We start from the raw sequence: 114,658 nt of genomic DNA on the forward strand, positions 1-114,658 counted from the left end.
GGGCACGGGTCATTGCAACATAAAGAATGCGCAGTTCTTCAGCCTTGCTTTCTTTCATTATTTGCCTGGCAATAGCCTGTCGGGCAAGAGTCGGATAGCGGGAGTTGTATTGCAGGTTATAAATATATGGTCCTAATCCATAATTTTTGTGTATCAATAAAGCTTGCCTGCTGTCGGTGAGATTCATTTTTTTACCGAGATCTGCAATAATGACAACGGGAAATTCCAGGCCTTTGCTTTTGTGAATACTCATAATGCGGACGACATTTTCGTTTTCACCAAGTGTGCGGGCCACTGACAGATCGTTACCGCTTTTTTTCATTTTTCCAATAAATTGCAGAAAACGGAATAGACCGCGGTAATCTGTTTCTTCATAAGCTGCCGCACGGTCATATAACATTCGTAGGTTGGCCTGTCTTAAAAGGCCACCGGGCATACCACCACAATAATCATAATAACCGGTTTCATCATATAGCTGCCAGATAAGTTCAGGAACACTGCGCTGCCTGGATAAGGATCGCCAATGTGTTAATTTACTCAGAAAGGAAATTGTTTTTTCTTTGAGCGGTTCGTCAAGGCCGCTTTGCGGATTGCAGGATTGCATTAAAGCCTCAAAAAGATTGCCGGTCGGCTGGCATAGTCTTATTTGGGCCAGCTCTTGTGTGCTGAAATTAACTATTGGTGAGTATAATACGGCTGCAAGAGGGATATCCTGACGTGGATTATCGAGTATTTGCAGTAAGGCAAGCATTATTTTTATTTCCGTTTCGGCAAAATAACCGCCATTTGCTGATGCATATGAGGGAATATCATTATTGCGCAGTGTTTCAAGCATGACATCAGCTTTGCCGGTCATTGAACGCAGGAGAATAACAATATCACGATAAATAAGCGGTCGGTAAAGATTACTTTGCTTATCGTATATAGTATGATTTTGTTGCATGAGCTGTTTAATCCGCTTAGCGATACAATCAGCCTCAGCGGCAAAACCGGTAAGAGTTTCTTTATTATTGATAACATCGTTATCGGTTATGGCTTTCTCATCAGGTACTGAACTGCCATTATCAATCAGCAGTAGTTCGACTTTTTCATCCAATGAATTTTTGTCAACCGGATATTCTATACCCGGGGAAAAAGCTTCTTTTTTTCCATAGTCCAGTTCAGTAGCTTGCTGTGTCATGGTTTGGGCAAAGATAAAATTTATCGATTGCAATATATTGGAACGGCTACGGAAGTTTTGTGATAAATCAATGCGTATACACTGATCTGACTTTTGGGGATAAGTAAGATATTTTTCCATGAATAGACCAGGATCAGCCATCCTGAAACGATAAATGCTCTGTTTTACATCACCAACGAGAAATTTATTGAAATTTTTACCGGAGACTAAATTAATTATAGCTTCTTGGACACCATTGGTATCTTGATATTCATCCACCATCACTTCTCTGTATTTTTTGCTTATGTTAATTGCTGTATTGGTAGGAATCAGGTGTTTTTCTGTTGAACCAGCCGCTGCTAATATTTGCAAAGTGAAATGTTCTAAGTCATTGAAATCAACAATTATGTGTTCATGCTTAGCTTTATCGTAGGCAGTCATGAATTTTATTGTAAAATCAGCAATAAAGGAGATAATATTTTTTTGATTTCGTATATCATCCAGCATTTTATCCGGTGGCATTAGAAAAAAATCATCACGAAGTGTATTTACAATAGTCTTTATTGTTTGCCGTGTTTCTTTAAGATGATTTTTTGTTGTTTCATCCATGTCAGCGGGAAGGCGCATTGTTGAAAAGTTAAGGGTATTCATGACAGTATATAAAGTATGCCAGTTTGCTGTTACAGCAGTACGGATTGTCTCTAATAAAACTTCATCAGCAGTAATTGCTTTTATGACGTAGTCAGTTTGACCAGCCGTTTTTTGCATTTCCGAATTGAGTCGGGTGCATTCATCAATACTGCTTTGTATTTCTGAGCGAATAATAGTTATCCATTTGGTATCATCAATGGTTTTATCCTGTGGGATAGTGAAAAAATCAGGCAGACTGTTTAACCACTGATAGGGAAAAGGTTGACTCATAGCATATTCGTAAATATTTAAAATTATTTGGCAGACTGCTTCATCACCGCGTTCGTTGCCGTAAGAATCAGCAAATTGTAAAAAAAGGTCATTATTTTCCTGTTCATATTGAGTTTTTATTAAATCAGTTAGAACATCTTGTTTTAATAAAGTTGTTTCCTGTTCACCGGCGAGGCGGAATTTGGGATCAATGTCTATTTCGTGAAAATGACGACGAAGAATATTCTGGCAAAAAGCGTGCAGTGTTGATATTGACGCAGCATTAAGCAGGACAAGCTGGCGTTCAAGTTTTTTCATCATATCTGCGTCATTATGCTGAGCTGCTTGTGAGAGATGACCTTCCAATTGTCGGCCGATACGTTCGCGCATTTCAGATGCTGCGGCATTAGTAAAAGTTACGACTAATATTTCACTGATATCAACATTATTATTCAAGATGAGCTGTATTATACGTTCAACAAGTACGGCTGTTTTTCCTGAACCGGCAGCTGCTGCAACCAAAATATTTTTTCCGTGGGTGTGAATTGCTGTTTCTTGCTCTTTTGACCAGGACATAATAGTACCTCTTTGTAAAATTTAAATAACTGTATCGGTATTAGCGGGATAGGCAGTAGAATGAAACTATAAAACAAAACTGCAAAATATTAATTTATTAATATCAATTATATCACCCAGAGAATATTTTTAGAATATCTATTAATGTCAGGTATTAATAACAACATAGAAATAAAACGTTGTATTATTTTTGTACTTTTTATCAGCTCTTATTGTAAATAATCTTAAATTTATATATAATTTTTATATGTAAAACGTTTTACTATAAGTGTCTGGAATATATTAGGTATATTATTGAATGGAAGGTGATTTTTGTGAAATTGGCAATAATTGGAACAGGCGGTATTGTGGAAACATGTCTTGATGCTTTGACGAAGGCTGATTTCGTGATGCCGGCAGCTATTTGTGCACGGCCTAAAAGCGAAACAAAGGCGCATGCATTGGCACGAAAATATAATATTGCAACGGTCTATACTGATTATGAACAATTGCTTAATGATCAAACTATTGATTTCGTTTATATTGGCATTGTTAATAATATGCATTATGAATATGCTAAAATGGCACTTGAACATGGTAAAAATGTAATTTGTGAAAAACCGGTGACTTCAAATATTGATGAATTTGTTGAATTGGAAATTCTTGCCCAAAAAGGTAAGCTATTCTTTTTTGAAGCAATAACACTTTTACACTCCCCCAATTTTGCTTTTATGCGCCAGCATTTACCTGATATTGGCCGCTTACGTATGATTCAGGCAAACTATTTTCAGTATTCCAGTCGTTATGATAAATTTTTGCAAGGAATTGTTTTACCAGTGTTTGATCCTGCTTTTTCAGGTGGCTGTCTGTATGATTTGAATGTATATAACATTCATTTGGTAATGGGACTTTTGGGTATGCCGCAGGCAGTTCAATATTATGCTAATATTGCAGCCAATGGAATTGATACATCAGGGGCAGCTGTTTTAGTATATGATGGCAGTGTGGCAACCTGCAGCGCGGCCAAAGATTCTGAAAGCACCAGTGGGGCTGTTTTTATAGGAGAAAAGGGTTATATTCAACTACAGGGTTCTCCTAATGTCTGTGGCAGTGTTACATTGAAAACAGAGGATAAACTAATAAAATATGCTGGTGAGCAATATGAAAATCGCATGGTGGATGAATTTATTGCTTTTGAAAAATTATACCGGGAAAATAATCTGAGTGCATGTTATAAGCTGCTGGAACATTCGCATAACGTTATGGACGTGCTGACACAGCTGCGTCATAGTGCAGGAATAAAATTTAAATAATGCGGGGAATATATTTTATATAAGCATGTATCTCCGCTAAAAAAAGCACTAAATGATTATTGTTATGCATCATGATACAAATTATTACTGTTGATGAGACATATTATGGTATAATATCTTGGTGAATAATCAACGGATGTGTTTATTTTTACTAATATTGGTGTTAATAATGTTAATGATATTATTAACTTGACTTATGAAATTATGTGGTATAGAATTAGGTTTATTCGATAAAGATTTAATTTACCATCAATACAGAAAATTATTCTATGGTATGACAAAATTTTATTCTCATACTTATTATTGTACTAATACAAAATAGAAAATAAACCTTATGGGTATCAAATCTGGCTAATATTAGTCATTGTGTCAGAATGTAAAAGGCATTTCGGGGCAATATCAGAGGAGATGGTCACAGCAGTCCGTAAATGAAGAACATGTGTATTTGATTAAGTTTTGTTTTTCACAAACTTTTAGATGTTGCAAATTAGGAGTGATATTTTTGTTTAAGCGTATTTTAATAGCTAACCGCGGTGAAATTGCCGTTCGTATTATCAGAGCCTGTAAAGAAATGGGAATACAGTCGGTTGCTGTATATTCTGATGAGGATAAAGAAGCAATGCATGTTAAATTAGCTGATTTAGCGTACAATATAGGCCCGGCTGATGCAGCATTGTCATATCTCAACTATAATGCATTAATGCAGGCGGCACTTGATACAGAAGCTGATGCAGTACATCCTGGTTACGGCTTTTTATCAGAAGATGCAGATTTCGCAGAACGTGTTACTAAAGCCGGGATGACATGGATTGGACCTCATCCGGAAACTATTCGTCAGGTTGGCGACAAAGATATTGCCCGTGCAGCGATGATACCATCAGGTATTCCTATGGCGAAAGGCAGTGACCCCCTTGTCGATGAAGATGATGCCGTAAAAAAGGCCGGTGAGGTAGGGTATCCGGTTATTTTAAAACCGGTTTCCGGCGGAGGCGGCAAGGGCATGATTGTCGTCAAATCAGAAGATGAATTGAAAAAAATACTGCATATTGTTGACATAAAAAATATTGCCTATTACTTTGAACATTATATTGATCATTCACGTCATATTGAAGTTCAAATTGTTGCGGATAATTATGGGACTGTACTTCAGTTGGGAGAAAGAGAATGTTCACTGCAAAGACGTAATCAAAAATTGTTGGAGGAATCTCCATCTATAGCTCTTACACCAGATATGCGCAAGCGGGTTGGAGATTTGGCAATAAAAGCTGCTAAAAGTGTGCACTACAGTAATATTGGCACGGTGGAATTTTTATTGAATCTTCATGATAATGATTTTTATTTTATGGAAATAAATCCGCGTGTACAGGTTGAACATGGCATAACGGAAGCTGTTACTGGTATTGATTTAGTAAAAACACAGATTCGTATTGCGGCAGATGAACCGCTTGATATAAAACAGGAAGATATAAAATTTAGCGGACATGCGATTGAATGCCGGATAAATGCTGAAGATCCGGAAAATAATTTTCTGCCTTCACCAGGTAAAGTAGAATTTTTTATCGAACCTGGTGGACCGCGTGTTCGGGTTGATACCGGAGTATGTGCCGGTCTTAATATTTCACCATATTATGATTCAATGATTGCCAAGATTATTGTACATGGGAAAACACGTGGTGAGGCAATAAAAATTATGCAGCGGGCTCTTGAAGAGTTTACTATTGAAGGGATTAAGACAACTATTCCATTACACAAAAAAATATTGCGTGATGAATATTTTAGAACGGGTAATATTGACACACGCTTTATAAAAGATCATTTCTCCAGATATCATTATACAAAACCAACCGCTGCTGATTCTTCAAAGCCTAATGAAAGATTTATACCGATGCATCAGATTAAGGAAGAAGAGAAAAAGAATGATCAGGAATGGTCACAGGAAAAGGTTGATGAAGATATGCGTGTGGCAATATTGTCAGGATTGTATTATATGTGACAGGTGATATCAATATAATAAAAAGACCTATGATTGATGATATATTTGGTTGAATAAATATATCAAAATCACAGGCCTTTTTTGCAGTTAATTATAAATTGTTCATCGGATATATACATCAATTGCTGCGGGAATAGTTTCTATTTTTAATGGTAATTTCGGACCGGGTTCTCCGTCAATATCACTTTGGACTGTTTCACTGCAATTTATTTCAAAAGATGATGCCTGAATATAGGCAATATTTTTATTGTTACAGGCCGGTTTGCCGGCTACTGTTTCAGCGGCGAAAGTAACGAGCTCCGGGATGCTACATTGTTTAAGCAAAATTAAATCGAGTTTACCGTCATTTAACCGGGCATTTACTGAAACATTTTTTAAACCAGCAACAACACTGCTGTTAACAATCAACACAAAAAAGGCGCTGACTCTTTCTGTTTTTCCATCAGCCCCTATAGTCATATCTAAAGCCCGGAATTTTGGCAGTTCACCAATTCCTCTGAGATAATAGGCTAACTTACCAAAGGTGCTTTTTAATCTTCGGTCAACATTGTGGGCAACACAGGTCAGCATGCCGGCGCTGGCGACATTTATGAAATAATTATTGCCGGTGTAACCAATATCGACAGGTGTAGTTTTACCATTAACTATTGAGTCGATATAAGATTCAATGGTATGGGCGTTTAAGGTTAGGCAGGAGGCAAAGTCATTTGAAGTTCCACTGGGTAATATAGCTATGGGAAGGGTTATTTTGTTTTTTAGCAGTATGTTTACTATTTCGTTTAAAGTTCCATCGCCGCCTGCTATAATTATGCCACATGGTTTGATAGTACGGATAAATTCCACAAAATCAGTATTTTGCGGACTGGTTCGGTAAGGAATTAGTATGCAGTATCTAGCCTGAAACATTGCCACTAGAAGATCGAGTTTTTTCTTAAACATATTGTTCCCGGATACAGGATTATAAGCAAGGACGAATTTTTTCATTTTTATAGCTCCTGAGAAATTTCTTTAAATACGCCTAATTTGCGCAGTCCCCTGATAGTAATTTTACCGATTACCGGGACAGCAGCTAAATCATCTTCTAGTAAACCTTTCACGGCGATGAGAACAATTATATAAATAATGGCACCAATCAATACTGAACTTAAAGTGGCAATAGCATTACTGCCAAATCTTGTCAATATAAGATGGTATGACAGATAAAGTGTCGCTGCCATTATCAATGCAGCGATTATATTTTTCATTACCTGTGTTAATTCCATTTTATAGCCGATGTATCTGTAAAGAAAGTATAAATTAATAAAAGCAGCTATTCCTATATCGGCAGCAGTTGCCCATGCGGCTCCCATAATACCGAGTGATGGCTGAGCCGTAAGAATCCAATTTAAAATTACCTTGGCAATAGCGGCAATAATCATATTTATCATTGGAACAGTGGGATGCCCTAATCCCTGTAAAACAGCCGTAGTTATCTGATGCAGTCCTAATAGTACAATGGAAAAAGCCGATACCCACACTGCCGGGCCGGCACCAGGGGCATTATAAATAAGAGTAGAAATGGGCACTGCTAAAATGAGGACAACGACAAATGCCGGAAAGCATATAAAGTTAGAAATACGTATGGCTCCGGCAGTCTGTCTCAGGTAGCTGTCGTGGTTTTTTAGAATACGGGCTTCTGATATGGCAGGAACGATGCTGACGGCGAGTGCTGCAGTTAATATAGTGGATAAGTTTACCAAGGGAACAGCCATCCCGGTTAAATAGCCGAATAATTTAGTGGCTTCGTTTACTGAATAACCGGCTACTTCCAGTCGCTGCGGGACTATCATAAGATCGAGATTAGCTACGATTGGTAACATTATACTGGTGGCCGATACAGGCAGGGACAGTTTAAAAATTCGTTTCATTATGTGGGCAACAGACTGTCGCGGAACATTAGCCGGCGGTTCAAGATGCGTGCCATAAGTCGCATCAATATCCTTATTGAGACGCCAGTGGAAATAGACCAGTACAAGCAGCCCTGCTACAGCACCAGCCAGAGCGCCAAGACTTGCCCCGGCTGCAGCAAATTCTAGGCCATAAGGCAGCAGCAGCTGGGCAAAAAGAATCATTGTTATGACACGAAAAATCTGTTCAACAATTTGCGATACACCGGTTGGAGTCATTCGCTGCCAGCCTTGTAAATAGCCGCGTGAACTGGCTAAAATGGTCACAAAAAATATAGCCGGAGCTAATGCAACCACGGCATAATAGGCTCGCGGATCACGAATAAACTGCCAGTCGATAAGCCATTGGGCACCAAAATAAGTGAGAAGACTGCATAAAATACCAGTAAAAAACATTAATGTCATTGATATGTGAAAGACACGTTTGGCACCCCATATGTCTTTTAAGGCTACATGCTCAGCTGTTATAATAGATATGGCAATGGGAACACCGGCAGTGGAAATATTAAAAGCCAGAAAATATATAGGAAAAGCCATTTGATAAAGGCCGATTCCTTCACCGCCGAGAATACGGGATACAAATATCCAATTAAGTGAACCGATTACTTTAACAACGATACCGGCTATCGTCAATATCAGTGTACCTTTTAGAAAGGAAGCACTTTTATCAGCCTTTTTCTCAGGAATAGTTTGAGTAGTTATAGTTAGCACCTGCTTTATTTTGAACAAACTTGTATTTTCTTTTTTGCTGGGATTATATATAATATATCTGATAGGGAACAGTATTATCAATTAAATATTGACTTAAAAAATTATAGCATTTATCTTTAAACTATGCCAGTATAATTTAAGGGCAAGCTTTAATGCTGTGATATTACAAATTAATTATCGAAGGTTTTAGTATGAGAAAAAATATTATAGGATTCAATATTACGGTAGGTAGGAAAAAACCAGAAACCATAGTTAACAAAGATGCGGCTTGTCCATTTTGTGAGTATGATCACTTAGAAAATATTATTGCCAGACGCGGCGAGATGACATTACTGGAAAATAAATATAATGTTTTGGAAGACTCATTTCAGACAGTATTGATTGAAACTCGCTACTGTGGCAGTGACATACCCGATTACAGTAAAGCACATATGCATGAGCTTATCCATTTCGGCGTTGAATATTGGTTTAGTCTTCTCGACTCTGGCAGATATAAATCAGTCCTGTTTTTTAAGAATTATGGACCTTTGTCAGGCGGAACTATCCTTCATCCGCATATGCAGATAGTTGGATTAAGACATGTTGACAGTTCACTGATGTATGATAAAAGTGACTTTATAGGTATGACAATCAGCCAGACAAAAAATGTTGAGTTAAATGTGTCAACGATGCCTCGCCTGGGGTTTTGCGAGCTTAATATACTGACTAAAAATAACAATGAACTGGATACAATAGCCGATTTTATTCAGATTACCGTTGATTATATAATGAAGTATTTTAATAAACGATGCAAGAGTTATAATATATTTTTTTATCGTATTGATGGATTGATTGCAGTAAAAGTCATGCCGCGTTTTCCGACATCTCCATTATTCATTGGTTACAATTTACGGTTGCGTCCTAATAATCTTAATATTATAGTAGATGAAATGCAAAAATTGTATTTTAATAAAAGTTAGACAGTTTTTCAGCTGTTTAGCTTGCATTTAAAATTCAGAATATTATATAAATTATGTAAGGAGTTTGCCTATGCCTATGTATAGAAAACAGCTGATAGTTTTGTTAACGATAATTGCTATTGTAGCAGCAATTACGTATTATGTGGATGAATCTGGAAAAAGCGTTGAATTAGAGGCTGCATCGACCAATGAAAATATGACAGTATCGCCAAGGACAGTAGAAAACGGGAATAAATTGGTAGTGTATGTTACAGGAGCAGTAAATAGTCCAGGTGTAATAGAACTGCCAGAAGGTTCACGGATAGTTGATGCTGTGAACAAATGCGGCGGTATGAATGAATCGGCCGATACTGAAAATATTAATTTAGCACAAAAAATAACTGATGCTGCTCAGATAAAAATACCGATAAGAAGTGAAAATACCAATACAGTAAGTTTATCGGATGGCAAGTCGAGTTCAATTGATAATAACAGGGTAAATATTAACACAGCTGATGAATCTGTACTTGATACATTACCAGGAATAGGACCGGCTATGGCTAAACGCATTGTTGAGTATCGGCAAAACCAAGGGAATTTTCAAAGCATTGATGATTTAAAAAAAGTGCGTGGTATCGGTGAGGCCAAGTATATAAAATTAAAGGATAAAATAACCATATGAGTTATGGACAACAGCCGCTTACTTTTATCAACGGTATTTTGTTGTGCTGTTTGGCGGGAATATATGTAGCAGATAAAATAGTGTTCGATTTAAATTATGCCGGTTGTGTGCTGATATTTCTGTTGCTATTTTCTGTTGGATCAGTGATAAAAAAGTCCCGCTATGCATTTTTGTTTATAGCTGCACTGCTTTTTGTTCTGGGGATTTATCGTTATACAATGGTCAATACAGTTGCAGATGATGATATAGTCAATTTTATCGGACAGCAAAGAACTGTGACAGGAATATTACAAAATGAACCGCTTGTTCACGAGGATGCTCAGGGAATTTTTCATATACGTTATGAAATGAAAGCTGTGACATCCAGAAATCAGAAAATTACAGGTGGTTACTATATCAATATTCGGCAGAATAATTATCGGAAAGTACAGACAGGTGACAGGATAACTGTTGTTGGTACAATAAAAAAAATCAATTCATATAAAAACCCTGGCCGTATTGACAATGTGCTCCAGGCAAAGCAGCAGGGGGTATCAGCTTACATATCTGCGGAAAAATCTAGTTTAAAGATAGAAGAACGGCCAAATGACAAGCTTTTTGCTAAAAGAATTAATGCATTGCGGACATCTATAAGAACAGCGATGGAAAAAGTAATGCCCAAGACAGACGCAGGGGCAGTTTTTGCCATGCTGTTCGGTGGATATGCTGATATTGATCCTGAGCTTTTAGATAACTTTACGACTACGGGAATAGTACATATACTGTCCGTTTCTGGTTCCCATATAACATTATTAGCCGGCAGCATTGTTGCCTTGGGCAAAGCGCTGCGGCTGCGGCAATGGCTGATATTTTTGATTTTGAATGTTACCATAATAATGTATGCAATTTTGTCCGGATTGGTTCCGCCGGTTGTTCGTTCAGCATCAATGGGACTGCTTTCCTATGCTGCTCTGGCCTATAATAAAGAAAATCAGTCTTGTTATTTATTGTCGTTAGTAGGTATGATAATGATAATTATTTCACCGGGACTGATTTTTAATATAAGTTTTCAATTATCCTTTGCAGCTACAGCCGGACTTTTATATGCTGCACCATATTTTCGCAGAATATTGTATTTTTTGCCGCAGGTTTTAACGGTGCCATTATCAATAACAATATCGGCCCAGTTGTTTTGTTTGCCGTTTTTGGCATGGTATTTTCATACAGTATCATTAAGTTCACTTATAGCTAATGTTATTGCCGTTCCGATTATCGATGTTATTATAATGATGGCTTTGACGGCTGTGCTTGCAAATACATTGTTTCCTTTTATTTCTTCACTGGTCTTTGTCTTGTGCAGTTTGCTGCTTGGCTGTGTATCTGAAATAACACGTTTGCTGGCATTGCTGCCGGCTAGTATGGTATATGTACCGTATTTTTCATTTATCGGCAGTATTTTTTACTATATAATCTGGTTGATGATCTTGCAAAAAAGCTGCCGCATTTATTGTTTAACCGAAATCAGGCGGCATCAACAGTTTTTTTGTATGCTTTTTTGCATATCGGTACTGATCTTGGGCTGGAATATGTTTAGAACGCAAGATTTATCAGTGCATTTTATTGATGTTGGACAAGGGGATGCTGCGCTCATTATAACGCCGCATGGTAAATCGGCAATGATTGATACTGGCGGAATTCGTGATAGTGATTATGATATTGGCAGGCAGGTTGACGTGCCTTATTTATACCATTATGGTGTTACTCATTTGAACTATATTTTTTTAAGTCATGCTCACGATGATCATGCCGGTGGGGTCAGTGGTATTGTAAACCGGATACCAGTAGATAATATTTTTGTTGGAAGGGAAAAACGCAGCGAATATGCCTCTGTGTGGCATATTTCACAGCAAAGCGATATAATGGATAAAGTAATCTCACTAGACGAAAGTGAAAGCTTTGATCTTGACGGGGTTAAGTTTAGCGTGATTTATTTGGGAAAAGGCAGCGGAGCTAATGAGACGTCGGCAGTTATCAAGGTCAGTTACCAGAATTTTACTGCAATGTTTACCGGGGACTTACCAGCTCAGGAAGAACAAGAAATGATACAAAAAAATGATGCGAATAAATTGAAATGTACATTATTAAAAGTTGCCCATCACGGTTCTAAAACATCATCTACAGAGGCATTTTTGCGAAAAAGTGCACCGCGTTGGGCGGTTATATCAGTTGGAGCCAATAACAGCTATGGACATCCGGCAGAAGATGTATTAAAGCGTTTTGAGACTATTGGAACAAAAGTATATAGAACCGATAAAAACGGTGCGATAGTATTTTATACAGATGGTAAAAAATGTCGTATTGAACCCTACATTGAATAAGGAGGCAGCGGTTTGCAGTACAGTGAAGCTGTGGCAGAATTACGTAATAATAATTTAAGAAAACTGTATTTTGTTGCCGGTGAGGAAAAATATTTAGCGGAAAAATTTATTCGGCTGTTATTGAAAAGGCTATTACCGGATGGTGATGATACAGCCCTAATAAAGATGGATGAGCAGATCTCATTCAATGACATCATTGAAGCTTGCACGACACTGCCTTTTTTTAGTAAAAAAAATGTTGTTTATGTACGAAATAATAATTTTCTAAAAGAAAAAAAGGGCAAAACGGCACAGCAGGCGGAACGGCAGTTTGCCGAATTAATAGCTGATATGCCGGATTTTACTGTACTCATCATAGAAACGGATGAGAAGCCGGATAAGCGGCGTAAATTATATAAGATTATAGATAAGTATGGTTTGGTAGTAGAAACAGATATAGTCAGAGCTTATAACATCGGTGGCTGGCTAAAAGGGAAATTCCATGAAATAGGAAAAGCACCTGATGCTGAAGCCTATGCTTATTTATTGTCAACGATAAATGTGATGCAAAAGGTGTCATTGGGATTTCTTGATAAAGAGATTGATAAATTAGCCTTATACACTGATCGGCGTGATATAAATAAAGCTGATTTGATTGCAGTACTGTCAGGCTTACCCGAAATATCGGTGTTCGCTATGGCTGAGGCAGTGGGTGAAAAAGATATAAAAAGGGCTTTGTCATTATTGGAGCAACAAAAAAAAGACGGCGTTCATCCGCTCAGTATGCTGGCAATATTAACACGTCATATTCGTCAGCTGTGGAAGATAAAATTTTATCTGATGCAAGGTCAGTCCGGTCGAACTATTGCCAAAACGGTTGGTTTAGTTCCGTTTGTTGCAGAAAAATTAATAAAGCAAGCCCGTCATTTTAAATTGCAGGTCTTGCGCCAGGCAATTGTCGATTTTGCTGAGGCGGATTATAAACTTAAAACAGGACGGGATAATCCAGCTATGCTGGAAGATATTATGATACGGTTATGCCGTTGATGAAGATGCTATTTTCCATAAACATGTTTTTCTATAAAGTATGAAAGTTAATATGGTATAAACTTTATATATTTTCTCCTAATGTACTTTGTAGTATAATTTATATATCATTTGTAATGATTGGATCACAATCGTGATAATTGATTGATAAAGCGAAGGACATATGGAAAGTAAATATGTTCCCGAAGGAGTAAGAAATTTTGAATAACGCATTAGATATGATAGAAGCAAAGGTGCTTTCTGGTCAACGCCTTACCAGGGAAGACGGGATAGCCTTATATGACTCGAATGATTTAGCGAGAATTGGTTATCTTGCTGATACAGTACGCAGGAGGATTAGTGGGGATTATGTTTATTATGATGTCAATCTGCATATAAATCTTACTAATGTCTGTATAGGGCAATGTAAATTTTGTGCTTTTGGTTGCAAGGCAACTAGTGATAGAGCGTATAGTCTGACTAAACAAAGTGTTTTGGACCGCATTGCCAAGGCGGCGTCAGACCCGGATATGAAAAATCTGCATATTGTCAGTGGACTGCACCCGGACTGGCCATATGAATATTATCTTGATATTATAAAAACGATAAAACATACATTCCCGGATATGCATTTAAAAGGATTTACCGGTGTGGAAATAATGCATTTTGTCAAAATCAGCGGCAAATCGATACGGGAAGTTTTAAGTGAATTGATGGAAGCTGGCTTGGAAACGATGCCGGGTGGCGGGGCGGAGATTCTTGATGATGATTTAAGGAAAAAACTTTGTCCCAATAAGGCCACCAGTGCAGAATGGCTGGAAGTGGCACGTACTGCCCATAAATTAGGGATGAAAACCAATGCCAGTATGCTTTATGGGCATATTGAGACAGTGGAACAGCGTATTGATCATTTACTGACACTGCGAAATCTTCAGGATGAGACGGGCGGCTTGCAGACATTTATTTGTTTTCCTTTTGAACCTAAAAATACACAATTGGAAAGCTGTATAACCAGGACAAGTGTTTGGGATGATTTAAAGACCATGGCAATTAGCCGTTTGATGTTGGACAATGTGCATAATATCAAGGCATACTGGGTAATGCTGACTCTGCCAATTGCAATGCTGGCCTTAGGTTTCGGAGCTAATGATATCGATGGAACAGTTGGCGGTGAAAAAATAATGCATGCTGCCGGAGTAAGTTCACAAAAATCGCTTACCAAAAACAGCCTGATTGCGGCAATAAAAGAATCAGGACGCATACCAGCCGAATGTGATTGTAATTTTAATGTCGTTCGTACATTCTAAGATGTTGCGAGGTAATATTATGAATGAATTTTTGAATGCACAGCAAAAAGCCCGGGCAGGGCGGAGGCTATCTTTTGATGAAGCGTTGCTGCTGTATGAAAAAGCACCTATTTTGTTTTTGGCTGAATGGGCCAGAGCAGCAAAGAAACGCCATAGTAAAAATGAAGTATATTATAATATCAACCGTCATATAAATTTGAGTAATACCTGTACAGCTAATTGTCCATTGTGTGCTTTTTCCGTGGAAAAGGGTGATAAAAACGGTTATATATTATCCTTGGCTAATGTCGCTGATATAGTGAGAAAAGCAGCTAGGGAAGTGCCTGGAATAACTGAAATACATATAGTTAGTTCATTATGCCCCAATGTCGAATTTTCTTATTATATTGATGTTGTGAAAACGGTAAAAAGTATATTACCACAAGTTAATATACAAGCATTTACACCCGTAGAAATTGTTCATTTTGCTAAAATAAGCGGACTGAGTATAAAAAAAGTACTGCAGCTGTTAATAGAAGCCGGTTTATCAGCTTTACCGGGTGGCGGGGCGGAGATTCTTGATGATGCGGTACGTAAGATAATTTGTCCTGATAAGGCAACATCTGCAGAGTGGATAGATGTGGTAAGAACAGCACATTTATTGAAAATACCCACAAATGCTTCAATTTTGTATGGGCATATTGAAACTATAGAACAACGTTTGCAGCATTTATTTACACTGCGGGATATTCAAGATGAAACGGGAGGTTTTAATGCATTTATTCCCTTTCCATTTTATCCACATAATACAAAACTTGCTCAAAAATATAAAATAAAACCACTGACAGCGTGGGAAAATCTAAAATTTATCGCAATAGCCAGGTTGATTTTAGACAATATTGCCCATCTAAAGTCATTTTGGATAATGCTTAGTGAGGAAATTGCCCAACTGTCATTGGCATTCGGAGCTGATGATTTAGATGGTACAGTGGGTGAAGAAAAAATAATCCATGCTGCCGGTGCTAAAGCGGGCAGTCTGATGACCAGAACACGTTTGTCTGAGATGATAACACAAGCTGGTTATATACCTGTAGAGCGTGATTCATTGTATCATTCTGTAGATAATTTTCAGAATCAAAAACATTTATAGGCTGTTATTTATATATAAAATCAAGGAGTACAATATATGGAACGATTGACAGACAGCCAAGCTGTCTCTTTGCTGAAGGACGGTGACATTATTGACATGGCTCAGCAGGCAGACAAAGTACGGCAGCAAATGCATCCTGGTAATATAGTAACTTTTATAATTGATCGAAATATAAATTATACTAATATATGTGTAAATGAATGCAATTTTTGTGCTTTTTACCGCCGCTCATCAGAAAAGGGTGCTTACCTTTTATCCATAGATGACGTCTTGAAAAAAGTAGATGAAACGGTTGCTGCCGGAGGAACTCAGATAATGTTGCAGGGAGGACTGCACCCAGACGTTGATTTTCAATATTATATTGATATGCTCACCGCCATAAAGAAAAAATATGATATTACAATTCATTCCTTCACTGCAACTGAAATACTTCATTTCAGCAAAATCACCGGTTATTCAGTAACTGAAGTTTTAAAAAGACTGCAGGCAGCGGGATTATCTTCATTGCCTGGTGGTGGTGCGGAAATTCTTGTTGACAGAGTGCGCAAAATAGTGAGTCCTAAAAAAATTATGACCTCGGATTGGCTCAACATTATGCGTTGTGCCCATAATATAGGTATGAAAACAACAGCTACCATGGTTTTAGGACTCGGAGAAACTATTCAGGAACGCATAGAACATATGAATCTGATTCGCTCACTACAAGAAGAAACAGGTGGATTTCGTGCCTTTATTATGTGGACTTTTCAGCCCGGTAATACAAAACTTGGCGGTAAAAAACTATCTTCATGGGACTACCTGAAAACATTGGCTGTTTCTCGATTGTATCTTGACAATATCAGTCATATCCAAGGCTCATGGGTTACACAGGGAAAAAACATCGGACAAATGACATTGGCTTTCGGTGCCGATGATCTAGGCAGTATAATGCTGGAAGAAAATGTCGTAAGAGCTGCCGGAACTTCACACCAAATGTCCGTAAATACTATGTCCGATATAATAAAAAAAGCAGATAAAATACCGGCTCAACGGGATACTGCTTACAACATTCTGCGGTATTGTAATTGATAACTGCTGCGACTAGATAGTTACTTTTAAATTAAATATGAAGCTGTTGTTATGTGTATGATGTTGAATGGAGGAATTTGATTGACTGAACAAAATATTCCCAAAGCTGAGTTTGCCGTAATAGGCGGTTCGGGTACGTTGTCGAGCAATTTTCCCACAAGGGTGACAGATAGTGATGTAAAAATATTGGCTGATCATCTGGTCTTTGATACACCTTATGGTAAAACGGCTGAATTACGCTTGTTTGAGGTAGCCGGAAAGAAAGTAATAACCTGTAAAATGCATTCCTGGCGCAGTGGTGTAAGTCGTGCCGATGCATCAAGACAGCTTTTTTGGACTTTTCGTGAAGCAGGTGTCAAAAGAATCATATCAGAAGGCGGTGTCGGTACGGTAAATAAATTGCTTGATATCCGTGATTTTTTGATTCCTGATGATTATCTTGATCTTTCTGTCAGAAAGGATGTCGGTCTGGAAGGAAAGTATCTGCTTATAATGCGTGATGCGCTTTGCGCGCAAATACGCAAGGTGCTCATTGAATCGACCAGAAAATATTTTAGCGGACGTATATTTACACGCGGCACTTATGCCAATACAGACGGACGACATTTTGAAAGTCCTGCCGAAATAGCCATGATGAACGGACATGCTGATATTGTTGGGCAAAGTATTTGTCCTGAAGTTTATTTAGCTCGTGAAATTGGGGCTTGTTATGCCGGCCTTTACTATGTTGTTAATTATGGGGAAGGCATTCGAAAATCATGGTCGCACGAGGAGCTTGAAGATATATTTTATGATGATGCACCAATGATTGGCAGTATTATTTTAGATACGATTCGTTCACTGAGTGAAGAACGGACTTGTGAATGTGAATCTTTGCGTAAAGAGACACTTTTAAAAGGAATTTATGATGATTGATAAGGTTGTAGGTTCGAATGACAGTATTATTTGTCGTATAGGTGTTTTTATGTTATACTTATGAACGTTATTATTGATGTGGATGAGACGGATTGATGCATGGGGGATTTTTGATGCCAAGCGATAAAAAGCAATCTCGTGAATATATGATAAAGCTTATTCCCAGTGATGGGGGTACTATACATAGTATTCGCTTAACAAGTAAGCTGGTAAAGTATGGACTGGCTTCACTTATAGGTGGGGCGTTATTGTTGATAGTGGGGGTTTGTTTTGCCGGATACAGCTTTTTTTCTAATAGGGTTGATCAGCAGACAGTTGAAAATTTGCAAAAGGCTAATACTATTCAGCAAGAAAAACTGACGGAATTAGCACAGAAGGCCAGTCAGCTGCAAAGTGATTTGGATAAATTGAATGCTACAGAAAAAGAGTTAAAATCTTTGTCCAATATAGATGTACAAACAACGGATGATTCTTCGGCAAATCATTCTTCAGACGGAACTGGGGGTCAGGGCGGGCCTTTGATAGCACCGGATGTCCAAAATCTTTCCGAGGTAATGGATGATTTGGAAAAACGAGTGGCGATCCATCAGGAAAACATGGAAGTCTTGCGGCAGGCACTCATATCTCAGAGAAAACAACAGGAAATGATTACGCAAAAATCTATTACCACTCCTATGGGCTGGCCGGCACAAGGGTCGATAAGTTCACCGTACGGTTTTAGATGGAATGGCACTGATTTTCATCCGGGGATAGATATTGCGGCTGACTATGGTACGCCAATTCGTGCTACAGCTGATGGTGTTGTAACCACGGCTGGATGGAATTCCGGTGGGTATGGCAATATGGTTGATATTGATCATGGTAATGGGATTATGACTCGCTATGGACATGCATCAAGTGTTATAGTGGCTGTGGGGCAGCATGTCAAACGCGGACAAGTAATAGCGTATATGGGCAGTACTGGATTTAGTACAGGGCCACATGTTCATTATGAAGTGCGGATCAACGGTCGTCCGGTGGATCCGGCAGGTTATTTATAATGATAAAAAACAGTCGGTGATTTAACAGTCACCGACTGTTTTTTTGGTACACCCGATATGGTCGCACCATAACGGGCGAAAATCCGTTGATAGGGAAGTCATTTCAATTAGTGAATGACCTTCTACTCGATTGAAATTTACAAAACTAAAAAAACGATAACAACTGGGAAAAAGAAAATTTATTTTGTAATCAATTGTGTAATTTGTAAATGCAATAGTATTTTGTATACTGCAATACAATTCAATACATACTTAAAAACAATGATATAAGTGTTCCCTATAAATTGCTATTATGATTACAAATGTACAACATAAATAGTAAATGATAATCTGTTTTCAATATGAATAAAAATACACTTAAGTAATATTATGCAATGATAAATCTATTTTAAAGAATCAATTATTAGTTATTATTTACAAAGAATACAATATTTTTCTAATTTAAAAAAGAAATTTTTGTTGACAGTATAAGAATACATTTATATAATTATATATGCATCTATTTCTTGACTGCAGTTATTGTATGTAATTATATCGTCATAGATGTTTAGTGATGGTGGAATTGCGAACTATCACTTATGTAAGATTAATCAGCATTGTTGCTGAAGCATCATATATTGGTAGCGAACCAATATATGATTTTTTAGTCTATAAATTAATGTTTTTGCTGTGCTGATATTGTGTATTATTGGGGGCAGACTATATGTGTAGAATTGGTTCAATAAAAAGTAAAGTAGCTTTTAGCCCGTCAAAGGCGTTATATCTTATGTTGCCGCAGCAGGAGGGGCATGATAATTCGGGATTTGCCATGGTCATGCAGGACCTGTACGGTATTTTTACACCGTATAAGGATAAACCGTTATTATCATTGGCCTGCACACAACGTGGGGCACAGATGGTTGAAGATTTTATGGACAGTCATAATTTCGAACAATTGGCGGAATGGATTCCTGTGCCTAATAATCAGCCGGGTCTTGATATAAAGGCAATGCCATATTATATATTTCGTAATTATGATTACCCGGAATATTATCGCGATAAACCAATGGCAGAAAAAGAGGAATTATTGCTGGATATTCGTCTTAAATTGCGAAAAATATTGGAAGATGCCGATGAAGGTTACGTTTATTCATTTTGGCCGGATGTGCTGACACTTAAGGAAATAGGCGATCCGCGTGATATTGCGACATATTTCAGACTTTGGGACGATAATGGCTGTCTCATGGCTAAAAGTATAGTAGTGCAATGCCGGCAAAATACTAACTATGATATAGTCCGCTATGCGGCTCATCCATTTTTTTTGCAGGGATATACACTTTGTGCCAACGGTGAAAATACCTTTTATACAAAAAATAAAGAATTTCAAAAGTCTTTACATAGAGGATATGTAGGTTTTGAATCTGATTCGCAAAATTTTCTTTATACATTGCATTATGTTCTGCATGAATTGAAGTGGCCGATTAAATATTATAAACATGTGATAACACCACTGCCGTTTGCGGAAATTGAACAGCGTGAGGACAAGGAAGTTTTGAAGGCAATTCGCCAATCATTAGCTAATTTGGAAATAAATGGACCTAATACGATTATTGCCAATTTACCTGATGGTAGAATGATTACTTGCTGTGATTCCAAAAAACTGCGTCCGGTAGTAGTGGGACAGACTGAAGATACGGTTGCTATTGCTTCAGAAGTATGCGGCCTTAATGAAATAATGCCTGAGAGGGATATGACAAAGGATATTTATCCCAATGAACGTGAGGTCGTGGTTATCGACAATGACTTGGAGGTACAAAGATGGAAGCAATAAAATCACAGGATATTGGTAAGGCCGATTTAAAATGGAATATAGAATACTTGCCGGAACGTTGTACAATGTGTGGCAGCTGTATAGCAACATGTACACTGGGGGCCATTGAAGCCGGTGTGGTTCGTGTGGATAAGACTTATTCGGAAGATTTTCAGCCGACACCATTGCGTACACATAGAACTATTCCTGTTATAAAACAAGTTAAATCTATCGCCAATGCCTGTGTCGGCTGCGGTATGTGCGAAAAAGTCTGTCCTAATAATGCTATTCATCCTGTGAGAAACCGTGATAATCGCCAGACTTTATTGTCACGTGATGCAGGACCAATAAAGCGTGGCGGGCGGACAAACTTGAATGCACAGCGTACCTTGGATCATATAATCGTCGGACGAATCAGTCAAATGACAGATCCATCACTTGATTCAATAAGACATACATTTGATATCCGCGCACCATTTGGACGGGTATTGCCGGCTGAAAAATTACCGTTTGTTTTAAAAGATGGTAAATTGGTTATGGCACATAAGGCTCCCCCAGTACGGTGGATTTATCCGTTGATCTTTTCTGATATGTCAATCGGTGCATTATCCACACGGGCATGGGAAGCAGTGTCAATGGCAGTAGCTTATTTGAATGAAAAGTGTGGACTGCCGGTACGTATGAGTTCAGGTGAGGGCGGTATGCCAAGTAAGCTGTTGGAATCAGAACAGCTGAAGTATATGATTTTGCAAATAGCATCAGGTCATTTTGGCTGGAATAGAATTATAAAGGCAATGCCACGGATGAAAGTTGATCCGGCAGGTGTATTGATTAAAATTGGGCAAGGGGCAAAACCCGGTGACGGTGGGCTTTTACAGGCGGCCAAAGTCGCTGAACATGTACAGGCAATACGGGGTGTGCCAAAAGCAACACTTTCTTCTCCACCGAATCATCAGGGACTATATTCAATCGAAGAATCTGTGCAAAAAATGCATTTGTCGTTAAATGCCGCTTTTGGTTTCAGAGTGCCGGTGGCTATAAAATGTGCGGCTTCTGCTACATCAGTATCTGTTTATAATAATTTGTTACGGGATCCTTATCAGATATGCGGTGGATTTTTTATTGATGGGATACAAGGCGGTACTGGTGCTGCTAATGAAATTTCTTTAGATCATACAGGTCATCCAATTGTATCTAAAATACGTGACTGCTATTTGGCCGCAGTAAAACAAGGTCTGCAGGGACAAATTCCACTTTATGGCGGCGGTGGTATGGGCATGACCGGTAACGCTGCAGCCGATGCTTTTAAAATGATATGTCTGGGAGCAAATGGTGTATTTGTTGGTAAAATGCTTATTCAGCTGCTAGGATGTGTAGGTAATGAAGAAGGTCATTGCAACGCCTGCAATACCGGTAAATGCCCAACCGGTATTTGTACACAAGACCCGCGTCTGGTAAAACGGCTTGATATTGATCGCGGTGCTCAAAAAATTGTTGATTATGTGCTTACTTTTGATAAGGAATTGCGTAAGCTGATGGCTCCTATTGGTAACAGCTCACTTCCTGTAGGCCGCAGCGATGCCTTGGTTTCAACAGACAAGGCGATTGCTGAACAATTAGGTATTCAATACGTATGCTGATAAAGGAGGAAGTGTGATTTATGTTTACTATAGATACAATAAAGGGACATGATCGTATGTCCACACAGGATTTGCTGCTGGCTATCAGTGAAGCAGTGGCAAATGGTGAAACTAATTTTGAAATAGCGGCTTCCGGTCAGCATGATATTGGCGGACCTTTATGGCATCCTGAAGGGAAGACGCTGTATTTTCATGTTGCTAATGCCGGACAACGTTTGGGTTCAATGTGTTTGGCCAATACAGAAATAATTGCTGATGGTTCTGTTTCAGCAGATGTAGGCTGGCTTAATGCCGGCGGTAAAATAACGGTAAAAGGTGATGCCGGTGATACGGCAGGGCATTGTTCAGCCGGTGGTAAAATTTATATCGGCGGGCGAGGCGGAACTCGCACAGGTTCTTTGATGAAACATGATCCGCTTTATGAAGAACCGCAGCTTTGGATATTGAAAAATGTCGGCAGTTTTTCTTTTGAATTTATGGGTGGCGGCCGCGCTGTGGTTTGTGGGATCGATAGTGAAGAATTTGATTCTGTACTTGGGGAACGACCTTGTGTCGGAATGGTCGGGGGTATCGTTTATTTTCGCGGCCATTCGCATGATCATCCGGCGGATATATTGTTGGAAGAACTTAATGATGATGATAAGGCTTTTTTGTCAGGTGGTATGGACGAATTTTTACGGGCAATAGAAAAAGAAGATCTTCATACAGAACTTACTGATTGGAAACAATGGCATAAATTGCGTCCATTAAGTTTTGAGGAAAAACAAAAGACAAATATAAAACATACCGATATGAAATCATTCCGCCTGAATGAATGGATAAAGGGCGGGTTGTTCAGTGATGTGGCGATGGATGATTTCGCAGTTAAGAATCTTGTGGAAAAGGGAATATATCGTCAGCGGGTACCGCAATGGAATAATGCCAAATATGCGGCACCATGTGAATTTGCTTGTCCGGCAAATATTCCTACACAATTGCGTTATAATATGCTGCGTAAAGATAAACAGGAAGAAGCCGTTAAACTGGTGCTTGAATATACACCTTTTCCGGGGTCTGTATGTGCATCGGTATGTCCGAATCCATGTATGGATGCATGTACTCGTGCAAAAGTTGATCAGGCAGTTCAGATTGGACCACTTGGTTTTCAGTCAGTGTATGCTGAATTAGATATGCCAACGAAAAAAACCGGGAAAAAGATAGCTGTTATCGGTGGTGGTGTGGCAGGACTCAGTGCCGCATGGCAGCTAATTAGATTAGGACATGCGGTAACTGTTTACGATGATGCTGATATTGGCGGAAAGTTGGAACAAGTGATTCCGCGCGCCCGCCTGCCGCATGAGTTACTGCAAGCTGAACTCAAACGTATCGAAACGGCTGGTGTCAAATTTGTCCCCAGATGTAAAGTCGACGCTGATAAATTCATTGAGTTAAGAAAAACAAATGATGCGGTAATTTTAGCTACAGGTGGACATAAATCAAGGTTTTTCCCTTGGGAAGGTGTTGAAAAATTGACCATGGGACTGGATTTCTTGAAAGCGGTAAATCGTGGAGAACATCCGGCTGTGGGGAAAAATGTTATCGTTATCGGCTGTGGCAATTCCGGTATGGATACGGCTCGCGGTGCCTATGATATGGGAGCTGAGACAGTTACCTGCATTGATGTGCAGAAGCCGGCGGCATTCCAAGATGAAATAGAATATATTGAGCAATTAGGCGGCAAACTTGTATGGCCGTTCATGACAACAAAAATAACTGATGATGGTATTTATGATAATAAGGGACGTTTTGTAAAGGGCGATATGGTAATTGTTTCTATTGGTGAAGCCCCTATTCTTGACTATTTACCGCAGAACGAAAATATTAAGAAATTCCGAGATTGGCTTGTACCACAGGCAGATAATTCCATTTTAGAAGGTATATTTATTGCCGGTGATGTAATAAAACCAGGACGTTTGGTTGATGCTATAGGCTCCGGTAATAAGACAGCCTACTATGCCGATGCTTATGTTATGGATAAAACAGTACCGGCTTTTCCTGAAAAGCAAAAAGTACCGGAAAAATCATTGGATAGAGAATACTTTACCAAGTGTCATCACTGTGATTTACCTGAACCGGTTGGCGATGTCAATCGTTGTGTCAGCTGCGGTACCTGTCGTGACTGTAAGACTTGTCTTGAATCTTGTCCCGAAAAGGCGATTGATCGTATTGACCATGGCATGGGAATAGTAGAATATATCTCTGATCCTGATAAATGTATTGGCTGTGGTATTTGTGCTGGCGTGTGCCCTTGCGGTATTTGGGAAATGACGGCTAATCCGGAACCAATAAAAATGTATCGCACCGGAGAAGCAGAGTAATAAAAAATTAAATAATTGAACCAATAAAACAATGGCAGATAAAAATATCAATTATTTTTATCTGCCATTGTTTTATTGAATAAGATGAAGAAAGTTTTGCGGTTCATATATTTTTTCTGGATTCCGGTAATGCAGAGTAATAGTCCAATGCTCATTACGATGAACTCCTAAGACCAAAATAAAATTGTTTTTAGTATAAGCGAAAAAGGGCATACCATAACCAACATTGTATTTTATGCGCAGCCAGCCGTTTTGCGTCAAATAATTGTCATAATAGCGTATAATATCATTGCTTTTCATTTGTGGATATACATAATCACTGTTTATCCAGTAATTTTGATTTTGCCGCAGGATCGTGCAGGTGATTTGCTGAGCTTGAGATGGCTGCTTAATGAGATCATATTCATGGCACAGATTTTCCCTGTCAGCTGTATTGTATGATCCGACGGCGGCAAATGCTGCCAGGGCAATAAGTACTATCAAGAAGATACTTTCGTAAATTATTAATTTTCGCATAATATTATATTACATCTCTTGTCAATAAATAATTCGAATAAAACTTCAAGAACACCTGTTAATGAAAAATACAATGAGATATTAAGAATAATCTCATTATATGTATTGACGGTAATAATGGGGAAATTCCTCATGAATAACAGTTTTCAATGTTGTTATTTATAATCAGTGGAAATTTTTATGTCGTTAAGTTCAAATATATGTTTTATGGTTACATTTAATTATTTATTATTACTTATGAAAAACAAATAAGATAAGTAAAATAACCAAACGTTGACAAACAATTTTTAAAGAAGTACACTAAAAAAATAAAATACAAGTACGGTATGATACAGATAAAATGTAAAGCTTATATTGAAAGGAGAAGTGTATACTATGTTATTAGGAGAGTGTGGACAAAATGATAAGCGCGCTAAGCTGGTTTTATTGGGATGCTGGCTGGGCTGGTTTCTTAATTTTGCGGATAGATCATTATTATCGCCATTGCTGCCATTGATTAAAGATGAAATGAATTTGGGGTATTTGGGAATAGGTTTTTTAACGACGGCATTTTTTATTGGATACACTATTACACCTGTTCCGGGTGGATATTTAGCTGATAAATTCGGGGCAAAGAAGGTTATTATACCAAGCGTAATCGGATTTGGGATCGTTACTGTTTTTACAGCTTTTGTAAAAAATCCGGTAAGTTTAGCAATAACACGAGGTGTAACAGGATTGTTCGAAGGGTCATTTTATTCAACAGCTGTGGGGTATGTATCAGCTGTATTTCCTAAAAAAAATCGTGGCAGGGCAGTTGCCGTTTATGAAACAGGGTGGACACTAGGCAGCATGGTCGGTATATTTTTTGCCACTTTTATGGGGGCTGAATATGGCTGGCGTAGTCCGTGGATATTTATGATTATTCCTACGTTGCTTGTTGCAGCTTGGTTTTGGAAATATGTACCTCAGATAAAAAAGGAAGATATGCCGGCATATCAGGAAACGTTAGATGCTGGTGGAAAAGAACAGGGCGTATTTAAAGATATTTTGAAAATTAGAAATGCATGGATAATTTTTTTCCTGCAATTTATTGCTAATTTTGGATATTGGTCTATTAATACATTTACACCATTATATTTTAAAGAAGTCAAGGGTTATTCATTTATAGCATCAGGTTCTTTATTGGCCGTCATGCTGATAGCCGGTACGTTAGGTTCATTATTATCAGGTGTAATTTCTGATAAATTCGGCAGACGTACCGGAATTTCCTTGTTTTATGCTGCCGCCGGAATTACATGGTATGGTGTGCTTAATTCTGTTACTGTTACGCAGACACTGTGCTGGGCAGCTATATCGGGATTTTTCATAACAGGACTGTATCCAACAATATTATCATGGATGACCGATTGTGTACCGCCTAATTTAACATCTGCGGCCAGTGGCTTTGGCATTATGGGTGCTGAAGTAGGTGCTTTTGTTACACCTATTATCGCAGGAATAGTAGCCAACTCCATGGGGCTGGGGATGGCAATGAATATTTATATCGGTTCATATATACTGGGAGCAATCATTGTATGGATTGGCAGGGAAATGACTGGTGGTATAGTCCAGCACACATGATATAATCAGGAAGTGTAATTATGTTGCATATAGATTATAAAAGTCCAGCTGATTTGGCTGAATTTCAAGGGAAAAAAGCTTATAAAATAATACAGGAAAATTATATTGAAAAGATAGTGGATAAAAACTGGAGAGAATATATACAGCTGTTTTTGACAATGACTAAACCGAAAAGCTCCTATAAATATAATTTTTTAGCAAGGTGGGATTTTTCTGTTGCTCCGGGTTCAGGGGCGCATCAAGCTCATTTTGGTGGATTGGCGGTGCATGTATTGCAGGATTTGGAGTATGCAGATGCACTTGCCAGGGTATACGAAAAACGAGGTATATGTATAGATTATGATTTATTGTATACAACAATAGTGTTGCATGACACAATGAAACGATTTATTTACAAATTTGATGATAATTATGTGTTGGAGAAAAGTGAAGATGATTTTATTGCTAAGGCAGCTGATCATCATTCTTTAGTGCTGCAGGAAATGAAGAGGCAGGGCTGCGATAAAAAACTTATTCTTTCGGTTGCGGCCATTCACGGAATTGATGATGTATCATTGCAGGGAATAAAAAAATTTGCTGTGGTGAATCATTATCTTGCAATTGGACAAACGGGGTTAAAATACACGGCAGACAGTATAAGACCGGAACATACAATCGCTTTTTTATCAGACAGTGACTGGTATTGGAGCGGACAAATGCAAAGACAAACCGAGTCGCTGGCGGGAATGCTGGTAAAAGATGATATGAGAATGAAGAATTATTTAAGAGTGTATCTGGGTTCACGTTTTACTTATGAAAAAGTTGGCACAATTATAGCTGAAAAGGGATATCAAGCCGCTGCTAAATATTTTTTGCCGCAAATGTAGAAAATCGTATATAATATAAATAACATTTTATATTTGCTTATGACTGGTAAATGATAGTTTATGCTTGTCAGAAATTGATTATATGTATGATAATCGATTTTCTGGGAAAGTGGATTTTATCTGCTAATAAAAAGTTTTGGGAAGTGGAAATTGTGCCATCGGAATGGGAAGCTTGCCTGCGCCTTGTCTTATCGGCAGTATTGGGTGGAATAATCGGATATGAAAGGCAGTATAAACATAAGTCAGCAGGACTGAGAACGAATATTCTGGTTTGTGTTGGTTCATGTCTTATTATGCTTTTATCTCAGGTCTTATATGGCAGTGTAGAAGGACGAACGAATGCAGATCCGGCCAGACTAGCGGCGCAAGTTGTCAGCGGTATTGGATTTTTAGGTGCCGGTGCAATAATAAAGGAAGGCGTAAATATCATAGGACTTACCACGGCGGCCTGTATTTGGGTTGTTTCGGGGGTGGGGCTGGCTGTTGGTGCCGGATATTATCTGGGAGCAGCGGTTACGTCGGCCATTGTGTTTTTGGTATTGGTTTCATTATCTCATATGGAATTGATAACACATTATGATAATTTGATAGTCTCTATAATTACCGAAGACAGGCCAGGGCAGGTTTTGAGCATTCACAGATGCTTACAGCTGAACCATATTATAATTAAAAACATTCAGATTACAGCTGTAGCCAGTGGTATGATAAAAATGGAATTTATAGTATATAATGAAAATAAACTTAAACGTGCTGATATAGTAAATAAGCTATCTCAGATAAATAATGTTGTGGATGTAGAGGTAAACTGAATAAGAACGATTTCATCTTTTTGATTAAAACGCATTGTAGTTTTTATCATAAAGAATGACTGGTGCGGAATATGGAATTGATAAATATTTTTTAGACCAAGGGGAAAGCGTATTTATTATAATTTGTAGTGATATTTGGTAATAATACAAAAAAGATACGTCGATATAGTAGGAATTTTTAGTAAAAGGATTATCGTTGAAGATAAGAGAATAAATTCAGCGATAATCCTTTTCATTTTACATCACCGTCATTTTTATACAGGAGCGATACCGGGTCAGCGATTTATTGATTGAGTCATATTGCGATAAGTATGGCGGACACCTCTTATGGTTATTGAATAAGCCATGATATTTTCAGGCAGGGCCATGCCTGCATAACCAGAGTCTCCAATATGATGTATATCGGTACCGGCCATTTTACATAAAAGAGCAATACGGCGGATGGTATCCCGGTCGGCACCTTCTTGTGAAGTGCCGATTGTTGTCATAGCTAAGGCACGTGATTTATGAATATGTTTAATTAAACTGTGAACATAGTCCAAAGTAAGTCCCGGGACAGTTCCCGGTGCCGGTAGTAATATTATATCGGCACCGGCGGAGATGAATGCATCAATATCTCGTGTTGTGGTTATAGATTCACCCGATTCGGTAAGTACACCGGCTGCATGCATTTTTCCAGCCGCCAAAATAATTTTACTGCCTGATTCCTGAGAAATAGATTTTAGCGATTGAAAAATAGCTTCATTTTTAATGCCATTTCCCGGATTGCCAGTCAATATAATCATGTCTGCGCCCATGGTGCTTAAAGTGCGGGCATTTTGGGCAGTGGCAATGCGTCCATCAGTCAGAGGCCAGCCTTCATTCTGAAGAATAGACGAACTATATTCAACCGGTTCTAGGTTAACAGCAATGATTTTTCCTGTCAAACGCTTTAGTTCACGAATAGTATCTTGTTTATCAACATTTGGCAATGCCTGAATATCCGGATTGTTAACATCAAACATGTTTAAGACAAGAATATCAGCCCCCATGCCAGCGGCAAATTCCGCATTGGTAACGGTTTCAAGATAAGGTGCAACGGCACCAATGGTTTCACAGGCCATAACACGGCCTTCACTACGGGCGATGGCTTCCAATAGAGAAAGCTTGTCCATTGCCGCGATATCACTGGCAGTACAGTTTAATAGACGTTTTATCATGGAAGATCATCTCATTTACGGTAAATTTAATATTTATTTGATGTCTAATCGTAATACAGTTTTGGAAACAGATAGATTTTTTTCGATTTTCTTTATTTTTTCGTCCATATTGGTGAGGACTAACATGGTAGTCAAAGGTTTGCCTTGATTTTTGATGTAATCGCGATCGAATGTAATTAGTTTGTCACCTCTTTTTACTCCAGCGCCCTGTTCTACATATGCGGTAAATCCCCTGCCATTGAGCTCAACGGTATCAAGACCAATGTGAATTAGAATTTGTACGCCTTCTTTTGATTGTATAGCTATGGCGTGCTTGGTTTTTGCCAGCACGGCTATAACACCATCGCATGGTGCGGTTATAGTATCGTTTTCCGGTTCGACAGCAAAGCCGTCGCCCATCATTTTAGAAGAAAAAACTTCATCGGGCACTTTGTCTATATCGAATATTTTTCCTTGAACAGGAGCGTCAATATGGAGTTCTTTTTTCCCAAATAAATTAAACATAAAATTTCTCGCTTTCAATAATTGCTGATAATATACAGTGAATATTTTATTTAGTCAGATGAATTATTTTTATGATGTGTATATACACAATGCCCATTGACTAATACGGTTTTAATTTTTATGGTATCATCAAAAATCGTTATATCAGCTTGCTTGCCTTTTTCTATTGAGCCGATTTGCTGGTAGATACCAAGTTCTTTTGCCGGATTTTTTGTAACCATTTCAATTATTTCCGGTAATTTTGCACCGCTGGCATTCATAAAATTGGCAATAGCACGATCCATGGTCAAGACGCTGCCGGCTATAGTACCATCCGATAATGTCGCTGTCTGGCCCTTGACATAAACTTTCTGGCCGCCAAGTTCGGATATTCCGTCACCAAGTAGGCAGGCACGCATAGAATCGGTTATCAATATAATATATCCGCGGTTTTTTAACCGATATACCATTCGCTGGACTACAGGATGAACATGAACATTGTCTGTTATTAATTCACAAAAAACGTCACTATCTAGGGCTGCGCCTACAATTCCAGGATGGCGATGGTGAAACGGCGGCATACCATTGAATAAATGAGTTATGTGGGTTATATGGTGGTTTTTGATGGCATCTTGAGCTACAGAATATTTGGCTGAGCTATGACCAATAGATACGGTTATATTATTCTTTTGACATTGTTCGACAAAGCTGTAATTACCGGACAATGTTTCAGGAGCCAGTGTAATGAGACGAATAATATCTTTGTATTTTTCTATCAGAGAAAAATCAGCATTAATAATGTTTTGTGACGATTGCGCACCTTTGCGGGCGGCATTGATAAAAGGTCCTTCCATATGGCAGCCTAATATAGCAGCACCTTCTTGTGTCTGTCGGGCAGCACGAATTCGTTCCAATGCCCGGTAAATACGAGGTAAATCATATGTCATGGTTGTGGGCAGGAAGGAAGTGACGCCGGTTTTTGCTTGATAAATCCTGATAGTGCTTAGGGATTGCAGATTATCATCCATTGTATCGGCGCCACCGCAGCCATGAATATGGATATTGATGAAACCCGGTGCTACATAACAGCCTTTGGCATCAATGATATCAGCAGCAATATATGAATCGTCCATTGGCAGTATATCTTGTATATAGTTATCAAAAATGAGCATATGATTATTTAATGTTTTAAAATTACCATTAATATCAGGAACGATAATTCTGCCATTTATAATTGCTTTCATTTTTCCTCCTGTGTATATAGTAAACTTTAATTGTGATTTTTCATTAATCGATTCATTTCATCAGCGATAAATTCAGCATGTGTGCCAACGACTACCTGAACGGAAGAGCCTTTTTTTATAACACCCTTTACGCCTAAAGCTTTTAGTGCCGCATCATCGACTTTATCAGGATCTTTTACGGTAAGTCTGAGACGGGTAATACAGGAACTGACATCATTAAGATTGACAATGCCGCCTAATTTTTCAGTTATTGAAATAGTATACTCGCTCATGTCGGTATCTTCCGGTAAAGCTATTTCTTCATCATAACGGCCAATGGTAGGAATATCAAAGTGACGTATGGACCAACTGAATATAACATAATAAATTACAGCAAATACTAAACCTATAGGTATTATTAAAATAGGTTTGGTAGCGAGACCCCAATTTAAAACATAATCAATGAAACCAGCTGAAAATCCAAATCCGTGCAATATGCCGAAACCATAGGCTACCGATAAAGCTAAACCAGTGAGAATAGCATGTACAAAATAAAGTGCCGGAGCCAAAAACATAAACATAAATTCTATTGGTTCAGTAATACCGGTTAAGAATGAAGTAAAGGCAACTGAGAAAAGAGCACCGCCGATTTTGGCACGATTTTCTGGTTTGGCACAGCGATACATTGCCAGGGCTACTGCAGGCATACCAAACATCATCATTATATAAAAACCGGCCATGAACATGCCGGCGTGTGGATCTCCGGCAAAGAATCTGTTTAAATCACCGGTAGCAACTACACCGCTTGGTGTGGTGTAACTGCCAAATACGAACCAGATAAAACTGTTTAAAATATGATGAAGACCAAAAGGAATGAGCAGGCGGTTGAGTACACCATATACAAAAGTACCGACAACACCAGCACCGATAATCCATTCACCAACTGCTAAGATGACAGCTTGGCATGGTCCCCATATTACACCAAAGATTCCGGCTAAAATGATTGATACCACTGCAGTTATAATAGGGACAAAACGTCTGCCACCGAAAAATCCTAAAAATTCCGGGAGTTTTGTGTTATGAAAATGATTGTAGAGATAACCGGCTTCAATTCCGCTGATAATCCCGGCAAGAACACTCATGTTCAAATCAGGATTAATAGTTTTTAGACCGGCGGTCAAGATGAGATAACCGATTGCACCGGCAAGTCCGGCAGCTCCATTGTTGTCACGAGCCAGACCAACGGCAATACCAATGGCAAATATTAAAGCCAGATTGTCAAAGACGGCACCACCGGCTTTAGTAATAAACGGAATGTTGAGTAAATCCGGTGCACCGAAACGCAGTAATAATGCTGCAGCGGGTAGTACAGCTATTGGCAGCATCAGTGCTTTACCAATACTTTGTAATTTTTCGAACCAATTATTCATTGTTGTAACCCTCCATAAAAATAAATTATTTTTGTACTTATACTGTCTACGGCTATAGAATAAGAAAACATTCTAAAGATAATTTAAAGTAGATAATTGCTGCTGCAGCAGTACAAGATTTTAGCAACATATGCTGTTTAATTTTCTACATGTGGCAGCATTGCTCCTGCTTCTTTGTCGACGATAACTATAACATCTTGATGCAGTTGCAGAATAGAAGCAGGAGCTGCCGGGCTTATTTTACCAGTGACAGCCTTGAATACTGCTTCAGCCTTATTTTTACCGTTTGCCAGTAAAATTATTTTCTTAGCGAACATGATTGTTTTTATACCCATACTTATGGCATAACGCGGTACCTGCTTTGCATCGGCAAAAAAACGGGAGTTTGCTTCAATAGTTTCATCATCAAGTTTTACCTTGTGAGTTGTAGTTTCAAATTTTATATCGGGTTCATTAAAACCAATGTGGGCATTTTTACCAATCCCCAACACTTGTAGATCTATACCACCGTTATTTTTTATTAATTGATCATAGTCATGGCATTCTTTATTAATATCTGCAGCCATACCATCGGGAATATAAATATTTTTCGGCATGATATTAATATATTTGAAAAAATTATTGTACATGAAATAATGATAACTTTCCGGATTTTCCGGGCTGATACCAATGTATTCATCTAAATTAAATGAAGTAACAGCGGAAAAATCGAGTCCTATAGATTTGTGTATATCGATAAGTTTTTTATACATTAAAAGCGGTGTGCTGCCAGTAGCAAGTCCTAAGGTACTGTTTGGTTTGAGATAGATTTGCCCTGCAATAATTTTAGCAGCGGTCATGCTCATAGCATCATAGGATTTTGTAACAATAATACGCATATTAAGATTTTCTCCCTTCAATTGTGCAGCAATTGGATAGCTTTAGTAGTCTTTTGTTTATTAGTGACTGCCTTTTCATCCATTTCTTTCACTACTTGAGTGTAAAGCAAATCCATGACGAAAAATTGAGCCATTTTTACAACAATTGAGCCAGTTTCCAGTAATGATTCTTTAGCCTCGTAAGTGATAATAAAGTCGGCTAAATATTTGGTTTGTTTTTCTTTGTTTGAAGTTATTAGAATTACCGTAACGGCGTTCTTTTTAGCCAGCCTGATGGTCTGGATTATTTCAGGAGAATAGCCGGCATGTGAGATAGCAACCAATACATCACCTTTCTGGGCAAGAGATGCTGTTATTATCATGGTATGGCTGTTATCAAAACCACTGCTTTGGAAACCGATACGATAAAATTTGTAGGCGGAATCGAGTGCGGTAAAACCGGAGTTGCCTAAACCAATGAAATATAAATGTTTTGCCTGCCTTATAACAGCCGAACATTTTTCAATTAATGTATCAGGCATTGAATTTAATGTTTTCTCTAAAGTACCAATAGCTATATCAATTAATTTTCGTCCTGTGGTTAAAGCAGATTCATTACGATTTATATGATTGTTTATAATATATTGATTACATTTTTCTTTTAGTTCACCGGCTAAGGTTAATTTAAATTCCTGGAGGCTGGAAAATCCCATTTTTTTGACGAATCGTGTAATAGTAGCTTCACCGATTCCTGATTCATCCGCTAATTTGGCAATAGCGGTATGGGAAATATTGGCTATATTTTTTTTTATATAATCCATAAATTTTTTGTCGGATTTGGATAATTTAAAATTTGGATTTTCTAATTGCTCTAATAATTTCATAGGATATTCACTCCTAAAAATTGTAGATATGATAAAATCATAAATTTAATGTTTCCTCTAATTCATTTTTTATAACTGTAACCTGTGGCCCGTAAATAACCTGCACAGCATTGCCACTTTTTAAGACACCGCGGGCCCCGCTTTTCTTTAATAAACTTTCTCTTACTAGATTACCATCTTTTACTGTAATTCGCAGACGTGTGGCGCAACAGTCAAGTTCGATGATATTGGTTTTGCCGCCAAGTCCGTTAATAATGCAGTCGACACGATTTTGGTTTGCTGAAGCAGGTGTGTTATTTTGGGTTAAAATAGAAATTTCATCCGTCTCGTCTTCCCTGCCGGGTGTTTTTAAATTGAATTTTAAAATACAAAATTTGAAGGAAAAATAATAAAGGAAAAACCAAGGAATACCTACCATAGGAATATAAATCCAATTTGTTTTAGAAACACCTTGAAGCACTCCAAATAAAATAAAATCAATGAATCCACCGGAAAAAGTCTGGCCCACGGTTATCTGCAGCATATGGGCAATCATAAAAGCGCAGCCGTCAAAAAAGGCGTGAAGAACGTATAAAGCAGGAGCAACAAATAGAAATGAAAATTCTATGGGTTCGGTAATGCCTGTCAGGAATGATGTTAGGGCAGCTGATAATAATAATCCACCGACAATTTTTTTCTTTTCCGGGCGGGCTGTTTGGTACATTGCAAGACAAGCTCCGATTAAACCAAACATCATGGTTATGAATCTGCCAGACATGAAACGAGATATGCCAATATAATAATGAGTAGTTGAAGGATCACCTAATTGGGCAAAAAATATTCGTTGAGTCCCTTCGACGAGCTGACCATTTATTATGGCACTGCCTCCCAAGGCAGTTGTCCAGAAAGGCAGATAAAAGATATGATGAAGACCAAATGGTCCAAGCATGCGCAGTATAAAACCGTAAATTAATGTGCCAATATAACCTGTACTACCGACAATGGAACCTATGCTAAAAATAATCTTTTGAAAATGTGGCCAGATTACAAACATTATTGCCCCAAGAAATATTGCAGCAAATGAAGATATGATGGGGATAAAACGTGATCCACCAAAGAATCCCAAAAACTGTGGCAGTTCAATTTTATTATATTTATTATGCAGGTAGTAGGTCATAATACCAACAACAATACCGCCAAAAACACCAGTTTCTAATGTTTGTATTCCTAAACTCATCCCCTGGCCTGCTTGTGCCAGATTATTTTTTGCTAAGGTGTCAGTGATTTTTAACAGGGAATGAATAGTAGAATTCATGACCAGAAATGCTAATAGAGAAGCTAATCCGGCCGTACCCCGATCAGAGCGCGCCAGACCGACAGCTATACCGACTGCAAATAAAATGGCCAGATTAGCAAACACTATACTGCCGGCATCAGCCATAATTGTAAAAATATTTTGCAGCCAGGTAATATTTAAAAAAGGATAAGCTTTTATAGTATTTGGATTTGAAAAGGCACCGCCTATTCCTAGTAGTAAACCGGCAGCCGGTAGGACAGCTATTGGCAGCATAAACGATTTACCAAAGCGTTGAGCCTTTTCAAAAAAAGTCCCTTTGGATGTGGTATTGTCAAAAATACTCATTTTATCCTTCCTTTTTTAATTACATTTTATAATTATTAACACAATGCGGCAGTAAATTTTGCTGTTATAAGCTGAGGCCTGGTGATTGCAGATCCGACGATTGGGGCAAAAGCACCGGCAGCCATCACTTTTTTTATATCATCCGGGGTATTGATTTTACCTTCAGCAAACACGGGAATAGAAGCATTAGCAGATAATTCCTCTATTAATCCGATATCAGGACCGGATAATTGTCTGGAATACTGTGTATAACCAGACATTGTAGTTGAGATAGCATCAACACCTAAAGCTTGTGCTGCTATACCTTCATCATAGGTGGAAATGTCGGCTAAAATAAGTTTGCCGGCTGCATGAATATGATCCAGTAATATTTGGATATCGATATGGCCGGGACGGATACGATTAGTCATATCCAGGGCAATAATTTCACAGCCTGATGATAAGAGATCATTTACTTCTAATAGAGTCGGAGTTATGTATATTTCCGAATCAGCGTATTTCTTTTTGATAAGGCCAATGACAGGCAGACCGGTGACCTTTTTTATTTCGATGATATCTGCCGTGCTTTGTGCACGTATAGCTGCGGCTCCGCCCATCTTTGCGGCATTGGCCATGCGTCCCATTATAAAAGAGCTATGCAGGGGTTCATCTGGCAGAGCTTGACAGGAGACAATTAATTTACCTTTTAATTCATTTAACATTTTTAACTCCTTTTTGCGAATTATTTTAAAATTATAATAACATGAATTAAAAAAATAAGCAATAAAATTTCATTTATTTTTAAAATTGTTATTTTTTAAAAACATAAATGAAATAAAATTTCTAAAATAATAGACAAAAAAATAATACGAGGCCATTGCATGAATAACATTGACCTCATAAAGATGCAACCCTTCACTGCTATGTGTTTTCCCACCTTTCTGAAAGCGGAGAAACGAGTGAGATATTGCGTATTTATGAATGAAAATGAATATGTGCAAAAACCCCGTATTTATAAATCTATAATTCAGCTACACAACTAAAAGCATTCTTAGCTGCGAGTATTGTTTTTTCAATGTCGGCATCAGTATGGGCACCACTCATAAAAAGTGTTTCAAATTGTGATGGGGCAATATAAATGCCTTGTTCGAGCATTGATTGAAAATAAACTTTAAAAGCTTCCTGATCTGATGCCGCGGATGTTTCATAGTCATAGACATCCTTGTCATTGAAGAATATCCCGAACATAGAACCTGCCTGATGCAGTTGTATTTTGATGCCTGCGTCTTTAGCAGCGGCTTGTATTCCAAGCAGCAGTTTTTTTGTTTTTAAGGTCAATGTACGGCTATAGTCAGGCTGCCCTGGTTCAGGGTCAGCAGTAAGCAGAGAAAGTGTGGCAATCCCGGCAGTCATCGCTAAAGGATTGCCGCTCAATGTTCCAGCTTGATATACTGGGCCGATTGGTGCAATCATATCCATGATTTCTTTTTTTCCGCCATATGCTGCAACGGGAAGGCCGCCACCGATTATTTTACCAAGACAAGTCATATCAGGAGTAATACCGTATGCAGCCTGCGCTCCGCCCAATGAGGCCCGAAACCCGCACATTACTTCATCAAAAATTAAAACAATGCCATATTGTTGTGTCAAATTACGTAAATATCGTAAATAACCTTGTTTCGGAGGAACCAGACCCATATTGCCGGCAACCGGTTCAACGATAACCGCGGCTATTTTCGTCCCCTGTTCCTGCAATACCTTTGTTATGGCGTCACAGTCGTTATATGGTACAGTGATAGTATCCTGTGCCGTTCCTTTTGTAACACCGGGACTGTCTGGAACACCAAAGGTAGCCGCTCCTGAACCGGCTTTAACTAAAAGACTGTCCCCATGCCCATGGTAACAGCCAATAAATTTAACAATCTTATCGCGTCCAGTGTATCCTCTGGCAACGCGTAAGGCACTCATTGTTGCTTCTGTGCCGGAGTTTACCATACGTATCTTTTCTATAGAAGGGTAAACTGACATGACCAGTTTTGCCAGTTCACTTTCGAGCAGAGTCGGAGCACCGTAGCTGGTGCCTTTTTCTACCGCTTCCTTTAGTGCTTTGATTACCTGTGGATGTGCATGACCAACCACCATAGGTCCCCAGGATCCGACATAATCAATGTATTCATTGCCGTCTATATCATAAATTTTACTTCCTTTGGCATGATCAATAAACGGCGGATCACAATCAACATTTTTATATGAGCGCACAGGACTATTGACTCCGCCAGGCATCAGCATTTTGGCTTCGTTGAAAGCAGCCTGTGATTTTTCCAGATGAAGCATATATTCCCCAACTTTCCTTGCTGTTATTGATGAGTTTATTCCAATTCCCGCAGCCATTTGGCAGCATCGATGGCATGATAGGTGATAATACTGTCTGCACCAGCCCGTTTCATGCTGGTCAGGGTTTCCAAAACGATACGTTTTTCATCAATCCAGCCATTTTGAGCTGCGGCCTTGACCATAGCATATTCACCACTTACGTTATATGTAATCAGTGGTAAGTTCATATGTTCCCTTACTCTGCGGACGATGTCGAGATAGGCGAGTGCCGGTTTGACAATAATCATATCAGCGCCTTCCTGCAAATCAAGATCAACTTCCTTGATAGCCTCACGAGCGTTGGCTGGGTCCATTTGATAGGCGCGTCTGTCGCCAAAGGAAGGTGTTGAATCAGCAGCATCTCTAAATGGTCCATAATAACCAGAAGCGTATTTTACTGCATAGGACATTATTGAAGTATTAATGTAACCTTCATCATCAAGAGCTTGTCTGATAGCTGCTACACGTCCATCCATCATATCGGATGGTGCGATGATGTCGGCTCCGGCTTTAGCTTGGCTGACAGCAACTTTTTGCAAGAGTTCAAGAGTTGCATCATTATCGACGTAGTGACCACACAATTTACCGCAGTGACCATGTGTTGTATATTGACAAAGACAGACGTCACCGACAATGACCATTTCAGGAAGAGCTTGTTTTATAGCGGTTATTGCACATTGGACAGGACTTTTCATGTCCCAGGCAGAAGAACCAATTTCATCTTTATATTCCGGAAGGCCGAAGATTTCTACAGCCGGAATGCCGAGTGCCCATATTTCCCTGGCTAATTTTACGGCATTGTCAATCGAAATACGGTAACAATTGGGCATGCTGGGAATTTCCTGCATTATATTTTTGCCGGCGATAACAAAAATCGGATAAATAAAATCTTTAGTTGATAAAATGGTTTCTCTGACTATTGAACGAATTGCAGGAGAGATACGCATACGGCGTGGACGAAGTTTTTGTGGAAAAGTATTTTTGTACATAATTAAGAGAGTGTATATACTCTCTTTGTCACCTCTTTTTATAAAAATTGAATCTGATTCATATTATAACATAAAATAACTGCTGTTCAACAGTGACCTGTTTTTTCATGTATGGAGAGATTTTTTGATAAAAAATATGTAAATTATGAGCCCGAATATTAAGTAAAATATCCTTTGATTAGTATATTTTTACTAAATCAAAGGATATTTTTGCTGTTAATTTATATGTTTTTAGTAAATCGTGCCAAAAATTCCTGGGTTTTTTTATTTTGTGGATTACCAAAAATATCCTGAGGAGTACCGTCTTCAACTATAACACCATCGGCCATATAAATTACCCGATTTGATACATCACGGGCAAATGCCATTTCATGTGTTACTATTATCATAGTAAGGCCCTCATTAGCCAGGTCACTCATTACGCTTAATACCTCACCGACCATTTGGGGATCTAAAGCGGATGTCGGTTCGTCGAAAAGTAAAATTTGAGGTTTAATAGCCAAGGCACGGGCTATGGCTACACGTTGTTTTTGTCCGCCGGATAATTGGTCGGGACGGGCATTTATATATTGCGCCATGCCTACTTTTTCCAGATATTGCATGGCGGTTTGTCGAGCTTCCTTTTTAGGACGTTTTAGGACAGTTACCGGACTGACCATACAGTTCTGCAGTACAGACATGTTGCTGAATAAATTAAAAGACTGAAAAACCATTCCTACTTTTGTCCGATATAAGGGTATGTTATTGCTGATATCAAGTATGTTTTTGCCTTCAAAAATTATTTCACCGGAGGTGGGTGTCTCCAGAAGGTTAATACAGCGCAGCATAGTCGATTTACCAGATCCTGAAGCACCGATTATGCTGATGACGTTTCCATGGTCGATACTAAAATCAATATCCTTTAAGATTTCTCGTTGTCCAAAACATTTTACTAAATGTCTGACTGATAAAATAGGTGTATTTTTTGTGGTATTCATTGTTTTCCTCCCTGATTTGAATTATTAGGGAAGATACCGGTAGGATCAGCCATCGGATCATTGACCAGTTGATAGTCCGCTGAGCCAGCCATACGGTGCTCAATATAGCGGAGAATCCGTGAAGCGGTAAAAGTCATGATGAAGTAAATGACGCAGGTGACAAAAAATACTTCGAAATAGCGGTAATAAACACCAGCTGCGGATTTTGAGACAAAATACAGCTCGGTCACTGAGATAACATTTAATACTGATGTATCTTTTATGTTAATGATTAAGTTGTTGCCAATTTGTGGCATAATATTCCGCAAGGCCTGTGGCAGTACTACAGTGTACATTGTTTGGATATGGTTCATGCCTATAGCCATAGCGGCTTCGGTCTGCCCTTTGTCAACGGAAATAATGCCGCCACGGACTGTTTCTGCCATGTATGCACCGGTATTAACGGAAACAACTAAGAAACCGGCTACCATGGCCGACATGTCAATATTGAATACCGCCATTGAACCATAATAAACGACCATTGCCTGAACAATCATTGGTGTGCCGCGAAAAATTTCCACGTAAGCGGCGAAAATGAATTGAATGATTTTATTTAAAAACTTAAAACCCGAATTGGTTCTGTCAGTTACCGGGATAGTTTGGACAATGCCCACAAACAGGCCAATGATACAACCAATGAATGTACCAAATAGGGCCAGTAATAATGTCACACCCGCTCCCTGTAATAAAGCAGTGCCATATTGGTTGATGATAAACATAACCCAACCTAAAAAGGTTGTTGGCATATCCGCTGCCATTAAACCACTCTCCCTTGAATATGTTACGAAATTTACAAAAACTAAACATATTATACTATGTTTAGTCTGAATAAACCACAAAAAATATAGGGGTGGCTTTCGCCACCCCATCACATCTTTGTGCTGTATTTATTTCATGGCTGGAACTATTTAGATAAAGGTTGAACCTTTATAGCATCTTCCATCATTTTATTGCGGTCATCATCGTTAATTTTCGCCAGTTGTTCATTGATTTTTTTGAGTAAATCACTGTTGTCCTTTTTTACGGCGATGCCCATTTCAACGTCTTCCTTAGAAGCTTTGAATGCACCATCACCAGTAAAATCAAGCATCTTTAAATCAGGATTGGCGAATACTGCGGCCATAGCAGTGGGTTTATCAAGGACAAGAACGTTAACCTTCCCAGAAGTAAGAGCGACAATCATGCCGGGAACATTATCAATAGCTGGTTGTTTATCAGCATTAGGAATTTGGTCAATCATGTCATACCAGACAGTATTGAGCTGAGAAGTAGCAATGGCCCCATTTAAATCAGCAACGCTTTGAGCATTGGCATATTTCCCATCTTTTTTGACGAGAGCAACAATAGAAGCATTGTAATAGACATCAGAAAAATCAACTGTTTGCTTGCGTTTGTCGGTAATGCTCATACCGGCGATTACTGCATCAATTTTGCCAGTATTGACAGCAGGGATAAGTCCGTCCCAATCCATTTTATGTATTTCTAATTTATAGCCCATACCGTCAGCAATCTTTTTGGCCATGAGAATATCATAACCCATTGCATATTGATCTGAATCGGCAATTTTAACGGCACCATTGGTGTCATCATTTTGTGCCCAGTTAAACGGTGCATAAGCACATTCCATGCCGACACGCAAGACTTTTTTGTCGGAGTCGGCGGAAGAACCACAGCCTGCAATTACTGCTGTTCCAATAGCTAAAACACATATGGCAATTATCGCTGCCAGTTTTTGTGTCAATTTCATAAAACTTTGTCCACCCCTTTTGAATAACATTCTTATTTTACAATTTTATAATATTTTTTTATTATAACAATGCATACTTTGCTTGTCAATTCAATTGTCTGGCTGATAAAACGGGAGTTTGACACTTGTAAGATGAAAAAACAGCTAGAAGTCTTTTAAATAGCAGAGTTATTTGTCAAATTTCAGTTTTATATTTTGAGTATTTTTTTGTAATTTGCTATATATATGGTATAATATGCGAAATATTGAAATATAAAATGAATGATTTTGTATATATAACAATTGTAAGTAAAAATTATCATAATATATACATGAAATCTTTCAATCCCAATCATATCAACACATTATAAACATAGAAGGAATAATTTTTTCCCATTTACAAAAATCGAAAAAACATTACTCACTAAAATACAATCAGTTAAAAGCTTAAAATTCTTCTTCCAGAAGGGTTTTAGGCTTTTTTAGCTTTTACAAGTGTCAAAGTCAGGATTATAACAATGCATACTTTGCTTGTCAATTCAATTGTCTGGCTGATAAAAGTTTTTGATTGCATTTGTTAAGCCGTCAATTGTATATGTTTGTGCGATAATATTGGATTTTAGTCCATGTGCCCGGCAGGTCGCGGCAGTGATTGGACCGATACAGGCTGTTAGGACGTCATTTAACAGTTCGGTCTTGCCATTAATCAATTTTAGTAGATTTAAAACAGTAGATGAACTGGTAAAAGTTATTAAGTCGATTTTTCCAGCTTTGAGTTTGTCAATAATAGCACTATAATCAAAATCGGCTGTAACCGTGCGATAACATTGTATGACATCCACAGCTGCACCTGCCTGGTGCAATTTTTCCGGCAGTATAGCACGTGCTTCTTTAGCTCGTGCTAAGAGAATGTGGCTGTTTTTATTTATATAAGGCTGAAGCTTGGTTAATAAACTTTCAGCACGAAATTCTTCGGGGACGCAATCAGCTTTTATGCCGTAAGTGAGAAGTTTTTCAGCAGTATTTCCTCCAATAGCGGCAATTTTGACGTGGTTTAATATTCTTGTATCATGATGTTTGCAGTGGAGGCGGTCAAAGAATTTTTCGACACCGTTAACACTGGTAAATATTAACCAATCATATGTGTGAATGTTATCAATGGATTTATCCAATCCGGCATAATTATCATCTGGATCCGTTATTTTTATTGTCGGTGCTTCCAGGCAGTTTGCTCCAAGTTGTTCCAATTGATTAGTAAGCTTAGAAGCTTGTTCGCGTGAACGAGTAATTAGTATGTTTTTGCCAAAAAGTATTTTATTGTCAAACCATTTAAGTGAATCACGCAGTTTTACCACATTTCCTACAACAAATATTGCCGGTGGTTTTAAACCATGAAGTTTGGTATCCTGTGCTGCATTTTCGACTGTTGTAAGCAGTACTTCCTGCTGTGGTTTTGTACCCCAGCGAATCAAGGCTGCAGGAGTATTGGCAGCTCGACCATTTTTCATAAGCTGTTCGGTTATATAGGGAAGCTTGCCTACACCCATTAAAAACACTAAGGTATCTACACCTGTTGCCAGATGTGACCAGTTAAGTCCTGACTCTTTTCTGGTGGGGTCTTCGTGGCCGGTGACTACGGCAAAAGATGATGCAATTTTACGGTGGGTAACGGGAATACCAGCATAAGCAGCTGCTGCGATTGCAGAAGTCACACCGGGAATTATTTCAAAGGGTAAACTATTATTTTTTAGGGCAAGAGCCTCTTCTCCACCGCGGCCAAAAACAAATGGGTCACCGCCTTTAAGGCGGGCAACTATTTTACCTTCCCTGGCTTTATTTACTAAAAGCTGGTTTATTTCTTCTTGCTGCATAGTGTGCTGACTTGCTTTTTTGCCGACATAAATAAACTGGGCGTGTTTGTCAGCCAGGGTAAGAAGTTTATTATCAGCCAGATAATCATACACTATTACATCAGCTTTTTTTATGCATTCAGCTCCCTTTATTGTTAATAAACCTGTATCACCAGGACCTGCTCCAATAAGATAAACAATTCCTGCCATATTTCCTCCCGATTATTAAAATAAAATGTTAAAATTTGCTTATTGATAATTATTGTTCCATTAGTAAGCCAATCTGCTGCATTATTGCTAAACCACCGGCGTCGAGAAGTTTATTGGCGATTTGTCTGCCAAGATCTGCAGCTTCAGTAATGGGACCGACAGCTTTGTCACGCAGCAGTTGTTTACCGTCTAATGAAGCAATGACCGCCTCGATTGAAATACGGTCTTTCTTTGTCTGTGCATACACACCGACCGGTACCTGACAGCCGCCTTCTACCCTGGATAAAAAAGCTCTTTCAGCAGTTGTTGCAGTGGCTGTTGCCTTATCATGCAAAAATGCCAATAAACTGAGCATTTCGGTATCGTTTTTTCTGGCCTCAATTGCCAATGCACCTTGTCCGACAGCCGGCAGACAAAGCTCAGGGGATAGTAAAGCGGTGATTTTATCACTTAAGCCAAGTCGTTTTAAGCCGGCTGCGGCCAATATTATTGCGTCATATTGGCCCTGGTTTAATTTATCGAGGCGGGTATTGACATTGCCGCGCAAATCACAAATCTGTAAATCAGGACGGGCGTTGAGCAACTGTGCTTTGCGGCGCAGACTTGATGTACCTATTTTTGCTCCCGGCGGCAGAGCGGTAAAGCTGTTGTATTTTGTACTGACAAAGGCATCGCTGACATCAGCCCGTTTAGTTATTGCTGCAAGTATAAGGCCCGAGGGTAAAGCAGTAGGCATATCTTTAAGACTGTGCACGGCAATGTCGATAGTTCCATCAAGCATGAAAGTTTCAATTTCCTTGGTAAATAATCCCTTGCCGCCTATTTTAGCGAGCGGTACATCCAGAACTTTATCACCTTTGGTAGTGATATGCAGTAATTCTACAGTTTTTTCCGGATATTTCTGTCGGATACAATTAGCCACATATTTAGCTTGCCATAAAGCTAATTTACTGCTGCGCGTACCGATAACTATTTTGCTTTTCACTGTTTTTCTCCTTTAAGACATCGAGTTTAAATAATTTTTTCATAGCGTCAATATAGAATTTTTCCTGCGATGTTCCGGCAGAGCTGTTAAGTTTAGTCATTGGTTCGCGGAGCAGTTTTCGTACAATCATTTTTGACATATTTTCAATAACGCGTTCTTGTGCCGGTGTAATATTTTCAAGCTTATTCATCGCTCGTTTTACTTCACGGCAGCGTATGCGATCAGCTTTATCGGTCAGGAGAACCATTACCGGACGAAAACTCAGATAGCGGAAACGTTCAATGAGTTCATCTACCTCTTCACCGATGATTTTATAGGCAATCTTTGCTTCTTGTCCGCGACGTTTTATATTGTCTTCAACGACAGCTTTTAAATCATCGATATTATATAAAAGAACCCCTTTTATTTTAGCTACATCGGGGTCGACATCGCGTGGCACGGCAATATCAATAAAAATTAGTGGCCTTCCCTTTCTTCTGGCCATGAACTGCTGGGTTTCCCATGTTTTTACTACATAATGCGGAGCACCAGTAGATGTGACTACTATATCAATATCTTCTGTACTGGTGAAGGCTTTGTCAAAAGGAACGGCTTTTCCGTCAAATTTGTCAGCGAGTAAGCGGGCTTTTTCAATGTGACGATTGGCGATGTATATTTTTTTGATGTCTTTACCTAAAAGATTTTTTGCCGTTAATTCAGCTGTTTCACCGGCACCATAAATCAGAGCGGAAGAATTGCTCAAATCACCCTTAAATACAGTGCGGGCAAGTTCTACTGCAGCATAACTGACCGATACAGCATTGTAAGCTATATGGGTTTCAGTGCGTACTCTCTTTCCCGTGGAAATTGCACGATGAAACAACGTGTTTAAAACGGTGCTGGTGGCACCATTTTCTCTGGCTATAGTATAAGCCTTTTTTACCTGACTTAAAATTTGTCCTTCCCCGATTATTAACGAATCGAGGCTGGAGGCTACTTGAAACAAGTGTTGAATACAAGCGTGATCAGGATAATAGTACAAATAATAGTCAATATCGTCTTCGTTGCCGGTAAGATCGAACAAAAATCTTTTTAATGTATCACGGCCTTCATTTCCATCATCAAGAACGGCATATATTTCGCTGCGGTTACAGGTCGATAAGACAACAGCTTCCAATATATTGCCATAATCGTCGATATGATGCAGCCCCTCAATAACACTTTCTGAGCTGATAGAAAATTTTTCACGGATATTTACGGGTGCCGTCTTATGATTAAGCCCTAAAACTGCTAATTGCATTACGAATTTTATCCTCCGCTTCTTTTACCTTACCCTTATGAATTAAAATCATTATATCCTTATTGAGAACTTTTCGCCAGAAATCCTCGCGTTGACGAAAAGTAGGGATTACCGATGCCGCTTCTTGACGCAGTACAGCCAATTTTTCGATGAACGGGGCATATCCCCTGTCGATGAAATCTTCCAATTCACGCTTGATTTCTCTGGCCATTGCCGGGCTTTTTCCGTTGGTAGACGATGTTATGAGCAGATTGCCGCGACGAATGACAGCCGGCATGGCAAAATCACATAAAGGTAATCTGTCGACAACATTTATCAAGATATGTTCTGTTTTTGCTTCATTGGCAGCCAGATGATTTATTTCTTCATCATCTGTTGCGCAAATAGCCAGAATGTAATTTTTGATATCGCCATATTCATAAGATTTTTTCAACCAGACAAATAAATTTTCAGCTTGCAGAATTTGAAGTTCATCATTTAATTTCGGGGCTATAACTGTGATTTTGGCGTTAGCGTCGATAAGGCCTTTTATTTTTCGGCAGGCTACCATTCCTCCACCGATAACAACACAAGGTTTATTGTCAAGAATTAAATTTATTGGATACAAGAAGCACACCTCTTCTATTTACGAATGATATTCATTTTTTAATTATATAACAATCAATAAAAAATTGCTATAATATTATAAGCTTTTAAATTTGTTATATAAATTTACTGGAAAAGCCATTGTATGATAGGAGATTGTAATTTATCAGGTAATCGGGTAAAATTGAATTGATAGTAATGGGGGCGATATTTATGGATGGCAATAAAGAAATAATAACCGGCAGTGACTTTAAGAGAATGATAGCTGGTGCATATAGTGCCTTCTTATTAGAATATGAAAATATAAATAGTCTGGATGGAACGTCGCTTGCCGATTTGGTTTGTCCCGGAACCAATATGCTTCGGACTATGGCTGCAGCAGCTATGTCAATAAGAAACAGTAATAATGACGGAATTGGGGCAATAGCCTGTTCGGTAAGCAATTGTGCAATCTTGGGGGCACGGGGGAATTCCGGTGTCCTCTTAGCCCAGATTTTTCGCGGTATAGCAAAGGGACTTGCCGGTAAATATGATGTGGATTCATCCGTTTTGGGTAAAGCGTTTCAATACGGAATTTTATATGCGCAGCGGACTTCTGATGAAGATACGGAGCGTTCAATAATAATAACGGCAAAAGCAGTAGCAAAAGGAGCACATGGCGCAGTACGCAATAATCGACCAATCTCTGAAATACTGGCAGCGGCTATTGCCGCCGGTACACAGGCGCTGAAAGAGTTTGAGGCAAAAGCCGGGTGTGTTGATGCGGGAGCTAAAGCGTTAATGGTGCTGTTAGAAGGATGTCAGTCCGGACTGGACGGAAATTTTGTATCACCGGCGTTAATATTTTCCTCAGGAACGAAAACTTCACACACCGTACCGGAGCCGATAAATGACATTGTTTATCCATATTGCGTGCAAATGACTATTTATAATTGTAAGGCAACTGTCGAGAATATAAAAAAAGCTTTGGCTAAATACGGTAAAATGATTGTGGTGGAAAAGAAAATGCACGATGTGCGAATTCATTTGCACGTGGAAAGGCCGGGAGTAATTGTTGAAAAAATAACCGGCTGGGGCAATTCCTATGATATACGCGTCGATAATATGGCTGAGTACCATAAACCGCTTGTGCTGGGACGGCCGCTGAGTAAGCTGAGTGTATTGGCAGTGGCAGAAAATGATGCCGATGCCATAAAGCTTCAGCATTGCGGAGCCCTGGTCTTGATGGTGGATAGGGAAAAAGGACTGGCTGTTGGCAATTTTATTAATACGGTACATAGTGATATCGCGGAAAAATATATTCTTTTACCCAATAATGCTAATATGAATCTTGTAATGCGTCAAACAAAATGTCTGTTGGGAAAGCGTGTTGAAATAATATACAGTAGCAGTTTTATGGAACAGATGGCTGCAGTAAAGGCGTATAATGCAGGTATTACTTTGGAAGATAACGTCAGAAAAATGGAAAATGCATTGGTAAAATTTCGTGCTGAAAAGTAATAAAGATGCAATGACCTAATAATTTTTTATTTCAAAGGTTATCCACAGGGGTATATTGTGGTGAAAAAAATCAAGACACTATATTTAGTGCCTTGATTTTTTCTATAAAGGGATAAAGACTTATAAATAAAGGGTCGGGTATTACTGATAATAATATAAATAAAAGTGATAAATTAAAAAGCTTGTGGATAAACGCATTTTAGCCTGTGCATAAACAGATTAATAAACACAAAAGATTTAAGAGTTATCCACATTTTAACGGTAATTGTGGATAACTTTGTGGATAACACAATACGTATATTTATACATTGTTGTCACAGTTGATTATGTATTAAACTAAGGAAATATAAGATGATTTTAATAGTGATGATTTTAAGTAATTTAGCTTTTAGACCTGCTTGTATGGTAAAAAGCTATTTGTTATAATTAGGACTAAAGTTAACACCATGGGAAAACCAGAAAGCGGTGCAGACATGACTGATGAAGTAAAATTTAAAATTCAAAATCAAATTGATGCATTAAAAAGGCGTATGAATTATGATGCGAATGATTTGGAATATGAAACACACCTGCATGCCATGCGGGATTTGCAAAAAATATTAGATAAAGGCAATAAAAGTATTGACGATAAAAAAATATAACAGGAGGGTATTATGTCTAAAAGAGTGAGTTTGCAGGAAGTTTTACGGGAAAACGGTGTGCCGCAGATAAAACTTGATATCCATGCCACACGGGATGAATGTTTGAAGTTACGGGAAAAATTAATGGCAATACGCGACCTCAGCCATGCTGCTGAGCAGGGATATTTGGACGTTGATTGCAAAATATATATAGATGTTGACGATATTGATCGTTATTTGTCAGGAGAACTGGATACATTAGCGGAAATATACGCTTTTCCTGAGGATATAAAAGCTTATAAAGAATGACATCAGGAGGATATAATATAATGAATATAAAGAAAATCAGTGCTATCTTGTTGGTAATGATGCTTACATTGAGCAATATTTCTTTTGCAGCCAGAGGTGGGGCCCGTGCACCTTCGTTTAAGGCACCGGCTGTGACCGCACCTAAGACAACTGCACCAAAAAGTTCAACCGGAACAGAAAAAGCATATGAACCGTCAAAAAATGCAGCGTCACTTAGTGAAAAAAATCCGGCAGCAAAAAATACCATCGATAAAAATACTACAAATACAACTTCATCACGGTGGGGTGGTATTCTAAGGAATGCAAGTATTTTTGCAGGAGGAATGTTCTTAGGCGGGCTTTTGTCACATTTATTCGGCTGGGGTGGATTTATGGGCGGTATACTGGGGACAGTTGCCAATATTGCTATACTTTTGCTGTTGATTATGCTGGCAATCAACATTTGGCGAAAATTGACAAAAAGAAATAAACAAGAAAGTCCTTACCGCAGTGATATAGCACAACAGAAGCATGAAACAAAGATCATTGACATAACACCGCCACCGGAAAAAAAATCTTATGACAGCCATTCTAAAGCTGAAGAATATCGTAAGAAATAGGGATTTAGATTATTATAAAGGGAGTAAGGCTATTGCGACAGCCGCGTGTAGGGCATATAAATTTTCTAAATTGTTTACCATTGACATATAGCTTATATAAATGTGGTTATCATAAGGGACTTTCATTGGTATCTGCTGTTCCTTCATCACTTAATCGGGCAATGCAAAAAAATGAATTGAATATAAGTCCGATGTCATCATTTGCTTTTGGAGAAATGAGCGAAAAACTGTTAATGCTGCCAAATCTGGGAATTGTTTCTGATGGTAAGGTTCAAAGTATCATCTTAGCAGCAAAAAAACCTATTGAACGATTAAGCGGCGAAAAAATACTTTTAACAGCTCAATCGGCAACATCACATTGTCTGCTAAAGATAATTTTGCGTAGAGAATACAATTGTGTACCAGTATATTCGACTCAGAAAATTGATCCGTTAAATTTATTTGCAAATGATGAAGTTGCCGATTTGTTGATAGGAGATGATGCATTATATGTTAATTATCATCACCAGGATGGAATATACTACTACGATTTGGGAGCAGAGTGGAAAAAAATGACCGGTTTGCCAATGGTTTACGCAGTATGGGCGGTAACACGCAGCTTTGCCGAAAAATATCCCACTCAATTAAACCGGGTGTATAATAGTATCCGTACCGGATTTGACAATGGAATTGCATCCAGAGGTGAAATAATTGAAATGGTACTGAATAAAAAACCATTTTCATATCAACAGTTATGGATGTATTTTGATGTTATAAAATATGATATCGGTGAAAAAGAACTGCTGGCTTTGAAGACTTTTTACCAATTGGCTTATGAATATAATTTTCTGGCAAAGCTGCCTGTTTGTGAAATAGCAGCATTAAATAGTTGAAAAAGATTGTCATGCGTTAAAAGGAGATGAAGTGTAGCGTGAGTGAATTTCTTATTTGCGATAAATGCAAATATAAAGCTTATCCTAAATATACTTATCCTTGTGCTGGTTGTAAACATACAAATTATTATAAATATTTTACTCCATTGGTAAATGAATTTATTGGGCAGTGTCCATTGTGTGGAACACCGTTCGATGAGGGTGATGTGGTTGTAAGCCGGGATGCCAACATTGGGCCATATAGTGTATTAAAGTGTACGTGCCATAATGATGAATGCAGACGGATAAGTATTTATAAAATTGGTACATATATAAAGAAAGATAAATAATAAAAAGGCTGTCACACGAATGACACTGACTTCATAAAGATACTCCACTCCGGCCGATACAGTTCCTTGTGCTTTTAAATGGGGACAAGAATGGCGAAAGAGCATATTTATGAATGAAAATGTTTATGGGTGGCAGCCACTTTTATATTTACAAGGCCGGCATGTGATTCATACTACTGTTTCATAAATAACATATAATTTTGTGGATCGAGTGCGGCCCAAGCAATGCAGCGGGCAAAAGGCGAAAGCCAGGTCAGGCACTCTTTATCCATTATTATACCTGGTTCTACATTACTGACAAGATAGGGTAGGGCAGGTGGTATAACAGTCTGTTTTTCTCCCATTCGGTTATTGAGTATAGTTTGAAATATTTTGTGATTAGTGCGGCTGTATCCGCAAGTCATGAGATGGGCTTCTGCCCATGCGGGGTTTTTCATTTTTATATACAATTTTGTAATGCCGCCATCGTGAGAATAAGTAGAGGTAATGCGATATTGTTTGTTCATGAAATTAGTTGTTATACCTGAACTTTTTAATGCCGCGGGCAGAAGGGGTAAAATGTGAGTGTACATATCACTGGGAATATCTTTAATAGTATATGTACTTAATTTACCGTCATGCAGAGTGACATGTGAAATAGTTGAAAATAGTTTATCCCACATAAAAGATTATCTCCTAATAATGAAAATGACTAATAATGTTAATCTTGCACCGAAGGTTTAGTTACGTTCTTTTTTATGTAACGATCAGTGGCGAAGTCAAGCATTTCCTGCCAGGAAGAAAATTTGGTGTTTTTAGCAACATGAGAATCCATTATATCCTCAGGTAAATTTTCAAAATCTTTTTGGCAGTTGATAGTAAATTTGCCATTGTCTAAAAAGCGTTCAAAATTTTTATAATGGGTGTATTTTTTCATGAAAGTATTGTCAAATACATCTTCAAAATCAAATATTATTGGTTGCGCCAAAAAAGGCAGTTGATAGTAACCAGAAAGTTTTAGTTTCATGATATATCCCTCGAATAACTATATTATAACTTAGCATAGCATAGCATATAATGTGACATTTAGTCCAGACGTGAATGATGCAACTGCGGTTGTTGAGAAATAGATTATTTTGTATAATAATGAATATAATTACATAGCAATAAAATTTGAGGTATGGCAGATTAGAATATGGCAACAAATGGAGGAATACGGATGAAAAAGAAAATGATACAGATTTTATGCATTTTTACAGTGGCAGCATGTTTGTTTACAGAAAAAGTAATGGCTCAGGATACGGTGTATCGCGGCACTGACACCGTTTCAGATAGGGCAGTTAGCGTATATAAAGAGGCACTTGGTAATATGAATATGCCTAATGCTAATTATGTCGTACATTTATCATTGAATACTTCAATAGGAAATTTTACTGTAGCCGATGATATCAAGTGCCAAAAAAGTCCATTATTAGCCAAAAGTGTGTTGACCGGACAATCAACAATAAACACGGGTAAACAACCCCAGCCGATTTTTAATATTACGCAATATATGCAATTGACAAATAATGAAGAACAGATTTATTATATGTTTAAAGATGACAATAAGAAAAAACAACAATGGTATGTACAAAAACAGCAGCTTGATCCGGAATTAAAAAAATTGTTGGGGGCAACAGATTTTGATTATGCTCAGCAAATGCGGGATACAATAAATGCGGTGGATACCATAAATATTGATAAAGAAACAGATAATGGACAAATATTAAGAGTAAAGTTCAACAATAAAAAATTATTTGACAGCAATAAAGTTTTAAAAGATAGTAATGCCGTATTTTCGGGAATTCCGACGGCTGACAGGGCTAATACTATTAAAATGGTAAGAGATATATTAGATTCATTAGGAAATAGCAGGGACATTGTAAGTACAATACTGATTGATAAAACTACACACCGTATTGCTAGTGTTGATCTAGATATCACTGAACAATTGAAAGCAGTTATGAAAGCGGTGTTTAGTTCAGCACTGGGATCAAAAATCCAGTCGGCACCAATAGCAGCATTACCAACGCGTCAACCTGAAAACAGTATTGGCGTGGGTAATGGCGCAGCTGAGATAAATGAAATTGTGGGTAGTCCATCCGTTGATGATTTTATCAATAGCTTGCAGGCGCATCTTACGATAACAATAGAACCACTCGATGATGTTATGCAGCTGGCAGTACCGCAAGAAGTTCGTGATACGGCTATAGAGGTAAAACCTGAAAAATTGGTAAATCAACCTACAGGCCAGGGAATATAATGAATTGGTCTGGACTGAATAATAAGTAGTTATCAAAATAACTCCGGTGCCGGTGATAATATAATTATTACCGACACCGGAGTTGTTTTATAATGCCGTATTTTTGCGTCCGCCAATAAAGAATGTCGGATAATCTGCTATGCTGAGGAATATGGTAATATGTTATTGAATAAATAAGGCTATAAAAATGAAATTAATGATGGTACAATATAATTCAGATTTTAAGTGGAGAATATTTAATTTTAGAGGTGGACAACAGTGGCCGATGCAGTTATGATAATAGATTCTATACTAAATGAAGTAGAAAAGGTAATTATCGGAAAAAGAGACGTTTTAGAAAAAATCATGATGGCTATTTTAGCAGGAGGGCATGTCCTTATAGATGATATTCCTGGCGTCGGGAAAACAACAATGTCGGTTGCATTTGCCAAGGCTTTAGGATTGGAGCAGAAACGTCTGCAATTCACTCCGGATGTGCTGCCATCGGATATAACAGGGTTTTCTATGTATGATAAGAATACAGGCAGTTTCCATTATGTACCGGGAGCTGCTATGACCAATATTTTACTGGCGGATGAGATTAACCGTACGTCACCACGTACACAATCAGCATTATTAGAGGTTATGGAAGAGGGCTGTATCACTGTAGATGGTGTAACCAGGGATGTACCAAAACCTTTTATCGTTATTGCAACACAAAATCCGGCAGGATCAATTGGTACACAGGAATTGCCAGAGTCACAGGCAGACAGATTTTTAATAAGACTGTCTATCGGTTATCCTGAGGTAAAAGAAGAAATTGAAATATTAAAGGGGTCGCAGAATAAATCGTTATCGGCTATAAATAGTGTGATAAATTCCGCAGATTTAGTTACTCTACAGGAAAAAACCCGTCAGGTCTATATTGATGACAGCATTTATGAATATATTGCCCAACTGGCTAAATTAACACGACAATCAGAACAGATCGAACTTGGAGTGAGTCCGCGCGGCAGCATTGCGGCAGTAAAAATGATTCAAGCCAGGGCAATGCTCTTTGGCAGAAATTATGCCCGCCCGGATGATGTAATAGCAATTTTAAAGCCGACATTGCAGCATCGGCTGATACTCAATAATCGGGCTCGTTTTGAACATGACTCGCCAGATGATATTTTTGCTTCATTAGTAAAGGCATTACCACTGCCTAAAATTGCGGAGCGATAAAATGACATGGCATAGGCTGATATATATATTTGTGTTTTTTTCCGGTGTTTCAATTTATACTTTATATGATCAATATGAAGCTTTTTTTCTGTTGGTTTTGATTTGTGTCCTGCCATTCATATCGTTGCTGCTGCTGTTACTGGGAAGATTTTTTTTGAGAGTGGATCTGTTAAATACGGTGATTGTCGGTACTTATGGTGAAACAATAAATTTACCGCTGTCTGTGATGCAGCGTATGATTTTCCTTTTTATGGATGTGTATGTAAAAATTCAGGAGAAAACTGAAACCGGCCAAATTATGGCAGAACAGCTGCTTAGTATTAATCAGTCATTTTTTGCGGCTGAACCGGTTCATTATGCTTGTCGTCTAGAATATTGCGGCAGAGTAGCTGTGAGTATTGGCTTTGTTAAAATGTACGATCTGCTGGGACTGTTTTCTTGCCGAAAAAATTCTTCAGGGACAAATGTTATTTTGGTATTGCCACGTTTGTATAAAAGCTTTGCTGCGGTGACAGTCGATGACAAAAAGTTATTTAATATTGGAAATGGCAGCGAAATGTATGGTATGAAACTTTATCAACAAGGAGATAATGGCAGATATATACATTGGAAGGCGAGTATAGCTCATGATGAAATTTATGTGAAAGAATTTTATCAACAATCCGAAAGCGGTAGTATTTTGTTCTTTGATGTAACTGAGCTGGCCGATAAAGATTCCCGCAATGCGGTTTATGAAGTTTTTTATGTAATAGGGGCACAATTACTTAATAAATATGGCGGTTTTACCTTTGCTTATGCATTGGCAGATGATAGGGCAAAGTTTAGTAATATTAATAATATGGCTGATTTTGACCGGGCGATTATTGAGTATATAAAAATTGAACATGATTTTTCCCAATTAATAAATTTAAAAGCTATCAGCAGTACAATAAAACAGCAGTATAGTAATATATTTTATGTAACGGATGCTATTGAAGAATCAATAATAAATACTTGTAGTAAATTATATTCGCACATGACGGTAATATTTATCGGCGTTGATTGTACCCAAATTTGTGGTAAGGGAATATTTATCAACAAAAATGATCTTACTAATAGTCTATCAGAGGTATGGCGGCTATGAAATTTATCAGAAAATGTGTTGATGCGGCAGGCTGGTTTGTTTTAATAAATTTAGGTGTACTAGCGTTATTGAATTGCATTTTAGCATATACAAAATTTACCGTTTTAATTAGTGATGTGATTTTTTCAATAATATTGAGTAGTATATTATATTTATCAATATATATTGATAAAAGAATTGGCAGTATATATTGCCGTCTTTTATTTATTGGTGCGGGGTTATATATTGCCTGCCAATACCGGGTACTCTTATATTCCAGTCTATTATATATTGGAAATGGGTTCATAGAGGTTTTAAAGCAGCCCTATCATCTCAATATTATCTTGTTTAAACTGCCAACAGTTAATTATATGATAAGTCAACGGCCGATAATATGGCTATTTATATTTTTGGCAGTGACAGGTCTTAGCTTTTTACTTAAAATAAACAAAGGGCGGATGTTGTTATTATTAATGACGCTGCCAATATGCATAGTGGGACTCTATTTTGGTGTATTGCCCGATTATCATAGTATCATGGGAATATTTGCTTTTGGAATGGCTGTGTATGCATATGATAATAGGAAACGGCCGGGGTCAGCGGCTATAAGAGTAGGAATAATAGTACTTATGGTATTCCTTTCGGGCACGGTTATTCAGATGGCGGAACCAAAGTCATCCTACGTGCCATCGCATTTTATGCAATATTTGCCGCAAGGAGTAAAAGATCTTTTAAATGATTATTTGTCACCGGCGGACAGGGCTACAGCCATGGATGACATTCGGCATGGAATGAATGGACAAGGACAGTTGGGTGATATGGATAATCTGACACAAACAGGTCGTAAAATAATGCAGGTTAGTACATCGCTGCAGACGAAGGATCATTTATATCTGCGTAATTATTTTGGTGCAGTATATCAAAATAATTCTTGGAATGATTTACCAGAAGAAGCTTATAGACAATATAATAAATTATTTGCAGCCTATTCACCGGGCGCATGGTATGATCAAAGTGTCATTATTTTTGAGGCTCTGAAAGAAGATCGCAAAGGACAAAACGAACTTATGAAATATATGGCGGGCAATACCGGCTATGCTGATTTTTTTACTGCAAGACAGTTTAAGATAGAAAAAATGTTTTCAGAAAAGGAACAGTATTTTTTCCCCTATAATATGGATATATCAAGTCCGGCCTTTAAATATGACAGGGCAGCGCAAGAAACCGGTACGAAACTGTATAAGGCATCAGCGTATAATATGCCGGCAAATTATGGTGGGATAGATGCATTCATTGAAGAATATGGTCAGTATAATAAATATTTATTGTATTATGCTTATGAAGAAAAAGATTATCGTGCATTCGTATATAATAATTATTTGCAGGTACCTAAAGGTGCACTGGATGAATTTTCAGAACATTTTCCAATACGACAGGTTAGGACTGATCAGGAACGGGACGAGCTTATTGCACAGCTGCAGCAATATTTCCAGAAAAATTATCACTATACTACTGCACCAGGCAAAGTACCGCAGGGTAGAGATTTTGTAGAGTATTTCCTGGATGATTCTCATGAAGGATATTGCACATATTTTGCTTCGGCAGCTACTTTGATTTTACGGCAGGCGGGAATACCGGCACGTTATGTTGTAGGGTATGCCATTCCGGCAGAAACGATAAATAATGGAGCGGTTATTGGCAGTGATGCCGGTAAACCAATTCATGATTTTACTGTAGTAGACAAACAAGCGCATGCCTGGGTTGAAATTTATGAAAATGGCTGGGGTTGGCGGCCAGTGGAATTTACGCCAGGATTTGTTTCACCAATTCAGGATAAGGAAATGGGAGGCCAAACAAAGCAGCAGTCTGATAAACAGCAGCAACAAAACCCCAATAAGAATATTGATAAACTGCGGACGACGCAGCATCAGGATAATGGAAAAAGTGAACAGCATAATAGTGCTTTGACACATACCCCAATAGGATGGACAATTGTGGTACTAGTCGTTATAAGCGGTATCACAGCAGCCGTTGTCTGGCAGCGTAAATGCCGTAACGATTTGCAGCGATGTTTTGCCTGTGATATCAATGCGGCCAATCAGGCAGCAAGAACAAAAGAAATATATGGTTATATGGAAAGATTGGCAAATTACAACGGTTTAATGAGACCGGTCCATATGGACTATCTGGTTTATGCTGATTATTTGCAGCAAAATGAAAAAAATTGGCACGATATAGATATCAGACATTTTGTTGAAATAGTCCTTGCCGTGCGATTTGGCGAGAACATTGGATTAAACAGGAAAGCTGTTATGGATATGTTGACAACAGTTCAAAAAATGCGTAATAATATTTATATCAAGTTAAATTTATTGCAAAAATTATTATTCACATATATTTATAAATTATAGGTTTTGAGTCAAGGGGGTGAATTGACTGAGACGCTATATAATGCACGTTGATATGGATGCTTTTTTTGCTTCAGTAGAACAGGTCGATAATCCCGCATTAGCAGATAAACCGGTTATTGTCGGCGGAATAAAAAATCGTGGTGTAGTTTGTACGGCTTCTTATGCGGCTAGAAAATATGGTGTTCATTCAGCAATGCCAGCACTGCAGGCTCATAAGCTTTGCCCACAGGGAATATTTTTACCAGTAAGGCATGAACGGTACAGGGCAGTATCAAAAAAAATTTTTACTATTTTTGCAGAATTTTCACCGATAGTAGAACCATTGTCTATAGATGAGGCTTTTCTTGATATAACCGGTATGGAAAAAATTTATAAAACACTGCCGGATTATGCCTGTAGATTAAAAAAACGTATTTTGCAGCAGACTGGTATCCATGCATCTGTAGGTATAGCACCTAATAAATTTTTGGCAAAATTGGCATCTGATTTACAAAAACCCGATGGTTTGGTTATTGTGGAATATGGCAGGGAAAGGCAACTGTTGGAGCATTTACCGATTAGCAGGTTATGGGGTGTGGGTACTAAGACAGCAGAGAAACTCAATGCTTTGGGATACCGTGAGATTGGTGATATAGCAAAAACCACCATTGCCGTGCTTAAAAAATATTTTGGTATAAAAACAGCAACACACTTATGGCAGTTGTCAAATGGTATCGATGAGCGTCAAGTAGAATCGGAACGCAGTATAAAATCTATTGGTAATGAGGAAACTTATGATGAGGATATAGAGGGAAAAGTAGTAATTGAACGAAAGTTTCTGGCATTGGCCGGTAAAGTCGGCTGGCGGCTCCGCAGTAAAGCATTGAAAGCGCGAACTATAAGTATAAAAGTTCGCACCAATAATTTCGTAACTTATACAAGAAGCGTTACCTTGACGGAAGCAACAAATTTTGATGCTGTTTTGTATGATACGGCCAAAAAATTATTTAAAGATTTGCATTTTGTTGGTAAAGTGCGCTTGCTGGGGCTCACTGGCAGCGGGCTTGTTCATATCGAAGAGATGTCATTGTTTGTTAATGACGAAAAACAAATAAAATTATATAAGACGATTGATGCTATAAAAATGAAATTCGGCAGTCGGTCGATAACAAAGGCACAGCTTATTGAAAAGAAATGAGGCTATATTGTCTGCATCACAGATGATATAGCCTCATTTTAATAACTGTTCAAAATAATCCACCGGCTCAGCCGGCGGAATCGAAGGTTTTGACTTTAGTCGAAAAAAAGTCCCTGTTATAATAAATGCAGGTCTAGCCAACCGCATAAAAATAACAGGGAGGACTTTATCATGAAAGATAAAGATATACAAAGTTTAGAACATACAAAGTGGAGATGTCAATATCATATAGTATTTTCACCAAAATATCGTCGAATGGAAATTTATGAAGAATTGAAAAAAGATATAGGATGGATATTAAGAAAACTGTGTGAGGATAAAGGTGTTGAAATTATAGAAGCAGAAGTTTGTCCAGATCATATACATTTATTGTTGAGTATTCCCCCAAAGTATAGTGTTTCAAGTTTTATGGGATATTTAAAGGGGAAAAGCAGTTTGATGATATTTGATAGGCACGCAAATTTAAAATATAAGTATGGAAGCAGAACCTTTTGGTCAAGAGGATATTTTGTAGATACAGTAGGAAGGAATAAGAAGCAGATAGAGAATTACATTAGAAATCAGTTACAACAAGATCAAATAACAGATCAGATAAGTTTAAGGGAATTTGTAGACCCGTTTACGGGTAGCAAGAAGTAAAAGGCAAAAAAAACCCCCTTTAGGGGTCGCCCGAAAAAGGGTTCAACGTCAATAGTTGGGGTAATAAAAGATTTAGACAATAATTACGAAGGGAAAGCAGGGGTAGATTATCCTGCTTTTTTTTTCGTAATTAGGGTAGTGCTGAAATAATTGTGTAAACCTCCAATGTTAGGTAAAATAAAACTAATATTGGAGGTATTTTATTATGACAAATAAAGAAAATAACAAACTCAAAGATCTTATCAAAGAGTATGGTGTTAAAGACATGAATGATGTCCATAATTTCGTTAAAATGCTTACAGCTGAAACCATCCAGACAGCTCTTGATGCTGAATTGGATGAAGAACTTGGTTACTCCAAATATGACTACAAAAATAAAAACACCAAAAATAGTCGCAATGGCTATTCGACTAAAATTGTTCAAAGTTCCAACGGAGAAATGGAACTTAAAATACCGCGTGATCGCGACGGAGATTTTGAACCACAATTAGTAAAAAAACATCAAACAGATATTTCAACCATTGAAGATAAAGTGATTTTTCTTTACTCACAAGGCATATCCACTCGTGATATCCAAAAAACAATGCAAGAAATGTATGGTATTGATGTAGATGACAGTCGTGTTTCAAGAATAACAGATAAATTGTTGCCCCTTATTAATGAATGGCAAGAGCGCCCATTGCAAACGGTTTATGCAATGGTTATTTTAGATGCCATTCATTACAATGTCCGTGAAAACGGCATTGTTACCAAAAAAGCTGCATATGTCGCCATTGGTACGGATTTAGAAGGACAAAAAGATGTTTTAGGCATTTGGTTGGGAGCTAGTGAATCCTCTAAATATTGGCTTTCTATACTGAATGGGTTGAAAAATCGTGGAGTTCAAGATATTCTTATTGTATCTGTAGACGGTTTATCTGGATTTGTACAAGCCATCAATGTTGCGTTCCCTCAAACAGAAGTACAGCGTTGCGTAATTCATCAGATTCGAGCTTCGACACGTTATGTATCGTATAAAGATGTTAAGCAGTTCACCGCTGATTTAAAACCAATTTATAAAGCCCCAACCGAAGAGGCTGCTCTATTTGCTTTAGATGAATTTGAAGCTAAATGGAACTCGAAATATCCGTTAGGCGTAAAATCTTGGAGAGCTAATTGGAATGAACTCTCTACCATGTTCAAATATTCACCAGAAATACGTAAATTAATTTATACAACCAATGCGATTGAAAATTTCAACCGTCAATTGCGAAAAGTGACCAAGACAAAAAGTGCTTTTGTTTCGGATAATGCTTTGATGAAATTGCTGTATTTAACAACCATGAGCATCATTGATAAATGGACAATGCCCATTCGAAACTGGGGAATGATACTGGATAACCTCATGATTTATTTTGGTGATCGCGTCAAAATTTCTTTGTAAAACTTAAATTGATTTCATCCTAATATTTGGACTTTACACAAAAATGTACGCACTCTCACAACATTTATTACTTCAAGCCCTTCTAAACCTAATAATTGTATAGTATAATTTTCCTTGAGCATAAAATAATCCATCCTTTCTTTTATTGTGTGGTGCTTTAATTGTAACGGATTTATTTATTTTATGCTCTTATTTTTTTGCAAAAAAATAATGCTGAAGTAAGCTTGAATTTTTGCTTACCTCAACATTTAGTGTACAACCCTTAAATTTAATTATACCTGAATTTGTAAGATAAAAAAAGAAAACACTCAGCAAAACGATTAAAAACTCGCAGCTGAGTGTGTAACCATCATTTCTTATGCAATTATTATGAAAATGAATTTATATTATATTTTTTATCAAATGCCGCCTTACTAAAACGAATTAATCTATTAAAATCGTCTGCCTGCCACGCACTACGCCCAACATATAATCCATCAATATCATCCATTACTATTAATTTTTCAGCATTACACATATTTACACTGCCCCCATATAATATAGGAATATTGCTCCCTTTACTACCAAAAATTTCATTTAATGTTTTTTTAATAAGTTTATGCTTTTGTTGTGCATATTCTGGCGTAGCTGGTAATCCTTCTTTTCCTATTGCCCATACTGGTTCATATCCTATCAGGATTTTATCATAAAATTTTTCACTTACATTATATAAATCAATCTTCAATTGTCTTTTTAATACTTCATCACTTATATTATAATTCTTATCTTCTAATGTTTCTCCTACACATAAAATAACAGTAAAACCATACTGCAGTGCTGTTATAATTTTTCTGTTTTCAATTTGATCTATTTCGCCAAAAACATGGCGTCTTTCAGAGTGTCCAACCATTACAATGCTTATACCTAGTTCTTTTAACATTACTGGTGATATTTCACCAGTAAACTGTCCCCTTTCTTCCCAGCACATATTTTGCGCTCCAAGTTTAATATTCGTATTATTTAAAATTAAACTTGCCTCTGGCAATGCTGTATACGACGGTAATACAAATAAGTTTACACTATTAGCAATATCATTTGTCAATATTGCTAATGAATTTAAGTATTGTGTAGTTTCTTTTATAGTCTTATACATTTTTAAATTTGTACCCAAATATAGCTTTTTCATAAAAAATAATCCTCATATTTTATAACATTATATTTTTACATTTTATCCTGTCTATTTCGTAAATTATAAAATAGATACAAACATCATTGGTTATTATTTTTGGCCATAAGTCTTAAATTTTTCTAACATTATTTTCATCTCATTATCATCTAATAAAACAGGAGAACCTATACTTTTTGCCTTAACATAAACTTTTGCACAAAACTCAATTTCTTCAGCAATATTAAAAGCACGCTCAATATTATACCCACCTGCTAAAAGTCCATGATTAGCCATAATAACTGCATTTCTGTCTCGCATACCTTCAAATGTTTTTTCTGCTAAATCCTTCGTTCCAAATGTCGCATATTGAGCACAACGTACATCCTTTCCTGCGAAGGCAATTAAATAGCTTGACGCAGGTAATCCTTCACGATTCGTACCTAGAACTGTGCAATATGTAGAATGTGCATGGACAACAGCTTGTATATCATTACGTTTTGCATAAAATATTCTATGCATCTCAACTTCACTGGAAGGTTTTCTATCCCCTTCAACGACCACACCATCTATATTCAATATAACGATATCTTTCATCTTCATTTCAAAATAATCCATACCACTTGGACTAATTGCTATGAGCCCCTTATCGCGGTTAAAAATACTAATATTTCCTCCAGTCCCTTTTGTTAAACCGTTTTTTATCAATTTCTGACAATAATACACTATATCTTCTCTCTCTTTTTCTAATAACATATATATCTCTCCTCGTATTTAACATTACTTATATTCATAAAGCAATGGTTCGTTTCGTATAAACCGTTTAATGTCCCCCACTATTTGTTTAGTATGATTTGTTAAAACTTGTTCCGTAGCTCCTGCGATATGTGGTGTGATAACTACATTATCCAATTCTTTAATAAATGGATGATTTCTCAATATTGGTTCATTATTGTAAACATCAAAAGCCGCCCCAGCAATTCGGTTTTTTCGCAGTGCACTAACAATCACTTCCTCATCTACTATAGCCCCACGAGAAGTATTAATAAAATAAGCAGTTGATTTCATCAATGCAACCATTTTACTGTCAATTATATTTTTTGTTTTAGGTGTTGCTTTTATATGAGAAGTGATAAAATCTGATTTTTCCATTAATTCGGCTAACGTATTTACCTTTCGTATACCAATCTCTTCTATATCCAATTCTCCTTGGTATGGATCAAAGACAAGTAATTCCATACCGAACGCACGTGCAATACGTCCAACACGTCTACCAATACTGCCATATCCTATAATTCCAAGAGTTTTATATTTTAATTCCACTCCTTTAAAAACAACATATGGTGATTCTTTTGTCATTCCCCAAATAACATCTTTTTTCAAACCAATTTTTGTTTCCTGAGTTGCATCTTCGCCGCTTGTATATTTTCCTTCTTTTAACGCCTTATAGGCTTGTGGTATATTTCTTGCTACTGAAAGTATTAGTCCCATAGTAAATTCCGCTACAGAGTCCGAATTCCTACCCGGTGCATAAACTACTGGTATTTTTCTTTTTTTTGCTGCTGTAACATCAATATTAACTGGTGTAGCACGTGTACAGGCAATCAATTTAAGATTTATAGCCTTTTTTATTACATCACTAGTAATATCATCATAGCTTGTCACAATAATATCTACATTTTGGGTTTTTTCTATAAGTTCCTTTTCCTGCAGCTTAGGTAACCCTATTGCCCAACCATCTAGAATTACTTCACCTAATTCATATAGTGTTTGAATATCATTTTTATTATATTCTGCTGTAAAAAATATTTTCATTTTACCACCACTTCTATGAAAATTTATTTTTAAACTATTTACTAAATAACGATGTAGAAAACAATGGATCTATTGACATAGCATTATTGAATGCATCAACATTATATTGCAAAAAAAATAGTATTGCAGTAAGAACTAATAGACCAAATGCCACTTTAATTTTTCTTTTTAATCTGCATTTATAATCAATAACCAGTTCATCACTTGTATAATTAAGTTTAGTAATCTTTATAAACTGCCACTTATAGTCTCGTATTTTATATAGTTTATAAAGATATATTACACAAATAGCTATAAATATTATTCCACATACTGTTAATACCATTTTCCTACCCTACCTTTATTTGTAATACAATATTTATAAAAATTAAATATATTCTTATATATACTGAATAATTTACTAATTTCTCCATAATTTTATTGCTGACTGCAGTTCTGGACAGTCAATTGCTGCTTCATCCAATGGTATATTATTAGCTGATGCTGAAACAGCACGCATTGCAGCTTTAGCACCTACAGTAGTCCCTGCTGGATGTCCTTGTATTGCTCCTCCTATGCCAATAATTATATCTTTGCCAAGTTTTTGTTGAAACCATTCTTGATTTATTGGTGTTATCCCTCCACCAACAGTAGTTATTATAGGATTAATATGCTGCATAGGCATATTTTGCGATTGTACAATTTGGTATAAATCATATATGTTTTCATATGCACTTATTTTCGGTGCCATAGTCATTTGGGAACTTGCTCCAGCCAACCGTGGTAATAATCCCAACAAAATGCTATTTGCTATCCCACTGTGTGGCGAATTCATAACTGCAGCCCCAGCATAGTGGCTCATAATGAATAATTTATCTCCATATTTATCACAAATTTCTTTTAAAGTATCAATGCCACTAAAAACGAAATTTATTAAACATGCTTTTGCACCACATTCAATAACAGCTTTTGCATTATCATTTATTTGGTTTGGCGTCCCTGTAATATTAGGTAAATATATAACTTTTTTACCAGTATTTTCATATACTTTTTCTGCCATTTGTAAATATAGCTTGGTTCTCTTTACTACCGCATTATAAGAAGGTGACCCTAATATTTCGTCATCTTTAATTAGATCAACTCCACCACTAGCTGATGCTAAAAATAATTTTGCTCCTTCTTCTGGACTGAATCCTGCACACGGTTTTATCATGTTTAATACAATTGGACGATCGTAAACATTAACTAATTGACGCAAATCTTTCATTTTTTGTTTAGGTCCAGTATATTCATTCAACGCACCATTATAAAATTCAATATCTATTAATTTCATTTGTAGTGCTGTAGATACATCATTACCAACTAACGCTGTTAACATCATTGTAAAGCTAGACGCAAAATTAATTTGTGGAAATGCTACTCTAATAAAAAAACTACCGTCTCCATCTAAAGAGACTACCGATATCACTCTTCCCTGATATTTTTGAATCATTTCTTCAGATATCCCTGGAACAGATATCCACGTTCCTATAGTCTGTCCTACTGCAAAATTACCTGCATCACGTAAAATTCTATCCATCCCCGAATTAAATACTATATAAGATGCAATAACACAAGCATTATTTATGTCTTCTATTCTTCCATATGGATAATTACAAATATGCATATTGTTTTTTCTCCTGCACATAATTTTACTAAATCAGAAATTACTCCAATACTTATTATTTCATAATCGCAAATGTATTGGAGTAATCAAATTTCTATCTACAAATTATAATTTTAATCGTCATCCTTTACATTCATCATCGCTTGTTTTTCCATGAAAGCGTGTAATGCCGGTCTATATTTTCTCATAAGGAGATAACAGATTATATATACAATAACCACAACTGCAATTAACGGATAACTTTGCCAAACAAATGGCAAATATATCAGCATTGCTACCGGTTGCCCTAAAATTACTAAACTAGTTACCAAAGCAGCACCAGTTGTTAAATTAATCCCTACCACTCCAACAACCTGGCTAAATTGTGGTGCTGTATAACTACAAACAAATAATGTCATGGTAAACCAAATTAATCCTGATATAACTGTCTTAATAACATTTCCATTTGCCATTGCTACAATTGGTTGAATTAAATAAGGCAATGCTACTAAGTCAATCATTGGTAACGTTTGATTCCCAGGTAAAATAAACGATATTAAAAGCAAAATTGGCATCATAATAATGCCTGATATTAAAGTGGCTGTTTCACCATAACCTGTTGCATCATTGACGGATAAGTACCATTCTCTTCCATTGCCACTGACACCCTGCAATGATTTTTTACTAGCTTCCGTTATTGCTGTAAATGAACCAGCAAATATTGCAGATACTTTAGGAAACACTGCCATAACAGCTGAAGTGGCAACACCACATGTAGCAATTTTACCCCAAGTAGCTAATTCCCCCAGTCCATGGAATTGTCCAATTATACCTATCAATAGTCCGAGGAATAACCCTAATGTCATGGGTTCTCCTATAAATCCTAAATTTTTTTGTAAAGTACTTGGATCACTATGCAATTTATATAACCCAAATTTATTCATTATATATTCCATTATTACTGCATATGGCCCATTAGTTACAGTATGCAAAGAAGCTAAAGTGCAATTAGGATATTGATAATATGTAGACCATCTCTTTTCAATAACTTCTGCACACATAACTGTATACAATAATTGCATTACCATACATCCTAAACTCAACCAAATACTATTGGTAATAAGATAAACCATTGAACCCCATACAAAATAAGAATAATTATTCCATAAATCTCCAGGTTGGAATACATTTACATATCTTGTTAAAAATAATACTGTTTGCAATATTATCGCAATAGCTACAAACATCATTCCAACTTCGGTAGAATATGCTACAATTGATGTTGTTTGCCAACCAACATCAAATACTGGTAAATTCACTCCTGTATCCTGAACCATTCCATTTATAATTGGCGTTATAATAGGTGCATACGCATTTATCAACAGAAAAAATCCCATCAACCCAACAGCAGCTGACAGTGCTGAAACAAATGCCTTTTTGGGCTTGACCTTTAAACATAATGCAATAATAAATATTATTACTGGCACAAAAACAGGTGCACCAAATGTTGAAAAAAAAGTCTTTAATATACTAAAAAACATTTATATTACCTCCTGATATATTATATTCATAACAAAAACAGCTATACTTAAAAAATCTCTTCATGTCTACTGGTTCGAAAAGATTTCATATTATTAATACTAATGAAAACATGCTATTCCCCTTCAAATTGGATATTTACCTATTTTTTTTAATACATCTATTGCTTTTTGTATAAAATCATCCTTCCCCATTCCTGTAACAAGACCCATCGCATTTATTGCTGGAACACCACAACTATCAACAATAGGACTAGCAAAAGCGATAAAATCAAATTTTTCTCTCATAGTATAGTTTTCTATTTCACTTGGATTTGCTTCTGTTGCATAAACATCGTAGCCCATTTCACCAAAAATATCTTTTATTTGATTTGCTACCATCGAAGATGTGACTACTCCTGAACCACATATAGTTAATACTTTAATCTTAGTCTTGCTCATAAATAACACTCCTTACATATTTTTAATATATTTATATATTTCATTAGTATTTTGGGTATTTCTCATAATGTTCATAAAAGCTTGATCATTAAATAAATTTATCAAATCTTGCAATATCGATATTTGCTGTACTGATTGCATTGTTAAAACAAATGCAAATCTGACCATCAATTTTTTATCCGTAGTTCCCATCTCAAAAAATGATAATTTATTTTTAAATCGTATTATTGAAATCGTACTTTCTTTGACAAATTTAGGGTCGCAATGTGGAACTGCAATTGCATCTGGCTCCATTGGAAGTGCTGTAGGATATAACTTTTCTCTTTCGATAAGACCTGTTGCAAAGTTTTCATTCACTATTCCTTTCTTGTATAATTTTTCACCGATCTCCTTAAAAAATATAAATTTGTTATTAAAGCTCATATCTAAAAAAATTTGATCTTCTTTAAAAAAGACCTTATTTTGCTCATACATTTACCATGTCTCACCCCTTTCATTTAATTATTACTTACTATAAACAGTTGTAGCTGATTTTAATATAGAAATAAAATCAACTGAAGACTTTGCTAAAATAAGTTCATCGATTAACTTATCATTGCTACATATTAATGATAGTAAATCAAATATTCTAGCAGTTTCTTCTTTTTTATTACCTGTAAAACCAACATAGAATACAAGTTTTACATTATTGCCATCAAACCATTTAAGCCCTTCAGAAAATATAGAAACAGAGATAAAATTAACTTTTGATGCACTTCTAATTGGATGTGGCATGGCTAATACATATCCAATATGTGTTGATTGCAATTTCTCTCTTTGCATTGTTAAGTAGTAAAAAGATTTATAATCATCTATATAACCTAATTTCCAAAAATTTTTAGCCATTTTCATTATAAGATCATTAACGTTTTTTACTTTTGGATTTAAAAAAAACACTGTTTCCTTAAAAATATCCTCTGGTACCAATTTACTAGTTAAATAGTTTTTTATTTGTTTTATTACTAAATTATTCAATTCAAATGGAATTAATAAAAAGTTTTTAATAAAAAAATTATGTAATTTTCTCAGTGATTCTGTTGATAAAACAAATTTATATTTTTTTAAGACTTCTTCATTTATTGCATATGGCGATAAAATATCTATTCTTTTAATATACGACCGTAGATAAAACATTAATTCATTTTTCAGTAATAAAACTTTGCCTAACCGCATTTCTGTAACTAATAATACGGTAGGTAACGTATTTTCTAATTTCTGACTTTCTAATATTGCACCAAAATGTATCGTTATATAATAAATTTCAATGTCATTTAAGTCATTACTAAAATTCTTTTTAAACAAACGTTTATATATCATCGCCATTTCATAGGCTAAAATGAATTTATTTTTTACAAACTCTAAACTTTGCTTATCAGAAATCTGTAGTTTATATTTTGATCTATTGCAAAGTCCTACACTATGGTAGTACAATGCATCATACCCTTCATGTTCAGTTTTTATTTCAATACCAAATGTCTGTTTTATAGCATAATATACATCTTTTAGGAAACTATCAACTGCATTTAAATTATTATTTGGTGTGCAATGTCTTAGTATGCAGAAACTTAAATAGTAAACCTCTTCTTGTGGCAAATTTATATCAAAATTAACTCTCAAAAAATCAGCTATCTTATTAGCGATGTTTCGTTCTTTACTATCTATCATTTTTATTGATATTCTTGAATCATTAAACTGTACATAAAATCCACTTTTATTTCTACTTATAATAATTACTATATGTATTAATAAATTTGTAACTTCTAATCCTAAAAACGAATCATATGCATTCCTTAAAATATCAACTAAAAAATCTGATAAAATTTTTATTCCATTAGTAGATAAAACATTTTTATTTAAAATACTATCATATGAACGTATAAGTAAAAAATTAGCATTTATATATCGAGATAAAGCAGACCGTATGTCACCTTCATTTCCTTCTACTTTTATTCCTTTATTAGGCTGACTAACAATAAAAATCCTGTCTTCTTTTAACATAAGTTTAGCTAATTTTAAATCAGTATGAAGTGTCGACAATGATATATTTAAATATTCTGCCAAATCGTTCAGCTGGACAAAATTCTTTTCTGCTAATAGTCTTTGTAGTAATAATACGACTCGATCATTTTGTACATTTAAATCTATATATGATCCCTCACTATAAATACCATACGTCTGATTATCATGCACTATTAACAAATATCCTCTTGTTCGTTGGCTACATATCTCAACTCCAAGCTGTTTACTTATGTTTTTTAATTCTTTTATATCATTTTTGACTGTACGGGATGATACTTCCAATGTTTCAGCTATTTGGTCGCTTGTTATATAATCTTCTTGTCCATTTAAATATGCTAAAATTTTTTTTTGTCTTGAAGTTAATAAATTCTTTTTTTGGTCATTAGCAATATTATCTTTATTCATGTTTTAAATCTCCATATTATTTTGTAGTATAAGGTATATATTTATTCAAATCAGCCCAACGACATAAAAATAAGACAGCCTTTTCATAAATTACCTTTACTACTTTATCATCATTTATACATTTCTAATATGTTTTTATTACCATGACTATTTTTAACTGTCTTTATTATATATACATAAAAGCAAGTATTTAATACTAAGTATTTCCCTTATAAGGGAAATATTAGCATTTAGGGTAAAAAAAGCACCCAATAAACGGTTAAAACCATAATTGGGTGTTTTCCTTTTTTATATGCAATAACAACTAAAAAACAGTAATTCAGCTATTCTTTCAGGGCACTAGTATCCAGCTTATCAAATCCAGCCAAAAGTTCCCGCATTACAGCAGTTATTTTACTGCAGTCGCCTTTGCCGTTTCCTTCTACATTGAGCGGCATTTTAGGATCATGCAGTGACTGTCTCAGCAGAGCCCAGCCATTTGCATTGCCATTAAATGATAACCGGACGCCTTCATAAGAAGGTGTTACTACGGTATAACCTTTTTCTTTGGCACGTTCTTCAAAGGTTTTAAGGACATTTTGCCCATAAGCTTTAAAGTCTTCACATTTTATCGTCATACGGTATTCAGCTTCTTCAAATATCGGCTGAAGCTTTTCTATAAGGCTTTCAAGTGATTTATCTTCTTTATTAGCGACTGCAGCCGCAATTAAAAGTTTTACAGCAAGATAAGCACCATCATCCAGATAATAATTTTCCTTAAGTGCACCATGTCCGCTTGTTTCTATTGCCAAAGGTGATATTTCTCCCTTGGCATTAAGACGCTTGCATTCATTGATGACATTCTTGTAACCGCGCATATACCGATGATGCTTTAAATGAAGCTCATCCTGCAGGAAGCTGGTGAGCTTATCAGATGTTACTGAATCGGTAATAATGGTTGAATTAGGATAATCAGGTGCCAGAATAGCCGCCATCATAGCGATAAGAGCATCGCGGCTGATTTCCCGCCCATCAGAAAGCACTGCTGACATACGGTCAACATCCGTATCAAAAATAAGTCCTAAATCAGCCTTATTTTTTATGACTGCACTGCGCAGTGCCTCCATTGCCTGTTTATTTTCAGGATTAGGTATATGATTAGGAAAATGTCCATCCGGTTCCAAAAATTGACTGCCTTCAGTATCAGCGCCAAGCTGTCCCAATACTTTTTCCACAAAAAATCCGCCAGCGCCGTTACCGGCATCAACTACAACATGAATGCCTTTCAGAGGATGATAGAACTCATCAGAATTTATCCCTTTACGTATCTTTTCACAAAGGTCCTGTGCATAGATATCTATAAGACTGCATTTTTGCGCTTTTGTAGTATCGGCATCAAGTACTGTCATTTGTACCGCGATTTTCAAGACATCAGTCAGATCATTTTTTTCCATTCCGCCGTCGATCGTAAAAAATTTCAGGCCATTACGGTTAAACGGCAAATGACTAGCCGTTATCATAATAGATCCGTCAAATTTAGTCTGATCATATACCAGTGACATATACATAGCCGGAGTCGTCGCCAAACTGCAGTCATAAGCCTGTGCGCCGGAACCTATGATTGCCTTTAATACCTGTTCCTTTAACGCAGGTGCTGAAATACGTGAATCATGTCCTACAGCGATCTTCAGATCAGATGCCGCCTTGCCGGATTTATCCGCAAACCATTTTATGAATGCTGCTGTAATGCGATTAACATATTCACCAGTTAAAGTTACAGGCTCTCCTTCAACCCCATCCAATGCTACCCCACGGACATCACTGCCGTTTTGCAAATTCAATATTGCTTTATCATCTGACATATATATCCTTCCTCTCGTTGTCTCTATAATATATGATAAATACATTTTTCATCCAAGGCAATATTTAAATCAAATAATATCGAATCATGACCACCCGTAAAACGGGTGGTTTGCACAACGGCTATAAGCCGTTATTATTAGGCCAGCGTCTAAAGGCGCTGGCTTTCACTTTGTTCAAGCCGCATTGCCCTTGCCACTTTGGCCGCTCCTAAAGGAGCTATATATTAATTTCTAAATGGATCTGCATATTCTTTTACACTAAGTTTATCTAAAGCTATATCATGTTTATCTTGTTCTTCTATATATTTTCTTATTGTAGCTTCGTTTAAACCTACTGTTGTTACGTAATATCCTTCTGCCCAAAAGTGCCGATTACCATACTTGTATTTTAAATTTGCATGTTTATCAAATATTTCTAAAGCTGATTTCCCCTTCAGATATCCCATAAAACTTGCTACACTTATTTTGGGTGGTATACTTACTAACATGTGTACATGATCTGGCATCAAATGTCCTTCTATCAATTCAACTCCTCTATATTGGGTAGTGTAAAATAGTTTGTGCTTTTGAAAAAAATCTGTAGAATGAAGATATGGAGGTCAAAAGCATGGGACTATTAACGAAAGAACAAATTCGGGAACTCATTAAAGAACGAAACATAAAGACAACTAGCGATATTTCGGCAATGCTCAAGGATTTATTTAGTGAAACGATGCAGGAAATGCTGGAAACTGAAATGGATACGACTCTGGGCTATGGTAAAAATGAAAACTCTGCCAAACAAACCGACAATCGCCGCAACGGTCATAGCAAGAAGACTGTGGTTAGTGAATATGGTGATACCGAATTGCTTATTCCTCGCGATCGCGAAGGCGAACATGAACCTTTAATCGTAAGAAAACATCAGAAAAATTTGACCGGCATTGAAGAACAGATCATTGCCTTATACAGCAAGGGAATGACAGTCAGAGATGTTCAAGATCACCTAAATCAACTATATGGCATTACCGTATCGCCAACTTTGATTTCCAACGTAACCAATAAGCTCATGCCCTTGATCAAGGAATGGCAAAGTCGGCCAATGGAGAAGACCTATGCTGTCGTTTTTTTGGATGCGATTCATTATAAAGTGCGTCAGGAAGGCACCATTGTAAACAAGGCTTCCTACATGGTTATTGGCATTGATTTAGACGGACGTAAAGACGTTTTGGGAATGTGGATTGGCGAACATGAAACCTCAAAGTTTTGGCTAGTCGTATTAAATGAGTTGAAAAACCGCGGCGTACAGGATGTTCTCATTTGCTGCGTTGACAATCTGAAGGGATTTAACGAAGCTATTGGAGCTTGTTTCCCTGAGGCCGAAATTCAAAAATGCATTGTTCATCAAATTCGTAATTCCATTCGCTATGTATCCTACAAGGATGTGAAGAAAGTACTGGCCGATTTAAAGCCGGTCTATACGGCGGCGTCGGAGCCGCTGGCACTAGAATTCTTGGAAAGCTTTGAAACGATATGGGGCAATAAATACCCCTTGATCGTCAATTCTTGGCGAGCTAACTGGTCAGAACTATCGACCTTTTTCAAGTACCCACCGGAGATTCGGAAAATTATTTATACAACTAATATGATTGAAAGCTACCATCGGCAGCTTCGGAAAGTAACGAAGGGAAAAAGCATTTTCCCTAATGACGAATCACTGCAGAAGATGCTCTATCTAGCTACTATGGACGTTCTAAGAAAATGGACGGGCCGGGTTCAAAATTGGGGACAAATTCTGCTGCAATTATCCGTTTTTTTCCCCGATAAAGTAAAATCTGCTTTATCTTAATTAGGAAAAAAGCACAAAACTATTTACAGACCCCTATATTGGCACAATGTTTTTAGTATTTTACCAATATCTACACGGTATTGATTATAGATTACTTTTCGTCTATACTTAGGTGTAAATACTATATGGTATTTGCACAACCATTTTGTATGTGCTAAGTTATTGGTTTGATTTGCCACATGATCACCTTTCTTTTCCTTAATAGCGGCTTGAACACTACTATTATCTTACGAAAGGTGATTTTTTGGTTCAACGTCAATAGTTGGGGTAATAAAAGATTCAGACAATAATTACGAAGGGAAAGCAGGGGTAGATTATCCTGCTTTTTTTTTCGTAATTAGCAATAAATAATAATCTGTTACGAAATCTATTAAAGTTCCTTACACCAAAACATATTCTCTTTAAAACTTTAGTCCTGTTATTGCAGCCTTCTGTATAACCGTTAGTATATCCTGTAAGTACGGCTCTCCTTATAGGATGAATCCATTTGCGTACACTTTGAGCCATAGTAAGGAATTTATCTATATTGTAGCTTTCTACAAGCATGAACCATTTGCTCAGACGCTTATTGAACTGTTCCTCCGTTTTACTGTCCATAACTTTATAAAACAACTCTTTTAATACATAAGCTTTCTTTAAGCGGGGCGCTATTTTTAGCATATTAGCAAGCTGTTCTTTTTCTTCTTTTCCCAAATAACGTTTCCGCTTTAGTAAAATAAATCGGCTTTTCTTGAAATAACGCCTGCGTATATCGGTGAATTTCTTTTGTTCCTGCTTGCGCACATATTCTATAACCCAGTTGGCAAGACGCACTGTATGAAATTTATCGGTTATTACCTTGGCCTCAGGGAAGCATCTGGTCATAATGCTGCGGAACTGGCTGCTCATATCCATTATTACATATTTTACTTTGAACCTTTCTTTAATATCTGTGTTTGTAAGATAGTTATAGATATCTTCACTGTTCCTGTTAGGCAGTATATCCAGTATCTTCTTCTTTTGTGGATCGGTAATGATACACTGGAATTTATAACCTCCGGCATTGCCCTTGAATTCATCTATGGAGATTATGGCAGGAAATTTATATATGTGCCGGTATTTAATATTCTCTATAGTTCTTGCTACCGTACTTGGAGAAACATTGCAGATATTAGATATCTGTTTCATATTCAGTAAGTTAGTGCAGTTATAAAGGATTTGTTTTTGTAAATTGGTGGTAACGGATCTGTATTTGGGCAGCAGGTTATTCTTCTCTGGAATTTTCTTACCGCAGTTAGGACATACATAGCGGCGTTTCTTTATGAATATTGTATATGGTGAACCTGGAATGGGTATATGTTTAATCTTTTGCAGGCGATAGTCGTGAATTTTTGTAGTCACAGCTCCGCATTCAGGACACACATGCGGTTTTACGGGAAGGCGCAGCGTGAAGGTTTTATTTACAACATTTATTACTTCAAGCCCTTCTAAACCTAATAATTGTATAGTATAATTTTCCTTGAGCATAAAATAATCCATCCTTTCTTTTATTGTGTGGTGCTTTAATTGTAACGGATTTATTTATTTTATGCTCTTATTTTTTTGCAAAAAAATAATGCTGAAGTAAGCTTGAATTTTTGCTTACCCCAACATTTAGTGTACAACCCGAAAAAGAAAAACGTTGGTTAGACCTTTCGGACGCCCCTTGAGGGGCTTATGTTAGTAATATGCCCTTCCAGGGCTAGAACAAGCCTCCAGTTTACTGGAGGTCATGACTCGTGCTGTTATTTTATTTAAATCATTAACTCAGTAGCATGCGATCGTTGTCAATTTCGCTGCCGGAAGCTTCTTCAAACATCGCTAATAAATCTTTTACGGTAAGGTTTTGTTTTGTTGCGTCTTTTACGTCGATGATGATTCTACCGTTAAACATCATTACCAAACGATTGCCAAATCGCAAGGCATCACGCATGTTATGTGTGATCATTAATGTTGTGAGGCGGCGGTTATTGATGATACTATTAGTAATAGTCAATACTTTTTCGGCTGTTTTGGGATCTAAAGCCGCTGTGTGTTCATCAAGTAGAAGGAGTTTTGGATTGGCCATTGTTGCCATGAGTAGTGTCAGTGCTTGGCGTTGTCCGCCGGATAAAAGGCCTACCTTGCTTTCTAGACGGTTTTCAAGTCCCAGATTTAACGTAGATAACAATTGACGAAAATGCTCCCGGTCGCTTTTGGGGGCACTCCAGCGTAAAGAAGGAGCTTTACCACGGCGGGCAGCAATTGCCAGATTTTCTTCGATCATCATGCCGGCAGCCGTACCCATCATCGGATCCTGAAATACGCGGCCAATGAATTTGGCACGCTTATGCTCAGGCCATTTTGTGATGTCATAGTCATCAATGACTATTTTTCCCGTATCAACGAAAAACGTTCCTGCGATGGAATTCATAAGTGTTGATTTACCGGCACCGTTTCCACCGATTACAGTGACAAATTCACCGGGCAGCAAATGCAGCGAAACATCACTGAGAGCAATTTTTTCAGTTATGGTCCCAGGGTTGAAGGTTTTAGATACATTTTCCACTTTGAGCATTATTTTGCCATCCTCCGCTTTCTGTTATTTAATTTTGCCTGAAATAACGGCAGAGAAAGTGCAAGAGCCACCAGTACGGCTGTAAATAACTTTAAGTCATTGGGGGGCATACCCATTTGCAGAACGACAGCAATGACTACACGATAAACAATGGAACCTAATACTACTGATATAAGACAGTTCTTAAAACTCTTGGTGCCAAATAATACTTCACCAATGATGACGGAAGCCAGACCAATGACGATTGTACCCACTCCCATTCCAACATCGGCAAAACCATTGTTTTGTGCCACAAGTGCACCGGATATGGCAACAAGACCGTTGCTCAATAAAAGGCCAAGCATTATTGTGATATCGGTGTTGATTCCATTAGCACGAATCATATGTTGATTGAATCCGGTAGCACGAATAGCGGCGCCTATTTCTGTACCAAAAAACCAATAACTAACCAGTCCGACAATCGATACGGCAATCAACCCGACAATCAATACTATGGATTGGACATCAAATGAAACAGGGAATATTGTAAAAATAGTATCGACCTGTAATAATGAAATATTAGCTTTACCCATAATCCGCAAATTTATTGAATAAAGAGCAATCATAGTCAAGATGCCGGCTAATAGAGCCGGTATTTTTAATTTTGTGTGTAAAAAACCTGTGATTGTACCACTGATCATACCAGCGAAGCAGGCGGCAACTATAGCTGTGATAGGATTGTGACCACCTGTCAAAAGTGCCGCTGCGGTAGCGGCACCTAATGGAAAACTACCTTCTACTGTGAGATCAGCAATATCAAGAACTCTGAATGTGATATAGACACCGATGGCCATTACTGCCCATAAAAGGCCTTGGGATATAGTAGGAATAATAAGATCCAAATTAGATTCTCCTAGTTCATTTTTATTCTATGATGTCAGCACCTTTGAGAATATCATCAGGAATGGTAATACCTAGTGTTGCTGCATCTTTTTTATTTACTGTTATTTTAAGATCTTTGGCTGTTTCGATGGGCATGTCAGCAGGTTTCGTTTTACCGTCTAATATGTCTGCTGCCATGTGGCTGGTTTGGATACCTAGTTTATAGTAATCTATGCCATACGTAATGAGACCGCCCTGTTTAACCATATTTGGTTCGCCACAGATAACTGGGATTTTGGCAGGGTCAGTTATTGAAGTGAGTGTCGGCATTGCCGAGGCTATCACATTGTCGGTGGGTTCATAGAAAACATCAACTTTTCCGGTCAGACTTTGAACTGCCTGCTGAATATCATTGACGGTTGATACGGTTGCTGTTTCAACTTTGAGACCCTTTGATTCGGCATATTCTTTCATGAGATTTACTTGTATTTCAGAATTTATTTCACTTGATGAATAAACTGTGCCGATTGTTTTGGCATTAGGAAATAATTTGATGAGTAGATCTATCTGTTCTTTAATAGGACTCATATCGCTGGTCCCGGTTATGTTTCCCCCCGGTTTTTCGTTGGAAGCAACGAGTTTTGCACTTTTGTAATCTGTAATGGCTGTTCCAACAATGGGGATATTTTTAGTAGCGTTGGCAACAGTTTGTGCTGCCGGAGTGGCAATAGCACAGATCAGATCATCTTTATCAGATACAAATCGTTCGGCAATGTTTTTGAGATTGGATTGGTCAGCTTGGGCATTTTGCTGATCTACGGTAATGTTTTGGCCTTCTACATAGCCGCGTTCTTTTAATCCGTCAATAAATCCCTTATTGGCAGCATCTAATGCATTGTGTTCGACTAGCTGTACAACGCCTATTTTAAAAGTTTTTTTGTCACTGGTGTCGTTGTTGGCTTTTTGGGAACCACAGCCGGCAATAAGACCTATTGCCAAAAGTGCTGTGAGAGTTAAAGCCGTATTCTTCCATTTTTTTGTTATGAACATATGATAGCCGCACCTTCCTAAATTTGAATGGTAATATATGAATTAATATTCTTAATTATACAAGATTACAAAGTAAAAATCTACTTTAAATTGTAGTGTACGGTATATTATAAATTGCTTTTATATAATTCTGATATTTAATAAAAAAATAACAGATATGGAAAAAGTAAATATATAATATGATTTTTAATATAGCATTATTCGATATGTTGTTTACTGTTTCTACGTTGGGGAGTGTTTCGATACGCCAGTAAATTGGCATATTATCAAAACAATTGATCATAGGTGAAAAATGAATTTCCTCTGCAGAATAGTGAATTCAGAGATATCAGTCAAGCATTTTTATTTGGTTTTAATGAATGAAAATTTAAAAATATTATCTATTAATTATAGGGTATCATTGTTTCTTCAATACGATGCTTCCATTGTGGCGCATCCAATAATTTTCGATCCATATCGAAAGCTGACATAAGATTTATTAACTGAGTTGGTTTTGCTTCATCATTATCTTTAAATATTCCTTCAAAAAACAATTTGAACTGCTTTAATGAAAATGGAACAATATGCAAATCTAATTTATTTTCATCTTTTGTATACCAAACGCCATGCCGAAATGTTTCGACAGTATTTACATCAACATTACGTGCAATGAACAATCCATATACCGGTTTATTATATATTTGCATTGCATCTGCCAGATGACGTCGAACAGGTTCACCTTCCATTGCCTCTTGACGTGAATTTTCTGACATGGTGACTTCGATAATCAATACACAATCATCAAATTCTGCTACTAAATCTGGACGATTTCCCGGTGCTGTATTTACGGGCATAAAATCTTGATCCACTCTAAAACTTCTTACTTGATATGGTGCATTTTTTAAATGATCTATTGCTAGAATAGCCCGCCATATTACCCATTCTAAATATGCTGCCACCTCTTCTTTAGGTACTTTTATCATTTCACGATCATCGTCATATTCTTTGGTTCCACCACGTTTCATGATTAGTGACATATAATCACTAATTTCTCGCCATTCTGAGGCTTGCTGTTCTGCATATATCAATTCATTAGCTTCAGATAATTTAGCCTCTATACTCCGCCGCGCATTATTAATATCTATTGCAGATCCCATGGAATATTCTGATATATCAATCTCCAAATGTCTGGATTTATATTGAATAATTAAATCTTCTAAGATTTCTCTCGCCATATTAATATCATCAATAGGTAACTTAGGTCCCGTGCAAAGGATTTGATATCGTGATAATTGAGAATCCTCACTTAATAATTTTTTTGTTAATGTTATTGTTAATTTATGTTTTTCTTTTACAATTGCAATTCCTCGGCCTTTTCTCTGGATAATCCCAGAAGCTCTTAGATATCGCAAATTCATATCTCCATATTCTTTGAAATTCTCCGCTCTTTTAGGATAACGCTCTCCTAGTTTTTCATAAAGTTTTCTATCAAAAACTTTTTTTGCTGTGGATTTCTGCTTTTGTTTTCGTATCTTCAATATATCGTCTACAACAACCATTATATTATTTGATGGATCAGATGTTTGTATACATGTTGCGAACTCTACAAAAGATACCGCTGTGTTACCAGTTTTCTTTTCTAATTCCAATAAAACGGCTAACGTCCAACTAAGAGGTGAAAAATATTTTCCATTTTTTGCCTTTTTCATATTTATAATCATCGAGCGCAAAAAACATTCCTGTACTGCCGGAACAGTATTCGCTTTTAAAAAGGCTTCACCAAATGGTGTCAAGTGATCAATAGCACCTAAATCATTTTGCTTATCTTCTTTACAAAAGCCATATTTCACAGCCACTTCTGGGTAGGTAAAACCATTTTGGTTAAATACTAGCCGCCATTTACGACCATAACTTCCGGAAGAGTCTTTTCCAGCCTGATTATTTAAAACGCCTTTAGCTGACAATAAGCTCATTAACAAAGATGCACCTTCAACAGAACGTAATTTCCCCACTAAATCAGACTTTGCATAAACCATAAGTGCATCCTGTATTCTCATAGGATTACGAACACCCGTATTCCCCACTTGCCAAATCTGAATTTTACCATCCATATATTAATCCCACCTTAATATCCTATAAACAAATATTCCTGCACTTTATTACGGTTATCATGTATTCGTTCTCTTTGATTTCCAAAAGAATACCGATAATTTACAGGAACTACATCTACATGTTGCTTATAAATTTTCAGCATTGTTACAATCTCATCACGTGTGGGCAAACTATTAGATGAATATGATACTAATAAAATATTATCCTTATATTTCGCGAAAAGCATTGAAAAAGCATCAGCTGCCCCTTGTCGTTTAGAAAAAGGGGTTGGATAAGATTTAAACTTTTTTGTTTTTGTATTCTCCTGAAGTTCAACACCTTTCCAATCACGTGCCAGCCCTTCCACAAAATGATATCGACGTACATACTCATTATCTGATAGAGGCGAGTAATATGGTGGGTCGATATATACCAAACTATTTTTTATATTAGCTAATTCCAGAGCATCGCCATTGATAGATTGATTTTTTTTCCCGTTATCAAAAACTGAATTATTAATTGCCATAACAGCATCCAAAAATTGTTCCGCCATTGTCTTCTTTAAATCTTTTCGCCCATCATCGTAGCGAAATCCCGTGTAAGTAAAAATACCTCTTGGTCGTTTTTTAAAACAAGCTCTGATTAAGGCACTTCTGGCTATAGCATCTTCGTATGGATTACTCAAGGTTTTTATATTAGCCCGTATTCGATCAATTAATTGATTATCATCATCTGAAAAATATAAGCCTTGAAAATTATTGACCACAAAATGATCATTTTCTGAGTGACCCAGCAATAATTGTTTAGCTTTTTCTATCGATAAAATTGTCGCATTATTTTCTATCATGGCTTTTGTAAATGCAGCTGACATATGCATATAATCATTACTGATGACACGTTTTCCCTGTGCCTTCATCATATATCCAACAATACCACTCCCTGAAAACAAATCCACAGCTGTTTGGAAATCAAATTGTGATGCTATATTCCAAATTTCAGTAAGTAATTTACTTTTAGATCCCATAAATCTTGTTGTTGGGTACTTAGATACTTGGACTTTGTTAAACTCAGATGCCGTAATCAATGTTTCCATTTTTGTGGGTTCAATTGATATAATGGTATCCTCTCCATTCCTACCCTGACCATTACAGGAGATATATCGTTTTGCCGGAACAATATCTATTTTAAAATCATGATATAATTCATGTACCATAGGATGATTAGAATTTGTTAGTATAATTGAGCAACCTATATCTTGTAAATCCTTGACTTTATCCGCAAGATTAACTTGATCCTGTTTGCCAAATTGTCTTTTTGTATATCTTTTAAAATCCGCATATTTTGAAACAGGTATATAAGGGGGATCTAAAAAAACGAAATCGCCGAATTTTGCATACTTTGACAACACTTGCAGATAATCACTGCAAACAATTTTTACTTTCTGTAAAACTTGTGCAGCCGCACGTAAGTTATCCGCATTACAAATATTAGGTTTTTTGTAGTGACCGAAGGGAACGTTAAATTTGCCCTTCTTATTTACACGATAAAGACCATTAAAACATGTATGATTTAAATAGATCATTCTTGCTGCCGCTTCAGCTGGAGGAAGTCCTTGCCATTCCTGTCGTCGAACCGCATAAAACATTTCCTCTGTATTTTCATATCGTTCTAAATAATGAATAACATCTTCTACATGACTAGAAACTTGCTGATAAACATTTATCAATTCTGCGTTACTATCTGCAATAATTCCATTTGATGGTTGAACAGCAAAAAATAAAGCACCACCACCAATAAACGGTTCTATATAGTTTTTATATTGTCGAGGCATACGTGGAATAATTTCCTTCAGCAATTGCGTTTTGCCGCCTGCCCATTTCAATAATGGTTTAACTGTTATTTTCCTTAATTCCACTTCATATCCTCCTAAAGCACTTCCATAATATTCCTATGTGCTATCACATACATTTGTAGCACAATTAATTACTTAGCAAATGATTTGTAAAATAAAGCATCAATATACGATTCAGTGTTATCCACCGTTTTGCGATATAATATATTCAAGTAAGATTTTTTTTGACAAAAAGAAATCAAGAAGCTTTGCAAGTTTCCTAGTAGTTACATATTTACCATTATCTTCCTCAAGCATCTACTTCGACGATATAGAGCAGAGTTTTGAAGAAGAGATTGCCTTGAAAATCGACGAAGAACTAGATAACGTTCGCTTTATCACTGGCTATCTGTTGAAAATTGGGTGGATTGAAGAAAACAATACTGACGAGACCGTTTGTATAATCTTGCTAATCCAGATTGTCTAAAGTGTCATGGTACAAGTGAAGTTAATTTGTTGTAGGCAAACATATGCAATCATGTTTCTTGTTCCAAGTATACCACAAAACGTTTATGCACTCAGCATCGAAGTATGTTTGCGCTATTGCTTTTCATTTGGATATATTAAAAAATAATTACTTTATAATAGCGACTGCCCCTTCTATGGATGGATATGCTTCTGACGTGGCACCGCTTATAATAAATAATCTAAAAACTACTTATGAGAAAGTTGGCCGCTCGGCAGCTATTATCGGGGATACGGACATATTGAAAGATGCACCGCTCCATATAACTTCTGGTGCCGGTGATATTTTTGGCAAGTATATATATTTGATTGATTGGCCGCTGGCACATATAGTTACGGGTGAATATTATTGTAATTTTATTGCGCAGATTATGAAAGATGCTGTTAGTGAAGTCGCAAAAGCTGCCGATTCAGGTATTGCACAACGTAATGGTAACGCTATAGGAGCAGTAATGGAAGCAAAACCATCAGGTATAGAATATAGGACAATGCGAGTGGAAGACATGGTGGTTGTTGATATGAATGGCAATGTTGTGGAAGGAAATTATGCGCCGTCTTCTGATACAGATACACATATTGAACTTTATAAGGCCTGCCCCTATATAGGAGGTATAGTGCATACCCATTCGCGTTATGCAACCTCTTGGGCACAGGCCTGCGAAGATATTCCGGCACTGGGAACAACACATGCCGATGATTTTCATGGAGCTATTCCCTGCACCAGGGCAATGACACATGTTGAAATTGAGGGAAAATATGAAAAAGAAACAGGAAAAGTTATAGTAGAAACATTTCATGACAGAGATATTGATATGATGGCAGTACCTGGGGTATTAGTTCATTCCCATGGACCTTTTGCATGGGAAAAAGACCCGAAGACAGCTGTAAAAAAGGCTGTAATTCTTGAAGAAATAGCTTTTATGGCATATCATTCGGTTACTCTCAATAATAAACAAACAAAAATGCAGCAAGAGCTTTTAGATAAGCATTTTTTACGCAAACACGGTGCACATGCCTATTACGGGCAAAGAAGTAATGTATAATAAGTTAGTTTTATTTATCCTTATGGATTCAACCTGATTACAGATAATATAATGATTTTTGTAAACAAGGTGGGAATGGGCAGAATGTTTATAAACGAGGACAAGGCAGGAATAATCCGCAATATAAAAGTTTTTGCTCTGGATATGGATGGAACTGTTTATCTGGATGAGTCATGGATAGATGGTGCCAGAGAATTTTTGGAGAGAATAGAAGAATCAGGGCGCAGCTATGTGTTTTTGACCAATAATTCATCAAAAAATCCACAAAATTATGTCAAAAAACTGCACCGGATGGGACTGGATGTCGGTGAGGGAAAAATTATAACATCAGGACAGGCGACGATCTTTTATCTACAGCGTAATTATCCGGGGAAACGAGTATTTTTACTAGGTAACGATTTTTTAAAAGCAGAATTTGAACATAAAGGAATAATACTTGATGATGTGACTCCGGACGTGGTGGTCACGGCTTTTGATACATCACTGAACTATAAAAAAATGTGCCGGGTATGTGACTTTGTGAGAGCCGGACTGCCTTATATAGCAACGCATCCGGATTATAACTGCCCAACCAAAAATGGTTTTGTACCTGATGCCGGGGCTATACATGCTTTTATAAAAGCGTCCGCCGGAAGAGAACCGGACCATATTATCGGCAAGCCCAACAAAGAAATAATAAAATATCTGCTGGCGCGTATCGATAAGACCGGTGATGAAGTGATGATGGTGGGAGACCGGCTTTATACGGATATAGCGGCCGGAGTGAATAATGGACTATCCAGTATGCTGGTATTAAGCGGTGAGACAAAAAGAGAGGATATAGCAAGAGCAAAGATCAAGCCGCAGCTGGTTTTTGACTCGGTGAAAGAAATAATACCGTTTTTATGATAGTGTAATATCATTAGCATCAGAAAAAAGTAAATAATTTTGTGCAGCATAAAAATAACCTTTAATTATAAGAGCAATTATGATTAAAGGTTATTTTTTTTTGAAAAAGTGAAGTCGGCCGTTTAATTTATATGGAGCATAGTTATATCTTGTGAGCTGATTGATGCCCCTTAAAATAATAATGCTTTCTTTTAAGGGATTATTTATTGTATAGTAACAGATATAAAATAATGTAATAAAAAAAGTAAAAAAAAGTAAAATATAGAAAATAATGAAACGTGTAAATCTTTATTTAAACAATGAAAACGCTGTAAATAAAGGGAAAAACAAGTATAAAAAGTTTATTTACTTTTTTTTGGCATGAAGCTTGCTTATAAAAGAGACAGGAGGACGGACCTATGAAAAATGAAATCCAGAGATTGATTATGCAGGAAGATCATAATAATCCTTACAAGGATACGGATTTGGCAAAGCATTTTTCAATTAGCAGAGAATACGTGACGATTTTGCGTAAGGAATTGCAGATTTCTGATTCACGAGAACGAAAACAAAAATATATTACAGATGAGATTCAAGAAATTTTGAAAATCAGACCAGAAATTAACTTAAAAGAATTGAAAAAACTGTTGAAAAGCAAAGGTTATGCCATGTCTGATTATTTGTTGGGGAAATATCTGCAAAATATAGACAGGCAGCATATTCGCAAGGAAATGTTGTCAGATGAGGAGGATGAAAAACAAGAAAAGGATGTAAAAAAAGGGAGTCGTGCGTTTGAAAATCTTATTGGTGCACATGGCAGTTTATATGCACAAATACAGCAGGCAAAAGCAGGAATGCTTTATCCACCGCATGGTTTGCATTGCTTAATAGTCGGTGAAACCGGAGTCGGTAAATCTGAATTGGCAGAATCAATGTATAGATTTGCTTTGGAATCTACAAGTCTTCCAACTAATGCACCGTTCAATGTTTTTAATTGTGCTGATTATGCAGAAAATCCACAATTGCTGATTACTCAATTGTTTGGCTGTATCAAAGGAGCGTATACCGGAGCAACATTTGATCGTAAGGGATTGATTGAACAGACAGATGGAGGAATTCTTTTTCTTGATGAAGTACATCGTCTTTCATCAGAAGGGCAGGAAATGTTATTTCAGCTTATTGATAAAGGACATTTTCGCCGCTTGGGAGAAACAGATGCAATTCATAAGGCAAATGTTCAGCTTATTGCGGCCACTACTGAAAATATTGAAACCAGTCTTTTAGCTACGTTTAAAAGACGGATTCCCATGTTGATTTCTTTACCATCACTTGCGGAGCGGCCGCTTACCGAAAGATTACACCTTATTGAAAAATTTTTTAATGATGAAGCCACTAGAATGAATGCTGCCCTGCAGGTGGCACTCGATGCTATGAAGGCCTATCTTTTGTATGATTGCATGGGAAATATCGGGCAGCTTAAAAGTGACATTCAAGTGGCTTGTGCCAAATCTTTTTTAGATTTTGTAACACATAAAAATGAAATTGTGCATGTTGATGTATCTAATTTACCTCTTTATGTAAAGAAAGGATTGCTGAAACTGTCCGGCCGGCGTAAGCAGATCGACAGTCTGGTCTGGAAAGACGGTTGGTTTGAACCAGGTGCTGAAACCACAGAGTCTAAGATGCTTACAGAAGATGTGTATAGTTTTCCTAAGGAATTTTATATTTATATTGAGCAATTATATGATAATTATGAGAAACATGGAGTGGCCTCAGAAAAAATCAATCAGCTGATAGGTGCTGAAATTGAAAAGAAGCTGCAAAATATTATCGCACATAGTCAAAGACGTATGGCACCGTTAACTTTGGATGAAGTTGCTAAGGTGATTGGCAAAGATGTTATTGACTTGTCACAGGAAATTCTTCAAATAGCAGAAAAAGAACTAGGAGTATTTGATCAGTCTTTAGTGTATTGCCTGGCAGTTCATCTTAATGCCGCATTTACAAGGCTGGGGCAGGGAAAGAAAATTATTAATCCTAATCTTGCAGCGATAAAAGAAAAATTTTCACATGAATATGCAGCCGCTTGCAAAATGGCACTGGCTATTGAGCAGCACTATAAGATTGAACTGCCCGATGATGAAGTAGGTTATATAGCGCTTTATCTGCATAAGACAGAAACAGAAGAAGAAGGTCGGATCGGTGTTGTTGTGGCAGCGCATGGTGGTGTTGCCAGTGCTTTGCTGGATGTGGCATCAAGATTATTAAATGTGACTCATGGAAAATCCTTTAATATGAGTTTTGAACAAGATCCGACAGAGGCCTGTGAAGATCTGCAGAAAATAATATATGAAGCCGATGAAGGCAAAGGCGTGCTTTTGCTCGTCGACATGGGATCACTTCTCACCTTTGGTGAAATTATCCAAGCCAGAACCAAAATTCATGTGGAAACGATTTGCCGTGTAGATACTATGATGGTAATAGAAGCCTTGCGACGCAGTATACTGCCGGAAGCTACTTTGAGTAATTTGGTTAAAGCAATTGAGGGAATGCTGGAAACATTTCCTAAGGTCCCTGTGGGGAAAACCGCCAGAGGAAGAAAACGGCGGGCTATTATTACAACATGTTTTACTGGAGAGGGAGCAGCTGTTTATTGTTCACAGCGGCTTAGAAAAACTTTTGGGCAAAAAATAAATGATATTTCTTTATTGCATATGGGGATAATCGGGGAAAATGATATTGATCAGCAGCTTGCTGATATTATGAAGCAATATGAAGTACTGGCGATTGTGGGAAGTGTTAATCCTAAAGTTGAAAATGTACCATATATTTCCTTACGTGAACTCATGACGCAAGAAGGAATCACGCTCTTATCAAGAATAGTCAGCAGTTCGGCAGTTACTACAGGCACTTTGCAGACCAAGGCAGGGGAAATTCCTGAAGCTGTAAAATCAATGGAAATTTTAATATTGCAGGGGAAAAATACTAAAAATCAAGTAATTCACGAAATGTGCAAATATCTGATAGGAAATGATTATGTTGAGTCGGATTATGAGCAGGCTGTTTTAAAACGTGAGAAATTAGGTCCATTTTTGGTCAATAATAAGGTAGCCTTGCCGCATGCAGACAGCTCTTATATAAAATCTTCGGTTATATTATTTGCTAAACTTGCAAAACCGGTACTTTGGGGCAACAAACAATCAACAACACTTATTTGCATGTTGGGATTGGATATAGATGGTAAGGATAGTGTGCAGTATTTGTATGAAAAGTTTCTTGATGAAAATATTATTAACCAATTGGAAACAGCTGAAACAGAAAAAGAACTAAGGGAGGCCTTGATTGGCAATGCAGGTTACAGTAAATGAAAAATTAATCCTATTGGATTTAATGGGAAAAGACAGAGAAACTTTACTTGGAAAGATGGCAGACAATCTTTGTGAAAATGGATTTGTAAAAAATACTTATAAAGATGCTATTTTGGCACGGGAAAAGATATTTCCAACAGGATTGCCCACACAGCCATACGGTGTAGCGATACCTCATACTGATATTGAACATGTAAATACACCGGCAATTAGCATAGCACGATTTAAAGAACCGGTAGAATTTACCATCATGGGGGAAAAAGATGTCACAGTCCCAGTGAAGTTGGCATTTATGCTGGCTATGAAGGAAAAACACACACAGCTTGATATGCTGCAAAAATTGATGGCAGTTTTACAAAATGAAGATGCATTGAATTTTTTGGCTGCAGAACAAAACAGTGTATCAATCAAAACATTCATACAAGAAAAATTGGATTTGAAAGGATAAAATAAAATGGCAGAAAAATTAGTATTAGTGGCATGCGGTACAGGCATTGCCACATCAACAGTTGTTTGCAAAAGAGTAGAAGAATTATTAAAAGAAAATCATGTTTCAGCAAAAGTAATTCAGTGTAAAATCTCTGAGGTCGGCAGTTATGAAGATCAAGCAACACTGCTGGTGACAACCACTATTCCACCACGTGAATATAAGATGCCGCTTGTCAAAGCATTAAATTACCTAACGAACATGAATACTGAGAAAACCGACAAAGAAATACTTGATGTATTGAAGTAAAAAAAACTTGATTCGCCAAATAAATTATAATATTTCATATTTTAGGAGGAGACGTTAATGGTTTTAGATGTAGTGCAATTTATATTAGGACTCGGGCCAACAGTAATGTTGCCGATAGTTATTACGATCATTGGTATGGCATTTGGGCAGGGCTTTAAAAAAGCATTTCGTTCGGGGGTTACGATCGGGGTCGGTTTTGTCGGCATTAATCTGGTTATTGGATTACTTACTTCAAATCTTGGCGACGCCACTCACCAAATGGTGACACGCTATGGTTTAGCGTTGAATATTATTGATGTAGGCTGGCCGGCGGCAGCAGCTATGACGTGGGCATCACCAGTTGCGGCATTTATGATACCTATTTGTATGGTGGTTAATATCGCAATGTTAGTCACAAAGACAACAAATGTTGTTGATATTGATATTTGGAATTATTGGCATTTTGCGGCAGCGGCAGCGACAGTTTTTGTACTCACTGAGGGAAATTGGATATTTGCTATTTTGGCTGGGATTATTTATGAAATAGCGGTACTAAAAATTGCTGACTGGACTTCACCGATAGTAAAGAATTATTTTGGGATGGAAGGTCTTTCTTTCCCGACAGGGTCAACTTGCGCACAAGGGCTTATTGGTATCCCGATTGTAAAAGTTATTAGTAAGATACCTGGTATAAGAAATTTGCACGCGGATCCGGAAGCAATTCAAAAACGTTTTGGTATTTTTGGGGAACCTCTTATGATGGGTTTGATTCTTGGTATCTTATTAGGTATTTTAGCGGGCTATCCAATAGGTAAAATTCTTCAAATCGGTATTATTATGGCTGGGGTCATGTTCTTAATGCCGCGCATGGTTAAAATACTTATGGAAGGGCTTATACCAATATCAGAATCAGTTAAAGATTATTTGCAGAAAAAGAATTTTGGCAAGGACAGAGAACTTACAATCGGTTTGGATGCAGCAGTGGCAGTTGGACATCCGGCAGTCATAGCTACGGCTCTTGTACTTGTTCCATGCACATTATTTCTTTCGGTTGTTATTCCAGGAAATAACGTGCTGCCCTTTGGTGACTTGGCAACAATTTGCTTTTATGTAGCATTTATTGTAGGGGCTGCGAAAGGGAATATTGTTCATTCTGTTTTAGCAGGCATGGTTGTAATGGGATTGGCACTATTAATGGCTACAAATATAGCTCAATTCCATACTTCAATGGCTATTGCGGCACATTTCCAGATGCCGGAAAATACTACGATGATATCTAGTCTTGACCTTGGTGGTAACTTCCTGAACTGGATTGTAATTAAGATTTTCCAACTTATTTGATTTTATGTATAACGATATGAACAGGTGGCTGCGGGGCTGGTCCCTGCAGCACTGTTTATGTTAAAACACATTAATATATTCTGAAAGGAACTTTTATGATGAAAGCTTTAGTTAAAATGCAGGCTGGTGCGGGTAATTGGGAGGTTATTGATAAACCGGAACCAAAGATTAATGATGATCAGGTCAAAATTAAAGTAGAGTATATCGGTGTATGCGGCAGTGATATTCATACGTATGAAGGTCACTATAATGTTAATGCAGCTGGGCTGACAATAGGACATGAGTTTGCTGGAATCGTAGCGGAAATTGGTAAAAATGTTACCAATGTTAAAGTCGGCGATCGAGTGACATCGGAAACAACTTTTTATGTATGCGGTACATGCAGATATTGTCAGGCACAAGAATATAATCTTTGTCCGCATCGCAAGGGACTTGGAACACAACAAGATGGTGCTGCAGCCGAATATGTGATAGCGCGGAAGGAGAGTGTGCATATCCTGCCGCAGAATTTGTCTACGCGTGAAGCTTCAATTGCTGAGGCCGCGGCTTGCGCTCATCATGGAGTTAATAAAGCTCAAATTACAAAGGGTGATATTGTACTGGTTTTGGGGCCTGGTCCTATAGGATTATTGACAGCACAGGTGGTTATGGCACATGGCGGACGAGTTGTCATGACAGGGTTAACTCAGGATGCTGGTCGTTTGCAGGTCGCTAAGGAAAAATTTGGCGTCGAATATATAGTTGATGTTCAAAAAGATGATCCGAAAAAATTAATTGACGAATTGACGGATGGCTATGGAGCAGATATTTGTTACGATTGCACCGGAGCAGTCCCTTCAATGCATCTTGGCATGAATCTTTTACGCAAAAAAGGACAGTACGTGCAAATAGGACTTTTTGCCAAAGATGAAGTATCGGTTGATTTTTCTAAAATTATCCAAAAAGAACTTGTGGTTTCTGGAAGTCGCAGCCAGAATACATACGATTGGGAACCTACTTTGCGGTTGATGAGTGAAAGGAAAATCGATGCAAATAAAATGATTACACATGAAGTTCGCATTGATGAATGGGATAAAGCGTATGATCTCATAAAAAGTGGTCAGGCAATAAAAGTTGTAATGAAACCTATTTGATAGTTAGGTGAAAGAGATGATTTAATGGGAACCGTTGTTATTGGATCAGATCATGCCGGGCTGCATATGAAAGAATTTATTAAAGAAAAGCTGCATGGCGCCGGATATATGATCATCGACAAAGGAACTTATGATGAAAAATCTGTCGATGCCGGCGTTTATGCTATTGCCGTGGGTAAGGATGTGGCTTCTGACCCAATCGGGAAAAAGGGCATTTTAATATGTGGAACAGGTATTGGAATGTCTATCAATGCCAACAAGGTTAATGGGATTCGTGCGGCATTAGTAAGTGATTTGTTCTCGGCTAAGATGACCAGAGCACATAATGATACCAATATCCTTTGTATGGGAGCACGGGTAATAGCAGAATCTATGGCATGGGAAATAACAAAAATCTGGCTGACAACTGAATTTTTGGGTGGAAAATATGCTAAGCGAGTCGAAAGCACTATTGAATATGAAAGAATACGGAAATGATTCTGTGGAAAGGACCGGACAGCGGCAATGCTAAAACCAGTGTTTTCAGCGTCTGTTTCCTGCATGGATATTGGCAATTTGGCTGCGGCTATAAAAGAAGTAGAATGCTCAGCGGCAGCTTTTTTCCATTATGATGTAGTCGATGGGAAATTTAACAAGTGTTATATTTTGGGAGATACAGTATATAGATATATAAAAAAAAATAGCAAAATGCCCGTTGAATTACATTTGGCGGTTGAGGACCCAGAAAGATACATTAATATCTTTTCCGGTTATGGAGTAGATTATATTGCTGTGCATTACGAGGCAATGGACAATCCGAAAAGAGTGTTTCAAATGATAAGAAGCACCGGTGCTGTGCCGGTGCTGGCTTATCGGGCGGAAACTCCGCCTGACGGGGATTTTTTAACATTAGCTAATCAATGCGCATGGGTATTGAAACTTACAGTTAATCCAGGATTTTCTGGACAGCAGATTCAAGCAAAGGCCATTGAACATATACGACTGATGGCTGAAATACTGAGAAACAACCATAGCCCGGTACGCATTCAGGCAGACGGCAACGTAAATTGCAGGACGATAAAGACATTATATGAAGCTGGGGCTGCAATTTTTACAGGTGGGACTTCGGGATTATTTAAGCAGGGACAGTCATTGCAGCAGAATTTAGCACAATTGATTTGTACTGTCGGTTATAAATAAAGATAAACAGCCGCCAATTTAAAGTGAAGGAGAGAATAAAGTGGTTGATTGGAATAAATATTTGAATAAAGAAATCGCATGCAGCTGCGGTAGAAAGCACCAGTGCAATATAAAACATGTGGATATAGGGACCAATGTTGTTATTAAATTGGCGGATTATATACAAGAAGAAGGATTCAGGCACATCTGCATTGTAGCTGATGTGCATACGATAAAAGTAGCAGGGGAAAAAGTGTATGCGGCATTAAAAAAAGCTGATGCTGCATATGATGAATTCATTTTTACCGATGAAGAACTTATTCCTAATGAACTGAATATAGGAAGAATTTTTACACATATACCAAATGAATGTGACTTTGTCATAGCTGTTGGTTCGGGAGTAATAAATGACTTAATGCGGTTTGTATCCAAAAAGATGCAGGTGCCCTATGCTATAGTAGCGACGGCCCCTTCCATGGACGGTTATGCCTCAGCCGTATCGCCGCTTATTATAGATGGTTTCAAGATAACTTATGAAGGACTGGGATTTCCATGGGCAATAATCGGCGACGTTGATATATTAAAAGATGCACCGGTGCATATGATAGCATCAGGTGTGGGTGATATATTTGGCAAATACATCTGTCTGGTGGAATGGAAATTATCACATATAGTAAATGGAGAATACTATTGCCCGGAAATTGAAAAACTGATGCGAAAAGCAGTTGATACAGTGGCAAAAGCTGCCGATGACGGTATTGCGGAGAGAAACCCGGCGGCGATAGCTTCGGTAATGGAAGCCTTGGTATGGGCAGGAATAGGCATCAGCTATTGTGGAAATTCACGGCCGGCTTCCGGCTGTGAACATCAGATGGGACATTTTTGGGAAATGATGTTCCTGCAGAATTATCACCGCCATGATATCGAACATGGGACCTTCGTGGGAGTGGCAGCAATAGTGGCACTTTATGTATATAAAGCAGCGATAAAGATTCTGGAAACGAACAGCAGCTTTAAGGTAATTTCATTTGACAAGGAAGAATGGGAAAAACAGATAATCAAGGTTTATGGTGCATGCAGTGACAGCATTGTCAAATTAGAAAATGAAGTACATAAAAATGACACCCAAAAAGCTGCTGCAAGAATGCAGAATGTCTTGGCCAATAAAATACAGATAATAGAATTGATGAAAACTCTACCGAATATAGACAGCATGATAACCCGCATGAAAAAAATAAAGGAACCGTATTTGCCGGAACAGATAGAAATCACATCGGAATTACTGCATAACGCAATAATATATGCCAAGGAAATGCGTAATCGCTATGGCGTATTGCAGATGCTGTTCGACTGCGGTGAATTGAAAAAAACAGCAGATGAAGTCTGTACTGAAATTTCGAACTTAAAATAAATGTTTTCACACAGATATAGTGATTATGCGTATGGCAGCAAGGTGGGGAATGGGCAGAATGTTTATAAACGAGGACAAGGCAGGAATAATCCGCAATATAAAAGTTTTTGCTCTGGACATGGATGGAACTGTCTATCTGGATGAGTCATGGATAGATGGTGCCAGAGAATTTTTGGAGAGAATAGAAGAATCAGGGCGCAGCTATGTGTTTTTGACCAATAATTCATCAAAAAATCCGCAAAATTATGTCAAAAAACTGCACCGGATGGGACTGGATGTCGGTGAGGAAAAAATTATAACATCAGGACAGGCGACGATCTTTTATCTACAGCGTAATTATCCGGGGAAACGAGTATTTTTATTAGGTAACGATTTTTTAAAAGCAGAATTTGAACATAAAGGAATAATACTTGATGATGTGACTCCGGACGTGGTGGTCACAGCTTTTGACACATCACTGAACTATAAAAAAATGTGTCGGGTATGTGACTTTGTGAGAGCCGGACTGCCTTATATAGCAACGCATCCGGATTATAACTGCCCGACCAAAAATGGTTTTGTACCTGATGCCGGGGCTATACATGCTTTTATAAAAGCGTCCGCCGGAAGAGAACCGGACCATATTATCGGCAAGCCCAACAAAGAAATAATAAAATATCTGCTGGCGCGTATCGATAAGACCGGTGATGAAGTGATGATGGTGGGAGACCGGCTTTATACGGATATAGCGGCCGGAGTGAATAATGGACTATCCAGTATGCTGGTATTAAGCGGTGAGACAAAAAGAGAGGATATAGCAAGAGCAAAGATCAAGCCGCAGCTGGTTTTTGACTCGGTGAAAGAAATAATACCGTTTTTATGATGTGAAAAAGGCAGCTTTATAAAATATATTTCATTGTGGAAAGGGAATAGTAAATGGATAATTCAGATTTAAAAAAAGTTGCGAATGAATTGCGCAAAAATATAATAACAGCGACATTCAATGCAAAATCAGGACATCCAGGCGGTTCATTATCGGCAGCAGATATATTGTCATATCTGTATTTTGAGGAAATGAATGTAGACAGTAAAGCTCCGCATGATGAAAACCGCGATAGATTTGTGTTATCAAAAGGGCATGCAGCCCCGGCGTTGTATTCGGTTCTGGCGTTAAAAGGATATATTCCGGCGAAAGATCTGAAGACATTGCGCCACATTGATTCATACCTGCAGGGACATCCGGACATGAAACATACGCCGGGTGTTGATATGTCAACGGGGTCATTGGGACAGGGGATCTCGGCTGCGGTAGGAATGGCACTATCGGCCAAGGTACAAAATAAAAGCTTCCGGGTTTATGCGATGCTGGGAGATGGAGAGCTGCAGGAAGGGCAGGTCTGGGAAGCATCGATGTTTGCGGGAAGCCATGGACTTGATAACCTGACAGTTGTGGTGGATAACAATAACCTGCAGATAGACGGCACGGTAAGGGAAATATGCTCACCCTATCCGATAGGGGAAAAATTCAGGGCCTTCAATTTTCACGTTATAAATATAGATGCACATGATTTTGACCAGATAAGGGCAGCATTTAAAGAAGCGAAAAGCAGCAAAGGAAAGCCGACAGCGATCATAGCCAAAAGCATTAAGGGAAAAGGCGTATCCTTTATGGAAAATGCAGTAGGCTGGCATGGTAAAGCACCGAATGAAGAACAATATAAACAAGCTATGCAGGAACTGGAAAAAAATGGGGAGGTGTCAGCATGACAACGGTAAAAACGGCGACACGGGAAAGCTATGGCAATGCGCTGGTGGAATTGTATAAGAAACATGATGACATCATAGTAATGGATGCGGATCTGGCAGCGGCGACGAAAACCGGTATTTTTAAGAAGGCATATCCCGAACGGCATATTGACTGCGGGATTGCCGAAGCCAATATGATGGGTATGGCGGCAGGAATATCGACTACGGGACTGGTTCCTTTTGTCAGCACTTTTGCAATGTTTGCAGCCGGCCGGGCTTTTGAACAAGTGAGAAACTCCATTGGTTACCCGCACCTTAATGTAAAAATTGGCGCGACCCATGCCGGAATATCGGTAGGTGAAGATGGGGCGACACATCAGTGCAATGAAGATATTGCCTTAATGCGCACCATACCGGGCATGGTGATTATTAATCCGTCTGATGATATAGAAGCCAGGGCAGCTGTGACAGCGGCATATGATCATGACGGGCCGGTATATATGCGGTTTGGCAGGCTGGCAATTCCGGTGATAAATGATAGGGCAGATTATAAATTTGAGCTGGGAAAAGGTGTTACTTTGCGCGAAGGGACCGATGCGACGATCATTGCCACGGGGCTTTGCACAGGGGCATCCCTGGAAGCTGCTGAAAAGATGGCGCAGCGGGGACTGGATGTCGGAGTTATAAACATCCATACTATTAAACCTATCGATAAGGAAATAATTGTAAAGGCCGCCGAAAAGACAAAAAAAATCATAACGGTCGAGGAACATTCAGTGATCGGCGGACTGGGCGGAGCGGTATGCGAAGTATTGTCGGAAAATTGTCCGAGCACCGTTCTGCGGATCGGTGTAAATGACTGTTTCGGACATTCGGGTCCGGCAACAGCGTTATTGCATGAATTCGGGCTTGATGCCGAAGGTATTGATAATAAAGTGAGCAGTTTTTTAAAGTGAACACTGCTTTAAGATTTGGTTATGATAAAGCGGCCATGTCAGATGGTAAAGGTATTGATATATCAATTCTTTTGTTTTCAATGGGATGTTTGAAGATTACTCTATAAGCGTGTAATGCCTGACGTTTTATAAGTTCGCGGCTGCCACCGTATAGATCATCACCTAAAAGCGGATGGCCTATAGCTGCCATATGGACGCGTATTTGATGGGTACGGCCAGTGTAAAGTTTTAATTGTACATGTGAATACAGCCTGCCCTGTCGTATTACCCGGTAATGCGTCAGGGCAGGCTGTCCATCATTTCGGACCATACGTTCGATTATACTGGTTGGTTTTCTTCCAATTGACAGGGCAATCATTGCTTCCTTGGGACTGGGACAGCCTGTGACTATGGCATGATAAAAACGTTGGATTTTGTCATGTGAAGTAGTGAGACTGTACTGTATTTGCGGTTGTTTGGCAATGATGACCAGACCAGTGGTATTGCGATCAAGACGATATACCGGATGACAACCGACCTGTTGACCGCTGTGTATATAATAGTTAGCGACGATGTTTACTAGTGTGTCGTGAATAGTTTTATGGGTAGGGTGAATTATTTGTTGACATGGTTTATTGATGATGAGTAGCCAATCATCTTCGTAAACAATATCGAGAGGTTTATCGCAAGGAATGATTTTGGATTTTGCTGCCAATTCATAACTTATAATATCTCCGCCCGTTACTGTTGCACTAGCGGCTTGAACCGGTTGACTATTTATAAAAAGCTGTCCCTGCCATTTTATTTTTTTCCATAAATTAGTAGAAACTTTTCCATGCGCTGCAAGGAAATATCGGGCTTTTTGTCGTTCATGTCCATTGGGTACAGTAAATTTTATCATAAATTATCTTTCTTTATAATTTGGTAAATACTTATAAGAGCAATTATAAACCCCAATAATGTACCTAAACAGGTGAAAACTGGCTTGGTTGAAAATAATATATCAATTCTATAACCGATAAAAGAAAATATGCCAATAATAATAACAAAGGTTATTCCCAAGCTGCCGACCTGCCCAAATATTTGCAGAGAATTTTTTTCCTTTGGATCGCCATTAATTTTTTTATTCATAATTATCACCGGATATATTTTAGCATACATAATGGATATATGATATAATTGAAATATATATTTAGTGGCAAGGGCTTTTGGTAAATAGACTGGGCCATCGTCATTGATTGGAAAGGGGCAGACGATGAATGACTAAGCGGATAATGATTTTCACCTTAGTATTATGTGTATTGTTTTCTACGATTGTTTTGGCGCAGGCAGAAACTGAAGATACTCAGGATAGCTGGGTACCGATTGAACTGGGTAAGGGCAATGATGATGTGTTTTATTTTGATAAGACATCGCTGCATTATGATGTTGATAAAAATGGTAAGGTAAATAAAAATATAATCAATTATAGGGAAAAAAAGGTGAATAGAAATTCCGCTACTTTGGATGAGGGATTTTACAGTATTACTGATTGTAAAATAGATTTGGTAAATCAGGCATTGCTGCTTGGTAAGCAGACTTTTTATAAAAGCAATGGTGAAAAACGCTGGAGTGAGACACCGACATATCTCGTATGGTATTCTGTGCAGCCGGGAACCATGGGGGGAACACGTTACGCGGCAGTTGCTGCGTATGCGGCTGATCATAGTGATCAAATAAAGTAAAAACTTTATATAATGCCTATAAATAGTTATGCCTCTTAAAAGCGGATTTAAAATCTGACTTTAAGAGGCATATTTTTAATTATGATACAAATATAAGTTTATTTGCGATTGTCGGCCAGATAGTAAGCAATCCGCAAGGCTTCGTGCTGTACTTCTCTGATGGGAACATTTTTCTTTTTGGCTAAAGCGCGGCAATCCTCATATTCAGCGGAAATATTGCTTATTTTTCCGTTATAGTAAGCTATTTTGCAATGAATCTGACCATAAGCCGTGGAGACAAGTTTGATTTTTCGATTTAAAGCAGCTCGTTTTATTTTACTTATGCGTAGTCCCAATGTCGTGCTTTCACGAAAAATGATTTCGCTGGCAGCCGTATAATTTTTTTGTGCGGTTAAGACGGAAAACATCTGACCGGGACGATTCTTTTTCATGATAATCGGCGTTATCCAAACATCGAGAACACCGGCTTTAAATAGACGTTCCGAAATGTAATTGAAAACTTGCGGATTCATATCATCCACATTAGTTTCTAAGAGCAGTAAATCTTCGACAGCAGGATTACTATCAAATTCTTTTAAGTACAAACGCAGTACATTAGGCTGTGACAGATCCCAACTGCCGGCGCCATAAGCTATTTTGTCATAAGAAAAATCATCATAAGAAGATTTTTCCTGAGCCAGTGTTTTTAAAACAGCGGCCCCGGTTGGTGTAACCAGTTCCTTTTCTGCCAGACCATTTTTTATCGTGAAGTTTTTTAATAGCTCGGCAGTGGCCGGAGCCGGTATTGGCATTTGTCCATGGGCACAGTCGACAAAACCTTTACCGGTATAAATATTGCTGACAAAAATATTTTTGACATTAAAATATTCAAGACAAATTGCAATTCCGGCAATATCAATTATGGCATCAACAGCACCAATTTCGTGAAAATGGATTTCTTCTATTGATGTTCCATGGATTTTAGCTTCAGCTTCAGCAAGATTGTGAAAAATTTCCATACTGGTATGTTGGATGTCTTGGCTTAAACCTGAATTGGTAAAAATTGTTTGTATATCCGATAGGGTACGTATATGTAACTGTGGTGTATTTAATGTTACATTGAAATAGGTAGCTGTTATCCCCTTTTTATTGGTCGGTTTCATAATAAGTGAATATTCATCAGGAGAAATAATTTTTTCCAACTGATTTTTTAAATAATCATAAGGTAAGCCGGCATCAAGAAAGGCACCGATGAGCATATTGCCGCTTATGCCCGAAAAACAATCAAGATATATCGTTTTCATCGAATCACTCCATGCAATAAATTATTTATCTTCTTTTATGGCGAATATAAAGGCCAATAACAATTAAAGCAATGATTATACATATTGCTATGCTGAATTCATGCCCGACTGACAGCATCTTCTGCCAATTGTCACCCAGCATTTTTCCAATATAGACGATTAGGATGGTCCACGGTAAAGAACCAGCAAAAGTAAAAATAATGAATTTTTTTATATTTACACCGGCAAAACCGGCGGGCAGTGAAATAAAAGTACGTACTACAGGAAACATCCTGCTGAAGAAAACAGCTTTGACTCCGTACTTATCGAACCAATTTTGGGCGATATCAATATGACGCTTTTTCATGAAAAAATATTTACCATATTTATTGATAAAGGGGCGTCCACCTAAAAACCCAATATAATATGTCAGTATAGAACCGGTCATGCCGCCGATTATACCTGCGATGACAGCTTCGCTGAAATCCATTTTACCTATAGATATCAGGTAGCCGGCAAAACCTAAAATCAATTCGCTGGGAATAGGAATACAGGCATTTTCTAACGCCATGAGCAAAGCTATTGCAATATATCCCCAAGTGGAAATAAATTCTAAAAACAAGGCAGAGTATTGTTCCATTTTAACAGTTCCTTTTAGTTTAAGTTATGGGATTTTGTTTAAACAATAAGATTACAGACACTGCTGAATATTAGTAAAAAATAAAAATCACTTCACAAATAGAATTCAATTAATTTTAAATCTATATTAGCAATTATACAATATTTTGTGCTTTACCTCTAGCGGTGGATTTAAAATATAGAAAAAGTAGCAGCTAAGATGCATTTAAATTTTATAATAACCGTAAGTGTAAATATTAACAGCCACTGCGTCCGTGGTATAATATTTAGTAAATATTTTACAAATAGGAGGATTGGTTATGCATTTGAAAAAAATGGCAGTAGTCGCAGTCGTTTGCCTTACGATATTAACAGCAACGGTAGGGACTACACAGGCATTTAATTTTGGCAGTATATTGGGTGATGCGCTTAAAGTTGGCGGTATATCCATATTGGTAGACAAGTTTTCTATACCATTGAATTCAGCAATAAATAATTTGCTCGGACAACATGGAATGGGACCTCGTATGCTACAAAAGTAGTGCCGATAATTTCAATAGGTAACGGTTCTTATGTGGGAGCTGCGCAAGTTACCGGACCGCAGGAGGCAATCGATAGGACCCAGGCGGTATTGCTGATTGAGGGCAGTTTTAGTGACGAACGATTTAGACTAAAAGGACTTATTCCCGTAAATGCAAAAAGTATCAGCAATGTTTCCCGTGTACAGGGAGTTGGAGTTTCAGCGCAGATTGATGTGAAGATATAATAGCAAAAATATCTGATATAATTATTGACAATAGACGTGATTAATTGTATTATAAGTAACGATAAAATTAATATCAGTGAAACAGGTGTCCATACGGACTTAATGGAGAAGTTGGTTTAAGCCAACGCGGTCCCGCCACTGTAATGAGGAGCAATTCTGTAATATGTCACTGTGACAGTTTAAGCTGCATGGGAAGGCACAGAAACGTGATGATTCAAAGCCAGGAGAACTGCCTGTTTGTCGATCACCGTAACACAGTAATGATTTATATCCATAAGGCAGACTTATTGTTTGCACTTAGGATAAGCTGCCTATATGGTTTTACTGTGTTTTTACCCACGAGCGATGGGAAGGTGGTATTTTCGGACATACTCGATACGATCTTGTCTGATGATACCCTTCATTGCATCTTGGTGAAGGGTTTTATTTTGCAAAATTATATTTTGCCCGGATAGATGACAAACACTGAATAGGTTTATTGTAATTAACAAAAATTTAGGAGGGCTTTGTCAAATGAAAATCAGTTGGAAAAAAATGTTGGTCGCTTCAATGGCATGTGCGACATTAACAGGTTTTATGACTACTTCTTATGCCAGTTATAAATTAAATCCTGAGGTTACGGATGCGACACCGGCATTGAAACAGGCAGCTGAAATTGGGCTTCGTACTTATAATAATCCACAGATGGCCAATGTACAGAATAAAGATGCAATTTTAGTTATGAGTTTTGGTACTACTTTTAAGGATTCACGTGAAAAAACTATAGAAAAAACTGTCCAGGAAATCCAGGCAGCGCATCCTGACACGAAAGTTATTCTGTCATTTACATCGCATATTATCATTGATAGAATAAAAGCTAAGGAAGGCATCACAATTCCTACGCCGGAAGATGCCCTAAAGGATTTGAAAGCACAAGGGTATACTCGTGTGGCTATCGCATCACTTGATGTTATTCCGGGGATGGAATATGCTTATGATTCGGCAGTATTTGATTTGTATAAAAAAGATTTCAAAAAAATGACGCTCGGCACATCGGCTATGTATTGGATGGGACAGGAAAATCAGCGCGATGATATCAATGAATTTTTAAAGGCCTTTTCTACGCAATTTCCTAAAGTAGGCAAGGATGAAGCTATATTGGTTATGGCTCATGGAACACCGGATCCAAGTAATGCCTATTATGCGGTAATACAAGATCGCATTGATTCACTGAAATTGAAAAATGTTTATCTTTATACAGTGGAAGGCTGGCCAAATCTTGAAACTATAATTCCTCAGCTGAAACAAAAGGGTATCAAAAAGGTAACATTGATGCCAATGATGATGGTAGCAGGGGATCATGCTAATAATGATATGGCTGGCGCAGAACCGCAGTCACATAAATCAATTCTTGAAAAAGCAGGTTTTAAAGTCGATACATATATCCATGGCCTTGGTGAAAATGCAGCTGTTCGTAATATCTTTGTGGAACGTGCCAACGAAGCATGGAATGCTTTGGAAGCAAAATAATTTACTATTTGCATATAATCTTATCCGGCAGGCTACTTGCCCGCTGGATAAGATTCTTTAATAACTGTTCAAAATAATCCACCGGCTCAGCCGGCGGAATCGAAGGTTTTGACTTTAGTCGAAAAAAAGTCCCTGTTATAATAAATGCAGGTCTAGCCAACCGCATAAAAATAACAGGGAGGACTTTATCATGAAAGATAAAGATATACAAAGTTTAGAACATACAAAGTGGAGATGTCAATATCATATAGTATTTTCACCAAAATATCGTCGAATGGAAATTTATGGAGAATTGAAAAAAGATATAGGATGGATATTAAGAAAACTGTGTGAGGATAAAGGTGTTGAAATTATAGAAGCAGAAGCTTGTCCAGATCATATACATTTATTGTTGAGTATTCCCCCAAAGTATAGTGTTTCAAGTTTTATGGGATATTTAAAGGGGAAAAGCAGTTTGATGATATTTGATAGGCACGCAAATTTAAAATATAAGTATGGAAGCAGAACCTTTTGGTCAAGAGGATATTTTGTAGATACAGTAGGAAGAAATAAGAAGCAGATAGAGAATTACATTAGAAATCAGTTACAACAAGATCAAATAACAGATCAGATAAGTTTAAGGGAATTTGTAGACCCGTTTACGGGTAGCAAGAAGTAAAAGGCAAAAAAAAACCCCTTTAGGGGTCGCTCGAAAAAGAAAAACGTTGGTTAGACCTTTCGGACGCCCCTTGAGGGGCTTATGTTAGTAATATGCCCTTCCAGGGCTAGAACAAGCCTCCAGTTTACTGGAGGTCATGACTTTATCAATAATTTATTCAATACCATGCTGACAATATGCGGGAAAACTATCAAAATTTTGCTTTTAGTGGTAAAGGTATTGTATAATCTAAAATTGTATGTGAAAAATTAATTGATTTTGAGGAGAATATTTAATGACTGGTATTTTTTATGGCATAGGCGTTGGTCCGGGTGACCCTGAATTATTGACGATGAAGGCAATTAAGACATTGGAAAAAGTAGATGTGATTATTGCCCCTAAAACAGAAAAAAAAGATGGTAGTGTTGCCTTGTCCATAGCTAAACCGTATTTAAAATCAACTGTCAATATTGTATATCAGGTTTTCCCAATGATAGCACATTTTGAAGAATCACCGCAGAGTTGGCAAAAAAATAAGGAAGAAATTTTAGCTTTATTAAACCAAGGTAAGAATGTAGCATTTTTGACATTGGGGGATCCGATGTTTTACAGCACATATATTTATGTGTACCGACTGTTGAAAACGGAGCAAATAGTGATTGAAACGATTCCCGGCGTACCGGCTTTTTGTGCGATAGCCGGCAGGCTGGAATATCCATTGGTAGAAGGAAATGATATAATAAGTATCATTCCGGCTACGGCAAAGCCAGAAAAAATTGCAAAAACGCTGGCCGCGTCAGATAATGTTGTAATTATGAAAGTTTATAAAAATTTTGATCAAATAGTATCAATTTTGAAAGATAATGGATTGGTAGATAATGCTGTTATGGTAAGTCGCTGCGGATTACCGGATGAAGCATGTATAGATGATATTGAACAAGTGAAGAAGGTTCCCAATTATTTATCAACAATTTTGACACGCCGAAATAAATAGGGAGTTTTTTATATGATAAAAAGAAATTTTTGTTTTTATCTGTTGTTTTGTTTGTTGTTGGCGGCTGCATTTACCGGATGCGGTGGACAGTCAGCAGATCAAAAGACGACGTCCTATTTGACAATCAATGACGACGCCGGCAGGACAGTTACACTCGCTAATAAGCCGGAACGTATTGTAGCATTATCGACTTCTTTTCTGGAACCGCTGCATGATGTAGATGCCGCTGTGGTAGGCTGTCCGGATTCGAAAATGGGGATACCTGATTATTATAAGGATATAGATAAGGTCGGTGCTGTTTACAATATCAATATAGAAAAAGTGGTCGCATTGAAACCGGATTTAGTAATAGCAATGAAAGGGATGAATGACAAATTTGTTCCTATGCTTGAAAGTAATAATATTCCGGTTATTGTGCTTGATATGAAAAGCTATGATCAGGTTAAACACTGTTTGGAGCTTTTTTCTCAGATAACGGGTGAACAAGAAAAAGGTACGACGCTTATTAATGAAATGGATAAAAAAATCGCTGCCGTGAAGGATAAACTACCGAAAGAAACCAGGCGTGTGGCAATATTGCATAGTACAGCTCAGGATGTAACTGTGCAGCTAGATGACTCCATAGCGGGATCGGTGGCTAAAATGCTTGGTTTTGTTAATGTAGCGGCTGATGCCAAGCCACTGGAAAATAATCCGGATTCAGCGCCGTATAGTTTAGAAGTATTGGTTAAATCAGATCCAGATGCTATATTTGTCACCAGCATGGGGGATATGTCAACAATAAAAAAATCTATGCAGGATAATGTTGAAAATAATTCAGCATGGCAGACATTAAGGGCCGTAAGGGAAAACCATGTATATTTTCTGCCGCAGAAATTATTTTTATTAAATCCCGGGATCCATTATCCACAAGCAGTGGAAGTAATGGCAAAGGAACTTTATCCTAATCTGTTTTCTAAAGCGGATCAATAAATATCTGGGAAAACGCGGGGTTGTCGCACCTGACAATTTTCATTCATAAATATATATCACTCTTTTTGTCCGTCTTTAGAGGGACAGGGGCATGCAGCAGTGGCGGGGTGCATATTTGTGAAGTTAATGCTGTTCATGCGACAGCCCCAAATTTTATATAATATAAGGTGCAATATGGAAAACACACATAATAATAAATGGCGGATGGTTATTTTGCTGGGATTATTATTTCTGCTCATTGCAAGTTTTGGGATAAGTCTGTCGCAAGGGGCAGTACATATAACACCAAAAGAAATATGGCAGATTTTTTCTGGCGGGACCGGGGCAAATAGTCAGATCATGTTAAATATAAGGTTACCACGGACGATATTAACGGTGCTTGTAGGTATGAATCTTGCTGTGTCAGGAGCTATTTTGCAGGCGATAATGAGAAACCCATTGGCAGATCCGCATATAATCGGCATTTCGTCAGGGGCAGGGATTGCAGGGATTTTTATTATAATAATATTGCCACAATATAGTTTTTTAATACCACCGGCTGCCTTTATCGGAGCTATGCTGGCAGCCTTGTGTATTTATGTATTAGCCTGGAAAAATGGTATAAAACCATTACGGGTGATTTTAGCCGGGGTGGCGGTATCCTCTTTTATTGGAGCAGGAATATCAGCACTGCTTATTTTATACAGTGATAAAGTCCACGGAGCCTTAATGTGGATGGTAGGGGGATTTGCAGCCCGATCATGGAGTCATGTGGAATTGATATTGCCGTATACAATTGCCGGATTATTGCTGGGGTTATTATTTACACGCCATTTAAATGTTTTACAGCTTGGTGATGAAATAGCTAAGGGTTTAGGAATGAATGTTGAATTTATCAGAATATTATTGACGGCTATTGCGGCTTTGCTGGCGGCCAGTGCTGTTTCGGTAGCGGGTTTGCTGGGATTTGTCGGCTTGATTATTCCTCATACGGTAAGATTGCTGATCGGGAGTGATTATAGATTCCTATTACCGGGATCAATCCTTTTGGGAGGTTCTGTGGTGACCTTAAGTGATACATTTGCCAGATGTGCATTCGCTCCATTGGAATTGCCGGTAGGAATATTCATGGCGGTGCTGGGGGCACCGTTTTTCCTTTTCCTGTTGAGGAGGGAGTTATAATGGCAATATTGGCTGCGCAAAATATTCATATTGAATTTCAGGATAAAACAATATTGGATAATATAAATGTGTTATTTCCTGAAAATAAGATAACAGCTATTTTGGGACCTAATGGTTGTGGCAAATCAACACTTTTGCGGATAATAGCCGGCCTGCAGCATCATTATAAAGGGGAAGTGCTATTAAACAATAAGAATTTGACTGAATTTTCATCTAAAAGTATAGCCAGAAAAATAGCTGTTTTACCGCAATCTATAAGTGTGCCTGCCGATATGACTGTTGAACAAGTCGTAGCCTATGGCAGATTTCCTTACCGCAGTGTGTTTCACGGTAATAGGCAGGAAGACAAAATGGTCATTGCATGGGCTATGGAACAAACTGATATAATTAATTTGAAAGGACGCCAATTGACAACTTTGTCAGGAGGTGAACGCCAGCGAGCCTGGATTGCTATGGCATTATGTCAGCAACCAGAGATATTGCTGCTGGATGAACCGACTACATATCTTGATATTGCTCATCAATTAGAGATAATGCAGATAATAGCTATGCTTAATGAGAAGCAGAACATGACGGTAGTGATGGTGCTGCATGATATCAATCATGCGCGTCTTTACGCTGATAATGTTGTAGTTATGAAACAATGTGGTATTTTTGCCCAGGGAAAGCCGAAGCAGATACTTTCTCCTGAATTGTTGGGGCAGGTTTTTAATGTGAAGGCATTTGTTTATAGCAATACGGATACAGCTGTTGCTGATATAGTATTTCCGGTTGGACTGATGGACAAATAAAAACTATCCGGTGGAGTTATTTACCGGATAGTTTTTATTTATTTATCTGTCAATCATTATTTTGTTTTTGATTTTTACGTTTTACCTTATATGATTCATAACGAGCCTTACCAGCTTCAAAAGCGAGCTGCTCTTCGTCAGTATTTATTTCTAAAGGCGGAATTTGCGCTGGTTTTGAATTCCTGTCCAGGGCAACCATGGTGAAAAATGCAGACAATGCAGGGACTGGAGGCATATGGGAACGTAAATCTTCAACTTGGACATCAACATATACTTCAATGGATGTTTTGCCGGTAAAAACTATTCTGGCAGAACAAATTACCAAATCACCGACCTTTATTGGCTGGTGAAACTGCAGCTCGTCAACACGGGCTGTAACTACATTGGTTCTGGCATAGCGGCGAGTGACAGCATAAGCGCATGAATCCATCATTTTCATTATTTCGCCGCCATGGATGTTTCCCTCGACATTAGCCTGGCTGGGCATCATTATTTCTGATATAATCAAATCTTTTTCTTGCAAAATATAACACCTCTTCTATTCATATCTATAAAAGATTGAGTATGGATTAAACTGGACTGAAATAATCATTAAGTGAGTAGGTAATATTCTTGGAGTAGACTGCTCATTAATAAATAGCCAAGCATAGATTATATTTTACAATGTTTCGGATTGATGTCAAGGAGAAAATGATTATTAAACAATATTCATTGTTCTAAACCTATCAACAAAGCTCGGCTAGTGAGTGGAAAATATTTTTATAAGGATATTTATTAAATTCGTCGGCTTGGGTTTCACCGGTTAAAACAGCAGAAAAATCAACCTTGGCATTGAATGCGGTCTGAGCATCAGTAAGACTGTCACCGATATACAAAGTGGTGGATGAATCTGTGTGCAATGCTTCTATAGCCTGCCAGATTGGTTCGGGTGCCGGTTTTGGTTTTTTTGCATTTTCTGTACCAATTATAACATCAATAGTATCTGTAATTTTTTCCTGGTGCAGTGTTTCTAAAATACGATGGCGTGTTTTATTGGAAACAATGCCAATCAGACAGTGCTGTTGTTTTAGTTTTTTCATGGCAGGGATAGTTTCAGAATATAAAAAGGTGTTTTTAGTCATGTATTTATCAGCTAAAATGCTATAGCGCTTCTGCAATAATTTTATGGTATTTGCAGCAGTTTCCCCAGTTAGAATGGATATAGCCTGTGGCATAAAAAGGCCGATAGTACGTTTTATTTCGGCAGGTTTTTTCCCCGGATAGCCATTTTGTGCTAATAATTTTTCAAAGCATAGCACTATTCCTTTTGATGAGTCGGCTAAAGTATAATCAAAGTCAAAAAGATATGTTTTATATAGCATGATGGTAAACTCCTTAATTATATTTCATTTTTTCGTGAGGATTTTTATTTGAATGATTAATTTGGTATACTTTAAAGATGGATTATTCCATATATGGGTTAAGAAGGGGTAAATTAATGAACATACGTAAATATTTTGAGACAGAGATAACACGTAAAAGTGCCCGTGATTTTTTGCGATATATAGGACCAGGCATATTGATTACGGTTGGCTTTATTGACCCGGGGAATTGGGCTTCAAATTTGGCGGCAGGTTCGCAGTATGGCTATGATTTATTATGGATGGTCACTTTATCGACAATAATGCTGATAGTATTACAACATAATGCGGCTCACTTGGGGATAGCGAGTGGATTGTGCATATCGGAAGCGGCGGCACTTTATCTGCCTAAATATGTATCGGGGTTTTTATTGCTGTCAGCAATGGCGGCTGCTGTGTCGACAGCGTTGGCAGAGATACTCGGAGGGGCTATAGCTTTACAGCTATTGTTTAATATACCTTTAATGTATGGTTCAATTTTGATGGCAGTATTTTGTGGATTTTTGTTGAAATCAAATTCGTATAATAAGATGGAAAAGATAATTATTGGGTTTGTTTCACTGATTGGATTGTCTTTTCTGGTAGAGCTGTATATTGTACCGATTGAGTGGGGCAAAGCGGCAGTCGGTTGGATTTATCCAGCAATTCCACATGGCTCACTAGTCGTTATAATGAGTGTGCTGGGGGCAGTGGTAATGCCGCATAATCTTTTTTTACATTCGGAGATAATTCAAAGTCGGCAATGGAATCTTGAAAATGAAAAAGTTATTGAGCGACAATTAAAATATGAATTTCTGGATACTATTTTTTCTATGGGGATAGGCTGGGCGATAAACAGTGCCATGATATTAATAGCTGCAAGTGTATTTTTTACTAATAATGTTATAGTTGATGATTTAGCACAGGCTGTTAACATTTTAGATCCGCTGCTGGGCCCTTATGCGGCAATCTTATTTGCAGTGGCGCTATTGTTTTCCGGATTGTCATCTACAACTACTGCCGGAATGGCTGGCGGCAGCATTTATGCAGGAATTTTTAGGGAATCGTATGATGTAAAAGACCGTCATTCGTGGCATGGCGTTTTGATAACATATGGTTTGGCAGTGCTCATATTATTTTTTGTTAAGCAGCCTTTTGATGGATTGATTTATTCACAAATGGCTTTAAGTATTCAATTACCATTTACGATATTTTTGCAGATATATTTGACATCTTCAGATAAAATAATGGGGAAATACGCCAATTCAGTAAAACAGCGGATAATGCTTTGGTCTATAGGTATAATAGTAACTATATTAAATGTTATGCTGTTAGTTGAAATGTTTGGATTTTAGGAAAAATAAAATGCAGCTATGTTATATTGTAATGCAGAAGCAGCAAGCTTATATCATGGATGTATAAAATTGATATAAGTTATCAACAGTTTTATACACAAGTTGTGCATAACTGTTGATAACTTATATACTTTAAATAAAGAACATAAGTGATAAAGACTATTTAAAGAAAGAAACTATTATTACCGAGAACACCTTAAAATATTTTTAATTATTGATTTCCGGACTTATTTGTGCAATAGGATCTTTCCCATAGGTATTATCATTAGGTGAGCCTTTTATAAAAAGCAAATAAAGATTCACGGCGCTAATCCATAAAATTGTAAGAATAATGAAAATGAATTCTAATTCATTGGAGCCAATAATAGAATTATTTACAGAAAAAGAAGGTATGCCGCATAGTAGTGCATAATAGGGCAACTCGGTAAGAAGCAGATAAAAACCGCTGCGGTCAAGATCATGCCAGCGGCGTATTTTCCAGAAGGCTGGAATTATTACGGCGAGTATTGTGATAAAAGATATGATTGAAATTATCAGTAATATAAAAAAACATGAACTTATGCTGAAAGATAAGTCGGATATGGCAGTAATCGCTGTGGCAGCGAAACCGAGACCAATTAGAAATACGGTCAGTATGCTTAAAACCAGAAAACTAAATAGATATAAACTTATAAAACCGATGTTTCTAAAAAAATAACGCTGTCGGTTTAAACGGCCACGCCAAGAAAATACTTGTTCGAATAGTGATGCAGAATATGATGTATTTATTGGTTCTTCTACATAAAAACATGGACCGGCGTATAAGGCGTTATTACTTAAGGATGCTGTAGGCGGGCCATAATGATTATCAGCAGGGCTGCCTTTTTTAATGCATAAATAAAGAAAAAAACAGAGGTTGATACCTGGCACGGCATATAAGCATAGATATTTATATGACTTATTGAGATCGTATAGACGTCCTATAGTCAGGATAAGTGAAAATGCTGATAAAACAACGCTCCAGGAAATAAGACTGCTGAAATAACTGGATAGAATCAATCCCAGGCTGATGGATAATCGTGTTGGCAAAGGAACAAGTGCAGCTAAAGCAGTATCAGTAACAGCATTGCCAGAAGTAATAGGGATGAGTGGTGAAGGTAGATAAAACAAGGAAAATAGTATAGAAAAAATTGATAAAACGAAACCAATGACCAGTAAAAATATGTGAGCCATGAGGAATCGTCTGCGATTGAGACGATATTGCATCGATAAATAAATATGGACAGCATCTATAATAAATTTTTTCAAAAAGACAGTCTCCCTTCAAATGGACCGGCATATCAGGTTTATTTTGTAAGACGGGCTGTTTTTGCATTCACTGCTGCTATTAAATCAGCAGGAGCAAGTAGTAATTGTTCGCCCCTGGTACCAGCGCTTACAGCTATTTGTTGCAAAGTAAGGGCACTGCTGTCAAGGTATACCGGATAAGTTTTTTTAGTACCTAACGGAGAACAACCGCCGCGGATGTAACCGGTAAGTGATTGTATTTCTTTCATATGCACCATTTCTACACGTTTATTTCCGCTGATGACAGCTAATTTTTTTAAATCCAATTCATCATCACCAGGAATACATGCCATCAATATACCATTTTTATCACCACGGGCAACAAGCGTTTTAAAAATCATTTTTATATTCATTCCGACTTCAGAGGCAACATGAATTGCGCTTAAATCATTAAGGTCGACCTTATATGGTTTTATTTCATAAGTTATTTTTAAATTGTCCAATATACGGGCGGCGTTAGTTTTTTTCATTTTTTTATTAACCCTTTCTTAAAGATAATAATTAACGGTGATGGTGCAGTAATATTATAACTTAATTTTAAATAGATAACCAGAATTACAACAGCTGCTATCATGAGGAGGAAAATTAAATAGTAAATATAATATATGAATGCTGGGGATATTCAAGACTGTTGATAATAACGAATGAGATTCGGGTTAAAAGATCAGCTGAAAATAAATATTAAAATATTGCATAAAAAGCGGGAAAAGGGATTGACAAAGGGAGAAAGTTTAGATATAATAATTCCTGCGCTCAAGAGAGCGGCGGCCGGGGAACCGGGCGAAAAAAAGTCCTTGACAAACGAAACAGCGCGTGATAATATATACAAGCTGACTCGTTGAGGCAGGCACCTTGAAAACTGAACAATACATCATATGTTTTCGAAACATACCGGATGTGCGGTTTAAATAAAAACCTGAAACAATTTCTTTTTAACAAAAATGACAAGAGCCAAATTGGCTCTCCGATAAATTTATGGAGAGTTTGATCCTGGCTCAGGACGAACGCTGGCGGCGTGCTTAACACATGCAAGTCGAACGAGGCTCTTATTTCGGTAAGGGCTTAGTGGCAAACGGGTGAGTAACGCGTAGGCAACCTGCCTCCAAGATGGGGACAACACTCCGAAAGGGGTGCTAATACCGAATGTTGTAATGCTGCTGCATGGCAGTATTACCAAAGGTGGCTTTTAGCTATCGCTTGGAGATGGGCCTGCGTCTGATTAGCTGGTTGGTGACGGTAACGGCGCACCAAGGCGACGATCAGTAGCCGGTCTGAGAGGATGAACGGCCACATTGGGACTGAGACACGGCCCAGACTCCTACGGGAGGCAGCAGTGGGGAATCTTCCGCAATGGGCGAAAGCCTGACGGAGCAACGCCGCGTGAACGAGGAAGGTCTTCGGATCGTAAAGTTCTGTTGCAGGGGACGAACGGCACTATAGCCAATAAGTATAGTGAATGACGGTACCCTGTTAGAAAGCCACGGCTAACTACGTGCCAGCAGCCGCGGTAATACGTAGGCGGCAAGCGTTGTCCGGAATCATTGGGCGTAAAGGGAGCGCAGGCGGAACATTAAGCGGATCTTAAAAGTGCGGGGCTCAACCCCGTGATGGGGTCCGAACTGAGGTTCTTGAGTGCAGGAGAGGAAAGCGGAATTCCCAGTGTAGCGGTGAAATGCGTAGATATTGGGAAGAACACCAGTGGCGAAGGCGGCTTTCTGGACTGTAACTGACGCTGAGGCTCGAAAGCCAGGGTAGCGAACGGGATTAGATACCCCGGTAGTCCTGGCCGTAAACGATGGATACTAGGTGTAGGGGGTATCGACCCCTCCTGTGCCGGAGCAAACGCAATAAGTATCCCGCCTGGGGAGTACGACCGCAAGGTTGAAACTCAAAGGAATTGACGGGGGCCCGCACAAGCGGTGGAGTATGTGGTTTAATTCGACGCAACGCGAAGAACCTTACCAGGGCTTGACATTGATTGACGTATCCAGAGATGGATATTTTCTCTTCGGAGGACAAGAAAACAGGTGGTGCATGGCTGTCGTCAGCTCGTGTCGTGAGATGTTGGGTTAAGTCCCGCAACGAGCGCAACCCCTATCATTTGTTGCCAGCACGTAAAGGTGGGAACTCAAGTGAGACTGCCGCGGACAACGCGGAGGAAGGCGGGGATGACGTCAAGTCATCATGCCCCTTACGTCCTGGGCTACACACGTACTACAATGGGACACACAGAGGGAAGCGAAGGAGTGATCTGGAGCGGACCCCAAAAAATGTCTCCCAGTTCGGATTGCAGGCTGCAACCCGCCTGCATGAAGTCGGAATCGCTAGTAATCGCAGGTCAGCATACTGCGGTGAATACGTTCCCGGGCCTTGTACACACCGCCCGTCACACCACGAAAGTCATTCACACCCGAAGCCGGCTAAGGGCCGCAAGGCACCGACCGTCTAAGGTGGGGGCGATGATTGGGGTGAAGTCGTAACAAGGTAGCCGTATCGGAAGGTGCGGCTGGATCACCTCCTTTCTAAGGATTAAAACAATCCGTCGAGCACATCCGGAATATGTATTGTTTGGTTTTGAGGGTTTCTCCCTCAGATATTGCACATTGAAAACTACACAGAAGAAAAGCAAAGAACAATTAATCACCAATGCCAAACTTGTGAGAAGAGATTTTCAAGAGGATGGCGGGGAATAGTTGGACCAAGCACAATTAGGAAACTAAAACAAGCTAAGACAAAACATATAAACTTAAGCTAAAGGTGATATTCTGGAGGAGACTCGAGAATATAATAAACTTACCAGAAACGTTCAGGTGCAAGGAAGCATGAAAGCGAATAAAGAAGGCGTATTAATATACGCCGATGAGTGAGCTGAAATGATGACGAAGCAGATGAGCGGTTATGGAAAGTTTAAAGTTAAGCGAATAAGGGCATATGGTGGATGCCTTGGCGCCAGGAGTCGAAGAAGGACGCGGTAAGCTGCGAAAAGGTACGGGGAAGAGCAAGCATCTATTGAGCCGTACATATCCGAATGGGGCAACCCGGCAGGAGAAGTCCTGCCATCCGAAAGGAAGACAAACCCGGGGAACTGAAACATCTAAGTACCCGGAGGAA

General features: G+C 37.7%; 101 protein-coding genes, 2 rRNA genes, 2 pseudogenes and 1 riboswitch (2 of these 106 cut by a window edge). Of the genes and pseudogenes, 56 read left to right on the plus strand and 49 right to left on the minus strand.

Features of this window, described 5'->3' with window-relative positions; all coding sequences use genetic code 11:
- A protein-coding gene (addA, locus tag F8M42_RS00555) for a helicase-exonuclease AddAB subunit AddA (protein WP_182187496.1) crosses the window boundary here: on the minus strand, positions 1 to 2,635 show its 5' portion. The gene continues 1,040 nt to the left of window position 1, outside the view; only the first 2,635 of its 3,675 coding nucleotides appear in the window; it begins with the start codon at positions 2,633 to 2,635; the stop codon falls past the left edge of the window.
- Between the two features lie 314 nt (positions 2,636 to 2,949).
- Here addA and F8M42_RS00560 point away from each other — a divergent pair, with 314 nt between their 5' ends.
- Together F8M42_RS00560 and F8M42_RS00565 are read left to right on the plus strand one after the other, a co-directional pair.
- Positions 2,950 to 3,927, plus strand: coding sequence for a Gfo/Idh/MocA family protein (locus F8M42_RS00560; RefSeq protein WP_182187497.1), 978 nt, complete (start codon positions 2,950 to 2,952; stop codon positions 3,925 to 3,927).
- Positions 3,928 to 4,429: 502 nt separating this feature from the next.
- Positions 4,430 to 5,920 (plus strand): acetyl-CoA carboxylase biotin carboxylase subunit, encoded by a 1,491-nt coding sequence (locus tag F8M42_RS00565; RefSeq protein ID WP_182187498.1) that lies wholly within the window; start codon positions 4,430 to 4,432, stop codon positions 5,918 to 5,920.
- 102 nt (positions 5,921 to 6,022) lie between these two features.
- Here F8M42_RS00565 and F8M42_RS00570 read toward each other — a convergent pair whose 3' ends face one another.
- Both F8M42_RS00570 and F8M42_RS00575 read right to left on the minus strand, forming a co-directional pair.
- On the minus strand, positions 6,023 to 6,904 hold the full coding sequence (locus F8M42_RS00570; RefSeq protein ID WP_182187499.1) for a diacylglycerol/lipid kinase family protein: 882 nt from the start codon (positions 6,902 to 6,904) through the stop codon (positions 6,023 to 6,025).
- 2 nt (positions 6,905 to 6,906) lie between these two features.
- Complete coding sequence (locus F8M42_RS00575) at positions 6,907 to 8,577, minus strand: putative polysaccharide biosynthesis protein (protein WP_182188567.1); 1,671 nt, start codon at positions 8,575 to 8,577, stop codon at positions 6,907 to 6,909.
- A gap of 191 nt (positions 8,578 to 8,768) precedes the next feature.
- Here F8M42_RS00575 and F8M42_RS00580 point away from each other — a divergent pair, with 191 nt between their 5' ends.
- The 12 genes from F8M42_RS00580 (at position 8,769) to F8M42_RS00635 (ending at position 24,804) form a co-directional block, all read left to right on the plus strand.
- Positions 8,769 to 9,536 (plus strand): DUF4931 domain-containing protein, encoded by a 768-nt coding sequence (locus F8M42_RS00580; RefSeq protein WP_182187500.1) that lies wholly within the window; start codon positions 8,769 to 8,771, stop codon positions 9,534 to 9,536.
- A 76-nt stretch (positions 9,537 to 9,612) separates the two neighbouring features.
- On the plus strand, positions 9,613 to 10,197 hold the full coding sequence (locus tag F8M42_RS00585) for a helix-hairpin-helix domain-containing protein (RefSeq protein WP_229711376.1): 585 nt from the start codon (positions 9,613 to 9,615) through the stop codon (positions 10,195 to 10,197).
- Entirely contained in the window at positions 10,194 to 12,554 is a 2,361-nt protein-coding gene (locus F8M42_RS00590) for a DNA internalization-related competence protein ComEC/Rec2 (protein WP_182187502.1), read from the plus strand. Before F8M42_RS00585 ends, F8M42_RS00590 begins: the two co-directional genes overlap by 4 nt.
- 12 nt (positions 12,555 to 12,566) lie before the next feature.
- The gene (gene holA, locus F8M42_RS00595; protein ID WP_182187503.1) at positions 12,567 to 13,580 is read left to right on the plus strand and encodes a DNA polymerase III subunit delta; all 1,014 of its coding nucleotides are present in this window, start codon (positions 12,567 to 12,569) and stop codon (positions 13,578 to 13,580) included.
- Between the two features lie 200 nt (positions 13,581 to 13,780).
- On the plus strand, positions 13,781 to 14,866 hold the full coding sequence (gene mqnE / locus F8M42_RS00600) for an aminofutalosine synthase MqnE (protein WP_182187504.1): 1,086 nt from the start codon (positions 13,781 to 13,783) through the stop codon (positions 14,864 to 14,866).
- A gap of 19 nt (positions 14,867 to 14,885) precedes the next feature.
- Positions 14,886 to 15,995 carry a radical SAM protein gene (locus F8M42_RS00605; protein ID WP_182187505.1) on the plus strand — a complete coding sequence of 370 codons (1,110 nt, stop codon included), beginning with the start codon at positions 14,886 to 14,888 and terminating at the stop codon, positions 15,993 to 15,995.
- 36 nt (positions 15,996 to 16,031) lie between these two features.
- Entirely contained in the window at positions 16,032 to 17,063 is a 1,032-nt protein-coding gene (mqnC, locus tag F8M42_RS00610; protein WP_182187506.1) for a cyclic dehypoxanthinyl futalosine synthase, read from the plus strand.
- 81 nt (positions 17,064 to 17,144) lie between these two features.
- The gene (locus F8M42_RS00615; protein ID WP_182187507.1) at positions 17,145 to 17,978 is read left to right on the plus strand and encodes a phosphorylase family protein; all 834 of its coding nucleotides are present in this window, start codon (positions 17,145 to 17,147) and stop codon (positions 17,976 to 17,978) included.
- Positions 17,979 to 18,091: 113 nt separating this feature from the next.
- Positions 18,092 to 19,018 (plus strand): M23 family metallopeptidase, encoded by a 927-nt coding sequence (locus tag F8M42_RS00620; RefSeq protein ID WP_182187508.1) that lies wholly within the window; start codon positions 18,092 to 18,094, stop codon positions 19,016 to 19,018.
- A gap of 703 nt (positions 19,019 to 19,721) precedes the next feature.
- A complete protein-coding gene (locus tag F8M42_RS00625; RefSeq protein ID WP_182187509.1) occupies positions 19,722 to 20,828 on the plus strand; it encodes a class II glutamine amidotransferase domain-containing protein in 1,107 nt (368 codons plus the stop codon).
- The gene (locus tag F8M42_RS00630) at positions 20,816 to 22,447 is read left to right on the plus strand and encodes a glutamate synthase-related protein (protein WP_182187510.1); all 1,632 of its coding nucleotides are present in this window, start codon (positions 20,816 to 20,818) and stop codon (positions 22,445 to 22,447) included. Before F8M42_RS00625 ends, F8M42_RS00630 begins: the two co-directional genes overlap by 13 nt.
- A gap of 20 nt (positions 22,448 to 22,467) precedes the next feature.
- Positions 22,468 to 24,804 (plus strand): FAD-dependent oxidoreductase, encoded by a 2,337-nt coding sequence (locus F8M42_RS00635; protein ID WP_182187511.1) that lies wholly within the window; start codon positions 22,468 to 22,470, stop codon positions 24,802 to 24,804.
- A gap of 72 nt (positions 24,805 to 24,876) precedes the next feature.
- Here F8M42_RS00635 and F8M42_RS00640 read toward each other — a convergent pair whose 3' ends face one another.
- Positions 24,877 to 25,320: a hypothetical protein gene (locus F8M42_RS00640; protein WP_182187512.1), complete on the minus strand. Its 444-nt coding sequence runs from the start codon at positions 25,318 to 25,320 to the stop codon at positions 24,877 to 24,879.
- Positions 25,321 to 25,695: 375 nt separating this feature from the next.
- Here F8M42_RS00640 and F8M42_RS00645 point away from each other — a divergent pair, with 375 nt between their 5' ends.
- From F8M42_RS00645 to F8M42_RS00655, 3 genes are all read left to right on the plus strand, one after another.
- Positions 25,696 to 26,922: an MFS transporter gene (locus F8M42_RS00645; RefSeq protein ID WP_182187513.1), complete on the plus strand. Its 1,227-nt coding sequence runs from the start codon at positions 25,696 to 25,698 to the stop codon at positions 26,920 to 26,922.
- A 20-nt stretch (positions 26,923 to 26,942) separates the two neighbouring features.
- Positions 26,943 to 27,788: a hypothetical protein gene (locus F8M42_RS00650; RefSeq protein ID WP_182187514.1), complete on the plus strand. Its 846-nt coding sequence runs from the start codon at positions 26,943 to 26,945 to the stop codon at positions 27,786 to 27,788.
- 152 nt (positions 27,789 to 27,940) lie between these two features.
- Positions 27,941 to 28,597 (plus strand): MgtC/SapB family protein, encoded by a 657-nt coding sequence (locus tag F8M42_RS00655; RefSeq protein WP_229711377.1) that lies wholly within the window; start codon positions 27,941 to 27,943, stop codon positions 28,595 to 28,597.
- Between the two features lie 275 nt (positions 28,598 to 28,872).
- Here F8M42_RS00655 and F8M42_RS00660 read toward each other — a convergent pair whose 3' ends face one another.
- The 17 genes from F8M42_RS00660 to F8M42_RS00740 form a co-directional block, all read right to left on the minus strand.
- Positions 28,873 to 29,796 carry a DUF7916 family protein gene (locus F8M42_RS00660; protein WP_182187516.1) on the minus strand — a complete coding sequence of 308 codons (924 nt, stop codon included), beginning with the start codon at positions 29,794 to 29,796 and terminating at the stop codon, positions 28,873 to 28,875.
- Between the two features lie 33 nt (positions 29,797 to 29,829).
- A complete protein-coding gene (locus F8M42_RS00665; RefSeq protein WP_182187517.1) occupies positions 29,830 to 30,300 on the minus strand; it encodes a PTS sugar transporter subunit IIA in 471 nt (156 codons plus the stop codon).
- Positions 30,301 to 30,350: 50 nt separating this feature from the next.
- Positions 30,351 to 31,523: an N-acetylglucosamine-6-phosphate deacetylase gene (gene nagA / locus F8M42_RS00670; protein WP_182187518.1), complete on the minus strand. Its 1,173-nt coding sequence runs from the start codon at positions 31,521 to 31,523 to the stop codon at positions 30,351 to 30,353.
- A 26-nt stretch (positions 31,524 to 31,549) separates the two neighbouring features.
- Entirely contained in the window at positions 31,550 to 32,932 is a 1,383-nt protein-coding gene (gene nagE / locus F8M42_RS00675; RefSeq protein WP_182187519.1) for an N-acetylglucosamine-specific PTS transporter subunit IIBC, read from the minus strand.
- 137 nt (positions 32,933 to 33,069) lie between these two features.
- Complete coding sequence (gene nagB, locus F8M42_RS00680; protein WP_182187520.1) at positions 33,070 to 33,810, minus strand: glucosamine-6-phosphate deaminase; 741 nt, start codon at positions 33,808 to 33,810, stop codon at positions 33,070 to 33,072.
- A gap of 17 nt (positions 33,811 to 33,827) precedes the next feature.
- On the minus strand, positions 33,828 to 34,673 hold the full coding sequence (locus F8M42_RS00685; RefSeq protein ID WP_182187521.1) for a MurR/RpiR family transcriptional regulator: 846 nt from the start codon (positions 34,671 to 34,673) through the stop codon (positions 33,828 to 33,830).
- A gap of 37 nt (positions 34,674 to 34,710) precedes the next feature.
- On the minus strand, positions 34,711 to 36,294 hold the full coding sequence (locus F8M42_RS00690; RefSeq protein ID WP_182187522.1) for a PTS transporter subunit EIIC: 1,584 nt from the start codon (positions 36,292 to 36,294) through the stop codon (positions 34,711 to 34,713).
- 35 nt (positions 36,295 to 36,329) lie between these two features.
- Positions 36,330 to 36,995, minus strand: a complete 666-nt coding sequence (locus F8M42_RS00695) for an N-acetylmannosamine-6-phosphate 2-epimerase (RefSeq protein ID WP_182187523.1) — start codon at positions 36,993 to 36,995, stop codon at positions 36,330 to 36,332.
- Between the two features lie 298 nt (positions 36,996 to 37,293).
- Positions 37,294 to 38,607, minus strand: a complete 1,314-nt coding sequence (gene hemL / locus F8M42_RS00700) for a glutamate-1-semialdehyde 2,1-aminomutase (RefSeq protein ID WP_182188568.1) — start codon at positions 38,605 to 38,607, stop codon at positions 37,294 to 37,296.
- A 35-nt stretch (positions 38,608 to 38,642) separates the two neighbouring features.
- Entirely contained in the window at positions 38,643 to 39,635 is a 993-nt protein-coding gene (gene hemB / locus F8M42_RS00705) for a porphobilinogen synthase (RefSeq protein WP_182187524.1), read from the minus strand.
- A 221-nt stretch (positions 39,636 to 39,856) separates the two neighbouring features.
- Positions 39,857 to 40,588, minus strand: coding sequence for an amino acid ABC transporter ATP-binding protein (locus tag F8M42_RS00710; protein WP_326832827.1), 732 nt, complete (start codon positions 40,586 to 40,588; stop codon positions 39,857 to 39,859).
- 20 nt (positions 40,589 to 40,608) lie between these two features.
- Complete coding sequence (locus tag F8M42_RS00715) at positions 40,609 to 41,409, minus strand: amino acid ABC transporter permease (protein ID WP_182187526.1); 801 nt, start codon at positions 41,407 to 41,409, stop codon at positions 40,609 to 40,611.
- 146 nt (positions 41,410 to 41,555) lie between these two features.
- Positions 41,556 to 42,398 (minus strand): transporter substrate-binding domain-containing protein, encoded by an 843-nt coding sequence (locus F8M42_RS00720; RefSeq protein WP_182187527.1) that lies wholly within the window; start codon positions 42,396 to 42,398, stop codon positions 41,556 to 41,558.
- Between the two features lie 518 nt (positions 42,399 to 42,916).
- The gene (gene cobA / locus F8M42_RS00725) at positions 42,917 to 44,437 is read right to left on the minus strand and encodes a uroporphyrinogen-III C-methyltransferase (RefSeq protein ID WP_182187528.1); all 1,521 of its coding nucleotides are present in this window, start codon (positions 44,435 to 44,437) and stop codon (positions 42,917 to 42,919) included.
- Between the two features lie 49 nt (positions 44,438 to 44,486).
- Complete coding sequence (gene hemC, locus F8M42_RS00730) at positions 44,487 to 45,422, minus strand: hydroxymethylbilane synthase (protein ID WP_182187529.1); 936 nt, start codon at positions 45,420 to 45,422, stop codon at positions 44,487 to 44,489.
- Entirely contained in the window at positions 45,385 to 46,701 is a 1,317-nt protein-coding gene (gene hemA / locus F8M42_RS00735) for a glutamyl-tRNA reductase (RefSeq protein WP_182187530.1), read from the minus strand. Before hemA ends, hemC begins: the two co-directional genes overlap by 38 nt.
- The gene (locus F8M42_RS00740; protein ID WP_182187531.1) at positions 46,676 to 47,308 is read right to left on the minus strand and encodes a precorrin-2 dehydrogenase/sirohydrochlorin ferrochelatase family protein; all 633 of its coding nucleotides are present in this window, start codon (positions 47,306 to 47,308) and stop codon (positions 46,676 to 46,678) included. Before F8M42_RS00740 ends, hemA begins: the two co-directional genes overlap by 26 nt.
- A gap of 191 nt (positions 47,309 to 47,499) precedes the next feature.
- Between F8M42_RS00740 and F8M42_RS00745 the strand changes: the two genes are divergently transcribed.
- The 6 genes from F8M42_RS00745 (at position 47,500) to F8M42_RS00770 (ending at position 51,515) form a co-directional block, all read left to right on the plus strand.
- Positions 47,500 to 48,786, plus strand: a complete 1,287-nt coding sequence (locus F8M42_RS00745; RefSeq protein WP_182187532.1) for a DAK2 domain-containing protein — start codon at positions 47,500 to 47,502, stop codon at positions 48,784 to 48,786.
- A gap of 446 nt (positions 48,787 to 49,232) precedes the next feature.
- Positions 49,233 to 49,427, plus strand: a complete 195-nt coding sequence (locus F8M42_RS00750; protein WP_229711378.1) for an aminoglycoside phosphotransferase — start codon at positions 49,233 to 49,235, stop codon at positions 49,425 to 49,427.
- 12 nt (positions 49,428 to 49,439) lie between these two features.
- The gene (locus F8M42_RS00755; protein ID WP_182187533.1) at positions 49,440 to 49,715 is read left to right on the plus strand and encodes a hypothetical protein; all 276 of its coding nucleotides are present in this window, start codon (positions 49,440 to 49,442) and stop codon (positions 49,713 to 49,715) included.
- A gap of 20 nt (positions 49,716 to 49,735) precedes the next feature.
- On the plus strand, positions 49,736 to 50,314 hold the full coding sequence (locus F8M42_RS00760) for a hypothetical protein (RefSeq protein ID WP_182187534.1): 579 nt from the start codon (positions 49,736 to 49,738) through the stop codon (positions 50,312 to 50,314).
- Between the two features lie 32 nt (positions 50,315 to 50,346).
- Positions 50,347 to 51,186: a menaquinone biosynthetic enzyme MqnA/MqnD family protein gene (locus F8M42_RS00765; protein WP_182187535.1), complete on the plus strand. Its 840-nt coding sequence runs from the start codon at positions 50,347 to 50,349 to the stop codon at positions 51,184 to 51,186.
- A 38-nt stretch (positions 51,187 to 51,224) separates the two neighbouring features.
- Positions 51,225 to 51,515, plus strand: coding sequence for a hypothetical protein (locus F8M42_RS00770; protein WP_182187536.1), 291 nt, complete (start codon positions 51,225 to 51,227; stop codon positions 51,513 to 51,515).
- A 173-nt stretch (positions 51,516 to 51,688) separates the two neighbouring features.
- On the opposite strand, the gene F8M42_RS00775 is transcribed toward F8M42_RS00770, so the two are convergent.
- Positions 51,689 to 52,177 carry a hypothetical protein gene (locus F8M42_RS00775; protein WP_182187537.1) on the minus strand — a complete coding sequence of 163 codons (489 nt, stop codon included), beginning with the start codon at positions 52,175 to 52,177 and terminating at the stop codon, positions 51,689 to 51,691.
- Between the two features lie 38 nt (positions 52,178 to 52,215).
- Positions 52,216 to 52,521 (minus strand): hypothetical protein, encoded by a 306-nt coding sequence (locus F8M42_RS00780; RefSeq protein WP_182187538.1) that lies wholly within the window; start codon positions 52,519 to 52,521, stop codon positions 52,216 to 52,218.
- A 192-nt stretch (positions 52,522 to 52,713) separates the two neighbouring features.
- Between F8M42_RS00780 and F8M42_RS00785 the strand changes: the two genes are divergently transcribed.
- The 7 genes from F8M42_RS00785 (at position 52,714) to F8M42_RS00815 (ending at position 61,751) form a co-directional block, all read left to right on the plus strand.
- Complete coding sequence (locus F8M42_RS00785) at positions 52,714 to 53,796, plus strand: hypothetical protein (RefSeq protein ID WP_182187539.1); 1,083 nt, start codon at positions 52,714 to 52,716, stop codon at positions 53,794 to 53,796.
- A 258-nt stretch (positions 53,797 to 54,054) separates the two neighbouring features.
- Positions 54,055 to 54,999, plus strand: coding sequence for an AAA family ATPase (locus F8M42_RS00790; RefSeq protein ID WP_196595675.1), 945 nt, complete (start codon positions 54,055 to 54,057; stop codon positions 54,997 to 54,999).
- Positions 55,000 to 55,159: 160 nt separating this feature from the next.
- On the plus strand, positions 55,160 to 56,122 hold the full coding sequence (locus F8M42_RS00795) for a DUF58 domain-containing protein (RefSeq protein WP_229711574.1): 963 nt from the start codon (positions 55,160 to 55,162) through the stop codon (positions 56,120 to 56,122).
- Positions 56,119 to 58,512, plus strand: a complete 2,394-nt coding sequence (locus F8M42_RS00800; RefSeq protein WP_182187541.1) for a transglutaminase-like domain-containing protein — start codon at positions 56,119 to 56,121, stop codon at positions 58,510 to 58,512. Before F8M42_RS00795 ends, F8M42_RS00800 begins: the two co-directional genes overlap by 4 nt.
- 40 nt (positions 58,513 to 58,552) lie before the next feature.
- Positions 58,553 to 59,689: a DNA polymerase IV gene (locus tag F8M42_RS00805; protein ID WP_229711379.1), complete on the plus strand. Its 1,137-nt coding sequence runs from the start codon at positions 58,553 to 58,555 to the stop codon at positions 59,687 to 59,689.
- Between the two features lie 171 nt (positions 59,690 to 59,860).
- Complete coding sequence (gene tnpA / locus F8M42_RS00810; protein ID WP_182187542.1) at positions 59,861 to 60,328, plus strand: IS200/IS605 family transposase; 468 nt, start codon at positions 59,861 to 59,863, stop codon at positions 60,326 to 60,328.
- Between the two features lie 205 nt (positions 60,329 to 60,533).
- A complete protein-coding gene (locus tag F8M42_RS00815) occupies positions 60,534 to 61,751 on the plus strand; it encodes an IS256 family transposase (RefSeq protein WP_182187543.1) in 1,218 nt (405 codons plus the stop codon).
- A gap of 367 nt (positions 61,752 to 62,118) precedes the next feature.
- On the opposite strand, the gene F8M42_RS00820 is transcribed toward F8M42_RS00815, so the two are convergent.
- From F8M42_RS00820 to tnpA (F8M42_RS00870), 11 genes and pseudogenes are all read right to left on the minus strand, one after another.
- Complete coding sequence (locus F8M42_RS00820; protein WP_182187544.1) at positions 62,119 to 62,916, minus strand: triose-phosphate isomerase family protein; 798 nt, start codon at positions 62,914 to 62,916, stop codon at positions 62,119 to 62,121.
- 93 nt (positions 62,917 to 63,009) lie between these two features.
- Complete coding sequence (locus F8M42_RS00825) at positions 63,010 to 63,651, minus strand: L-fuculose-phosphate aldolase (RefSeq protein WP_182187545.1); 642 nt, start codon at positions 63,649 to 63,651, stop codon at positions 63,010 to 63,012.
- Between the two features lie 24 nt (positions 63,652 to 63,675).
- Positions 63,676 to 64,710: a 2-hydroxyacid dehydrogenase gene (locus F8M42_RS00830; protein ID WP_182187546.1), complete on the minus strand. Its 1,035-nt coding sequence runs from the start codon at positions 64,708 to 64,710 to the stop codon at positions 63,676 to 63,678.
- Between the two features lie 34 nt (positions 64,711 to 64,744).
- Entirely contained in the window at positions 64,745 to 65,035 is a 291-nt protein-coding gene (locus F8M42_RS00835) for a hypothetical protein (RefSeq protein ID WP_182187547.1), read from the minus strand.
- A gap of 75 nt (positions 65,036 to 65,110) precedes the next feature.
- The gene (locus F8M42_RS00840) at positions 65,111 to 66,355 is read right to left on the minus strand and encodes a RuBisCO large subunit C-terminal-like domain-containing protein (RefSeq protein ID WP_182187548.1); all 1,245 of its coding nucleotides are present in this window, start codon (positions 66,353 to 66,355) and stop codon (positions 65,111 to 65,113) included.
- Between the two features lie 113 nt (positions 66,356 to 66,468).
- A complete protein-coding gene (locus F8M42_RS00845) occupies positions 66,469 to 67,875 on the minus strand; it encodes a PTS transporter subunit IIC (protein WP_182187549.1) in 1,407 nt (468 codons plus the stop codon).
- 123 nt (positions 67,876 to 67,998) lie between these two features.
- Positions 67,999 to 68,313: a PTS sugar transporter subunit IIB gene (locus F8M42_RS00850; RefSeq protein ID WP_182187550.1), complete on the minus strand. Its 315-nt coding sequence runs from the start codon at positions 68,311 to 68,313 to the stop codon at positions 67,999 to 68,001.
- A gap of 12 nt (positions 68,314 to 68,325) precedes the next feature.
- Entirely contained in the window at positions 68,326 to 68,787 is a 462-nt protein-coding gene (locus tag F8M42_RS00855; RefSeq protein ID WP_182187551.1) for a PTS sugar transporter subunit IIA, read from the minus strand.
- Positions 68,788 to 68,817: 30 nt separating this feature from the next.
- The gene (locus F8M42_RS00860; protein WP_182187552.1) at positions 68,818 to 70,776 is read right to left on the minus strand and encodes a BglG family transcription antiterminator; all 1,959 of its coding nucleotides are present in this window, start codon (positions 70,774 to 70,776) and stop codon (positions 68,818 to 68,820) included.
- Between the two features lie 323 nt (positions 70,777 to 71,099).
- A complete protein-coding gene (locus F8M42_RS00865; protein WP_182187553.1) occupies positions 71,100 to 72,617 on the minus strand; it encodes a phosphohexomutase domain-containing protein in 1,518 nt (505 codons plus the stop codon).
- Between the two features lie 224 nt (positions 72,618 to 72,841).
- A pseudogene (gene tnpA, locus F8M42_RS00870) lies at positions 72,842 to 73,156 on the minus strand (IS200/IS605 family transposase); the annotation flags it as partial.
- 68 nt (positions 73,157 to 73,224) lie between these two features.
- Between tnpA (F8M42_RS00870) and F8M42_RS00875 the strand changes: the two are divergent.
- Positions 73,225 to 74,445 carry an IS256 family transposase gene (locus F8M42_RS00875; protein ID WP_182187554.1) on the plus strand — a complete coding sequence of 407 codons (1,221 nt, stop codon included), beginning with the start codon at positions 73,225 to 73,227 and terminating at the stop codon, positions 74,443 to 74,445.
- Positions 74,446 to 74,471: 26 nt separating this feature from the next.
- On the opposite strand, the pseudogene F8M42_RS00880 reads toward F8M42_RS00875, so the two are convergent.
- The 7 genes and pseudogenes from F8M42_RS00880 to F8M42_RS00910 all read right to left on the minus strand — a co-directional run.
- Positions 74,472 to 74,624, minus strand: a pseudogene (locus F8M42_RS00880) (transposase); the annotation flags it as partial.
- Between the two features lie 100 nt (positions 74,625 to 74,724).
- On the minus strand, positions 74,725 to 75,951 hold the full coding sequence (locus F8M42_RS00885; RefSeq protein WP_182185806.1) for an ISL3 family transposase: 1,227 nt from the start codon (positions 75,949 to 75,951) through the stop codon (positions 74,725 to 74,727).
- 274 nt (positions 75,952 to 76,225) lie between these two features.
- Positions 76,226 to 77,020, minus strand: a complete 795-nt coding sequence (locus tag F8M42_RS00890; protein ID WP_182187555.1) for an ABC transporter ATP-binding protein — start codon at positions 77,018 to 77,020, stop codon at positions 76,226 to 76,228.
- On the minus strand, positions 77,020 to 77,901 hold the full coding sequence (locus tag F8M42_RS00895) for an ABC transporter permease (protein WP_182187556.1): 882 nt from the start codon (positions 77,899 to 77,901) through the stop codon (positions 77,020 to 77,022). Before F8M42_RS00895 ends, F8M42_RS00890 begins: the two co-directional genes overlap by 1 nt.
- A gap of 22 nt (positions 77,902 to 77,923) precedes the next feature.
- Positions 77,924 to 78,931, minus strand: coding sequence for an ABC transporter substrate-binding protein (locus F8M42_RS00900; RefSeq protein ID WP_182187557.1), 1,008 nt, complete (start codon positions 78,929 to 78,931; stop codon positions 77,924 to 77,926).
- A gap of 383 nt (positions 78,932 to 79,314) precedes the next feature.
- On the minus strand, positions 79,315 to 81,021 hold the full coding sequence (locus tag F8M42_RS00905) for an AlwI family type II restriction endonuclease (protein WP_182187558.1): 1,707 nt from the start codon (positions 81,019 to 81,021) through the stop codon (positions 79,315 to 79,317).
- Between the two features lie 14 nt (positions 81,022 to 81,035).
- Positions 81,036 to 82,916 carry a Dam family site-specific DNA-(adenine-N6)-methyltransferase gene (locus F8M42_RS00910; RefSeq protein WP_229711380.1) on the minus strand — a complete coding sequence of 627 codons (1,881 nt, stop codon included), beginning with the start codon at positions 82,914 to 82,916 and terminating at the stop codon, positions 81,036 to 81,038.
- Between the two features lie 446 nt (positions 82,917 to 83,362).
- Here F8M42_RS00910 and araD point away from each other — a divergent pair, with 446 nt between their 5' ends.
- The 13 genes from araD (at position 83,363) to F8M42_RS00975 (ending at position 97,074) form a co-directional block, all read left to right on the plus strand.
- A complete protein-coding gene (gene araD / locus F8M42_RS00915; RefSeq protein WP_229711381.1) occupies positions 83,363 to 84,400 on the plus strand; it encodes an L-ribulose-5-phosphate 4-epimerase AraD in 1,038 nt (345 codons plus the stop codon).
- A gap of 84 nt (positions 84,401 to 84,484) precedes the next feature.
- Positions 84,485 to 85,288 (plus strand): HAD-IIA family hydrolase, encoded by an 804-nt coding sequence (locus tag F8M42_RS00920; RefSeq protein ID WP_182187560.1) that lies wholly within the window; start codon positions 84,485 to 84,487, stop codon positions 85,286 to 85,288.
- A 398-nt stretch (positions 85,289 to 85,686) separates the two neighbouring features.
- A complete protein-coding gene (locus F8M42_RS00925) occupies positions 85,687 to 88,635 on the plus strand; it encodes a sigma 54-interacting transcriptional regulator (RefSeq protein WP_182187561.1) in 2,949 nt (982 codons plus the stop codon).
- Complete coding sequence (locus F8M42_RS00930) at positions 88,616 to 89,083, plus strand: PTS sugar transporter subunit IIA (RefSeq protein ID WP_182188572.1); 468 nt, start codon at positions 88,616 to 88,618, stop codon at positions 89,081 to 89,083. Before F8M42_RS00925 ends, F8M42_RS00930 begins: the two co-directional genes overlap by 20 nt.
- 6 nt (positions 89,084 to 89,089) lie before the next feature.
- On the plus strand, positions 89,090 to 89,371 hold the full coding sequence (locus F8M42_RS00935) for a PTS sugar transporter subunit IIB (protein WP_182187562.1): 282 nt from the start codon (positions 89,090 to 89,092) through the stop codon (positions 89,369 to 89,371).
- 57 nt (positions 89,372 to 89,428) lie between these two features.
- Entirely contained in the window at positions 89,429 to 90,691 is a 1,263-nt protein-coding gene (locus F8M42_RS00940; RefSeq protein WP_182187563.1) for a PTS galactitol transporter subunit IIC, read from the plus strand.
- 98 nt (positions 90,692 to 90,789) lie between these two features.
- Positions 90,790 to 91,824, plus strand: coding sequence for a zinc-binding dehydrogenase (locus tag F8M42_RS00945; RefSeq protein ID WP_182188573.1), 1,035 nt, complete (start codon positions 90,790 to 90,792; stop codon positions 91,822 to 91,824).
- A gap of 24 nt (positions 91,825 to 91,848) precedes the next feature.
- Positions 91,849 to 92,301: a ribose 5-phosphate isomerase B gene (rpiB, locus tag F8M42_RS00950; protein WP_182187564.1), complete on the plus strand. Its 453-nt coding sequence runs from the start codon at positions 91,849 to 91,851 to the stop codon at positions 92,299 to 92,301.
- 27 nt (positions 92,302 to 92,328) lie between these two features.
- Positions 92,329 to 93,003 (plus strand): ribulose-phosphate 3-epimerase, encoded by a 675-nt coding sequence (locus tag F8M42_RS00955; RefSeq protein WP_182187565.1) that lies wholly within the window; start codon positions 92,329 to 92,331, stop codon positions 93,001 to 93,003.
- A gap of 40 nt (positions 93,004 to 93,043) precedes the next feature.
- The gene (locus F8M42_RS00960; protein ID WP_182187566.1) at positions 93,044 to 94,393 is read left to right on the plus strand and encodes a sn-glycerol-1-phosphate dehydrogenase; all 1,350 of its coding nucleotides are present in this window, start codon (positions 93,044 to 93,046) and stop codon (positions 94,391 to 94,393) included.
- A 31-nt stretch (positions 94,394 to 94,424) separates the two neighbouring features.
- Positions 94,425 to 95,255 carry an HAD-IIA family hydrolase gene (locus tag F8M42_RS00965; RefSeq protein ID WP_229711383.1) on the plus strand — a complete coding sequence of 277 codons (831 nt, stop codon included), beginning with the start codon at positions 94,425 to 94,427 and terminating at the stop codon, positions 95,253 to 95,255.
- 53 nt (positions 95,256 to 95,308) lie between these two features.
- Positions 95,309 to 96,139, plus strand: a complete 831-nt coding sequence (locus F8M42_RS00970; RefSeq protein WP_182187567.1) for a transketolase — start codon at positions 95,309 to 95,311, stop codon at positions 96,137 to 96,139.
- Positions 96,136 to 97,074 (plus strand): transketolase family protein, encoded by a 939-nt coding sequence (locus tag F8M42_RS00975; RefSeq protein ID WP_182187568.1) that lies wholly within the window; start codon positions 96,136 to 96,138, stop codon positions 97,072 to 97,074. Before F8M42_RS00970 ends, F8M42_RS00975 begins: the two co-directional genes overlap by 4 nt.
- 19 nt (positions 97,075 to 97,093) lie before the next feature.
- Here F8M42_RS00975 and F8M42_RS00980 read toward each other — a convergent pair whose 3' ends face one another.
- Positions 97,094 to 97,954: an RluA family pseudouridine synthase gene (locus F8M42_RS00980; protein WP_182187569.1), complete on the minus strand. Its 861-nt coding sequence runs from the start codon at positions 97,952 to 97,954 to the stop codon at positions 97,094 to 97,096.
- Entirely contained in the window at positions 97,951 to 98,184 is a 234-nt protein-coding gene (locus F8M42_RS00985; RefSeq protein ID WP_182187570.1) for an AtpZ/AtpI family protein, read from the minus strand. Before F8M42_RS00985 ends, F8M42_RS00980 begins: the two co-directional genes overlap by 4 nt.
- Positions 98,185 to 98,312: 128 nt before the next feature.
- Between F8M42_RS00985 and F8M42_RS00990 the strand changes: the two genes are divergently transcribed.
- On the plus strand, positions 98,313 to 98,777 hold the full coding sequence (locus F8M42_RS00990) for a hypothetical protein (RefSeq protein WP_182187571.1): 465 nt from the start codon (positions 98,313 to 98,315) through the stop codon (positions 98,775 to 98,777).
- 98 nt (positions 98,778 to 98,875) lie between these two features.
- Here F8M42_RS00990 and larC read toward each other — a convergent pair whose 3' ends face one another.
- Both larC and F8M42_RS01000 read right to left on the minus strand, forming a co-directional pair.
- Positions 98,876 to 100,060 carry a nickel pincer cofactor biosynthesis protein LarC gene (gene larC / locus F8M42_RS00995; RefSeq protein WP_182187572.1) on the minus strand — a complete coding sequence of 395 codons (1,185 nt, stop codon included), beginning with the start codon at positions 100,058 to 100,060 and terminating at the stop codon, positions 98,876 to 98,878.
- A gap of 25 nt (positions 100,061 to 100,085) precedes the next feature.
- Entirely contained in the window at positions 100,086 to 100,679 is a 594-nt protein-coding gene (locus tag F8M42_RS01000; RefSeq protein ID WP_182187573.1) for a DedA family protein, read from the minus strand.
- 298 nt (positions 100,680 to 100,977) lie between these two features.
- Between F8M42_RS01000 and F8M42_RS13550 the strand changes: the two genes are divergently transcribed.
- The 8 genes from F8M42_RS13550 to F8M42_RS01035 all read left to right on the plus strand — a co-directional run bounded on the left by F8M42_RS13550 (position 100,978) and on the right by F8M42_RS01035 (position 107,487).
- Entirely contained in the window at positions 100,978 to 101,199 is a 222-nt protein-coding gene (locus F8M42_RS13550; RefSeq protein WP_229711384.1) for a hypothetical protein, read from the plus strand.
- A complete protein-coding gene (locus tag F8M42_RS13555) occupies positions 101,199 to 101,423 on the plus strand; it encodes a hypothetical protein (protein ID WP_229711385.1) in 225 nt (74 codons plus the stop codon). The genes F8M42_RS13550 and F8M42_RS13555 overlap by 1 nt, the downstream gene beginning before the upstream one ends.
- A 66-nt stretch (positions 101,424 to 101,489) precedes the next feature.
- Positions 101,490 to 101,674: riboswitch (cobalamin riboswitch) on the plus strand.
- Positions 101,675 to 101,936: 262 nt separating this feature from the next.
- Positions 101,937 to 102,932, plus strand: coding sequence for a sirohydrochlorin cobaltochelatase (locus F8M42_RS01010; RefSeq protein ID WP_182187574.1), 996 nt, complete (start codon positions 101,937 to 101,939; stop codon positions 102,930 to 102,932).
- Positions 102,933 to 103,122: 190 nt separating this feature from the next.
- Positions 103,123 to 103,590 (plus strand): IS200/IS605 family transposase, encoded by a 468-nt coding sequence (tnpA, locus tag F8M42_RS01015; protein ID WP_182186775.1) that lies wholly within the window; start codon positions 103,123 to 103,125, stop codon positions 103,588 to 103,590.
- 274 nt (positions 103,591 to 103,864) lie between these two features.
- Positions 103,865 to 104,563 carry a precorrin-2 C(20)-methyltransferase gene (gene cobI, locus F8M42_RS01020; protein WP_182187575.1) on the plus strand — a complete coding sequence of 233 codons (699 nt, stop codon included), beginning with the start codon at positions 103,865 to 103,867 and terminating at the stop codon, positions 104,561 to 104,563.
- 12 nt (positions 104,564 to 104,575) lie between these two features.
- Positions 104,576 to 105,535: an ABC transporter substrate-binding protein gene (locus tag F8M42_RS01025; RefSeq protein WP_182187576.1), complete on the plus strand. Its 960-nt coding sequence runs from the start codon at positions 104,576 to 104,578 to the stop codon at positions 105,533 to 105,535.
- A 174-nt stretch (positions 105,536 to 105,709) separates the two neighbouring features.
- On the plus strand, positions 105,710 to 106,696 hold the full coding sequence (locus F8M42_RS01030; RefSeq protein WP_182187577.1) for a FecCD family ABC transporter permease: 987 nt from the start codon (positions 105,710 to 105,712) through the stop codon (positions 106,694 to 106,696).
- Positions 106,696 to 107,487: an ABC transporter ATP-binding protein gene (locus tag F8M42_RS01035; protein WP_182187578.1), complete on the plus strand. Its 792-nt coding sequence runs from the start codon at positions 106,696 to 106,698 to the stop codon at positions 107,485 to 107,487. Before F8M42_RS01030 ends, F8M42_RS01035 begins: the two co-directional genes overlap by 1 nt.
- 49 nt (positions 107,488 to 107,536) lie before the next feature.
- On the opposite strand, the gene F8M42_RS01040 is transcribed toward F8M42_RS01035, so the two are convergent.
- Together F8M42_RS01040 and F8M42_RS01045 are read right to left on the minus strand one after the other, a co-directional pair.
- A complete protein-coding gene (locus F8M42_RS01040; protein WP_229711386.1) occupies positions 107,537 to 108,010 on the minus strand; it encodes an acyl-CoA thioesterase in 474 nt (157 codons plus the stop codon).
- A 202-nt stretch (positions 108,011 to 108,212) separates the two neighbouring features.
- Positions 108,213 to 108,848 (minus strand): HAD family hydrolase, encoded by a 636-nt coding sequence (locus F8M42_RS01045; RefSeq protein ID WP_182187579.1) that lies wholly within the window; start codon positions 108,846 to 108,848, stop codon positions 108,213 to 108,215.
- 116 nt (positions 108,849 to 108,964) lie between these two features.
- Here F8M42_RS01045 and F8M42_RS01050 point away from each other — a divergent pair, with 116 nt between their 5' ends.
- Complete coding sequence (locus F8M42_RS01050; RefSeq protein ID WP_182187580.1) at positions 108,965 to 110,221, plus strand: Nramp family divalent metal transporter; 1,257 nt, start codon at positions 108,965 to 108,967, stop codon at positions 110,219 to 110,221.
- Positions 110,222 to 110,428: 207 nt separating this feature from the next.
- On the opposite strand, the gene F8M42_RS01055 is transcribed toward F8M42_RS01050, so the two are convergent.
- A complete protein-coding gene (locus F8M42_RS01055) occupies positions 110,429 to 111,508 on the minus strand; it encodes a DUF805 domain-containing protein (protein WP_182187581.1) in 1,080 nt (359 codons plus the stop codon).
- Positions 111,509 to 111,546: 38 nt separating this feature from the next.
- A complete protein-coding gene (gene ybaK / locus F8M42_RS01060) occupies positions 111,547 to 112,017 on the minus strand; it encodes a Cys-tRNA(Pro) deacylase (protein WP_182187582.1) in 471 nt (156 codons plus the stop codon).
- 502 nt (positions 112,018 to 112,519) lie between these two features.
- Here ybaK and F8M42_RS01065 point away from each other — a divergent pair.
- Positions 112,520 to 114,069: ribosomal RNA gene (locus tag F8M42_RS01065) — 16S ribosomal RNA — on the plus strand.
- 389 nt (positions 114,070 to 114,458) lie between these two features.
- Positions 114,459 to 114,658: ribosomal RNA gene (locus F8M42_RS01070) — 23S ribosomal RNA — on the plus strand; it runs 2,722 nt beyond the window's last position.
- Together the 16S and 23S rRNA genes form the textbook arrangement of a ribosomal RNA operon.

Source organism: Pectinatus frisingensis, assembly GCF_014076555.1.
GTDB lineage: Bacteria > Bacillota > Negativicutes > Selenomonadales > Selenomonadaceae > Pectinatus > Pectinatus frisingensis.

Excerpts from the sequence above, each read along its gene's own strand:
- F8M42_RS00570 (WP_182187499.1), bottom strand. The coding sequence starts at position 6,904 with ATGAAAAAATTCGTCCTTGCTTATAATCCTGTATCCGGGAACAATATG.
- F8M42_RS00580 (WP_182187500.1), top strand. The coding sequence starts at position 8,769 with ATGAGAAAAAATATTATAGGATTCAATATTACGGTAGGTAGGAAAAAA.
- F8M42_RS00585 (WP_229711376.1), top strand. The coding sequence starts at position 9,613 with ATGTATAGAAAACAGCTGATAGTTTTGTTAACGATAATTGCTATTGTA.
- F8M42_RS00590 (WP_182187502.1), top strand. The coding sequence starts at position 10,194 with ATGAGTTATGGACAACAGCCGCTTACTTTTATCAACGGTATTTTGTTG.
- F8M42_RS00605 (WP_182187505.1), top strand. The coding sequence starts at position 14,886 with ATGAATGAATTTTTGAATGCACAGCAAAAAGCCCGGGCAGGGCGGAGG.
- mqnC (WP_182187506.1), top strand. The coding sequence starts at position 16,032 with ATGGAACGATTGACAGACAGCCAAGCTGTCTCTTTGCTGAAGGACGGT.
- F8M42_RS00620 (WP_182187508.1), top strand. The coding sequence starts at position 18,092 with ATGCCAAGCGATAAAAAGCAATCTCGTGAATATATGATAAAGCTTATT.
- F8M42_RS00625 (WP_182187509.1), top strand. The coding sequence starts at position 19,722 with ATGTGTAGAATTGGTTCAATAAAAAGTAAAGTAGCTTTTAGCCCGTCA.
- F8M42_RS00630 (WP_182187510.1), top strand. The coding sequence starts at position 20,816 with ATGGAAGCAATAAAATCACAGGATATTGGTAAGGCCGATTTAAAATGG.
- F8M42_RS00635 (WP_182187511.1), top strand. The coding sequence starts at position 22,468 with ATGTTTACTATAGATACAATAAAGGGACATGATCGTATGTCCACACAG.
- F8M42_RS00640 (WP_182187512.1), bottom strand. The coding sequence starts at position 25,320 with ATGCGAAAATTAATAATTTACGAAAGTATCTTCTTGATAGTACTTATT.
- F8M42_RS00645 (WP_182187513.1), top strand. The coding sequence starts at position 25,696 with ATGTTATTAGGAGAGTGTGGACAAAATGATAAGCGCGCTAAGCTGGTT.
- F8M42_RS00650 (WP_182187514.1), top strand. The coding sequence starts at position 26,943 with ATGTTGCATATAGATTATAAAAGTCCAGCTGATTTGGCTGAATTTCAA.
- F8M42_RS00660 (WP_182187516.1), bottom strand. The coding sequence starts at position 29,796 with ATGATAAAACGTCTATTAAACTGTACTGCCAGTGATATCGCGGCAATG.
- F8M42_RS00665 (WP_182187517.1), bottom strand. The coding sequence starts at position 30,300 with ATGTTTAATTTATTTGGGAAAAAAGAACTCCATATTGACGCTCCTGTT.
- nagA (WP_182187518.1), bottom strand. The coding sequence starts at position 31,523 with ATGAAAGCAATTATAAATGGCAGAATTATCGTTCCTGATATTAATGGT.
- nagE (WP_182187519.1), bottom strand. The coding sequence starts at position 32,932 with ATGAATAATTGGTTCGAAAAATTACAAAGTATTGGTAAAGCACTGATG.
- nagB (WP_182187520.1), bottom strand. The coding sequence starts at position 33,810 with ATGCGTATTATTGTTACAAAATCCTATGATGCTATGAGCATGACCGCT.
- F8M42_RS00685 (WP_182187521.1), bottom strand. The coding sequence starts at position 34,673 with ATGAAATTATTAGAGCAATTAGAAAATCCAAATTTTAAATTATCCAAA.
- F8M42_RS00690 (WP_182187522.1), bottom strand. The coding sequence starts at position 36,294 with ATGAGTATTTTTGACAATACCACATCCAAAGGGACTTTTTTTGAAAAG.
- F8M42_RS00695 (WP_182187523.1), bottom strand. The coding sequence starts at position 36,995 with ATGTTAAATGAATTAAAAGGTAAATTAATTGTCTCCTGTCAAGCTCTG.
- hemL (WP_182188568.1), bottom strand. The coding sequence starts at position 38,607 with ATGCTTCATCTGGAAAAATCACAGGCTGCTTTCAACGAAGCCAAAATG.
- hemB (WP_182187524.1), bottom strand. The coding sequence starts at position 39,635 with ATGTACAAAAATACTTTTCCACAAAAACTTCGTCCACGCCGTATGCGT.
- F8M42_RS00715 (WP_182187526.1), bottom strand. The coding sequence starts at position 41,409 with ATGGCAGCGGATATGCCAACAACCTTTTTAGGTTGGGTTATGTTTATC.
- F8M42_RS00720 (WP_182187527.1), bottom strand. The coding sequence starts at position 42,398 with ATGAAATTGACACAAAAACTGGCAGCGATAATTGCCATATGTGTTTTA.
- cobA (WP_182187528.1), bottom strand. The coding sequence starts at position 44,437 with ATGGCAGGAATTGTTTATCTTATTGGAGCAGGTCCTGGTGATACAGGT.
- hemA (WP_182187530.1), bottom strand. The coding sequence starts at position 46,701 with ATGCAATTAGCAGTTTTAGGGCTTAATCATAAGACGGCACCCGTAAAT.
- F8M42_RS00745 (WP_182187532.1), top strand. The coding sequence starts at position 47,500 with ATGGATGGCAATAAAGAAATAATAACCGGCAGTGACTTTAAGAGAATG.
- F8M42_RS00750 (WP_229711378.1), top strand. The coding sequence starts at position 49,233 with ATGGGAAAACCAGAAAGCGGTGCAGACATGACTGATGAAGTAAAATTT.
- F8M42_RS00755 (WP_182187533.1), top strand. The coding sequence starts at position 49,440 with ATGTCTAAAAGAGTGAGTTTGCAGGAAGTTTTACGGGAAAACGGTGTG.
- F8M42_RS00760 (WP_182187534.1), top strand. The coding sequence starts at position 49,736 with ATGAATATAAAGAAAATCAGTGCTATCTTGTTGGTAATGATGCTTACA.
- F8M42_RS00775 (WP_182187537.1), bottom strand. The coding sequence starts at position 52,177 with ATGTGGGATAAACTATTTTCAACTATTTCACATGTCACTCTGCATGAC.
- F8M42_RS00780 (WP_182187538.1), bottom strand. The coding sequence starts at position 52,521 with ATGAAACTAAAACTTTCTGGTTACTATCAACTGCCTTTTTTGGCGCAA.
- F8M42_RS00785 (WP_182187539.1), top strand. The coding sequence starts at position 52,714 with ATGAAAAAGAAAATGATACAGATTTTATGCATTTTTACAGTGGCAGCA.
- F8M42_RS00800 (WP_182187541.1), top strand. The coding sequence starts at position 56,119 with ATGAAATTTATCAGAAAATGTGTTGATGCGGCAGGCTGGTTTGTTTTA.
- F8M42_RS00805 (WP_229711379.1), top strand. The coding sequence starts at position 58,553 with ATGCACGTTGATATGGATGCTTTTTTTGCTTCAGTAGAACAGGTCGAT.
- tnpA (WP_182187542.1), top strand. The coding sequence starts at position 59,861 with ATGAAAGATAAAGATATACAAAGTTTAGAACATACAAAGTGGAGATGT.
- F8M42_RS00815 (WP_182187543.1), top strand. The coding sequence starts at position 60,534 with ATGACAAATAAAGAAAATAACAAACTCAAAGATCTTATCAAAGAGTAT.
- F8M42_RS00820 (WP_182187544.1), bottom strand. The coding sequence starts at position 62,916 with ATGAAAAAGCTATATTTGGGTACAAATTTAAAAATGTATAAGACTATA.
- F8M42_RS00825 (WP_182187545.1), bottom strand. The coding sequence starts at position 63,651 with ATGTTATTAGAAAAAGAGAGAGAAGATATAGTGTATTATTGTCAGAAA.
- F8M42_RS00830 (WP_182187546.1), bottom strand. The coding sequence starts at position 64,710 with ATGAAAATATTTTTTACAGCAGAATATAATAAAAATGATATTCAAACA.
- F8M42_RS00835 (WP_182187547.1), bottom strand. The coding sequence starts at position 65,035 with ATGGTATTAACAGTATGTGGAATAATATTTATAGCTATTTGTGTAATA.
- F8M42_RS00840 (WP_182187548.1), bottom strand. The coding sequence starts at position 66,355 with ATGCATATTTGTAATTATCCATATGGAAGAATAGAAGACATAAATAAT.
- F8M42_RS00845 (WP_182187549.1), bottom strand. The coding sequence starts at position 67,875 with ATGTTTTTTAGTATATTAAAGACTTTTTTTTCAACATTTGGTGCACCT.
- F8M42_RS00850 (WP_182187550.1), bottom strand. The coding sequence starts at position 68,313 with ATGAGCAAGACTAAGATTAAAGTATTAACTATATGTGGTTCAGGAGTA.
- F8M42_RS00855 (WP_182187551.1), bottom strand. The coding sequence starts at position 68,787 with ATGTATGAGCAAAATAAGGTCTTTTTTAAAGAAGATCAAATTTTTTTA.
- F8M42_RS00860 (WP_182187552.1), bottom strand. The coding sequence starts at position 70,776 with ATGAATAAAGATAATATTGCTAATGACCAAAAAAAGAATTTATTAACT.
- F8M42_RS00865 (WP_182187553.1), bottom strand. The coding sequence starts at position 72,617 with ATGTCAGATGATAAAGCAATATTGAATTTGCAAAACGGCAGTGATGTC.
- F8M42_RS00875 (WP_182187554.1), top strand. The coding sequence starts at position 73,225 with ATGGGACTATTAACGAAAGAACAAATTCGGGAACTCATTAAAGAACGA.
- F8M42_RS00885 (WP_182185806.1), bottom strand. The coding sequence starts at position 75,951 with ATGCTCAAGGAAAATTATACTATACAATTATTAGGTTTAGAAGGGCTT.
- F8M42_RS00890 (WP_182187555.1), bottom strand. The coding sequence starts at position 77,020 with ATGCTCAAAGTGGAAAATGTATCTAAAACCTTCAACCCTGGGACCATA.
- F8M42_RS00900 (WP_182187557.1), bottom strand. The coding sequence starts at position 78,931 with ATGTTCATAACAAAAAAATGGAAGAATACGGCTTTAACTCTCACAGCA.
- F8M42_RS00905 (WP_182187558.1), bottom strand. The coding sequence starts at position 81,021 with ATGGATGGTAAAATTCAGATTTGGCAAGTGGGGAATACGGGTGTTCGT.
- araD (WP_229711381.1), top strand. The coding sequence starts at position 83,363 with ATGCAATCATGTTTCTTGTTCCAAGTATACCACAAAACGTTTATGCAC.
- F8M42_RS00920 (WP_182187560.1), top strand. The coding sequence starts at position 84,485 with ATGTTTATAAACGAGGACAAGGCAGGAATAATCCGCAATATAAAAGTT.
- F8M42_RS00925 (WP_182187561.1), top strand. The coding sequence starts at position 85,687 with ATGAAAAATGAAATCCAGAGATTGATTATGCAGGAAGATCATAATAAT.
- F8M42_RS00930 (WP_182188572.1), top strand. The coding sequence starts at position 88,616 with ATGCAGGTTACAGTAAATGAAAAATTAATCCTATTGGATTTAATGGGA.
- F8M42_RS00935 (WP_182187562.1), top strand. The coding sequence starts at position 89,090 with ATGGCAGAAAAATTAGTATTAGTGGCATGCGGTACAGGCATTGCCACA.
- F8M42_RS00940 (WP_182187563.1), top strand. The coding sequence starts at position 89,429 with ATGGTTTTAGATGTAGTGCAATTTATATTAGGACTCGGGCCAACAGTA.
- F8M42_RS00945 (WP_182188573.1), top strand. The coding sequence starts at position 90,790 with ATGAAAGCTTTAGTTAAAATGCAGGCTGGTGCGGGTAATTGGGAGGTT.
- rpiB (WP_182187564.1), top strand. The coding sequence starts at position 91,849 with ATGGGAACCGTTGTTATTGGATCAGATCATGCCGGGCTGCATATGAAA.
- F8M42_RS00955 (WP_182187565.1), top strand. The coding sequence starts at position 92,329 with ATGCTAAAACCAGTGTTTTCAGCGTCTGTTTCCTGCATGGATATTGGC.
- F8M42_RS00965 (WP_229711383.1), top strand. The coding sequence starts at position 94,425 with ATGGCAGCAAGGTGGGGAATGGGCAGAATGTTTATAAACGAGGACAAG.
- F8M42_RS00970 (WP_182187567.1), top strand. The coding sequence starts at position 95,309 with ATGGATAATTCAGATTTAAAAAAAGTTGCGAATGAATTGCGCAAAAAT.
- F8M42_RS00975 (WP_182187568.1), top strand. The coding sequence starts at position 96,136 with ATGACAACGGTAAAAACGGCGACACGGGAAAGCTATGGCAATGCGCTG.
- F8M42_RS00980 (WP_182187569.1), bottom strand. The coding sequence starts at position 97,954 with ATGATAAAATTTACTGTACCCAATGGACATGAACGACAAAAAGCCCGA.
- F8M42_RS00985 (WP_182187570.1), bottom strand. The coding sequence starts at position 98,184 with ATGAATAAAAAAATTAATGGCGATCCAAAGGAAAAAAATTCTCTGCAA.
- F8M42_RS00990 (WP_182187571.1), top strand. The coding sequence starts at position 98,313 with ATGACTAAGCGGATAATGATTTTCACCTTAGTATTATGTGTATTGTTT.
- larC (WP_182187572.1), bottom strand. The coding sequence starts at position 100,060 with ATGAAAACGATATATCTTGATTGTTTTTCGGGCATAAGCGGCAATATG.
- F8M42_RS01000 (WP_182187573.1), bottom strand. The coding sequence starts at position 100,679 with ATGGAACAATACTCTGCCTTGTTTTTAGAATTTATTTCCACTTGGGGA.
- F8M42_RS13550 (WP_229711384.1), top strand. The coding sequence starts at position 100,978 with ATGCATTTGAAAAAAATGGCAGTAGTCGCAGTCGTTTGCCTTACGATA.
- F8M42_RS01010 (WP_182187574.1), top strand. The coding sequence starts at position 101,937 with ATGAAAATCAGTTGGAAAAAAATGTTGGTCGCTTCAATGGCATGTGCG.
- tnpA (WP_182186775.1), top strand. The coding sequence starts at position 103,123 with ATGAAAGATAAAGATATACAAAGTTTAGAACATACAAAGTGGAGATGT.
- cobI (WP_182187575.1), top strand. The coding sequence starts at position 103,865 with ATGACTGGTATTTTTTATGGCATAGGCGTTGGTCCGGGTGACCCTGAA.
- F8M42_RS01025 (WP_182187576.1), top strand. The coding sequence starts at position 104,576 with ATGATAAAAAGAAATTTTTGTTTTTATCTGTTGTTTTGTTTGTTGTTG.
- F8M42_RS01030 (WP_182187577.1), top strand. The coding sequence starts at position 105,710 with ATGGAAAACACACATAATAATAAATGGCGGATGGTTATTTTGCTGGGA.
- F8M42_RS01035 (WP_182187578.1), top strand. The coding sequence starts at position 106,696 with ATGGCAATATTGGCTGCGCAAAATATTCATATTGAATTTCAGGATAAA.
- F8M42_RS01045 (WP_182187579.1), bottom strand. The coding sequence starts at position 108,848 with ATGCTATATAAAACATATCTTTTTGACTTTGATTATACTTTAGCCGAC.
- F8M42_RS01050 (WP_182187580.1), top strand. The coding sequence starts at position 108,965 with ATGAACATACGTAAATATTTTGAGACAGAGATAACACGTAAAAGTGCC.
- ybaK (WP_182187582.1), bottom strand. The coding sequence starts at position 112,017 with ATGAAAAAAACTAACGCCGCCCGTATATTGGACAATTTAAAAATAACT.